The 115,343-nt window shown below is 58.0% G+C and carries 107 protein-coding genes and 4 pseudogenes (2 of these 111 cut by a window edge); 76 read left to right on the forward strand and 35 right to left on the reverse strand.

The window, feature by feature from the left end:
* The 8 genes from ACSQ2Z_RS26825 to ACSQ2Z_RS26860 form a co-directional block, all read right to left on the reverse strand.
* On the reverse strand, positions 1-642 hold the 5' portion of the coding sequence (locus ACSQ2Z_RS26825; protein ID WP_436084268.1) for an ABC transporter substrate-binding protein. 561 nt of this gene lie to the left of the window's left edge; 642 of the gene's 1,203 nt are visible here — the first part of the coding sequence; its start codon is at positions 640-642; the stop codon falls past the left edge of the window.
* A 444-nt stretch (positions 643-1,086) separates the two neighbouring features.
* Positions 1,087-2,133: a branched-chain amino acid ABC transporter permease gene (locus ACSQ2Z_RS26830; protein ID WP_436084269.1), complete on the reverse strand. Its 1,047-nt coding sequence runs from the start codon at positions 2,131-2,133 to the stop codon at positions 1,087-1,089.
* 32 nt (positions 2,134-2,165) lie between these two features.
* Entirely contained in the window at positions 2,166-3,080 is a 915-nt protein-coding gene (locus ACSQ2Z_RS26835; protein ID WP_436084270.1) for a branched-chain amino acid ABC transporter permease, read from the reverse strand.
* Between the two features lie 3 nt (positions 3,081-3,083).
* The gene (locus tag ACSQ2Z_RS26840; protein ID WP_436084271.1) at positions 3,084-3,695 is read right to left on the reverse strand and encodes an ABC transporter ATP-binding protein; all 612 of its coding nucleotides are present in this window, start codon (positions 3,693-3,695) and stop codon (positions 3,084-3,086) included.
* A 197-nt stretch (positions 3,696-3,892) separates the two neighbouring features.
* Entirely contained in the window at positions 3,893-4,468 is a 576-nt protein-coding gene (locus ACSQ2Z_RS26845; protein WP_436084272.1) for a hypothetical protein, read from the reverse strand.
* 141 nt (positions 4,469-4,609) lie between these two features.
* Positions 4,610-5,053: a SyrB-like regulator gene (locus tag ACSQ2Z_RS26850; protein WP_436084273.1), complete on the reverse strand. Its 444-nt coding sequence runs from the start codon at positions 5,051-5,053 to the stop codon at positions 4,610-4,612.
* Between the two features lie 217 nt (positions 5,054-5,270).
* Complete coding sequence (locus tag ACSQ2Z_RS26855) at positions 5,271-5,492, reverse strand: hypothetical protein (RefSeq protein WP_436084274.1); 222 nt, start codon at positions 5,490-5,492, stop codon at positions 5,271-5,273.
* Positions 5,493-5,575: 83 nt separating this feature from the next.
* Entirely contained in the window at positions 5,576-6,490 is a 915-nt protein-coding gene (locus ACSQ2Z_RS26860; RefSeq protein ID WP_436084275.1) for a LysR family transcriptional regulator, read from the reverse strand.
* A 237-nt stretch (positions 6,491-6,727) separates the two neighbouring features.
* Here ACSQ2Z_RS26860 and ACSQ2Z_RS26865 point away from each other — a divergent pair, with 237 nt between their 5' ends.
* From ACSQ2Z_RS26865 to ACSQ2Z_RS26930, 14 genes and pseudogenes are all read left to right on the forward strand, one after another.
* The gene (locus tag ACSQ2Z_RS26865; protein WP_436084276.1) at positions 6,728-6,913 is read left to right on the forward strand and encodes a helix-turn-helix domain-containing protein; all 186 of its coding nucleotides are present in this window, start codon (positions 6,728-6,730) and stop codon (positions 6,911-6,913) included.
* A 297-nt stretch (positions 6,914-7,210) separates the two neighbouring features.
* Positions 7,211-7,429 (forward strand): hypothetical protein, encoded by a 219-nt coding sequence (locus tag ACSQ2Z_RS26870; protein WP_436084277.1) that lies wholly within the window; start codon positions 7,211-7,213, stop codon positions 7,427-7,429.
* 265 nt (positions 7,430-7,694) lie between these two features.
* Positions 7,695-8,033 (forward strand): hypothetical protein, encoded by a 339-nt coding sequence (locus ACSQ2Z_RS26875; protein WP_436084278.1) that lies wholly within the window; start codon positions 7,695-7,697, stop codon positions 8,031-8,033.
* Positions 8,034-8,043: 10 nt separating this feature from the next.
* Positions 8,044-8,764, forward strand: a pseudogene (locus ACSQ2Z_RS26880) (SOS response-associated peptidase).
* Positions 8,765-9,099: 335 nt separating this feature from the next.
* The gene (locus ACSQ2Z_RS26885; RefSeq protein WP_436084279.1) at positions 9,100-9,294 is read left to right on the forward strand and encodes a hypothetical protein; all 195 of its coding nucleotides are present in this window, start codon (positions 9,100-9,102) and stop codon (positions 9,292-9,294) included.
* A 357-nt stretch (positions 9,295-9,651) separates the two neighbouring features.
* On the forward strand, positions 9,652-9,903 hold the full coding sequence (locus ACSQ2Z_RS26890; RefSeq protein WP_436084280.1) for a hypothetical protein: 252 nt from the start codon (positions 9,652-9,654) through the stop codon (positions 9,901-9,903).
* A 725-nt stretch (positions 9,904-10,628) separates the two neighbouring features.
* Entirely contained in the window at positions 10,629-11,105 is a 477-nt protein-coding gene (locus ACSQ2Z_RS26895) for a hypothetical protein (RefSeq protein ID WP_436084281.1), read from the forward strand.
* A 47-nt stretch (positions 11,106-11,152) separates the two neighbouring features.
* Positions 11,153-11,581: a hypothetical protein gene (locus ACSQ2Z_RS26900; RefSeq protein WP_436084282.1), complete on the forward strand. Its 429-nt coding sequence runs from the start codon at positions 11,153-11,155 to the stop codon at positions 11,579-11,581.
* A gap of 757 nt (positions 11,582-12,338) precedes the next feature.
* The gene (locus tag ACSQ2Z_RS26905; RefSeq protein ID WP_436084283.1) at positions 12,339-13,652 is read left to right on the forward strand and encodes a CHASE2 domain-containing protein; all 1,314 of its coding nucleotides are present in this window, start codon (positions 12,339-12,341) and stop codon (positions 13,650-13,652) included.
* Positions 13,653-13,668: 16 nt separating this feature from the next.
* Complete coding sequence (locus ACSQ2Z_RS26910) at positions 13,669-14,529, forward strand: hypothetical protein (RefSeq protein ID WP_436084284.1); 861 nt, start codon at positions 13,669-13,671, stop codon at positions 14,527-14,529.
* Positions 14,526-18,425, forward strand: coding sequence for a CHAT domain-containing protein (locus tag ACSQ2Z_RS26915; RefSeq protein ID WP_436084285.1), 3,900 nt, complete (start codon positions 14,526-14,528; stop codon positions 18,423-18,425). Before ACSQ2Z_RS26910 ends, ACSQ2Z_RS26915 begins: the two co-directional genes overlap by 4 nt.
* A gap of 13 nt (positions 18,426-18,438) precedes the next feature.
* Positions 18,439-19,242: a hypothetical protein gene (locus ACSQ2Z_RS26920; protein WP_436084286.1), complete on the forward strand. Its 804-nt coding sequence runs from the start codon at positions 18,439-18,441 to the stop codon at positions 19,240-19,242.
* A gap of 459 nt (positions 19,243-19,701) precedes the next feature.
* Positions 19,702-20,004: pseudogene (locus ACSQ2Z_RS26925) on the forward strand (SDR family oxidoreductase); the annotation flags it as partial.
* Positions 20,005-20,060: 56 nt separating this feature from the next.
* Complete coding sequence (locus ACSQ2Z_RS26930) at positions 20,061-21,659, forward strand: hypothetical protein (RefSeq protein WP_436084287.1); 1,599 nt, start codon at positions 20,061-20,063, stop codon at positions 21,657-21,659.
* Positions 21,660-21,679: 20 nt separating this feature from the next.
* On the opposite strand, the gene ACSQ2Z_RS26935 is transcribed toward ACSQ2Z_RS26930, so the two are convergent.
* Positions 21,680-24,751 carry a TrlF family AAA-like ATPase gene (locus ACSQ2Z_RS26935; protein ID WP_436084288.1) on the reverse strand — a complete coding sequence of 1,024 codons (3,072 nt, stop codon included), beginning with the start codon at positions 24,749-24,751 and terminating at the stop codon, positions 21,680-21,682.
* A gap of 645 nt (positions 24,752-25,396) precedes the next feature.
* Between ACSQ2Z_RS26935 and ACSQ2Z_RS26940 the strand changes: the two genes are divergently transcribed.
* Together ACSQ2Z_RS26940 and ACSQ2Z_RS26945 are read left to right on the forward strand one after the other, a co-directional pair.
* On the forward strand, positions 25,397-26,305 hold the full coding sequence (locus ACSQ2Z_RS26940; protein ID WP_436084289.1) for a hypothetical protein: 909 nt from the start codon (positions 25,397-25,399) through the stop codon (positions 26,303-26,305).
* Positions 26,292-26,822, forward strand: coding sequence for a restriction endonuclease (locus ACSQ2Z_RS26945; protein WP_436084290.1), 531 nt, complete (start codon positions 26,292-26,294; stop codon positions 26,820-26,822). The genes ACSQ2Z_RS26940 and ACSQ2Z_RS26945 overlap by 14 nt, the downstream gene beginning before the upstream one ends.
* Positions 26,823-27,124: 302 nt before the next feature.
* On the opposite strand, the gene ACSQ2Z_RS26950 is transcribed toward ACSQ2Z_RS26945, so the two are convergent.
* Positions 27,125-27,388, reverse strand: coding sequence for a hypothetical protein (locus ACSQ2Z_RS26950; RefSeq protein ID WP_436084291.1), 264 nt, complete (start codon positions 27,386-27,388; stop codon positions 27,125-27,127).
* Between the two features lie 87 nt (positions 27,389-27,475).
* On the opposite strand from ACSQ2Z_RS26950, the gene ACSQ2Z_RS26955 reads away from it, so the two are divergent.
* From ACSQ2Z_RS26955 to ACSQ2Z_RS26980, 6 genes and pseudogenes are all read left to right on the forward strand, one after another.
* Complete coding sequence (locus tag ACSQ2Z_RS26955; RefSeq protein ID WP_436084395.1) at positions 27,476-30,418, forward strand: DEAD/DEAH box helicase; 2,943 nt, start codon at positions 27,476-27,478, stop codon at positions 30,416-30,418.
* Between the two features lie 512 nt (positions 30,419-30,930).
* Entirely contained in the window at positions 30,931-33,414 is a 2,484-nt protein-coding gene (locus ACSQ2Z_RS26960; RefSeq protein ID WP_436084292.1) for a DEAD/DEAH box helicase family protein, read from the forward strand.
* 9 nt (positions 33,415-33,423) lie between these two features.
* Positions 33,424-33,785, forward strand: a pseudogene (locus ACSQ2Z_RS26965) (hypothetical protein); the annotation flags it as partial.
* A gap of 566 nt (positions 33,786-34,351) precedes the next feature.
* Positions 34,352-34,870 (forward strand): annotated as a pseudogene (locus ACSQ2Z_RS26970) (recombinase family protein); the annotation flags it as partial.
* A 267-nt stretch (positions 34,871-35,137) separates the two neighbouring features.
* Positions 35,138-35,440 carry a type II toxin-antitoxin system RelE/ParE family toxin gene (locus ACSQ2Z_RS26975; protein WP_436084293.1) on the forward strand — a complete coding sequence of 101 codons (303 nt, stop codon included), beginning with the start codon at positions 35,138-35,140 and terminating at the stop codon, positions 35,438-35,440.
* Positions 35,433-35,726 carry an addiction module antidote protein gene (locus tag ACSQ2Z_RS26980; protein WP_436084294.1) on the forward strand — a complete coding sequence of 98 codons (294 nt, stop codon included), beginning with the start codon at positions 35,433-35,435 and terminating at the stop codon, positions 35,724-35,726. Before ACSQ2Z_RS26975 ends, ACSQ2Z_RS26980 begins: the two co-directional genes overlap by 8 nt.
* On the opposite strand, the gene ACSQ2Z_RS26985 is transcribed toward ACSQ2Z_RS26980, so the two are convergent.
* The 6 genes from ACSQ2Z_RS26985 to repA form a co-directional block, all read right to left on the reverse strand.
* Positions 35,708-35,956: an RES domain-containing protein gene (locus tag ACSQ2Z_RS26985; protein ID WP_436084295.1), complete on the reverse strand. Its 249-nt coding sequence runs from the start codon at positions 35,954-35,956 to the stop codon at positions 35,708-35,710. The genes ACSQ2Z_RS26980 and ACSQ2Z_RS26985 overlap by 19 nt on opposite strands.
* A 611-nt stretch (positions 35,957-36,567) precedes the next feature.
* On the reverse strand, positions 36,568-36,774 hold the full coding sequence (locus tag ACSQ2Z_RS26990) for a cold-shock protein (protein WP_436084296.1): 207 nt from the start codon (positions 36,772-36,774) through the stop codon (positions 36,568-36,570).
* Between the two features lie 162 nt (positions 36,775-36,936).
* Positions 36,937-37,671 carry an NYN domain-containing protein gene (locus ACSQ2Z_RS26995; protein WP_436084297.1) on the reverse strand — a complete coding sequence of 245 codons (735 nt, stop codon included), beginning with the start codon at positions 37,669-37,671 and terminating at the stop codon, positions 36,937-36,939.
* Positions 37,672-37,757: 86 nt separating this feature from the next.
* Positions 37,758-38,972 carry a plasmid replication protein RepC gene (gene repC / locus ACSQ2Z_RS27000; protein ID WP_436084298.1) on the reverse strand — a complete coding sequence of 405 codons (1,215 nt, stop codon included), beginning with the start codon at positions 38,970-38,972 and terminating at the stop codon, positions 37,758-37,760.
* 154 nt (positions 38,973-39,126) lie between these two features.
* Positions 39,127-40,125, reverse strand: a complete 999-nt coding sequence (gene repB / locus ACSQ2Z_RS27005; RefSeq protein WP_436084299.1) for a plasmid partitioning protein RepB — start codon at positions 40,123-40,125, stop codon at positions 39,127-39,129.
* Between the two features lie 78 nt (positions 40,126-40,203).
* Positions 40,204-41,397, reverse strand: coding sequence for a plasmid partitioning protein RepA (gene repA / locus ACSQ2Z_RS27010; RefSeq protein ID WP_436084300.1), 1,194 nt, complete (start codon positions 41,395-41,397; stop codon positions 40,204-40,206).
* Positions 41,398-41,810: 413 nt separating this feature from the next.
* Here repA and traI point away from each other — a divergent pair, with 413 nt between their 5' ends.
* The 11 genes from traI to trbI all read left to right on the forward strand — a co-directional run bounded on the left by traI (position 41,811) and on the right by trbI (position 51,964).
* Positions 41,811-42,437 (forward strand): acyl-homoserine-lactone synthase TraI, encoded by a 627-nt coding sequence (gene traI, locus ACSQ2Z_RS27015; protein ID WP_436084301.1) that lies wholly within the window; start codon positions 41,811-41,813, stop codon positions 42,435-42,437.
* A 9-nt stretch (positions 42,438-42,446) separates the two neighbouring features.
* The gene (gene trbB, locus ACSQ2Z_RS27020) at positions 42,447-43,415 is read left to right on the forward strand and encodes a P-type conjugative transfer ATPase TrbB (protein WP_436084302.1); all 969 of its coding nucleotides are present in this window, start codon (positions 42,447-42,449) and stop codon (positions 43,413-43,415) included.
* Positions 43,405-43,785 carry a TrbC/VirB2 family protein gene (locus ACSQ2Z_RS27025; protein WP_436084303.1) on the forward strand — a complete coding sequence of 127 codons (381 nt, stop codon included), beginning with the start codon at positions 43,405-43,407 and terminating at the stop codon, positions 43,783-43,785. Before trbB ends, ACSQ2Z_RS27025 begins: the two co-directional genes overlap by 11 nt.
* Positions 43,778-44,077 (forward strand): conjugal transfer protein TrbD, encoded by a 300-nt coding sequence (locus ACSQ2Z_RS27030; protein ID WP_436084304.1) that lies wholly within the window; start codon positions 43,778-43,780, stop codon positions 44,075-44,077. The genes ACSQ2Z_RS27025 and ACSQ2Z_RS27030 overlap by 8 nt, the downstream gene beginning before the upstream one ends.
* A 9-nt stretch (positions 44,078-44,086) precedes the next feature.
* Positions 44,087-46,540, forward strand: coding sequence for a conjugal transfer protein TrbE (locus tag ACSQ2Z_RS27035; RefSeq protein ID WP_436084305.1), 2,454 nt, complete (start codon positions 44,087-44,089; stop codon positions 46,538-46,540).
* Positions 46,512-47,312 (forward strand): P-type conjugative transfer protein TrbJ, encoded by an 801-nt coding sequence (gene trbJ / locus ACSQ2Z_RS27040; protein ID WP_436084306.1) that lies wholly within the window; start codon positions 46,512-46,514, stop codon positions 47,310-47,312. Before ACSQ2Z_RS27035 ends, trbJ begins: the two co-directional genes overlap by 29 nt.
* A gap of 178 nt (positions 47,313-47,490) precedes the next feature.
* Positions 47,491-48,678 (forward strand): P-type conjugative transfer protein TrbL, encoded by a 1,188-nt coding sequence (gene trbL, locus ACSQ2Z_RS27045; protein ID WP_436084396.1) that lies wholly within the window; start codon positions 47,491-47,493, stop codon positions 48,676-48,678.
* Positions 48,679-48,690: 12 nt separating this feature from the next.
* Complete coding sequence (locus ACSQ2Z_RS27050; protein ID WP_436084307.1) at positions 48,691-49,353, forward strand: conjugal transfer protein TrbF; 663 nt, start codon at positions 48,691-48,693, stop codon at positions 49,351-49,353.
* A 53-nt stretch (positions 49,354-49,406) separates the two neighbouring features.
* Complete coding sequence (gene trbG / locus ACSQ2Z_RS27055) at positions 49,407-50,207, forward strand: P-type conjugative transfer protein TrbG (RefSeq protein ID WP_436084308.1); 801 nt, start codon at positions 49,407-49,409, stop codon at positions 50,205-50,207.
* Between the two features lie 2 nt (positions 50,208-50,209).
* Positions 50,210-50,644 (forward strand): conjugal transfer protein TrbH, encoded by a 435-nt coding sequence (gene trbH / locus ACSQ2Z_RS27060; protein ID WP_436084309.1) that lies wholly within the window; start codon positions 50,210-50,212, stop codon positions 50,642-50,644.
* Positions 50,645-50,656: 12 nt separating this feature from the next.
* Positions 50,657-51,964 carry an IncP-type conjugal transfer protein TrbI gene (gene trbI / locus ACSQ2Z_RS27065; protein WP_436084310.1) on the forward strand — a complete coding sequence of 436 codons (1,308 nt, stop codon included), beginning with the start codon at positions 50,657-50,659 and terminating at the stop codon, positions 51,962-51,964.
* 42 nt (positions 51,965-52,006) lie between these two features.
* Here trbI and ACSQ2Z_RS27070 read toward each other — a convergent pair whose 3' ends face one another.
* Together ACSQ2Z_RS27070 and ACSQ2Z_RS27075 are read right to left on the reverse strand one after the other, a co-directional pair.
* Entirely contained in the window at positions 52,007-52,711 is a 705-nt protein-coding gene (locus tag ACSQ2Z_RS27070) for an autoinducer binding domain-containing protein (protein ID WP_436084311.1), read from the reverse strand.
* 1,006 nt (positions 52,712-53,717) lie between these two features.
* Positions 53,718-54,458 (reverse strand): response regulator transcription factor, encoded by a 741-nt coding sequence (locus ACSQ2Z_RS27075; RefSeq protein WP_436084312.1) that lies wholly within the window; start codon positions 54,456-54,458, stop codon positions 53,718-53,720.
* Positions 54,459-54,782: 324 nt separating this feature from the next.
* On the opposite strand from ACSQ2Z_RS27075, the gene ACSQ2Z_RS27080 reads away from it, so the two are divergent.
* From ACSQ2Z_RS27080 to ACSQ2Z_RS27090, 3 genes are all read left to right on the forward strand, one after another.
* Positions 54,783-55,571 carry a winged helix-turn-helix transcriptional regulator gene (locus ACSQ2Z_RS27080; RefSeq protein ID WP_436084313.1) on the forward strand — a complete coding sequence of 263 codons (789 nt, stop codon included), beginning with the start codon at positions 54,783-54,785 and terminating at the stop codon, positions 55,569-55,571.
* Complete coding sequence (locus ACSQ2Z_RS27085) at positions 55,516-56,889, forward strand: amidohydrolase family protein (RefSeq protein WP_436084314.1); 1,374 nt, start codon at positions 55,516-55,518, stop codon at positions 56,887-56,889. The genes ACSQ2Z_RS27080 and ACSQ2Z_RS27085 overlap by 56 nt, the downstream gene beginning before the upstream one ends.
* A gap of 540 nt (positions 56,890-57,429) precedes the next feature.
* A complete protein-coding gene (locus ACSQ2Z_RS27090; RefSeq protein WP_436084315.1) occupies positions 57,430-58,539 on the forward strand; it encodes an extracellular solute-binding protein in 1,110 nt (369 codons plus the stop codon).
* Between the two features lie 280 nt (positions 58,540-58,819).
* On the opposite strand, the gene ACSQ2Z_RS27095 is transcribed toward ACSQ2Z_RS27090, so the two are convergent.
* The 4 genes from ACSQ2Z_RS27095 to ACSQ2Z_RS27110 all read right to left on the reverse strand — a co-directional run bounded on the left by ACSQ2Z_RS27095 (position 58,820) and on the right by ACSQ2Z_RS27110 (position 62,293).
* Positions 58,820-60,172 (reverse strand): MmgE/PrpD family protein, encoded by a 1,353-nt coding sequence (locus ACSQ2Z_RS27095; protein ID WP_436084316.1) that lies wholly within the window; start codon positions 60,170-60,172, stop codon positions 58,820-58,822.
* A gap of 54 nt (positions 60,173-60,226) precedes the next feature.
* Positions 60,227-61,303: an ornithine cyclodeaminase gene (locus tag ACSQ2Z_RS27100; RefSeq protein ID WP_436084317.1), complete on the reverse strand. Its 1,077-nt coding sequence runs from the start codon at positions 61,301-61,303 to the stop codon at positions 60,227-60,229.
* Between the two features lie 251 nt (positions 61,304-61,554).
* A complete protein-coding gene (locus ACSQ2Z_RS27105) occupies positions 61,555-61,806 on the reverse strand; it encodes a type II toxin-antitoxin system ParD family antitoxin (RefSeq protein ID WP_436084318.1) in 252 nt (83 codons plus the stop codon).
* Positions 61,807-61,888: 82 nt separating this feature from the next.
* A complete protein-coding gene (locus ACSQ2Z_RS27110; RefSeq protein WP_436084319.1) occupies positions 61,889-62,293 on the reverse strand; it encodes a helix-turn-helix domain-containing protein in 405 nt (134 codons plus the stop codon).
* 158 nt (positions 62,294-62,451) lie between these two features.
* Here ACSQ2Z_RS27110 and ACSQ2Z_RS27115 point away from each other — a divergent pair, with 158 nt between their 5' ends.
* Positions 62,452-62,673, forward strand: a complete 222-nt coding sequence (locus ACSQ2Z_RS27115; RefSeq protein ID WP_436084320.1) for a helix-turn-helix domain-containing protein — start codon at positions 62,452-62,454, stop codon at positions 62,671-62,673.
* Positions 62,674-62,730: 57 nt separating this feature from the next.
* Here the strand turns inward: ACSQ2Z_RS27115 and ACSQ2Z_RS27120 are convergent, their stop codons facing one another.
* The 8 genes from ACSQ2Z_RS27120 to ACSQ2Z_RS27155 form a co-directional block, all read right to left on the reverse strand.
* Positions 62,731-63,579 carry a carbon-nitrogen hydrolase family protein gene (locus tag ACSQ2Z_RS27120; RefSeq protein WP_436084321.1) on the reverse strand — a complete coding sequence of 283 codons (849 nt, stop codon included), beginning with the start codon at positions 63,577-63,579 and terminating at the stop codon, positions 62,731-62,733.
* Positions 63,576-64,229, reverse strand: coding sequence for an RraA family protein (locus ACSQ2Z_RS27125; protein WP_436084322.1), 654 nt, complete (start codon positions 64,227-64,229; stop codon positions 63,576-63,578). Before ACSQ2Z_RS27125 ends, ACSQ2Z_RS27120 begins: the two co-directional genes overlap by 4 nt.
* A 35-nt stretch (positions 64,230-64,264) precedes the next feature.
* Positions 64,265-65,131: a TauD/TfdA dioxygenase family protein gene (locus tag ACSQ2Z_RS27130; RefSeq protein WP_436084323.1), complete on the reverse strand. Its 867-nt coding sequence runs from the start codon at positions 65,129-65,131 to the stop codon at positions 64,265-64,267.
* Positions 65,132-65,246: 115 nt separating this feature from the next.
* Complete coding sequence (locus tag ACSQ2Z_RS27135; protein WP_436084324.1) at positions 65,247-66,332, reverse strand: ABC transporter ATP-binding protein; 1,086 nt, start codon at positions 66,330-66,332, stop codon at positions 65,247-65,249.
* Positions 66,329-67,132, reverse strand: coding sequence for an ABC transporter permease (locus tag ACSQ2Z_RS27140; RefSeq protein WP_436084325.1), 804 nt, complete (start codon positions 67,130-67,132; stop codon positions 66,329-66,331). Before ACSQ2Z_RS27140 ends, ACSQ2Z_RS27135 begins: the two co-directional genes overlap by 4 nt.
* Entirely contained in the window at positions 67,129-68,028 is a 900-nt protein-coding gene (locus tag ACSQ2Z_RS27145) for an ABC transporter permease (protein WP_436084326.1), read from the reverse strand. Before ACSQ2Z_RS27145 ends, ACSQ2Z_RS27140 begins: the two co-directional genes overlap by 4 nt.
* 12 nt (positions 68,029-68,040) lie before the next feature.
* A complete protein-coding gene (locus tag ACSQ2Z_RS27150; RefSeq protein ID WP_436084327.1) occupies positions 68,041-69,087 on the reverse strand; it encodes an ABC transporter substrate-binding protein in 1,047 nt (348 codons plus the stop codon).
* A gap of 116 nt (positions 69,088-69,203) precedes the next feature.
* Complete coding sequence (locus ACSQ2Z_RS27155; RefSeq protein ID WP_436084397.1) at positions 69,204-69,416, reverse strand: helix-turn-helix domain-containing protein; 213 nt, start codon at positions 69,414-69,416, stop codon at positions 69,204-69,206.
* A 132-nt stretch (positions 69,417-69,548) separates the two neighbouring features.
* Between ACSQ2Z_RS27155 and ACSQ2Z_RS27160 the strand changes: the two genes are divergently transcribed.
* On the forward strand, positions 69,549-70,436 hold the full coding sequence (locus ACSQ2Z_RS27160) for a LysR family transcriptional regulator (RefSeq protein ID WP_436084328.1): 888 nt from the start codon (positions 69,549-69,551) through the stop codon (positions 70,434-70,436).
* A gap of 90 nt (positions 70,437-70,526) precedes the next feature.
* Here the strand turns inward: ACSQ2Z_RS27160 and ACSQ2Z_RS27165 are convergent, their stop codons facing one another.
* Positions 70,527-71,513, reverse strand: coding sequence for a LacI family DNA-binding transcriptional regulator (locus tag ACSQ2Z_RS27165; protein WP_436084329.1), 987 nt, complete (start codon positions 71,511-71,513; stop codon positions 70,527-70,529).
* Between the two features lie 512 nt (positions 71,514-72,025).
* On the opposite strand from ACSQ2Z_RS27165, the gene iolG reads away from it, so the two are divergent.
* The 6 genes from iolG to ACSQ2Z_RS27195 all read left to right on the forward strand — a co-directional run bounded on the left by iolG (position 72,026) and on the right by ACSQ2Z_RS27195 (position 78,023).
* Positions 72,026-73,018: an inositol 2-dehydrogenase gene (gene iolG / locus ACSQ2Z_RS27170; RefSeq protein ID WP_436084330.1), complete on the forward strand. Its 993-nt coding sequence runs from the start codon at positions 72,026-72,028 to the stop codon at positions 73,016-73,018.
* 31 nt (positions 73,019-73,049) lie between these two features.
* Positions 73,050-74,012, forward strand: a complete 963-nt coding sequence (locus ACSQ2Z_RS27175) for a Gfo/Idh/MocA family protein (RefSeq protein ID WP_436084331.1) — start codon at positions 73,050-73,052, stop codon at positions 74,010-74,012.
* Between the two features lie 398 nt (positions 74,013-74,410).
* Complete coding sequence (locus ACSQ2Z_RS27180) at positions 74,411-75,355, forward strand: LysR family transcriptional regulator (RefSeq protein WP_436084332.1); 945 nt, start codon at positions 74,411-74,413, stop codon at positions 75,353-75,355.
* Positions 75,356-75,459: 104 nt separating this feature from the next.
* Positions 75,460-76,464, forward strand: a complete 1,005-nt coding sequence (locus ACSQ2Z_RS27185) for a threonine ammonia-lyase (RefSeq protein WP_436084333.1) — start codon at positions 75,460-75,462, stop codon at positions 76,462-76,464.
* Positions 76,465-76,479: 15 nt separating this feature from the next.
* Positions 76,480-77,547, forward strand: coding sequence for a DUF4392 domain-containing protein (locus tag ACSQ2Z_RS27190; RefSeq protein ID WP_436084334.1), 1,068 nt, complete (start codon positions 76,480-76,482; stop codon positions 77,545-77,547).
* 29 nt (positions 77,548-77,576) lie between these two features.
* Positions 77,577-78,023, forward strand: a complete 447-nt coding sequence (locus ACSQ2Z_RS27195) for a RidA family protein (protein WP_436084335.1) — start codon at positions 77,577-77,579, stop codon at positions 78,021-78,023.
* 87 nt (positions 78,024-78,110) lie between these two features.
* Here the strand turns inward: ACSQ2Z_RS27195 and ACSQ2Z_RS27200 are convergent, their stop codons facing one another.
* On the reverse strand, positions 78,111-78,362 hold the full coding sequence (locus tag ACSQ2Z_RS27200) for a hypothetical protein (RefSeq protein WP_436084336.1): 252 nt from the start codon (positions 78,360-78,362) through the stop codon (positions 78,111-78,113).
* Between the two features lie 191 nt (positions 78,363-78,553).
* Between ACSQ2Z_RS27200 and ACSQ2Z_RS27205 the strand changes: the two genes are divergently transcribed.
* From ACSQ2Z_RS27205 to ACSQ2Z_RS27260, 12 genes are all read left to right on the forward strand, one after another.
* Entirely contained in the window at positions 78,554-79,717 is a 1,164-nt protein-coding gene (locus tag ACSQ2Z_RS27205) for a Gfo/Idh/MocA family protein (protein WP_436084337.1), read from the forward strand.
* Positions 79,718-79,730: 13 nt separating this feature from the next.
* Positions 79,731-80,588 carry a sugar phosphate isomerase/epimerase family protein gene (locus ACSQ2Z_RS27210; RefSeq protein ID WP_436084338.1) on the forward strand — a complete coding sequence of 286 codons (858 nt, stop codon included), beginning with the start codon at positions 79,731-79,733 and terminating at the stop codon, positions 80,586-80,588.
* Positions 80,589-80,687: 99 nt separating this feature from the next.
* The gene (locus ACSQ2Z_RS27215) at positions 80,688-81,626 is read left to right on the forward strand and encodes a substrate-binding domain-containing protein (protein ID WP_436084339.1); all 939 of its coding nucleotides are present in this window, start codon (positions 80,688-80,690) and stop codon (positions 81,624-81,626) included.
* Between the two features lie 82 nt (positions 81,627-81,708).
* Positions 81,709-82,755, forward strand: coding sequence for an ABC transporter permease (locus ACSQ2Z_RS27220; RefSeq protein WP_436084340.1), 1,047 nt, complete (start codon positions 81,709-81,711; stop codon positions 82,753-82,755).
* A 69-nt stretch (positions 82,756-82,824) separates the two neighbouring features.
* A complete protein-coding gene (locus ACSQ2Z_RS27225; RefSeq protein WP_436084341.1) occupies positions 82,825-83,802 on the forward strand; it encodes a thiamine pyrophosphate-dependent dehydrogenase E1 component subunit alpha in 978 nt (325 codons plus the stop codon).
* Between the two features lie 11 nt (positions 83,803-83,813).
* Complete coding sequence (locus ACSQ2Z_RS27230; RefSeq protein WP_436084342.1) at positions 83,814-84,821, forward strand: alpha-ketoacid dehydrogenase subunit beta; 1,008 nt, start codon at positions 83,814-83,816, stop codon at positions 84,819-84,821.
* A gap of 5 nt (positions 84,822-84,826) precedes the next feature.
* On the forward strand, positions 84,827-85,945 hold the full coding sequence (locus tag ACSQ2Z_RS27235; protein ID WP_436084343.1) for an acetoin dehydrogenase dihydrolipoyllysine-residue acetyltransferase subunit: 1,119 nt from the start codon (positions 84,827-84,829) through the stop codon (positions 85,943-85,945).
* Between the two features lie 56 nt (positions 85,946-86,001).
* Complete coding sequence (locus ACSQ2Z_RS27240) at positions 86,002-86,757, forward strand: SDR family NAD(P)-dependent oxidoreductase (protein WP_436084344.1); 756 nt, start codon at positions 86,002-86,004, stop codon at positions 86,755-86,757.
* A 34-nt stretch (positions 86,758-86,791) separates the two neighbouring features.
* Positions 86,792-87,214, forward strand: coding sequence for a GlcG/HbpS family heme-binding protein (locus ACSQ2Z_RS27245; protein ID WP_436084345.1), 423 nt, complete (start codon positions 86,792-86,794; stop codon positions 87,212-87,214).
* Between the two features lie 107 nt (positions 87,215-87,321).
* The gene (locus tag ACSQ2Z_RS27250; protein ID WP_436084346.1) at positions 87,322-87,771 is read left to right on the forward strand and encodes an OsmC family protein; all 450 of its coding nucleotides are present in this window, start codon (positions 87,322-87,324) and stop codon (positions 87,769-87,771) included.
* Positions 87,772-87,830: 59 nt separating this feature from the next.
* A complete protein-coding gene (locus ACSQ2Z_RS27255; protein WP_436084347.1) occupies positions 87,831-88,124 on the forward strand; it encodes a putative quinol monooxygenase in 294 nt (97 codons plus the stop codon).
* A 72-nt stretch (positions 88,125-88,196) separates the two neighbouring features.
* The gene (locus tag ACSQ2Z_RS27260) at positions 88,197-88,946 is read left to right on the forward strand and encodes an SDR family NAD(P)-dependent oxidoreductase (RefSeq protein WP_436084348.1); all 750 of its coding nucleotides are present in this window, start codon (positions 88,197-88,199) and stop codon (positions 88,944-88,946) included.
* Here the strand turns inward: ACSQ2Z_RS27260 and ACSQ2Z_RS27265 are convergent, their stop codons facing one another.
* Together ACSQ2Z_RS27265 and ACSQ2Z_RS27270 are read right to left on the reverse strand one after the other, a co-directional pair.
* Positions 88,947-89,885: a LysR family transcriptional regulator gene (locus tag ACSQ2Z_RS27265; protein WP_436084349.1), complete on the reverse strand. Its 939-nt coding sequence runs from the start codon at positions 89,883-89,885 to the stop codon at positions 88,947-88,949.
* A 250-nt stretch (positions 89,886-90,135) separates the two neighbouring features.
* Positions 90,136-90,963 (reverse strand): putative hydro-lyase, encoded by an 828-nt coding sequence (locus tag ACSQ2Z_RS27270; RefSeq protein ID WP_436084350.1) that lies wholly within the window; start codon positions 90,961-90,963, stop codon positions 90,136-90,138.
* A gap of 598 nt (positions 90,964-91,561) precedes the next feature.
* Between ACSQ2Z_RS27270 and ACSQ2Z_RS27275 the strand changes: the two genes are divergently transcribed.
* The 9 genes from ACSQ2Z_RS27275 (at position 91,562) to ACSQ2Z_RS27315 (ending at position 101,544) form a co-directional block, all read left to right on the forward strand.
* Positions 91,562-92,671 carry an extracellular solute-binding protein gene (locus ACSQ2Z_RS27275; protein WP_436084351.1) on the forward strand — a complete coding sequence of 370 codons (1,110 nt, stop codon included), beginning with the start codon at positions 91,562-91,564 and terminating at the stop codon, positions 92,669-92,671.
* Between the two features lie 30 nt (positions 92,672-92,701).
* Positions 92,702-93,784 (forward strand): ABC transporter ATP-binding protein, encoded by a 1,083-nt coding sequence (locus tag ACSQ2Z_RS27280; RefSeq protein WP_436084352.1) that lies wholly within the window; start codon positions 92,702-92,704, stop codon positions 93,782-93,784.
* Positions 93,777-95,504 carry an ABC transporter permease subunit gene (locus ACSQ2Z_RS27285; RefSeq protein WP_436084353.1) on the forward strand — a complete coding sequence of 576 codons (1,728 nt, stop codon included), beginning with the start codon at positions 93,777-93,779 and terminating at the stop codon, positions 95,502-95,504. The genes ACSQ2Z_RS27280 and ACSQ2Z_RS27285 overlap by 8 nt, the downstream gene beginning before the upstream one ends.
* 111 nt (positions 95,505-95,615) lie before the next feature.
* Entirely contained in the window at positions 95,616-96,503 is an 888-nt protein-coding gene (locus ACSQ2Z_RS27290) for an alpha/beta fold hydrolase (protein WP_436084354.1), read from the forward strand.
* 156 nt (positions 96,504-96,659) lie between these two features.
* On the forward strand, positions 96,660-97,637 hold the full coding sequence (locus ACSQ2Z_RS27295) for a thiamine pyrophosphate-dependent dehydrogenase E1 component subunit alpha (protein WP_436084355.1): 978 nt from the start codon (positions 96,660-96,662) through the stop codon (positions 97,635-97,637).
* An 11-nt stretch (positions 97,638-97,648) separates the two neighbouring features.
* A complete protein-coding gene (locus ACSQ2Z_RS27300) occupies positions 97,649-98,656 on the forward strand; it encodes an alpha-ketoacid dehydrogenase subunit beta (RefSeq protein WP_436084342.1) in 1,008 nt (335 codons plus the stop codon).
* Between the two features lie 5 nt (positions 98,657-98,661).
* A complete protein-coding gene (locus ACSQ2Z_RS27305; RefSeq protein ID WP_436084356.1) occupies positions 98,662-99,780 on the forward strand; it encodes an acetoin dehydrogenase dihydrolipoyllysine-residue acetyltransferase subunit in 1,119 nt (372 codons plus the stop codon).
* 114 nt (positions 99,781-99,894) lie between these two features.
* Positions 99,895-100,665, forward strand: a complete 771-nt coding sequence (locus tag ACSQ2Z_RS27310) for an SDR family NAD(P)-dependent oxidoreductase (protein ID WP_436084357.1) — start codon at positions 99,895-99,897, stop codon at positions 100,663-100,665.
* A gap of 195 nt (positions 100,666-100,860) precedes the next feature.
* Positions 100,861-101,544 (forward strand): TetR/AcrR family transcriptional regulator, encoded by a 684-nt coding sequence (locus ACSQ2Z_RS27315; RefSeq protein WP_436084358.1) that lies wholly within the window; start codon positions 100,861-100,863, stop codon positions 101,542-101,544.
* Between the two features lie 233 nt (positions 101,545-101,777).
* On the opposite strand, the gene ACSQ2Z_RS27320 is transcribed toward ACSQ2Z_RS27315, so the two are convergent.
* The gene (locus tag ACSQ2Z_RS27320) at positions 101,778-102,011 is read right to left on the reverse strand and encodes a hypothetical protein (protein WP_436084359.1); all 234 of its coding nucleotides are present in this window, start codon (positions 102,009-102,011) and stop codon (positions 101,778-101,780) included.
* 195 nt (positions 102,012-102,206) lie between these two features.
* On the opposite strand from ACSQ2Z_RS27320, the gene ACSQ2Z_RS27325 reads away from it, so the two are divergent.
* The 11 genes from ACSQ2Z_RS27325 to ACSQ2Z_RS27375 form a co-directional block, all read left to right on the forward strand.
* Positions 102,207-103,370: a Gfo/Idh/MocA family protein gene (locus tag ACSQ2Z_RS27325; protein WP_436084337.1), complete on the forward strand. Its 1,164-nt coding sequence runs from the start codon at positions 102,207-102,209 to the stop codon at positions 103,368-103,370.
* 13 nt (positions 103,371-103,383) lie between these two features.
* On the forward strand, positions 103,384-104,241 hold the full coding sequence (locus tag ACSQ2Z_RS27330; RefSeq protein WP_436084338.1) for a sugar phosphate isomerase/epimerase family protein: 858 nt from the start codon (positions 103,384-103,386) through the stop codon (positions 104,239-104,241).
* Positions 104,242-104,312: 71 nt separating this feature from the next.
* Positions 104,313-105,299, forward strand: a complete 987-nt coding sequence (locus ACSQ2Z_RS27335; protein WP_436084360.1) for a LacI family DNA-binding transcriptional regulator — start codon at positions 104,313-104,315, stop codon at positions 105,297-105,299.
* Between the two features lie 89 nt (positions 105,300-105,388).
* Complete coding sequence (locus ACSQ2Z_RS27340; protein ID WP_436084361.1) at positions 105,389-106,327, forward strand: substrate-binding domain-containing protein; 939 nt, start codon at positions 105,389-105,391, stop codon at positions 106,325-106,327.
* A gap of 82 nt (positions 106,328-106,409) precedes the next feature.
* Complete coding sequence (locus ACSQ2Z_RS27345) at positions 106,410-107,954, forward strand: sugar ABC transporter ATP-binding protein (RefSeq protein WP_436084362.1); 1,545 nt, start codon at positions 106,410-106,412, stop codon at positions 107,952-107,954.
* On the forward strand, positions 107,951-108,997 hold the full coding sequence (locus tag ACSQ2Z_RS27350; RefSeq protein WP_436084340.1) for an ABC transporter permease: 1,047 nt from the start codon (positions 107,951-107,953) through the stop codon (positions 108,995-108,997). Before ACSQ2Z_RS27345 ends, ACSQ2Z_RS27350 begins: the two co-directional genes overlap by 4 nt.
* 119 nt (positions 108,998-109,116) lie before the next feature.
* Entirely contained in the window at positions 109,117-109,890 is a 774-nt protein-coding gene (locus tag ACSQ2Z_RS27355) for a LamB/YcsF family protein (protein WP_436084363.1), read from the forward strand.
* On the forward strand, positions 109,883-111,475 hold the full coding sequence (locus tag ACSQ2Z_RS27360; RefSeq protein WP_436084364.1) for a 5-oxoprolinase/urea amidolyase family protein: 1,593 nt from the start codon (positions 109,883-109,885) through the stop codon (positions 111,473-111,475). Before ACSQ2Z_RS27355 ends, ACSQ2Z_RS27360 begins: the two co-directional genes overlap by 8 nt.
* Positions 111,472-113,181, forward strand: coding sequence for an acetyl/propionyl/methylcrotonyl-CoA carboxylase subunit alpha (locus tag ACSQ2Z_RS27365; RefSeq protein ID WP_436084365.1), 1,710 nt, complete (start codon positions 111,472-111,474; stop codon positions 113,179-113,181). Before ACSQ2Z_RS27360 ends, ACSQ2Z_RS27365 begins: the two co-directional genes overlap by 4 nt.
* 17 nt (positions 113,182-113,198) lie before the next feature.
* On the forward strand, positions 113,199-114,200 hold the full coding sequence (gene lipA / locus ACSQ2Z_RS27370; protein WP_436084366.1) for a lipoyl synthase: 1,002 nt from the start codon (positions 113,199-113,201) through the stop codon (positions 114,198-114,200).
* Positions 114,201-114,231: 31 nt separating this feature from the next.
* Positions 114,232-115,343: the 5' portion of an FAD-linked oxidase C-terminal domain-containing protein gene (locus ACSQ2Z_RS27375; RefSeq protein WP_436084367.1), read on the forward strand. Its footprint extends 343 nt past the window's final position; 1,112 of the gene's 1,455 nt are visible here — the first part of the coding sequence; it begins with the start codon at positions 114,232-114,234; its stop codon lies off the right edge, out of view.

Consider the following 115,343-nt stretch of genomic DNA (forward strand, 5'->3'; position numbering starts at 1 on the left):
GGATGCAAGTGACGGGTCGTCATTTCTGAATGTATCCGAGCCAGCCAGCGTGCCGCCCAAATGATCCCAACCTGCTCGGTACCCGGCGCATCCCGACTTGCTATATTCGATGGAGACATCTTCGAGCGCATAAGCGTTCTTGAGGCCCATAACGTTGTATGCATACTCGGCCATGACGATACCTTGCGTCTGCGCGGCCGTATGTGCGGTAAATACAAGAGGGCCTACTCCTTGGACGCCCATTTTTGCGTCACCTGCGCCTGGGGAGATGGCAACAATGCCAGCGTTCTGAGCCGCCAGAGCCGCCGGAGCGCCATAATCGTAGTCTGTCGGTACGATCAGCATTTCAGCGCCCCAGTCGAGCAGGTTCGCGCCTGCCGTCCCCGCAAGCGTTTGATCTGTTTTCGTGTCGATGACGCGATACTCGATTTGGCGGCCGAGTAGGCCGCCAGCCGCGTTGATTTCTTCAATTTTTAGAACTGCGGCCTTGAAAGGCCCGACGTCATAATTTGCCATCCACCCGGACTGCGCGATCGCGAAACCAACCTTAATTGGCTCCTCGGATTGTGCAGTCGCATCTGCGGTGGCGAACGCGGCGCTCAGCAACAGCCCCACTCCCAGAAATTTCGATTTGGAACTCATGGACTTCCCCTTTTTTCTCAAAAAACGGAACTACGTCCCGTTCTTCAGCATGACACCACAGCTTTTATGACTTGTCAAATGTTCTGATGCGCCGATCGGAGTGATGAGTCTGCGGGGGTTGCCTAGTGCAACAACGCTGTCGCGAACTGAGAATCCGAAATACAAGCGGGCGCACAAAATGGATGTTAACGATTACAGCGGTGTATGGGCGTTTGGCCGGGGAAAGCCGAATGCAGACGACCGAAGCCGCACCTCCACAGCCTTGCTACACAAGGCCTCAAACGATGGTCGATATCGGTCTTTCTGATCGACGTAGCGCTTGGCGCGCTGTCTCGCTTCCCCTTGGCCGCACCACTCTTCGGGACGCTTTGCTGGGCGCCATTGGGCGCTTGCGAACTGTCCTTAGCTTGTAGGACTCCCGTGGGGATACTACGAAAAGCTCGACTAGCGGTTAGGTTCGCCTTCGGCTTTCAACAGCGTGATCTCACGGCCCCTCATTATCCCCGTTGGACGGAACAGCAGAATGAGGATCATGGTGATGCCCAAGCCGACTTCCTGAAAGCCGCGAGGCAATGCGACTGTGACATCACCAATAGAGAGACCTGTTTCAAAACGCCTGAGAAGCTCTGTGATCGCCGTCAGGGCGATCACACCCACCACCGCGCCCGAAAGACTGCCGGTTCCCCCAACTATCAGCATTGCCAGGGTCAGAAAGGTTATGCCGAGGTAAAATGAATCGACAGTCACAATCCCAAGAAATCCGGCCTGCATCGCGCCCCCCACACCCACGATCAAACCGGAGAGCGTAAATGCAATGGTGCGAACTGCCCAGACGTTTACCCCGGAAGCTTTCGACGCAGTCTGCTCGTCCCGGGCGGCCCGCAGCATCAGTCCAAAACGGCTTTGCTGGTGCATCCAAGCGATAATGATTGCCGCAATGGCCATGATCATACCCACAACCGGTCCCATAAAAACCGGAACATTCGAGATAGAGGCTGTCCCGCCGGTGACGTCAGTCCAGTTCTTGAACAACGCGTATTGTCCGGCCAGCAGCGCGAAAGTGGCTATCGAAGCTGCGGTACCCGAAAGCCGCATCAGAATGCTGCCGGCGGTCAAAGCAACACTTCCCGCTATCGCCGCCGCGGCCAATATTCCGACGGGGGACGGAAACGCGGTCTCTTGAAGGAATATCGGCAACCCAGGAAAGGAGAAAGGTTTGAGGGCAGGAAGAGTACAACAGCTAATCCAAGCGAACCCATAGGCTCCTATGGACATGAAACTTGTCTGTCCGAACGACAGTATCCCCGAATTTCCAATGAATATGTAAAGTCCGACCACAACAACGATTTTGATCGTCATTTCGGTTATGGTCTGAGCCAAACTCGCGAATGGAGAACTAACCGCCAGTAAGACAAGGAGCAGAATGGCCAGGAGGATCGGCGTTTGAATCCTGCAAATGAAGGGCGGCTCTTCAAGGACATCTGTCGACATAACTGTTTCGGCGCGCAGGCTAGGTCTCATCATTAGACCCTTTCTTCGAACTGTTTCAGGCGGATCATGCCGGACGGCCTTACGAGCAAAAGCCCGATGACGAATAGGAAGACGAACACATCCCGAAACATACGAATGTCGTCAGGGAGATAGGCTTGCAACAAGGACGACGCGATCCCCACAAGCAAGCCGCCCAGCACGGCGCCCACCAGACTTCCCATCCCACCGATTACCGTCGCGATGAACGCAAATATGACCATGTCGGTCGCCATCGCCGGGGCCAAAACACCGGTCTGAACGACGAACAAAAGAGATACAACAGCTGCCAGCAAACCGCTGATTGCAAACGACAGCCCGATCACGAATTTTGCCCGGATTCCCAAAAAGCGAGCCATCCGAAAGTCTTCGGCCGCCGCACGCATCTGAACGCCGAACGGCGTTTTCCGCATGAAGAGAAGTATGAGAACAAGCAACACTACAGTCACGGCGATAATAATGAGTTGCAAAAGCGGAATACGCAGGCCACCAAACTCTACTACTCTCGTTAAAGAAGAACCTAATCCGAGTGCCTTCGGACGCGCTCCGTAGACCATCATTATTAGATTTTGAATGACATATCCTAGCGCAAACGAAACCACCATTAGGTTTTGTGGGCTAGCCGTCCGTACTCTACTGAAAATGAGGAAATTTGACAGCAAGGCGATTGCAACGCCGATGGCCAGAATCGTTATGATCAAAAAAGGCCAGCTAAGGTTTCCAATCAGGAGCGTCGTTACCACATCAGTCGAGGGCAAAATCAACGCATATGCGGAGAGTGTTATAAAATCGCTGTGTGCGAAGTTGATAAGACGCATAATTCCAAACAGCAGCCCAATTCCGAGAGCGGCCAGCGCGTAAATGCTACCCAAGCTTAAGGCGTCAATCAAAGCTTGCAAGAAGTAGATCAATTTTCACTCTGCCTTTCCACTCTCAAAAGTCCCTACACCGAAGTAAGCGTCGTGCAACGCGCTCGCTGTTAAAGTGGAAGGCGTTCCGCGGATTTGGACGATGCCATCACGCAAAACCATGATTTCATCGGCATATCTCATGACACGACGCGAACTTTGCTCGTTCACGAGAATGCTGAGGCCCTCTTCAGCTCGAAGCCGAAGGAAGGTTTCGTAGACTTCCTCCACAACTTTCGGCGCAAGACCAAGACTGGGCTCATCAATGAGCATGAGACGGGGCCTGCACATCAGAGCACGGCCAATCACAAGCATCTGCTGCTCTCCCCCCGACATTTTGCCTCCTGGTTGGCGAAGTCGTTCTCTAAGACGGGGAAAATACTGGAGGACGCGCTCCAAATCGCCCTCGACGGCTCCTCGGTCCTTTCTTCTAAAGGTCCCGGAGCGAAGGTTCTCTTCTACGGTAAGACTTGCAAAAACATGTCTTCCTTCGGGGACAAAAGCTATGCCTTTCGCGGAAATCACTTCTGGGCTTGCGCCCGAAATGTTCTCGCCCTCAAACGTGATTGATCCAGACGCTAGGCTATTTTGAGTCCGGCCGCAGTTCGCCGTCTTCACCCGAAACGCTCGAGGTCATGTTAGTCTCGAAAAGATGCGGCGGGTCTGCTTCCGCCTCACGCACAAGAGCCTGGAGATCGGTATCGCCCCAAATAGACGCTTGCTGTGTCGTTGGCCAGGCCGTCGGCGCGGCGATTTGAAGGACCGTTGCTGTGATTTGATAAGTGTCCAATCTTCGAGATGATCGTTGCGTAGGATCACGATCCGTCGAATCGTTCAAGCATTTTTATGAGCTGAGCATTCTGCAAATACAGTTTCTGCGCCAGTTGGCTCCTCAGTTGCATGATCTCCTCGTCCAGGCTTACCACCTCATTGAAGAAGTTATCTCGAGACGACGGGGATTGCGCACTTTGGTCGTCAATTGCGACTGCCGTGCTCTCCGAAACCATAACTATTTTGGTTCTCTTCGCGCGCTGCGTCCGCGGTGATCGTGGAGACGTTTTGCCTTTTTGGTATTCCGGCTCCAAGCCATGTACCCCAGCACCCGATCCGCTGACCCCGGGTGCCGGCGTCTGGACGTCGTCACCATCGACTTGGGGGCGATCGAGATCGCCGTCGATTTCATCTGACGTGGCCGTTGTCACGATATCGACGGTCGGATTCTCGGTGTGGTCAGGACCGCTGGCTGCTCCCGTTGAGCTCGACGAAAGCGCCGACGTTGGTCGCGCGTCGCTACCGCTTGCCTCGGTATCATCCCCAACCGGGCTTTCTCGTCTTTCTGCCGGCCGCCGTCGCGACGTGAGATGAGCAAGCAGTTTCCATGGTGATTTCATAGTGCTTCAACCTCGAGCAATCCGCACCACGACGTTGCCGCGGCATTAGATCCGGGCTCGCGACGTGAGCCCGGGAATGTCTCTGCTACCGAGAAGGTAGTGATTGAGGTCCATCTTGCAACCGCCACCGCTATTGCTCGTCTATCCGTCAAGCCCGAGCCGCTTGCGCAGGTCGGCATTTTCCGCGCGAAGCTTATCTGCCAGGGTTTTGCGGAGCCTTCTATTCTCTTCGTCAAGCTGAATAAGATCCGCCATCTCATCCATTGCCGAAACTGGCGCCTTAGCCGTTAGGTCGGCCTGCTTTGGCGTCCTCTTACTGGCGGTGCCCTTAATGGCGTTCTTCCTCGTGCTCTTTCCAGTGACCTGCGTTTCGCCCGAGGTCAGCGTCGCTTCCCCGGCTTGTTCGCCACGCTTCCTTCGGCCCCTCGGTAACTTTTCAGTCGTCCCAACGGATGCAGCGACCGTTTCTTCGGCAGCTGCCTTTTGGCGCCGTGGTGCGCGCTGCTTTTTAGGCGCCGGCACTTTTGCCGTTGCATCCGTCGCTGCAACCTCGGTAATAGACCCCGCAATATTCTCGCCAGCCATCAGTTATCTCCCTCTATAGCCAAGAGTTGTTTTCGACCGAGTGAAAGAGGGAGTCAACATGAGCGCATCTAGATAGCTCGCCTTTTGAATCGCCACGCCATGTCCGCGACATTTCGGTAATGATCGGCATGAGGGCCGACCGGCTGTTTGCCGGCGGCGACGACGCTGCACTTGCAGAAAAAATGATGAAGTCCCTGCCGGAGACGGCTCGGTGATTCTAGATGCGGAGCCTGCGAAACAGTCGCGCAAACCGGCGAAACTCGACCTCCTCACCGTCGAACCAGGCGTCCAGCCCGCAGTAGGCGACCGCGGTCGCTGCATCGCTGCCATAAAGCGCGTGCGCCTGGTCGATTATGGCGTCATCGGCCAGATTGCCTTGGGCGGCGGGTTGCGGGCTTGTGGCCTGCGGTCTCCTGGACCGAACTGGATTGCGCGACATCATCGTCTCCCCGTGTCTGAAGTGATTTTGAATGGTCGCCGGCGTAGCCGGCACTTATTCCACTGCGCCGCACCTCGAAACGCTCACAGCAAAAGTTCGGTTGCAAGTTGTCTCGGCGGCCTGACCAGCGAGCGGGCAATATCGATGATATCGTCACGCGCGGCGGTCGGGTCCTCGGTATTCCAGGCAACGCCCATGCCGATCCGAAAGTCGACGCCGCTCACCTTGCGAAGCTCGAAATTGCGGTTGGGGAAATCCCGCGTCCATTGCGGCGCAAAGCCAATGCCAAGGCCAGCCGACACCAGCGATATCAGCGCAAACGTGTCATCGCAGGTATAGGCGATGTTGCGCACCAGATCATGTTCGGCAAACATCTCGGCAAAATAGCGTTCGGTGTAAGAGAGGTTCTGGCGCGAGAACGAGATGATCTTCTGATCGCGCAGGTCGTCGATGCCGATTTCGTCCAGAGCCGCAAGCCGGCTGTCCTTGGCGATCGCCAGCATATACTCGTCGTTCGCCATCGAGAAGAAACGCAGGGAGCCGATGTTCTCGACCGGCCGGATGAAGCCGAGGTTGATCTGGCCGGTTTCGAGATTGCGGATGATGTCGCCGGTCGAGCCGCTCTGGATCTGCAACTCGATATCCGGATATTTCCGGGCGATTTTCGACAGGAACGCGGGAAGCACACCGATGGTGGCTGGATAGATGGTGCCGATCCGGATCTTCCGTGCTGTCTTGCCGGCGACCGAGCGGGTGACCTCGGCACTGACATCGATGTCGCTCAAAATGCGCACACATCGGTCATAGAAGGTCTCGCCTGCCACCGTCAGTTCGACGCGCCGCGTCGTCCGAACAAACAGCTGAACGCCGAGCTCGCGCTCGAGCGCCTGGATCTGGGTCGACAGCGCCGGCTGGGCGATATGCACCCGCATCGCTGCCCTGCCGAAGTGCAGCTCCTCGGCGACGGCCACAAAGTACGTGAGTTGGCGCAGTTCCAAAATACTACTTCCTGATTGGGAATGAACGATCGCCAAGAGAATTTGGTCGCAGCACGAGAAATGCCGGACGCAAGACGCCCTGCACCAGCCTGTAAGATTGCTCGCAGCATGAATACGTTGTATCTATAACAGTACAGGTTACTTGTCAATACCCTGTATCGAAATAAATACGAGGTCACTGTGAATTCGATTCAGGCGAGAGCCGCTCGGGCGATGTTGAAGCTAGGAGTGCAAGAAGTGGCGCAGCTAGCGAAAGTGACCGCGAACACGGTCAGCAGGGTCGAGCAGGACGATGTTGGGCCGCGTGGTCCTCAGCCTGTGACGGTTGAAGCCATAAAGCGGGTCTATGAGGAACGCGGTATTGTTTTCTTCAGTGAAGGTCCGTCGCCAAAAGGCGGGATCGGCGTGCGCCTCGCGGAGTAAATTCCTCAAGAGGTCGCTTAGCTTGAGCAGTCCCGCGTGTTTGCAGACAGTCGAACCGCGGAGGTACAGCCACTCCCTTGGATAAAAATATCTTCGACGTGATCCTCTACCTGATCCTTGGCGTCGCTGCGATCGCCATTCCCGTTGCGCTCGTGACGCAGATAGCCAGCCTGTTCGGGTCGTCTTGACTACCCCCCGCATGAGAACATAATAAGAACAACGCCGGCGGCACAGTCGCCAATCTGAAATTTGATGCCATATCGTCCGCTGGGCCATGCACAGCGAAAAGGAGAAGCTATGCGCCCGCTCAAAGCAGCGTTACCCGATGAACCCGCTACACCCTCGCCGGAGGCGGAGTTCGACGACGTTCTCCGCTATCACGACGGCGACGCCGGCGCGGCCGTGCGCACCTTGTTGGCGGATTGCCGTTATCTGCGTCAGCAGCTGGCATTGACACGGATGGGCATGAGCATCGGCTTTACCCGCGGCTGGACACCGAGCTTTGACCGGGACTGACCGTCATGCGGCACGACAGAAGCATAGAGCTGGCGCCGAGCCCCAGACCACAATTCGACTACGCGACATTGAGCGCCCTTCCGGAATGGTTCGTAATGGTCGCCCGGTGCGGCGCATGCGGCCACGAGGACGAGCTGGATCGGGGCGCGATCGCGCGTCGATTCGGCAAGCACGTCGAACTGGATACGCTGCCGAGGCGCCTTTTCTGCCGCCCCCCTTGTGGCAATCGCATCGGCAACCGACTGTTTCTCAGGAAGCTGGCGCGATGAGAAAAGGACCCCAGACCGGTCGAATGCATCCGAGCATCGCCAGGCACCTTCCCAAGATGTCGGCGGCGGTGGAGCTCGGTCAATTCATCAAGATCACCTGCCAGCACTGCAGAGTGACCCATCGCTATGACCCCGACGATTTGATCAAAGTTCTCGGAGACGTCCCCTTCCTGAATATTCAGGCCAATTTCCATTGCTCGAAATGCGGCAAACGGGATTACATGAGCGCCGATCTCGAGACGCCTTCGGCGCGTGAACGTGTCGGCATGACGGTACGCAAACTGGTCGAGATCAGGACGGTACGAAGGCCCATTTGGGAAGACATCACGCTTTAGGGAGCACGGAATGTGTAATCTGTATCGGGTCTATACCAGCCAGGAGGAGATCCGCGGCGCCACGCGCGCGATGGTCGACAGCATCGGCAACATGGAACCGGAGATCGAGGTCTGGCCCGATCGCATGGCGCCGATCGTGCGCAATACGCTAGCCGGGCGCGAGCTAGCGATGGTGCGCTGGGGTATGCCGAGCTCTAGCCAGGCGCTGTTCGAAGCGGCGACCAACCGTGCCAACAAGATGCGTGCCAAGGGCAATGATGTCGACTTCCAGCAGCTGTTGAAGATGGAACCGGACGGCGGAACCACAAATGTCCGCAATACCGCGAGCAAGCATTGGAAACGTTGGTTGGGCGTCGAAAACCGCTGTGTCGTGCCGATCACCAGTTTTGCCGAACCGGACCCCCCCCAACAAGGTCGAAGGCGAAAGAACCCCGAATGCCTGGTTCGCCAGGAGCCCCGAGCGGCCGCTGATGTTCTTCGCCGGCATCTGGGTGCCGCAATGGGAAAGCGTCCGCAAGATCAAGGAAGGCTTCATCACCGCCGATCTCTTCGCATTCCTGACGACAGCACCGAACGCGATCGTCGCGCCGATCCACCCGAAGGCCATGCCGGTCTTGCTGACCGAAGGCGACGAGATCGAGACCTGGCTTACCGCGCCGTGGGACGTGGCAAAGGTTCTGCAGCGGGCCTTGCCCGAAGATCGGATGGTGCTGCTGCCGTCAGGAGGATGACATGTCTGACGAGCAGACCAACCCACCGCCGGCGCCGCCGGTGCGCTTCTATCATTACTGCGATTATCCTGGCTGCGTGAAGTGGGGGCCTTCGGCAAAGAGCGTGGCCACGGCATCACCGAATGGCGCTACGCCGAGCACCTGGCTCCTGACTATTGGGATGGGCGATCCAACTCGCGAAACTGAGCGATCTGGGCCCAAAGGAACAAATTAGGCCATCTTCACGTTTCAAAGCGAAAGGAGGGCACCGTGACGGCGCCAGAATCGGGCGCCCCAAACCGCATCTCCTCAAACATATTTGAAATAGAACAATCCGGCTTATGTTAGGACGACGCATGCCTAACCTCAGGTACAGCGCAAGGAAAAACGACAGAGACGAATATTGGTCTGTGATCGACATCTTCACCGGACAGCCGACCTTTTATAAGGACATCCAGCTCGACTGTCTGGACTTCGATGAGGTCGACGACATGGTCGCTTGCCTCAACTACCTGAGCGTCCAACGCATGGGCACCCTTAAGCAGCCTTAAGGCAGAGAGGTTTGGTGTTTGAAAAACAATCAAAACTTGCAACAGGAAATCACCTTTGCGCACCTTGCCATAACAGCGTGAAGCAGCGGCAGGAGCGTAGTCTATGAGGTTCATCGCTGAAGCCGGTTCCTTCGCTCCATGAGAAGCTCGTGTTCGACAAGTCGCTTTCCCGCGTCAGTAAGACCTGTTTGGTCAGTCAAGCCAAGCTCCCGGCATTTCCGGTCGACATCGTTGGGGAGGGTTGCGCTCTCGTGGTCGTAGAGGCGCACGAGACTGTCCCATTCTTTGTAAGTGAAGTCCCACCTAGTCGTCATAAATGTGCCTCCCACTGTCGAACCGATCAACGATAGCACGCTTTTGCTTTTTGAAGAGGTTGAACAGCCTATCATCGAATGGGCGCTCGACTACGGTATCACACCGGCCATCATCATCGGTCGCCTTATGAAGATCGCAGATGAACTGGGCACTTCGCCGAATTGGCTGCTTGGCGTGTCTCTTGCCAGTGCGACGGACCCTGAATTCGCGGCGCTTACGGACCGTTTCGCCAATGCAGCGAACGGCATGTCAAAGCAAGAAATTGAGATGGCATTATTCAGGCAGAGGCAGTAGCCGCTACTAAAAACCGCTAAATTCAAAGTGGTCAGCGCCACGCAACCTGCGGTTCCCTAGGAGATATTATGCGATCCTGGGAGCACAGATCGGGAACGTCTCGCGTGACATAGATCCGATTTGCCCCCTTGGGCTCATAAGCCCCGACCACGCTTGCAAAGGGATTTGACCGCCCCCGCAAATTCTTTTCGCCATCAGCTGCGGGCGGGTCCGCACAACGCCCCGGCAAGCATCCCACCGGATGCGACGAGACAGTCTCATGGGACTAGATAAGATTCCAGTCTGACCCGCGTCGCAGATGAGATTGTTGACCCGCAATTCGTCTGCTGACCGCCCTTATAGCGTTTCTTGGGCGAGATATTCCCGTATCCCATATTGAACCGCCGGGAGAAATCGGCGCACTCCCAATGTAATGGATGTGGTCGCCGATGGTCATGGCGTAGACGCCGCTGACATTCATGCGTGTAGACCGCCACCACATCACCATTCAGCCGGACAATGCCAGCATGCTTGTGGCAATCTGCCTCTTACTCCCACACCCGAGTCGCGGTTTTCACGCGCCCGCCACGGGACACGTTCAGGAATAGGTTGTTGACGGATGGGGGGAACGGCAGGCTGGCAGAAAAGGACTTCACCCCGTGATTAGCGGCCCACCGGAATCTGCTGTCAACATATTTCGCGCCACCGTGACTTGTGCTTATCTCCGCAGATACTCGGGGGATTCCATGAATATAAAACGCGGTCTTTTTCGGCTTTGGCTGGTTCTATCGGCGGTTTTCGTCATCGTCGTTCTCACATTCAGTTTCAACAACGTCAAACAGGAATTCGATAAGGGACAGCTACTGTCGGAAATTCCGGAGAATGCTGAGGCTATGGTTCCGGTCTACTGCTATCAGACGCGGGGAGCCATCAAAGCTGACTATACCCTCGATTCCGGACAGAGCGAGGAGCGGCCATGGGACAAGTGCTGGTATGGCATGAAGAAGTTCCGCGCCTTATTCCCTGAATACAAAGACCTGGACGAAGAGCAGCTAACCACACAGATGTACACAGCGGTAAAAATTCCGCTCTACCCTGCGCGCCCATGGGAGACCCTTGGCGGAATTACTGCTTTTGCGTTCGGGGTTCCCCTTGGCTTGCTGGCCATCGGTGCTGCGCTAGCTTGGGCGCTGTCAGGGTTCACCCGTCCGAAGGAAACGTAATTCCAAGCATCGCCCGCCTCCTAACCGAATTCACCTTGGAGACTTCCTTGACACAAGCACTGTTGGACCAGTGGAATGAATTCACGGAATGGAAGGCCATTCTCAAGGTTTTGCCGCCGATGGCAGTGGCCACTATCGCCAACGAGGCGATAGACCTTGAGCGGGAACGGGTCGCGTCGGCTCAACTGCATTTCTGGAACGCCGTTATCGATTATTTGATGTTTGCGGCACACCTTGTGCCAGACATGGAGGATGACCGCCGTGCATGGTATCTCGGATATGTCGAACACCTTCAGGCCTTTGTGAGGAGCAGATGGGGTGACGACCCCGACATTCTAAAAGCCGTCGAAGAGGCTTGGGCCTACTCGCTTGCAAGCAGCAAGAAGCTTGAACCTACCCGAGATGCTCTCCTTGAAAGGGGCATTATCAATCGATCCGGCCAGTTCATTGCCAATTCGTCCGAGGTCGATTCCTAGGACGGCCTATTCCACTTGAACCAATTAGGCCCTCGCCCCCTGTGTTTGGGGTCGAACCATTCCCCGCCGAATTGCTTCATGAACGCCTCAGCATCCTCGCGGATGGAAAAGCAGTGCACGAGGTATCCGACATCTTCAAACCGCACAGAATGACCGCGCACGCAGCGGGACAGTCCCTTGCAAAACCGGTCATGGGCTGCGGCTTGCTTGCCAGTGCACAGGTGCGCCGCGAGAGCGACCTGATGCGGCCAGCCTCGGTCTATTCCTGCCGGAGTGAGTTCGCTCTTGCGGTTTGACATGGACGGTATGTTCTATTTATGTTCTCATTCGTCAAGGCTAGAAATCGTCTCCCCCAGCCAAAATTTCCGCCGCGAGCTTGTCCATGCGATCTTTATCCATCCACCAAATCAGCGAGGGCGTGCTCCAGTAGTTCGTGGCATTTGATAAGCGTGTCAAATTGCGCTTTGCCCTGGTGGGCGGCAAAAAGTCGCCAACCTTCTTCAGGGCTTTGATAGTGGCTCCCTCGCCTTGAAGGGATGTGAACCGTCGACCTGTGCAACGAATGTTTAGCGAACAGAGGCTTAAAGGCGTGATATCTGCACGAGACAAAGACTCTCTTTGTAGGACATCTGCTAAAACCGCCTCGTTGGGCAGGTATCGACGATTGAATCGAACCGAAAGTTAATCGATTAGGACCTATGAAACGCCCACAGAAATGTTGGGGAGTACAGGTCTCGTGTTTCGTCGCATGCTGAAAATGGCAGGAGTTTTCAGAGCCGGTTTTATTTCAGCAGCCGTTTTCTGTGCGTTAGCGCTCACAACTTCGATAGCTGACTTTCTGGTCGCAGCGACAAATCTTCCAAGCCCGGAAACCCTTCACATCCTCTCGCGCGCGCTGCATCTCGATCCGGGACCGGACAAGCCGGTCACGATGGTGATGATCGATGAAGCCGACTATGGAGGTCTCGGCGAGCCTTTCCCGATGCGGAAGAGCCATCTCGCGGCCTTGATCGACAAGCTGCGTCCGATGAAGCCCAAGGCGATCCTCGTTGATTTCGATATTTCGTTGCCGACCGCATCGGATGACATGGCCTCTCTCGAGACGGTGCTTTCCGGATGGTTGAATAGCGATCCCCTCCTCATGTTTCCCAGAGAGCTTACCCGCCAGGCTAAAGGATCCGAGGAACCGTCCGCTGTGCCCACGGCCTTCGACCAGCATTTCAGCGGTGCGCGTCCCATCTTCTGGATCAGTTCGGTATTCCAGAATTCGGAAGGCGGCGCCCTCGACGAATGGAACTTGTGGACCACAACACAGAATAGCTGCGAGGCTCTGCTGTCACCGCAACTTCTGCTCTACCTGTCGCCCCGGCAGGGGAGCCCGATGGAAACACGCAAGGCTGCAGCCTGTCTGGCCAGCGCGGAGACCGGAGGCATCTGCGCCGTGGCGCCCCGGTGTGACAGCAGCTCGAATATCGACCGCGAGCAATTCCTGACCCGGCGAAAGGCTCCCGTGCATTTCGTGCTGGGCGATGACCTGCAGAAAGGGCCTTCGCAGGACTTTGTGACGACGGATGGCAGGTCGAAGCCTGCCTTCTATCTCTGGTCGTCCGGCGACGTCCTGAGCCGTGGTATCGCCGCGGCCAGCGTTCAGGATCGCATCGTCATTATCGGCGGCGCTTATGCCAAGGCAGGTGACCGCCATGATACGCCGATCGGCCGCATGGACGGTGCAAGGGTTCTGGCCAACGCGATCTCCACCGGCGACAGAATGCTGGAAGCTCGCCACGTTTCGGATTTCACCACCAATACCCTGACAGTGCTGCTTGCGACCATCGCACTTGTCGGCTTTCTCAACCTGAAGCCCATCTTTTTCGGCCTGGCATATTTTGCAGGCATGCTCGCCGTCTATGCGGGGGCGTTGCACCTCGCCGACGCCAACACGGCCATCACGATCGTTCGCGGGACGATCGGCCTGACGGCGATCCTGATCGGCGTGGAGTCGGTATTCGCCTTCTTCAAAGACCTTTTGTGCCACCGCCTCGGCTGGCGCGCCTTTCTCAACAATTCCTGACCGGAGCATCGCAACAATGAAGCAGCACATTTTCGTCGCCCCCATCCTGCTCGGCCTTGCCGCGTTTTCCGCCAAGGCGGAGGATGCACCGGCAGCAATCGTGGCCGATTTCAATGCTGCGGATCTGATCGCGTTTCGATCCCCAACCACCCTGCAGCTCGGGACCGGCCTAGCGGCAGGCGAAACCGTCTCCATCAGCAAGGGCGGTTACCTCAAGCTGCTCGTCGGCGGCGAATGCGTGGTCATTGGCGATGCGCCAGGTGACGCAGAGGGCTGCACGGTTCCCGCGCCAGACAAATATGCCTTTACCGTACCTGAAAACGGGTTCGTTTCCGGGATGACCGGCCGCTTCCAGCGCTTCCAGAAAGTGCTTTCCTGGTGGGATCCGAAGACCGAGAGCCGCGCGATGCGAAGCCGCGAGGGGCTGACGGCCCAGATGCCTGCGCTGGCGGAAGCCGATGAAAGTTTCCTCGCAGCCGGCCACCGGGAGCTGCATATCCAGTGGGTGGATGGAACCGCGCCGTTCAGGATCGCGATCCTCGACGCCGGTGGACGGGAGCTTGCTTCACAGAGCCAGGAGCGTGACCGCAATGCCACCCTTCGCGTTAAGATCGAGAACGACGCCATCTACCGGCTGCAGCTGGAGAGCGCGGGCAACATCGCTGCCACCTATGTGATACGAGGGAAATCGGAAACTCCTTTCGGCCCGGAAGGCGAAGAAGCCTCGATCATGCAGGCCATGAAGATCGTCGAAAGCGTCAGTGCCTCTGATGGAGCTTGGGCGCTCGAGGCGGCTCAGACCTTTAGAACCCTGCCGCTCGATGACCGTCTACGTCAGGCCTTGCTTGATGCCGTCAATTTTGCGGACTGGCCATGATGGTGCGTCGGCTGTTCATCCGCCTGGCCTGCGCGGCAACTCTCTTGGCATCGTCCGGAGCTGCGGCCTTCGAGGGTGCCGCCATCAATGATCGCCACGCCGGCCTGAAAGACAGCCTGCAATCCGGCAACCCCGATCAGGCCGCGTTGAGGAACGCCATTCTTCCCGGGTTGAAGCAGCTTCTTGCGGCGGCGGAGCAACGCAACGGAAAATACGGCTCCGAAGCAGCCATCCTGCTGATCGATGTCGGCGAAGCCATGCTGCGCGAAGCCGCGTTTTACCAGGACAAGCAACGACGTGAGCTGGCCTTTCGTGGCATCCAGTCATTGCGGATGGGATTGTCGCAACTGCTGAACTGGGCCCAGAACGATCCGAAGCTGATCGCACAGATCGGCCACGGTTACCTCGTGTTGGGGCAGGAGCAATTGTCACGCTCCGACACCTGGCAGGCGCTGCAGGATCTGGAGGAGGGGTTCCGTTTTCTGGAGGAAGTCGATGCCCCTGCCCGGCTGCGGCTGGCCTTCTATCCTCTATTGCACAAGGCAGCTCCTACGGCAGCCGCACGCAAGGCAATTGGCCAGAGTGAGATCAACCTTGCGTCAACGGTGACTGGCCCGGATGCCGCCAGGCTGCTTCAGGAAGCCCGTAACCGTTCAGAACAACAGGTCGAAACTCCGCTGACCGTGGCCGGATTGAACGAAGCCCGCACAGCGATCGAGGCGCTTGCGCAAAAAGGCGTCATGGACGCGGCCTATGCCGGCCTGGAAAAGCTCCATGCCCGCGTAAAGACCGTGCAGGAAAAGACGCTCTTCATCGCTCGCATGAAGCCTGCCATGTTCCTGATGTTCCCCGATCCGAACGCGGCGCCGATGGTTAGTTGGAACGACTACCAGGACCGGCCGCTGACCGCGTATGACCGTGTCGCGGCCCGATTCTTCGTCGAACGCGACCTGCGGCCATATCTCGCCGGTTTCAACGATCTCAGCCTGCTCGACTATCAAGATCAGCTGAATATTCAGCTGATCTTCGGCCGGATCATCGCGACAAACTACAGGCGGATTCCGGATGACGAACTGAGGACCCTTTGCCGCTTATTCCCCGGCAAGCCCGATAGCTACGAAGTCGATCTGCCAGGCAAATCGATCCCTTCGGCTTGCATCGGACCTCTTCGTTGGGGAGCGCAACTGGCATCGATGAGGATCAATGGCGATGCGATCGCCCTTTTCGACATTGGTCTGGCGCTCCTACCGAAGGACCGTCCGCTTTCGTCAGCGGAACAGACATTCCGGGCGGACGTATTTCAGGAGCGCCTCCAACTGGAAGCGGCTTTCGGGTCTCCCGACACATTCCTCTCGCTCTTCGAGCAATTTTCCGCAACCGGCACCAGACTTTCGCTCAGCATGCAGCTCTACAAGGCAATCGTCGAGGATGATCGTCAGGCTTTCCGTGCGATCACGACATCACTCCCGACACTTCCGGAGAACGAGGAGCGGCGCCTTCTGCGTCTATTGCTTCCTCAGAAGCTTCCCGTCGCCGGTATCAACGTAGCAAGCGAGATCTGCGCGTCACGGCCCGAGACTATCAAGATCGCCGATCAGGCCGCTTTCTGCCTCTCGATTGGGGAAGCCGGAACTATAAACTTTGACGCCGTCAGGAGCGAACTCGCCAACCTGAAAATCGACGATACTCCCACGGGTGTCGGCGGGCTGCTCGCACCGGACTGGCGTCTGTGGGCCCTGCTGCGGCGGACCGAATTCGATACTGTCAGGCCGCATTTCTCGCGCGCATTCGCGGTCCGGGGATTCACCCAACGCCCTTTGAGCACCCGAGAACGGACGTTTCTCGACAATCCCATCTCGGCGGACGAATTCGAAAAGAAGCATGACCGCTTCAGCTTTCTTTTCTCGGAGGATTTCGACGCGGCCCTGATCGCCGACGAACTTGCCCGCCGCGGTCAAATCGAACTGGCTCTCGGCTGGGCTTATCTCAGCGGGATCCGTTATCGTACGGGTGACAGCCCCGGAACCTTGCTTCTTTCGCATCTCTCCGTCGATTTTCACGAGGAGAGCTACAGAGACGGTTGGCGTTGGCTGATAACCGGACATCCGGTGCTGGCGCTTGGCGGTTTCCGCTGGATGGTTCCGGAGAATGGAACGCAATACACGAAAGAGGCCGCCTCCGGGCAGGACGGCCAGGGGCGGGACCAACTTGACTGGGAGCGGATCATCGGGGCGGCGCACGGCGCGATGATCGCCAGCCGCGAACTGAAAGACGAGGCCCGCGCACGCGCTTTCGCGGTCAAGCTTACCCGGTATGTGCGATCCGTGCTCTCGATGCAGAGCTTCTCGCGCAACGAAACGCAGGAAATCATTCTCAGGACGGCACGGCCGGCGCTCGAATATGCCGCAAACGTTCTTCCCGATAACGCCTCGATGAGCGGAGATGAAGCTGACGCCGTATTCCAGATCGCCCAGCTTTTGAACACCGGCGGCGCCGGTGGCACGGTCAATCGCCTTGGAGCGCGTCTCGCCGCAGTGTCGCCGGCCCTCGCCGACATCGCACGGCAGCGGGAGGAAATGCGTCGCCAATGGGTTGCGCTCAATCCTTCGGCTACCGAGCAGCGGCAAAAGATCGGGGCGCAGATCGACGAGCTCGATCAGCGGCTGAAGACCCAGTTTCCGAAATATGTCGAACTGGCAAGCGTGTCCTCCCTATCGATGGAGCGTATTGCCAAAACGCTCGCGGCGGACGAGGCACTCGTTTCCTACCTGAGGACGGAAGACGGTTATATCGCCACCATCATCACGACGTCAGACGCGAAATCCGTGAAATTGAAAAGCCCCGCCGAGGTCATCGACAGGCTCGTGCAGTCTACGCGCCGCGGCATACAGATCCGTGGCGGACGTCTGCCGAACTTCCGCTACGACGATGCTCACGCGCTCTACGAAGCGATCCTGAAGCCCGTAGAAACGGCGATCGGCAAGCTTCCGGGGAAACTGCTCATCGTTCCGGACGGCGCGCTGGAAATCATACCCTTCTCGATTCTCGTCGCGTCGCCGGATGGCGGCGGGAACGGTAACGGCCGCGTGGAATGGCTGGCGGATCGCCACGTCATCACCCGCCTGCCATCCGCGACCTCCCTGCCGATCCTCCGGGAAGCGGCCTCCGCAAGCCCCGGCAAGGAACCCTTCCTGGGCATCGGCGATCCCGTGCTCGACGGGAATCCGGCGGATCTGCGCGGCTATGAGCTTGGCGAGGTCCTGAGCCTCAGAGGCGGCGCGGAGATTGAAAGGCTGCGCGCGTTGCCACGGCTACCGGATACGGCAGACGAGCTGCAGCAGCTCAGCGTCACGCTGGGCGCATCGGCGGGAAGCCTCGTCCTCGGCCAGCAGGCCACGGAAAGTCGCGTCCGCTCCATGAACCTCGACCGGTATGCGATCCTGGCTTTCGCCACGCATGGACTGGTGGCTGGCGAGATCGGCAGCCTTCGAGAACCCGGCCTCGTGCTTACGCCATCCGAAGCAGACGAAAAGTCGGGCTATGACGGCTATCTTGCCGCCAGCGAAATTGCCGAAATGCGGCTTAACGCTGAAATGGTGCTGTTGTCGGCCTGCAATACGGCTGCGCCCGGCGCCAAAAGCGCCGACGGGCTGTCCGGCCTCGCCAAGTCCTTCTTCTTCGCCGGAACGCGCAATCTGCTCGTATCCCACTGGGCGGTAGACTCGATTGCGGCCTCCAGACTGACGACATCGATGCTTCGTGCCTATCGGCAGGATTCCGAACTTTCGTATTCCGCAGCGCTCGGTGTGGCGATGAAGGAGATGCGGCAGTCGGAGTCACATGAATTGTCCCACCCCGCACTATGGGCGCCTTTCGAAATCGTTGGCGCCGATTGATGGAAACGAACAGATGAAGAAATTTCTATACCTGTATTTGCAGGCCTTTGTCTTCGCCCTGACGCCCTTTCAACCGGCGGCGGCAGAAGATTATTTCGTCAAGCCAATCGTCCACCAAGCGGAATTTTCCGAGCCCGATGTCGCAAACTATTGGCCGGAGTATCCCGAGGTTCTGCAATCTGGCGCAACCCAAATCACGGTGCAGACCACAGCCGAAGGACAGGCGCTCACCATCTCAATGAAGATCGACAGCAAGGAATGCACCTTGCGTGATTGTCCCATTCGGATTTTCCGCGATGGCGTTCGGATCGGCCAGCGCATGGCGTGCCGCGACGTCCAGACCTTCCTGGTCAGCCGCGACGGCGATTACATCAAGATGTGCGGCCTGACCTACGCGGTCGCCGATCTCACCAACATCCATCCCCGTAACGCGAACAAGACCAGGCCCTACTGGGAGCAGATGGCTGAAGAACTCGTCCTCAACCATAACGGCTCGGCCATGCGTGTTCTGCCGCACGAGGGCAAGATCCTCTATCTCGAACCGCGCAAGGGTTTGTCACCGGCAATCAAATCGGGTCAGGTGCTCTTCGAAGGCAGGCCATGGACATCGGGTGGCGCCTTTTCCGGCATGGCCTACACGTTCCGCAAAGGCTGCCCGCCCGCACCTTATCGCGTCGAAGCATTTTATGAGGGATCAGTCGAGACGCTTACCTTGAGGGGCGCCGCACCTGTACGGGAAAATAAGGGCTGCAAGGTTGTCGGTTACACACTTGAAAGCGACAACGCTACACTGCAGTTCCACACGACGTTTGACTGAAGTTGGTGGTACACGATTGCTATGCAGATGGATCTTGAGCTCTTGATGAGATTCGAACCACCGACTACACCATGCCAAGTACTTGAAATGGAACGATCTGGCCCACGTGTCGTTTTGCAGTTAACCGTAAGACTCTCACCTCAATATTTTCAATAAGATAGAGGGGCATTTAATTTGAGACGAGGCAGTTGATGTGAGATTGTTGTACGGATTTTGGCACTTAATATGAGAATCAGCCGTCGTCGAAATCGACGGCGTTCTTCAATGACTTCCCGATGACGCACGGGCGAGAATCGAGATTGCTTTGGCAGCATTTTCAACGACATCGCGGCCCGCACGAGCCAATCGCGTACGTCTCGGTATTTGCACTTAATTTGAGATTCTCTTCGTCGCGATTCTCAAATTAAGTGCAAAACTAAATCCAAACAGCCGCATTCTTGCGATTAAGTGCCAAATGACAACTCGCCTTCGTGGGATGACAACGCGGTCCTCGAGTTCTTCGAAACGTCGGGCCGGAATCTGCTCGCCGCGGAAGCAAAGGCCGGCATAAAGCACCATATTGCCCTGTCGATCGTGGGAACGGAGCGACTGCCGGAAAACGGATACTTCAGAGCTAAGCTTGCCCAGGAGAGACTCATCAAAGCGTCGCCTATCCCGTACACAATCGTCCATTCCACCCAGTTCTTCGAATTCCTGAAGGGCATCGCCGATGAAGCTACCGTTGCCGCTGCTATTCTTCACGGGATAACGATGGCGCAACCCTCGAATTTTGGCAACTACTTCTGGTAGGCTTGCGGTATCGCAATCTTGGATACGCCATGCCTAGAACCGCTCCGAAGCCCGCATTGCCTTATCTGAAAAGCATGCTGAGCCATACCGATGATCTGCGTTTGCTGCGGATGTTCTGGGCTATCCATGCCTTACAGGGTAGGAAGCACCAACGGGCGGACAAGTTCTTGGATTATCCACCACAAGCGGAGAGCCCTGGAATTGGATCGAAGTTTGCCGTCTATCCGTGGGACTTGGAAACTCTTATCGGGCTGACGCTCACTACACCAAAAGCATTCGTGCCCCCATGGCGCCAGCATCCGGTTGATACGAAGCAGTTCAACACAGTCGTCGAGCTGGTCAATACCCTCCGCGCCGTTGAGGAGGATGAGAGCGAAGTTCGCATTCAGACGAGCAACATCCTGCTTGAAATGCACCGTATCGGTCACCGTCAGTTTGCTTGGCAGCGCGGCTGGGTGCGCAGCATGGACGTGTACCGCTATTTGTATATTTACGGTCAGGGACTATGTGCGGAGCATTTCCAGAAGACCCACGGCCTGTCGATCTTGGACTTCTTCGGCGTATGCTTCGCGTTGTATGCCGTCCACGTCGAGAAGCCATGGATATCGCGCATCAATGGTGTTGAGGAAATGCTCCATATCAGTTCGGAAGCCGTGGAAAAGGCAATCTCTCTTGTGTCCGGTGAGCGTTGGCAAGTTCGACGCGGTGCGACAGACTTGCTTGATTTGTTTGAGGAGCGGCTCAAAGTCAATCTGCCTGTCATCTATCGCCCCAGCTACTTGCGGATCAAACCCTTGATAAGGACTGCACGAGCCTACGACGACCTGTATTGCGCGCCACTGCCTGAATTGCTGATGATGAGGGGCACGCTGGGCCTTTACTACGACATTGCATCAGGTGGAACGCCCGTAACGAATGACGCGAATGCTCGGTTCGAAGAGTACGCCCGCCGCGCCATAAGGGCTCAGTGCCCTGAGTTTAATCCGGCGCCAGCAGAAAAGTACGTCTATAAAAAGAACAATATCGACACGCCGGACATTCTCCTAAAGAAGGACGGCGTGATTGTCTCGGTGTTCGAGTGCAAAGCGACAAAGCTCACGTTCGAGGCGCAGTACGGCGAGGATCCAGTCGAGAACGCCAAGGCAGGATATAGCCAAATGGCCAAGGCGGTGTTCCAGCTGTGGAAATTCTTCTCCCACGTGCGGCGCGGTATCGTGAAGCTTGATGTAGCCGACAATGCGACCGGCATTGTTCTCACCATGGAAGCGTGGACACAGATGGCGGGCGATCTGCGGGCACACGTAGTCGAGGAGGCCAACGCACTGGTTGCCGAAAAGGAGACGGAGATTGAAGAGCAGGACAAGCGCCGGCCGGTCTTCTGCCAGATACAGGAGCTTGATGAGTTGCTGACTACGTGTACGCCCGACGAGCTTCTTGAAACGTTCCGCGTGGCCACAGATGACAGATACGCGGCCTGGGGTGTTCGCGAGCTACGGCGCGATTTCGTGCCGCGGACAACAGAGCGGAAACCCTTCCCTTTCGACCTTGGGGAAATATTACCTTGGTGGAAGAAGGTCGGTGCCCTGAAAGCCGCCAAGTTGGCAGCACAAGCTGGCGATAACGATTAGAGCAACCTAGGGGGGTTGCCTCAATGATACTTCTGGCCGCGATTATCAAACGCCGTCTTAGTCCCTTCCAGCACGTCGACAACGGCGCGATTTATGATCCCGTCCTCAATAGAGCCACACTGGTATACGATCCGCGCACCGTTCTTCCGATCAAACGTGGCACGAATAATCTGTTCGGCATCGCACACGACCGCTAGGTTGGGATTGTGCGTTACCATAATAATCTGTCGGGAGCGCTTCGCCTCGTTCATCACCGGGACGAGCAAGCTCACCACCGTTTCGTTGTCCAGGTTTTCTTCTGGTTGGTCGAGCACGATCGGATTTCGCCCCTTGTCGACCAAAAGATAGAAGATTAGAAGCAGAGCGCCCCGCTGCCCCGGCGAGAGCTGCTCGATCGGCGTGTCTTGGAAGAGCAGGGTATATTTCGGTTCAAGGTAGTTGAGGCCGAAGATGTAATCGTAGACGTCCGCCGGATCCTTCTCCTTGCGCATGACTGCTCTGATCCCCGGCACCCCTGCAGCAGCTTTTTGCGCGCTGTCGGCGAGCAGCTGCGCAATTTCGTCCGTGAAGGAAGCGGCGTCCTCCTTGTTCTCGAAAAGGAACTTTTCAAAGCGAGACCGGATCGCACCGTAGCTCTCGTCTTCCCCGCGCAGCTCTCCGATATTCTGCTTGATCAAGTCGAACAGATCGCTGGCAATCACCTCACTGGACCCCTGCAGGCGTGCCTGGAACTGAAGCCGGTACTCGTCCCTGATGAGTGAATTGTTTTGAATAAGGTCCTGAAGCGGGGCAAAGAGGGCAGCCCGTGCCTTGCGTTGCTCTTCCAGAACCAAAAAGATTTGCTCGCTGAGCTGGTTGCGTGCAGCGCTCCGGGTTTCAAGGGTCGCCGGCAGTTGCTCGACCTGGGCTAGGCGTTCTTCCAGCCCACGCAGGCTCTCGGGCTCTGTTCCATTGCCGACGATCTCGCCCAGGGCATCCTCCCAGGCTTTCAAAGCGATGGTATATGCCTGATAGACCTGCTGCGGCTCATTCAGCTTCTGCGTTAGCTGGCTTTGCTCGATTGTCAGCACCGCCATCTCAACCTTCCGTTCGGCGCCGGCCTTCTCATGCGCTACGTCCAATTCACCGATGGCCACCTGCTGCCGAACGAGCAAGTCTCGATCGATCGCAACGGTGACCAGCGCGGCCACGTCAATCTCGGCCGCGGCGACGTCATCTGTGATGTCGCTGATCAATTCCAAATATTGTTGCTCGAAGATCGCGAGCCGGTCACCGACATTTTTTACGGAGCGCAGTTTTCTGCCGAGCGCCTGACGTTGTTCGGCAATCGTCCTTCCCCCAGCTTCCAGTTTGGTAAGCTCGTCGCTGATTTCTTTAAGACGAAGGCTTGCCTGGTTTTGCTCTTCTGTGAGCTCTCCGCCGGGTTGGGGTGCTGGTTGCGATTTGATCGCCTGATGCTCTTCGACCTGTTGCCGCTTGAGACGGATGAGCTCCTCGAGATTGCGGCGCGAAGCCGGATTGAGCCGATCTTCGATATCGACGATCTGTCTGTTCAACGCACCAAGGGATTTCCTGAGCTCGATTTTCTTCGTGCGAAAGACATTCTCCTGCTGCTCAATGAGCTGATCAAAGCTCAAAGCGTCAAGGCGCACGTCTTTCTGGACGTGGGAAAACACAACATCGCGCAGTTCGTTCTCGAAGGCATCGGAGCGGCCCGAAACGTGATCATTACAAAGCGCTTCGAACCGTCCCTGCGGGATGTATCGAACGAGCTCGACTTTGTCAGGAGATGGATTGTCGGAAAGGGTCATCTTGCAGGGATCGCCCGCAAGCCAGCTCATTTCGCCGACAAACTGTCGCGCCGGCTCTCCCGATTTCCCCCGAAACCGATTTGGGCGCAGGAACGAGAAATGCGCGCTTTGCTGCGAATTACCCAACAACGCAACGATGTCCGCCAAGGCGCTCTTTCCGCTGCCTTTATTTCCAATGATGGCAACGAGGTCAGGGTTTAGTGGAATCTCAGTCCCATCCAGCCAGCTATCTGCGAGATTGCTGTCAGACGCCTTCCTGACTTTGATCGCATCGATGTAGAATGTCTTGTGGGCGTGCACCCGATCGAGCTTCGGCGGTAATGCTCCAATGTACGAGCGTTTGGCCGGCTCCTTCAATACCTGCAGAAGCCCTTTCCATGTCGGGTCGGCTTTTATCCATGTTTTCTTTCCTGACGGAAAGTCGCCATAGCCTCGATTATTGTTGTCCCCAGGCTTGCCGACAAAACGGTGGGAGTCGCTCCCTGAAACCGCTAATCTTGGAACTTTTCTGAGCGCTTCAAAAAAATTCTCTGCCCATTTCTTGTTCCCGTGGGTTTCAAGTCCGCAAAATGCCGCCCACAGGTCCGGGTTCCTCGTCTCGAAAATCGGCGAACTTTGGAACAGGCTCAGTGCGTAGGCGTAGTGATCGTTCCAATCAACGGACTGTAAACCATCGTTTGTCGAGAACGGCATGAACCCGACCGCTTGGCCGTTTGGTACCCTTTCGATGGCTTCCTTGTAAGAGGCGACTTTCAGCTCGGCTATAGAACATCCTGCGCGATAGGCCTCCAAGTCATCCGCATCGACTTGGTTCTTGGCGAAGCCGTGCTTCGCAAGCTTGTCCGCTCCTGCGTTTCGCGCGTACTCAATGAGTGCATGGCGCGACAACGGTTGGTCGGTGAGCTCAAGCCGTAACGTCGATAGGAAGTTTTTAAGGTGCTGGTCATTTGTTTCGTTGGAGAAAATGACGTGGGCATTCAGTCGCCCCGTCATTGGCGCCGAAAGGCGCAGCTCAATTCCGGGGAACACGGTTTTGTTGAGTTGTGGAGCGTCAGGCTGGGACAATCGCGCCTTGAGAGCGAACCAGCCATCAAAAGTCCAATAGTCCATGAGGGAATAGGCGGCCGGGTTGGCGCTGTTCATCGCTCCGATCATCTCGTCGACAAGTTGGTCGTTCCGGCTTACATCCGCACCGAATTTTTCTCCCTCCCAGTGGAAAGATGCTGGCGTATGAACGTGAAGATCCCACTCCCGCCACTCCGAGCCCCTTGAAAATACCATATGCCCCCCTGCATCACTTCCGCTAGTGGTGATACAGCAACACCTCGATTTGCACGAGGGGGTAGAGTAGACATAAACCGTGCATTAGCCGTCAATAGTCGACACCGACGGGTTCCACCGTCGCCCCGGCGCACAAAGGTTGAACAGATCCGCGAGCGCGATCTGATGATGCCGCAGCCGGCTGAGCGATATTCACGTCGGATACCGATAGAATGGACTGTTGGCGCGAGAATGCCAGCTCCGCACCGTGTGGCCGACCGAAGATGAGGAGACTCGTTCGCTTATCTCGCCGCCTCAATCACAAAAGGAAAGGTGGGACGTTCGTTGCGCTCACGATTCAACGTCGCTTATCGGCTTACGTGATCGGGCGTTGGTTGCCTTGATGGTCTATTCCTTCTCGCGTGTAGGTGCCGCTACGTCGATGAAGGTCGAGGATGTGTTTATGCGCCAACGGCGCCTTTGGGTTCGCCTGCATTGCAAACATTCTGACACACGCACCACGCAGCTGTACGACCGACGTAGTGAAGACGTTACCCTAGACGAGGTTGGGCGAATACTGATTTAGGAAGGTTGTAGGATCATGTTGGCAAAGCATGAATACCAGTTTACGGTGTAGATAATGAACGCTCGGCCGTCGGGGGGCGCGTGAACAACAGAGTTGCGACTTGCTACATCTCTGCACCTGCAGGTGCAAATCTCGATGTTATCCGATCTGTCCTGATCGATAACAATATAGATATTCTTGTCCCCGACGAATTGCGTGAAGGGACTGATTGGGCGAGTGACGCTGCCTCCATGATAAGGCAGGCAGATCTTGTCATTGGCGTGCTGACGCAGGAGCGTCGCTCCCAGTGGGTTCTTCTCGAACTTGGAATGGCGCTTGGCGTACAAAAGCGTATTCTTTTAATCGCGCCGCCGAAAAGCTTTGTCCCGCCGCAGATTCAAGGGCTCATCACCCTGCGGATAGCGCTGAGCAACAGGGAAGCGCTCAGTTTCACGCTTGAACAGCTCCTTGCAGCCCCCGCTCCGACGCAGAAGTCTTTACCGACACCCGTTCACAACAAATCGGGTCTAGGTCAGCGGGCCAGCACCTATCTCTCCCAAATAAACCAGCGCATCGCTGATAGCGAATTCGCATCCGTCGAACGTATCGTCGCAGATGCTCTTCGCGAGAGCGGTCTGGAAGCTGTCTCGGAGTCCAAACATAACGATCGTAGGTTTGATATCGCGGTGTGGTCTGACGAACTCCAGCCGTTTGTAGGCAACCCGTTATTGATCGAGGTTCGAGGCCAGTGGCGGGACGCTGATCGTGAAAAATCCATGCTGCGATCTTTCCAGATGCAGACATTGAAGGCTGGCGCCCGCTGGGGACTCTTAATCCATGGTGGAGATAAAGAAATCCCGCAAAGGGTTCTCGCCTCTGTCGCGCCGACGATTTTGACGATCTCCATCGAAGCGCTATTTTCTAATCTCTCAACTCGCTCGTTCGCACGCATCGTTAGCGATTTAAGAAATGACAGGGTCCATGGGGGAGGCCGGAATGCCTCCAGTTGACGCTGCCGTCGTCCAGGCACATCTCGCAACCGGTGCTAACGGTGCGTCTACGACCGACAAGGGCCGAGCCCTTGAAGACCTTATCTGCTACCTCTTCGGTCTCGTACCGGGTATAGCTGTCACGCGGCGAAACCAGATGAACGCCTTCCATACAGAGGAAATTGACGTCGCTCTTTGGAATGATACCGATCCCCACGGTCTTCCGTTTTTGCCAAACATCATCCTCGTCGAATGCAAGAATTGGAGCGCACGTGTCAGCAGTAACGAGGTAAGCTGGTTTTTAACTAAGATGCGAAATCGTGGGCAGGATTTTGGAATCCTCCTCGCGCCGAATGGTATTACGGGCGTAGCTGAGGACCTCACGGCCGCACACAGCTTAATAGCTGGTGCTCAGGCAGAACGACGTCGTCTTATCGTCCTGAACGGGGATGACCTGCTGGCGCTGACCAGCACCGACGAGCTCATTCTCATGATTAAAGAAAAGCTGTGCGATCTCGCCGTAAAGGGCACCATCTAAGGGGCACAATCGCCGTTGCGCCGCACGTCGAAGCGCTGTGCCCCTATCGGGAGCGGTCGATGTCGTTTGGCAGTTAAGTGCCAAACGACAAACGGTCCGGCCCCCGGCCCAGTTGCAAATGAAGTCCCCATCTCGCCTTGCAGCTTCCAATAGGCTTGAGCGCCGGCTGAAGTGTGGGCAGACGACAAACTTGTTCATTTCTACGTTGCGATGAATTGAGTAGCTTCTTTTACTTCAATCATAAGTTATGACTAGCTTGGTCAAAATTTAGATTCGGGGTATCAATGCCGAGGGATCTCTTTTCACTCCTTGAGGAAAGCAAACCGCTCGACCTTCCACCCCTCGCACTTGGGCCGATCAAGACCCGTGTGGGCTACATTAGCTGCCTTATTCGTACAGCCGAAACTGTCCAGTCCAAGCCCTTGGGTGCCGTAAAGATTTCTCCCCGCGTCGAAGAACCTCTCTTCGTTCTGTCTAACGGAGAGAAAATCGTCATCAGCAGCCGAAAGAGTGTCACCAGACCTCCGGACGTCGATGGCGTCCTTCTCCGCACCGAAACTGGTCACCGATGGCTGTCGCATGTGCTCACGGACGAACTGACCACCGCGGCAGAGCGAGACGGATGGCCGAGCGTCGTCGCATCTCGAGCCCTGATGTGGGACGGCCAGTTCTCATTCCGAAAGGAACTTGCTGACGAGCACGACTTCGTTGCCGACGACAGGAAAGGGCTGCGGCCTCCTCAGCTCGGCGCCCTTCATGCAATCGGTGCGCATTGGAGTTTGTACAAGCAGCCTGCCACGATCGTCATGCCGACTGGGACAGGCAAGACCGAGACGATGCTTTCGGCGCTTGCGGCTTACGCGCGTGAGCCGCTGCTCGTAATCGTCCCTTCAGACGCGCTTCGCTCGCAAACAGCGCACAAGTTCTTAGGTTTCGGCCTGCTCCGGTCGCTCGGCGTTCTACAGCCAAATGTTCCCAACCCGATCGTTGGGGTTCTCACGAAAGTTCCGAAGACGACATCAGACCTGGAGATGTTCGACCGCTGCAATGTGATCGTCACGACGATGACGTCGATCGCGGACAGCGGCGCCGAACCGGTATGGCCAGGCATCGTCGACAAGGTTGGCGCAGTTATTATCGACGAAGCGCACCACGTTGGCGCTCGGCGCTGGGCGAGATTGAAGGAGTGTTTCTCGAGCAGGCCCATCTTGCAGTTCACCGCGACCCCGTTCCGTCGGGATGGGGCACTGGTCGAAGGCCAAGTCATTTACAGCTATCCGCTACGAATGGCCCAAGCTGACGGCTATTTCCGACCCATAACCTTCGAGCCGGTCTACGAGCCGAATCCGTCTGCTGCCGACCGTTCCATTGCGGAAGCCGCCGTCGCCCGGCTGCGCGCCGACTTGGGAGAAGGCTACAACCACCTGATGATGGCACGGTGCGAGACCATCAGGCGTGCTGAAGCTGTATGCGCTGTCTACGAAGCAATCGCTCCGGACCTCAAACCAATTCTCATTCATTCAGAGCAGGCCGATCGCCAAGCACGGATCAACAGCTTGATCGATGGTGAATGCAAGATCGCGGTGTGCGTCAACATGCTCGGTGAGGGATTTGACCTGCCTCAATTGAAGGTGGCCGCAATCCACGACCTCCACAAAAGCCTTGCGATCCTTCTGCAGTTCACCGGACGCTTCACGCGCTCCTCCGGCAAAAAGATCGGAAACGCAAGCGTTATCGCCAATATTGCAGAGCCCAATGTCTCCGCCGCCTTAGAAAGACTCTACAGCGAGGACGCGGACTGGAACCAGCTCCTCAGCGAGATGAGCTCTCAGGCTGCTCAGGACCATGCCCGACTGATCCAGTTCCTCTCCGAAGCTCACCGCCTCGACAGTCGCGACGACGAGGACGACGCCATGGTGTCGGACAAGCTTCTAAGGCCGATGTTCAGCACATTGTTCTTCGAGGCGACAGAGTTTACGCCGAAGCGCTTCTACGAGGGCCTGCCCGGAAACCTCGAGCCTTACCGCGTATGGCTACACGAGCCGTCCTCGACGCTGTTCTTCGTGACACGGGAGGAACCGACCGTGAAGTGGGCACGATCAAAGTCCGTTCGAGACAGGCTCTGGTCATTGTTTGTGTTGCATTTTGACCAGACCCGCAACCTTCTCTACCTGTCGTCAACGGACCACAGCTCCTCGTGGGAATCCCTCGCGAAGGCAGTGGGTGCCAAGCGCATGCTCAGCGGCGATACGGTATTTCGCGGGATGGGCCGCATCAATCGGTTGATTTTTCAGAACGTCGGAGTGCGCAAGCACGGACGCCGCAATCTGTCCTACGCGTCATATACCGGCGCAGAGGTGGTGAGTGCGCTCGGCATGGCGGAGAAGGCTGGCTCGATCAAAGCGATGTTGAGCGGGCAAGGGTGGGAGGACGGCCGCCAGATCACTATCGGATGCTCCGCGAAAGGGCGTGTCTGGTCGAGAGAACAAGGGACAATACCGCGGTTCAATGACTGGGCGCAAGGAATCGGCGACAAATTGATGGACCCATCCCTCGACATGTCGAAGCTGATTGACAACGTTCTCCTTCCGACGGTCGTGACGTCCGTACCGGCGGCCGAACTGCTCAGTATCGAATGGCCCCTCGAGATGCTCCGCATGGCGGAGGAGCGCATCGCGTTCAAGACGAAGACACGATCGGAACTCACGCAGATTACCTTCGAGCTGAAGATCAGCGGCCGCGACCAAGCCCGCAATGCGATCCAGTTCGACCTGATTGAAGCATCGGACGGCGTCTGGGGCAGTTTCGAGTTCGCACTCGGTGGTCCCAACGACTTCTCCGTGACGCAGATAACAGGGGAAGAGATCGTCGCGATCGTCGGTAAGATCGAAGGCCCTCTCGCGGACTACTTCTCTAACTATCCGCCGCTATTCCGTTTCATCGATCTATCGGAACTCGACGCCAATCTGCACATCACGCCACAGAACCCCTATGAAATGATCATTGACGACGGCCGGTTCGAACCGTGGGACTGGAAGGGTGTCGACCTAACAAAGGAATCCATATGGAAGAACGGTGAAATTCGGAAGGACTCGATCCAATCGAAGGTCGCGCAGTATTACGTTGATGAGGGGTTCGACATCGTATTTGACGATGACGACAGTGGAGAAGCTGCCGATCTGGTCTGCATCAAGCTCGAACCGGACGCCATCCGCCTAGCACTCGTGCATTGCAAGTTTTCGGGAGGGAAGACGGCCGGTGAACGCGTGAAGGACGTGGTCGAGGTATCATCGCAAGCCGTGCGGTCAGCGCGCTGGATCGGCAAGTTCGAGGCCCTTCTCCAACATTTGCGACGGCGCAACGACCAGAACAAGCGAGGCGGTCGTGCTACGCGCTTCATCCAGGGAACGTCCGCGGGCCTTTCCCAAATGACGAAACTGAGCCGGGTCCTGCCTGTCCGGACAGAGATCCTGATAGCACAGCCTGGCCTCTCAAAGGCGGCGCGCACGGCCGGTCAGTCGATTGTGGTGGCGGCGACGCTAACTTATCTGAAGGAAACCGTGGGATTGGACGTGCGGCTGATCTGCAGTCCGTAATCGAGGAGAAAAAATGTCGAAGCTACCTAAATTTTGTCGTACGACGACCAGAAGAAGGACTGGGCTCTGAAGGACGACGGCGCCGCCCGTGCAAAACGCCGGTTTGACTTGAAAGAGGATGCAACCAAAGGTGGGGCGCTCGCGGACAATGGTTTCTCGGTGAAAAGATAATCGCAGTAGGCCAAACCCGCGCTTGCGTGTGCGATGTCGTGTCCTTAACCACCATACTCAGCTTTGTGATAATCCGGCCGCCGGGCAGTCTCGGGCGCCATTTTAAAACTGCCGGCAAGCGTCTTGAGCGTGAAGTTGAAGATGGCTGGGTTTGGCGCAGTCTTGAAGGCTAACCCGCGGAAGTTCAATCGTGCTGAAAGTCCGTCTTACACAGGCGGTGCACGATGTGTCTGTCAAACTTTCTCAGACATGCTGTTACTGCGTAGCGGGCATTGGTAAATCAAGGGTTGATGCATATATGCCATGCAGCCATCTGGTCGTGTGCTGCAGGGAGACGGAATTTGGTAAACTTTGAAGATCTACTTGGTGACGACGAAGCCGCCGTCATTGATCCTCGTGACATCTTTCTGACGCTTAATCGCGACAAACGGTTTGCCTTTCCGCGCGACATTCAGACCGAAGTGATGAAAGCGTGGTTCAAGCTGCGTGATCAGCGCGACACTGTCATTAAGCTGAATGTGGGCAGCGGCAAGACGCTCGTCGGGTTGCTTTTGTTGCAGAGTTCGCTCAACGAAGACGCCGGCCCGGCACTCTACATCTGCCCTGATCACCAACTCGTCTCGCAGGTGACGGAAGAAGCGATCGCACTGGGACTTGAGGTCGTAGATGATCCGAGGGATGCGGCCTTCGCCGCAGGCCAGAAGATTTGCGTCACGACTGTCCATAAGCTCTTCAACGGTCGGTCAGTCTTCGGCGTCGAGAACGTCAAGCTTTCGATCGGCACTGTCATCGTCGACGACGCCCACGCCTCGATCGCGACTATCGCCGACCAGTTCCGGATCACGCTGCCGAACACGCACGAAGCGTACGGCAAGATCCTAAAGACCGTAGCGGGTGACCTTAAGAAGCAGAGCCATTCCCGGTTTCTTTCGCTGGAAGCCAGCGACCCTCGCGCTATCATGGAAGTCCCATTCTGGGCATGGAAAGACAAGCAGGAGAATATTCTCAAATCCCTGCATGAAGCTAAGGACAACAACGAGCTCAAGTTCAGCTATCCCCTGCTCCACGAGATCCTTCCGTACTGCCGCTGCTTTATCGGCGGTCAGTCCCTAGAAATCGAGCCTATCTGCCCGCCGACGGATCTCATACGGTCCTTCTTCAAGGCGAAGCGCCGGATCTACATGACCGCCACGCTTTCTGACGACAGCGTTCTGATTACCCATTTCGGCGCGAACCCCAAAAAGCTGCCGGATCCGATAGTTCCAGTGTCCTCCCAGTTCATGGGCGAACGGATGATCCTGATGCCGCAGGAGCTCAATCCCGACATCGAGCTTCCAGATATCCGCAAGATGCTGGCGGATATCTCCAAGAAAGAAAATGTCGTGGTGATCGTTCCCTCGAAGGCGACGTCGGACAACTGGGAGAAAGTCGCCGACCAAATTCTCATCGGCGATAAGGTCACCCCCGGCATCGATAAGCTTCGCGCAGGCCATGTCGGCTTGACGGTCCTCGTCAACCGGTATGACGGGATCGATTTGCCGGGAGACGCGTGCCGTGTACTTGCGCTCGTCGATCTGCCTGAAGTGTCCTCCTTTCGCGAGGCAGCCGACATGAACATTCTGGCCGACTCGAAGGCAGGCTTACGCCGGCAGATGCAGCGGATCGAGCAAGGCATGGGACGCGGCGTTCGCTCCAATGATGACTATTGCGTGGTCCTTCTCTGCGGGGCGAAGCTGACGAGCCGCATCAAGTCGCCGGAAGGGCGGCAGATGTTGACCGGCGCGACGCAGGCACAGCTTGAGCTTTCAACGAACCTCGCAAAGCAGCTCGATGGCACGGATATTGCCGGTTTGAAAAAGGTCATCAAGCAATGCCTCGAACGAGATGCCGGCTGGGTCAAGGTCAGCAAAAAAGCGCTGCTGAAGGCCAAGGTAGGCACTGGACTGTCTCTTGATCCAATCGCTGTCGGCGTGCGGACATCCTTCGACCTGGCTCGGATCGGTGATCATCCCGGGGCGGTCGAGACCCTGAAGACGCTTGCTAATAGTCTAAACGACGATGACGCCAAGGCGCTTATTCTGGTACGGGAAGCCGAGGTCGCGCACCATATCGACCCGGCGAACGCTCAAAAGATCCTGCTTGCTGCGCACAAGCTCAACCAGTCCGTACTCAAGCCGATCGAAGGCATCGCCTATCAGAAGCTTACGCCGGTCGCCGGAAAGCAGGCAGCTGCCGTCCAAGAGATCCACCGAAGCCGTTTTCTGGAGGCGGCGGATCGGATCCTTCATTTCAAAAGCCTTGTCGATGACCTCAAATTCGAGCCGGACACCAACAACGAATTCGAGGGCGCCATCATCGAGATGGGGCGGTTGATCGGTATCGGCTCCCAGCGGCCGGAAATCGCCTTCGGCAAGGGACCAGATAATCTACTGGCTTTCTCCAACGGCGATTTCATCGTGATCGAGTGCAAGAATGGTGCGACATCCGAGCAAGGCATTTCAAAGCACGATCTCGGTCAGTTGGGCCAGGCGATTGATTGGTTCGAGGAAAAGTATACAAAGACCGTCACGAAGACGGCTTTGATCATCCATCCACTGAAGCACATTGGCCCTGGCGCCGCCATGATCGAAGGCGCACGGGTCATGACGGAAAAGCAGCTCGTCAAACTCCGCACCGCTCTGCTTGATTTCGCGAAGGCCCTTGGGGACGGTAACGTTCTCAACGACGTCACGCGGATCGGTCAGCTTCTCACGACCCATAGCCTCACCCCGACATCGTTCCTGCAGCAGTACTCCGTCCCTCTCAAGCATAATAAGGAGGTTTGAGGCGGTCGCGTGCTGCTCGCGAACGCCAACGACCCGGGCACGCTGTTCGTCAAGACAGTCAAGACGACCAGCAAGGATGCCGCCTATGACCAAACGACGTTCTATGAGGCATGGCGGCTGGTGATCCAGCGCTACGGAATTTACAATCCCAATACCGGGCGCGGCGCAATCAAGTGCCTGCCGCCGCACGGACCGAGCAATGTTCGCGACGTTCTCGCCACCCATATTCTCAAGCAGACCGGATCCTACGAGCAGGCGAGCGACGCTATCCAGGACGGAGATGGTGGCAAAACACTACGGCCGGTTCCTGCCGCAGGACAAGCCGGTCTTTGGCGGCGAGGATTCTGAACCAGGTCTGGCAGGCGGCGTAGCCGGCGAAATTCGCACCATGCCAGTTGGACGCCGGCATCCGATCGGCCGGTGTCCCCTGTCCCAGGACCACGGACAATCTGAACCAACGCGCTTTGGGGTACATTGGCGCGTGCGGTTTAGGCATCTTTTGGCCGCTAACCGCACCGCCCGTCGCCATCTTATTATGTCCGATAATGCCGGCTTACCAGTCGTCCTGCCCATGGCTGGCAGAATGACCGACAGGATCGCCCAGAACCCTGAAAACATCGCTAACGACGGCGGTCCCGTGCTCTCTGTCTGTTGGTCATGATCGGTAGAATTGCCCGGAATCGGGCTTCGAACGACGGCACAGCCCTTCTTTCTCGTGGCTGCCCTCCTCAAACCCCGCAAATGGCGCATTTCGGCCTTGCAAGGCCGTAGGCGCGTTTTGTCGGCTCGCCGGCGTCGGCACACCAAACAACCTCTCCATCGCGCTGTACGAGGCTGCAAAACGATCGATAAAACACGCCTGCAAAGGAACCTTTGCTCACACATTGCATAACTGTAAAAAGTCGGCGAGAACCCGCCCACGTCAGCGCCTACCCAGCCGCGCCGTCTCGTCGGCTATGCCCGCGTTTCGACCGAAGATCAGGCCAACGACGCCCAGGTCGACGAACTGAAGGCCGCCGGCTGCCGTATCGTCCATGAGGAGCACGGATCCGGCGCTTCGCGATCCCGCCCGGTGCTGGCAAAGCTGTTGCGCGAGATCGCCACCGGCGATGTTCTCGTCGTCGTGCGCCTCGACCGCCTCGCCCGATCTGTCAGCCATCCGCTCGAGGTCATCGAGCAGTTGGAGAAGCGCAGCGTGCATTTCCGCTCGCTGCGCGACCCGATCGATATGTCGACCCCGCAGGGGATATTTTCGCCGCAGGTTCTCGGCGCCGTCGCCCAGCTGGAGCGCGCGCTGATCGCCGAGCGCACCAAGGCGGGGATGAAGGCTGCCAAGGCGCGGGGCCGGTTAGCCGGCAACCCCGGCCTGCGCGAACGTCGGCCGGAAGCCGTCCGGGCGATCGCAGCCGCGCGCGAGCGCGCCTATATCGACGATTTGATTACCTCCGCCCAGACAAGCACCCTTCTTTTGCCCAGTGCTGCGCCGTAGTTCGAATCGACCGCTGTTTGCGAAGCCGGTAGCCGCATCGAACGATTGGCCCCGGAGCGCGTTCCGCTGTCTGCAATGTCGCCGATACAGCAATTCTTGAAGGGAGTTGGCCGAAAGCTAGAACTCGTACAGGCCAAAAATTATCACGAGCTCTAACCTGTCTCAAGTTCACCGACCGCGCCGGAGCAGAGAGAACTTGACAAAGATGTAAGTTTTAAGATACATCTCGCGGTAATGAGAATGATTCAATCTGATACTTTTCGAAGGTGGCATTCCAAGCTTCGAGACGGAAGGGCCAAGGCGCAAATTGCTGTCCGGCTCCATCGTTTGGCATCCGGCCACGCCGGTGACGCGTCGCCAGTCGGCAATGGTATCAGCGAATTGCGCATTCACTACGGCCCTGGCTACCGGATTTACTATGAGCAGCGCGGGGACGTCGTCATCCTGCTTCTATGCGGTGGCGACAAAGATACCCAGGAACGAGATATAAAGATTGCGAAAGAAATCGCTGCTCAATGGAGTGAGGACAATGGCTGAAAAATTTCATGAATTCGATCCGGCCGACATGCTGGATAGCGAAGAAGGGATAGAGGTCTTTCTTTCTGAAGCGATGAAGACCGGCGATGCTAAATTCATCGCGTCGGCACTCGGTGTCGTTGCCCGTGCAAAGGGCATGAGTAAACTCTCCCGCGAAACAGGGCTGGCACGTGAGCACCTGTATAAAGCTCTTAGTGAGAATGGTAACCCGACCTTGGAGACCACGCTCACGGTGCTGAAAGCTTTTGGATTTCACTTAGCACCAGTTCACGACGTAGCGGCGTGACAACCAGTTGACACCTGCCCTTGCGTCCGACGCGGTTCAGAGGCGCCTCGGCGATATTCTTCCAGCGCCGATTGCGGCGCCCTGGAACGGTAAAGTGCTTCAATGCCGGGACGATTGAAGCGACCGCCATCGCATGCGGCCCCTGCTCCGCTGGTGGGAAGATGAGCCCATTTTGGCGTGAGGAAGCGACGAAAAATCTCACCCGCCGGGCCTAAACGTGTAAACTTCACCCGCGCGCGCCGTTACCAAGGTCCCGGATATAGGCCAGAACCGCCTCGACCTGCCCTTCCGCAACGAGTTCGGCCGGCGTTTTGTGATCATAGTCCGAGATCGGTTCGTTTCGGTAGTCAGTTCGGCTGCCGCCGAGATCACCTTAATCATTTCCCGCATCCGTCCTTGCAGCCCTCGACGCGCCTGTCGAGGGCCAGATCCACCCTGCCCCACGCTTCTGCACGACCCATCATCAAAAGCATCTCTCGCTTAAGGCTATGCGATCGTAGAATGACGTCGGCATGGCCAGGATTACGGCGAGGGTCGTAGAAGCTACTGATGTTTGCGCCAACGGCCTGTCTCGCTGCTTCAAGCTCCGTGTTCAAGCAGCCAACTCGGCCTTGGCAGCAAAATAGCGTCATCATCACGACGATGAGCTCGCGGTGGTCTCCATGGTTCCTCCCTCACATATCGTGTGGGGGCAATGACCGACAAGAATGGCAAAATCTGGATGCAGCATGTGGACGAAAGCCGTGCTCGCTCGGGGCCGAGGCGAAACTATCGCAAGCGCCCGTACATTGCCAGAAGGCCGGGTTGAACCCGGCCTTCTCAACATTGTTGAGCAGTCAGCTCAGCCCTGTAGATTGTCCGCCGACATCTTGCCGGTCTTGCGATCCTTTACCAACTCATAGGTAATCTTTTGGCCATCGTTGAGGCCGCGCATTCCGGCCCGCTCTACCGCTGAAATATGGACGAAGACGTCCGTGCTGCCATCGTCAGGCTGGATGAAACCAAAGCCCTTCGTTCCATTGAACCATTTTACGGTACCGGTCGCCATAGCGTCTTCCTTCGATCATTTGCCTTACCGCCCCATCGGCGGACTGCCTCGTGCGAAGGACAGATAGACGTTTCCGCGCTTCGCATAAAGCCGAGAATTCTATCCATCCCTCCAGGCAAGTCCCCCACGGCTCTCAAGCAGTGATCCTGGCCGCGACTGGCGCTACTTTTTACCTCTCTGTTTCACCCGGATGCTGACGGGACCGCCCTCCGCCTGCTGAACTTCGAACTGGTTCGTTTTGCGGATTAGATCGCTTAGCTTTCGGAACCCGAAGGTGCGCGGGTCAAAGTCTGGCGCCAGGTTCAGCAACTGTTTGCCGACGGTGCCAAGATTGACCCAGCCATCCTCGGTGTCCTCGCGCGCCAGCACGTTCTTGATCAGCGGCACGGAGGCGCTCACCGGCTGCAAAGGCTTGTCCGTCGACGCGGTGCCCTGCTCGTCCTTAACCGCCCCGGGAAGCAAGTTTTCAGTGTAGACGAACCGCCGGCACGCCTGGCGAAAACTCTCCGGCGTCTTTTGCTCGCCGAACCCGAACACATCCACCCCTTGCTCCCTGATACGGGCGGCAAGCCGCGTAAAATCGCTGTCCGACGACACCAGGCAGAAACCGTCGAAGCGGCCACTGTGCAGCAAGTCCATCGCATCGATCACGAGGGTTATGTCGGAGGCATTCTTTCCCGTCGTATAGGCGAATTGCTGCTGCGGGATGATCGCGTGTTTGGAGAGCACATCGGCCCATCCCTTCGAGCGCGTGCCGGAGAAATCGCCATAGATGCGACGGACGCTGGCCTCGCCGATCTTGGCAACTTCCTCAAACAGGCCGTCAACGATCTTGGCCGAGGTATTGTCGGCGTCGATCAGGACAGCAAGACGCGGCGATCGGGTTTCAGACGGCATTTTGATTCTTCCTCACATTCGCACAGGCTCGAACCTAGCAGCAGGACACCGTTCGGACTAGCCAGACAACTTCGTCGCACCCTCCCCTAGCCTGCCTTTCGCTCGCCAGGCGCATTGGCGCGCATCAGCGCCATCAGCATCGGTCCGAGCGAAAACTCACCTTTTTCGGCCCGTCGCGTCAGATCCCGCAAATAGCCGCCGGCGGAATTGATGTGCCCCCCTCGCTCCAGGATGCAAGCCATCGCTGCGGCAGCCATTTCGGGCCCCATGACGTCACAGGCATCCTGATACGCGGACGGGCTGACCCCGAGCATCGATCGAACGGCAATAGCCACCGACATCAATTCGCGCCAACTGGTGATCGTCCCGTCCGGCGCATACGACGCCACATCCGGACAAGCCCTCAACACCAGCCCCAGCGGGAATGCTTTGATCGGCTCGCTCATCGGCTGGATGGCTAGGTTCGATTTTGCCCCCTGCTCTTTTTCAGAGCTAGGTTCAGATTCATGGATGGATTCGGTATTTGAATTCTGTATGTGCTGACGGCATTCGTCACCATTGGCGTCGGAATTTTTCGAAAATAACTGATTTTCCAGCGTGTTGAGCAATTCTTCGCGAAGCATGACTAGTTCGTCCAGCACGTCGCCCAGTACTGCGGGGGTCCGTGCCTTCGCGATTTGGAAAACCAGCCCTACATAATGAGCTTCGATCTTTCCCCAGTCACCCGATGCACCTTCCTCCATGGCAGCTGTGAGTATCTTGCGGATATCGCGCCGGCAGAGGGTGATCTTCTCTTTCACGATCTTCAACTGCATACGTTCGGCTGCCACCTGTTGAGCGAGTAGCGCCAGTTCCTCTGAGCGAGCCAGCAGCGGCGCCAGACTAAATCCGTACGCTTCCTCAACTGTGCCCGCTCGATCCTTGCGGGCATACCTCTTGCCGTTCGGGCTGTCCTTGCGGTGAATTATGCCGGCAGTGACGAGAATTGCCAGATTTTCGCGAAGCGTCGTTCCGGCAATGCCATTTGCCCGCGTCGCAAGTTGCGCGTTCGAGGGAAAAACCACCAACGTCGTCCCTTCGACCAGGCAGGTCTCCGGGTAGAAGGATAATAGCGCATTGAGGACTGACAGGGCACGATCCCGCAGGCCCAGCAATGACCGGGCGTCACAAACGTCTCGATAGATCTTCCACTTGTCGACCGATTTGCCCGGCTTGATCTTAGCCGATTCCATCTGACCTTTGATCAAGGCAAGACTGATCGTCCGCCGCCCAAAGGGCGTCGTTACACTTCCCGTCTGCATTTTTCTTCACCTTCTAGAAGGCAAAAGAAATCTGCTCGCTCAAACGGCGCCTAAGACTCTTGACTGTGATTCCGGGAAATGCGATTCTCATGTTGCGACACGATGAGGAAGGCTTCCAGGACGGCAACGTTTGGGGGCCTTTTTCTTTTGCGGTTCAGTCTCCTGTTCGCTGCGTTTCAGTTCGTTGGAACTCTTGATAGAGATCTTCCAACTGGCCGGATAAGAAAGCGCCAAACCGTGAGGCGTCCTTCGATTTCAGTGAGAGCGTGAAGGCTTTGCCTGCGTCTTTTGTCGACACCGAAACTGCCTTTTCTGCAAATGCCCATGATCTCTCGAGAGGCTTGTTCGCGCGCGGCTTTTGTTTGCGAGCCTTTTTCAGTTGCGCCAGCAGCGCATTGAAGCGCGCCTCAACCGCCAGCGCCTGAAACGGATCGCTGGCCACAAACTCGATCGCCCATTCGGCCCGCGCCGGATCGAGGACAAGCTTTTTAACTTCTTCCCAGCGGTCGCGGCCGACGCCCTTGGCAGATCCGATCGCATCCAAGATTGCTTCCGGGACATTTTCCGCGACGGAAAGCATCCGGGACAAAAGGGTGTCATCGACCGTCAAAGCCGTCTTGATGGTATCCTTGGTCATCCCGCTGCTGCTCAGTTTCTTGGCAAACAGCGCCTTCTCGATAAACGTCAGATCGGCGCGGGCAGTGTTTTCCTGCCCCTGGGCTATTACATGGGCTATGTCCTCGAGCGGCTTTATGACAGCACGGACCTTGATGCCCAGTTCCTTGGCTGCGCGGGCCCGCCGATGCCCGTACACGATCATGTACCGGTCAGGCTCATCCGGATGCGGACGCGCTAAAATTGGTGATGACTGACCCGCCTGACGTATTGCGTCGACGAGGGCGCTGAACTCCTCCTCGTCATCACTTATCCTGTCGACGAAGGCTGACGCGTCGAGCAGATCAGGATCGAGCGTGACGATCGTCTCTCCCTCGAGAACGCGCATCGAGTTTTCAGCCATCTCATCAAGAGATTGCATCATAGAGCGTGAAGCCCCACGCCGCGCATAATCGGCGCGCGCCTCAGCAGAGTTGCCAGCGCCTGGTTTTTGCGTCGGTAAAGCGCTAACGCTCGTGAGCAGATGCTTCCTAGCCATAGTCGACCCTCGAACTTTGCTCCATCCTATTGAAATTGATCACGAAAAACACGTTTTGCACGGCTGTCAATAATTCGATCATTTTCGCCCCCATGCCTTGTGCACGAGTGAGGCGATTTCCTTGTTGACGCCGTTCAGGCATTCCATCGCGCGGTCATATGTACTCCGCGTGAACTGGCTGCGTTCGACTTCGTAAAGCGTCTGCTTGGTAATGCCCGCATCGGAAATGGCCGTGGACTTCACCATCTGATGCTGCAGCATACGTTTATTGAACATGGCCTGCATAAACCCGACCATCTGTGCCTGTGGCCCATCGGTCGGCTCATAGCGCGTCACAAGATAGCGAAACCATTTCAGCCGAACCGTCGCTCCCGCACTTTTGATCGACTGGAGAATTCCTCCGAGCATCAGCAGGAACTGGCTCATGGACATGATGTCGAGCATCTGGGGATGAACGGTGATCAGTACCGAGGTGGAGGCGGTCAATGCCGTCAATGTGAGATAGCCCAGTTGTGGCGGGCAATCGATCACCACGACGTCGTAGCGATCATCAACTTCCTTGAGCGCCTTCGAAATACGGGTGAAGAACAGCCGCCCTTCCGGAGAACTCTTGTTTGAGGCGGCGAGGGGGGTCTCGTACTCATACTCCTGGAGTTCGAGATTAGCCGGGATGATATCGAGGCCCGGAAAATTCGTGGAGCGGATGACCTCCGTTATCGACTTGCGCTGATCGTCGTAGCGCAGCGCCTCGAAGAGGGAAGGGTTCTTGTCGAGTTCCGGCTGTATGCCGTGCAGGGCGGTGAGCGACGCTTGAGGATCAAGATCAATGGCAAGCACGCGGTGGCCCGTCAAAGCCAGGTACTGCGCCAGATGCGCCGTGGTCGTCGTCTTTCCGCTTCCGCCCTTGAAGTTCACCACGGAAATGACCTGCAGAGCTTCCCCCTGCCGACGATGAGGAACATAGCGCTTGAAATCGGACCTGCCGTGCTTGTCCAGGAATTGGCGCAACTCCAGCATCTGGGACGCCGTGTATGATCGGCGACCCGAGCCCGTCACCTCAGGCACGGGACCCTTACCTTCGAGGTGCAGCTTCTTTATGTGATTTTGTGATACACCGATGTAATCGGCAACCTCCGCGGACGAGAAGAGGCGCAAGCCCTTCTCCGCATTTGGCGGATACTGCTCGAGCCGGAGCATGTTGAGCTTATCGGAAATAAGCTCGCCTTGCTCGAGGATCTCCTCGTCGAAGTCCATGTCTTCGATGATGTTCACGTTTGCAACCACGTTCACTTTCGCCGCCACCTTAAGAATAACGCTTTTCCGGAAACCTTCGCCTCTAAAGCGTGATTACTATGGGCGATTCTCGCAATGCGGCAAGAGGTTTTTGGTTAACGGATGGTTAACGTCGGACGCCGCCGAGAGCAGGAATCTCGGTCACGTCCCGCGATTCACTGAATAGAGTCAGTTATTTAAGAGATTTCTGGCCGGCGGCACTTAGTCCGTCTTACTGGTATTTTTACCAGTGGAGTACGCTTCCACCGCGTTGACGCCTCACCCTTTCGACCAGCCACAGGTCGCTCTCCAAGCGCTTCCCGGTAGAATCAGTACTGGTACTTTTGCCAGTAGAACCCGCTTCGAAGGTCCCGCACACCTGTCTCCGCTGAAACCAAAAGCGGAGTGAAAGGATGAGGATCGTTGCAGTACAGGGTGCGCCTTCAAATGCGGAGCGAGGATTTCTTGATGCCATGCATCGACTGCGTTCCCGAGTCTTTGGTGGGCGTCTGCAATGGCAAGTGACCAATACCGATGGGTTGGAATATGACCAATTCGACCACCTGTCTCCCACCTATATTCTTGCGCTGACGATCCGTGATGAGGTCATCGGTTGCGCGAGGCTTTTGCCCGCTACTGGACCGACCATGCTGCAGCGGGTTTTCCATCCGCTTCTTGCGGAAGGACACCTCGACGCCCACGATGCCATGATCGAAAGCTCCCGCTTTTGCGTTGACACCACAATCGACGAGGGCAGGGGCGTAGGGCCGCTCCATGAAGCCACGCTGACGATGTTTGCGGGCATTATCGAATGGTGTGTGATCCACGGTTTCACGGAGATCGTGACCGCCACCGACGTGCGCTTTGAACGTGTTCTTCGACGCGCGAGCTGGCCCATGCGTCGGCTTGGCGAACCACAAATGATCAACCAGACGAAAAGCGTCGCCGGCCTTTTGCCGGCAGACCGAGCGAGCTTCGAGCGCGTTCGGCCTGAAGGCTATCGTTCCAACTTCAACCTTTCCCGCGATTACGCCGCTTAGGAGCATGCCATGAACCAACTACGCTCGCTTCCACGCCTCATCCGAAAACTCCAGGACGCGCTCGGAGACCGGCTCTGCGTTGCGCTCGATGATCCGAAAGTTGTCGAGATCATGCTCAATCCGGATGGCCGGCTTTACATCGAGCGGCTTGGCCACGGGATCGTTCCCACGGGCGAGATGAACAGAAGTGCTGCCGAAATCGTGATCGGAAGCGTGGCGCACGTTCTCAATTCCGAAGTGGATGCCAATCGACCCATCGTCTCCGGTGAAATTCCGATTGGAGGACACCGGTTCGAAGGCCTTCTTCCTCCCATCGTTTCCGCCCCCTCCTTCACCATCCGGCGCCGGGCGTCGCGGCTCATACCGCTCGATGACTACGTCACCGCGAAAGTGATGACCTCTCATCAGGCGTCGGTCATCCAAAACGCCATCAGGTCACGGCTAAACATCGTCATATCGGGTGGAACCGGCTCGGGCAAAACCACGCTTGCCAACGCCGTTATTGCGGAGATCGTAGAAACCGCTCCTGAGGATCGGCTCGTCGTCCTCGAAGACACGGCGGAAATCCAATGTGCAGCGGACAACGCCGTGGCGTTGCGCACGAGCGACACTATCGACATGGCGAGGCTGCTCAAGAGCACGATGCGGTTGAGACCTGACCGCATCATTGTCGGTGAGGTGCGCGACGGCGCCGCCTTGACGCTTTTGAAAGCGTGGAACACCGGCCATCCAGGCGGGGTGACGACGATCCATTCCAACACGGCAGGTTCAGCCTTGCAGCGGCTCGAGCAACTGACGGCGGAGGTCAGCCAGCAGCCTATGCAAACCGTCATCGGAGATGCGGTGGATCTGATCGTCTCAATTGCACGGACGGCGAAGGGCCGGCTCGTGACGGACATCCTGCACGTCGGGGGATTTGCTGCAGGCCAATACCAGATCCAATCCTACGCAACCGGGGGAGAACGAGATGCTGCATAAGTGCGTGAGAAAAATCCTCTTCGTCTCCGTTCTATCGGTCTGCGTATTCACCGCACCTGCGTTCGCCAGCTCAGGCGGTGGGCTTCCCTGGGAGGGACCGCTCCAGCAAATCCAGGAATCGATCACGGGACCGGTGGCGGGGTACATCGCGTTGGCGGCCGTGGCGATTGCCGGGGGAATGCTGATCTTCGGCGGGGAGCTCAACGATTTCGCGCGACGTCTCATGTACGTGGTCCTGGTCGCCGGCATCCTGCTCGGCGCCACCCAGATCGTCGGATTGTTTGGGGCAACCGGGGCGACCATCGGATCCGTAATCGAACGCCCGCCAGCTTTTTTCTCGAAGAGGGGAGGGGAGGCGACCATTGGCTGATCCTATCTCCAGTCTGCAACGCAATCGCATTCACCGGGCGCTGTCGCGGCCCAACCTGTTGATGGGCGCCGATCGTGAACTGGTGCTGGTAACCGGACTTGCGGCCATCATCTTGATCTTCGTCGTACTCACCGTCTATTCGGCGCTCTTCGGGATCGCTGTGTGGATCGTTGTCGTCGCCGCTTTGCGGATTATGGCCAAGGCCGATCCGATGATGCGGCGCATCTATATCCGCCACATCTCCTACAAGTCCACCTACCGGGCAACCTCCACCCCGTGGCGCAGATATTAGGAGGTTGCGATGGTTGCACTTCACACCTTCCGGCAGACCGGCCCGTCATTTGCAGATCTGGTCCCCTATGCGGGCCTCGTCGACAACGGCATCATGCTGCTCAAGGATGGATCGTTGATGGCCGGCTGGTATTTCGCCGGTCCGGACTCCGAAAGCTCCACGGATTTCGAGAGAAACGAGGTCTCGCGCCAGATCAACGCGATCCTCTCGCGGCTCGGATCGGGCTGGATGATCCAGGTCGAGGCGGTGCGCGTTTCGACCGTCGACTATACGTCCGCAGGACAATCCCATTTTCCCGACCCAGTAACGCGCGCCATTGACCTTGAGCGCAGGACCCATTTCGAGCGGGAGCAAGGGCATTTCGAAAGCCGGCATGCGATCATTCTCACCTACCGCCCTGTCGAACAACGCCGTTCCCGTCTCAGCAAATATATCTATTCCGATGAGAACAGCCGCGCGCAGTCCTACGCTGATACCGTGCTCTTTATCTTCCGCAACGCGACCCGTGAAATCGAGCAGTATCTCGGCAACACGATTTCCATCCAGCGGATGGCAACACGCGAAGCGCACGAGCGCGGCGGCACGCGCGTCGCCCGCTATGACGAACTCATGCAGTTCATCCGCTTCTGCATCACCGGCGACAATCATCCGGTCCGATTGCCGGATATTCCAATGTATCTGGACTGGGTTGCGACGGCAGAGCTCCAGCATGGCGTAACGCCAATGGTCGAGAGCAAATTTCTAGCCGTCGTCGCCATCGATGGACTACCGGCGGAAAGCTGGCCCGGCATTCTTGACAGCCTGGACCTGATGCCGATGACCTATCGCTGGTCATCCCGTTTTATCTTCCTCGATGCCGAGGAAGCACGGGCACGTCTCGAACGCACGCGAAAAAAGTGGCAGCAGAAGGTGCGGCCATTCTTCGATCAGCTATTCCAAACACAGAGGGGATCCGTTGATCAGGACGCAATGGGCATGGTTGACGAAACGGAGGATGCGATCGCGCAAGCATCGTCCCAACTCGTCGCCTATGGCTACTACACTCCGGTGGTGGTGCTGTTCGATCAGGACAGCGAAAGACTAAAGGATAAGGCCGAGGCGATCCGCCGTCTGATCCAGGCCGAGGGATTTGGAGCCCGGATCGAAACGCTCAATGCCTCCGACGCCTATCTCGGAAGCCTTCCTGGCAACTGGTACTGCAATATCCGTGAACCGCTAATCAACACCCGCAACCTCTCCGATCTTGTACCGCTGAACTCAGTCTGGTCGGGCAACCCGAACGCGCCGTGCCCGTATTATCTGCCGGCATCGCCGCCGCTAATGCAGGTCGCGTCGGGCTCGACACCCTTCCGATTGAACCTGCATGTCGACGACGTCGGCCACACGCTGGTGTTCGGCCCGACGGGCTCTGGCAAGTCGACGTTGCTGGCACTGATCGCCGCACAGTTCAGGCGCTACGAATATTCCCAAGTCTTTGCCTTCGACAAGGGCCAGTCGATGCTGCCGCTGACGCTTGCGGCCGGGGGCGATCACTACGATGTGGCCGGCGACGAAGGGGAGGGGGCTCGGCTTTCTTTCTGCCCATTGGCTGATCTTGCGACAGACGGAGACCGCGCCTGGGCGTCGGAATGGATCGAAACCCTTGTCGCGCTGCAGGGCATCATCATCACACCGGACCATCGCAACGCGATTTCCCGCCAGATCGATCTGATGGCAAGGGCTCCCGGCCGCTCGATGTCAGATTTTGTCAGCGGCGTCCAGCTTCGCGAAATCAAGGACGCACTTCACCACTACACCGTCGATGGGCCGATGGGCCAGTTGCTCGATGCCGAGACCGATGGACTGGCGCTCGGGTCGTTTCAGACATTCGAGATCGAGCAACTGATGAATATGGGCGAGCGCAATCTCGTGCCGGTGCTCACCTATCTCTTCCGACGGATCGAAAAGCGGCTCACCGGCGCCCCAAGCCTCATCATCCTCGACGAGGCCTGGCTCATGCTTGGTCACCCGACATTTCGGGACAAGATCCGCGAATGGCTGAAAGTGCTGCGCAAGGCCAACTGCGCGGTGCTGCTCGCGACGCAGTCCATCTCCGACGCCGAGCGTTCAGGCATCATCGACGTGCTTAAGGAAAGCTGCCCGACAAAGATCTGCCTTCCAAATGGTGCCGCCCGGGAACCAGGAACGCGGGAATTCTACGAGCGGATCGGCTTCAACGAACGCCAGATCGAGATCGTGGCAACCGCGATCCCGAAGCGGGAATACTACGTCGCCTCGCCCGAAGGCCGTCGTCTGTTCGACATGGCGCTCGGTCCGCTGACGCTCTCCTTCGTCGGCGCAACCGGCAAGGACGATCTGAAGCGCATCCGTTCCCTTCAATCAAAACACGGTCGTGAATGGCCGATCCACTGGCTCCAGACGAGAGGAATTCACGATGCAGAAGCGCTTATCAGGCAAAACTAAGGTGCTTACAGCGACCTTGATCGCGACTGCCGCCATGCTGCCCGATATCGCCATCGCCGGAGGCGTCACTGGCGAAGCAACGGAGTTCACGCAGCTCGCCAACAACGCCGAGCTTATCAAGCTGTTGGAAAGCTCCGGCGTGCAGGTGGAGAACCAGGTCAAGCAGATCAGTCAGTTGGCCGAACAGATCCAGAACCAGTTGAACATCTACGAAAACATGCTGCAGAACACCGCGCAGCTGCCGAACCACATCTGGGGTCAGGTCGAGGGAGACCTGAAGAAGCTACAGAGGGTGGTGTCGCAAGGGGAAGGGATCGCCTTCTCCATGGGAAATGTCGATGACGTTTTGAAGCAGCGCTTCCAGAGCTACGCAGACATCAAGTCGAACCTGCCGACCGGCGAGACTTTTTCCTCCAGCTATCAGACCTGGTCGGATACCAATCGCGATACAATTGCCGGCACGCTAAAGGCCGCCAACCTGACAGCCGATCAGTTTTCCAGCGAGGAATCGACCATGACCTCGTTGCGGTCGATGTCGGAAAACGCCGACGGTCAAATGAAGGCGCTGCAGGTCGGCCATCAGATTGCCGCGCAGCAAGTCGCACAGATGCAGAAGCTTCGCGGCCTCGTCTCGCAGCAGATGACCATGATGGGGACCTGGTACCAGTCCGAACAGACCGACAAGGACCTGGCGCAGGCTCGCCGGGAGGAGTTCTTCAAGGCCACCGCGCCGTCAATGAATGGTCCAGCAACGATGGAGCCTCAGTGGTGAGATCGGACCTCAAAGTCGCGATCCTACTGATCATCCTCGGTGCGGGAGCGAGCGGAGCATGGCTCGTTCACATGCAAAGGAAAGCCGATGACGTGGAAAGACACCAGGATTTCTTTGGCTCTCGGAGACGATATGACACGAGGCACGGTCAGGATATGAGGCCACAATGGTAGACTGGATGGTACCGCATCCGAGGCGCGACGCGCCGAGGAGTCTCATTCTGATAGGTGTTGTGCTACTTGCCCCCCCGGCATTCGGCCAGGAGGGTAGCGTGCTCACGGCCCTCCAGACGCAAGTGGGGATAGCGGCCCGCGGTTGGGAAGCGACTGTCATGGACGCAGCACGGTCGCTGTTCTGGATTCTCGCCGGAATCGAGATCGGAATTGCGGCTGTTTGGCTCGCGATTCAGGCTGCCTCACTCGACAGCTGGTTTGCCGAATTGGTTCGCCGGATCATGTTCATCGGTCTTTTTGCATTCATCCTCGATCAGGGCCCCGTCTTTGCAAAGGCAGTGGTGGACAGTCTTTACCAGATAGGTGCGGACGGTGGATCCGCGTCGCCGGCAAACGTCTTCAACGCCGGCCTCACGGTCGCATCGAAAATGTCCGAAAAGATCAGCTTTGGTCTGTTCGAGGACAACGCGCTTGCGATCTCAGCAGCCTTTTCAATGATCGTAGTCGTCATCGCCTTCTCTTTGGTCGCCGCGATCTTCGTGTCGGTCATGGTTGAGATGTACGTGGGTCTGCTGGCCGGCATGATCATGCTAGGCCTTGGAGGATCTTCCTACACGAAGGATTTTGCGGTTCGATATCTCGTCTATGCGTTCAGCGTCGGCATGAAACTCATGGCGCTTGTCATGATCTCCCGCATTGGATCTGACGTACTGATTGGCCTGGCAAACGACACGAGCGTCGGTGACGAATTCCAGACTGCATTAGCCATCGCGGGCATCGCCGTCGTGGTGTTCGTCATTGCCATGTATGTCCCAAACATCATGCAGGGCGTCGTCCAGGGTGCATCCGTGAGCGGCGGTATGGAATCAATCCGCCATGGCGGGCAGGCAGCGTCCTTTGCGGCCGGGGCAGGTTTCCTGGCTGCCGGCGGCGCAGCAGCCGGGGCGGCAGCCGCCAGTGGCGCACGGGCCGCCGGCTCTTCAGCCGCAGCGGCTGCGTTGAAAGGCATGGCGTCTGGCATTGGCGCGACGGGCACGGCAGTTGGATCGGCTGCCAAGGACAAGGCGATCGGCTCTCCCGGCGCCTATGCTGGGTCAATCATGGGGCTGGCGAATGCAAAACTCGACCAAGCCTCCGGTGCTGGCAACGCAAAAGCACCCCCACCACTTCGCGACGATAAGAAATTAGATTGAGGGAATCGAGCAATGGCAGCGCGACAACCGCCTGATAATCCCTACCTTGCCGCACGGCAGGAGTGGAACGAGCGATACGGCTCCTATGTGAAAGCGGCGGCTGCCTGGCGGATCGTTGGCATTGCCAGCCTCGGAATGGCACTCGTCGCCTTCTCCTATGCGCTCTATCAGAGCTCCCAGGTCAAGCTCGTCCCGTACATCGTCGAGGTTGACAAGCTCGGCACCTCGGTCAGTAGCGGTTTTCCCGAGCAGATCGAGTACGCCGATCCGCGGGTCGTGCGTGCCACGCTCGGCAGTTTCGTCACGAGCTTCAGGTCTGTCAGCCCGGATGCCGTCGTCCAGAAGCAATATATCGATCGCACCTATGCGCTTTTGCGTACGTCGGATCCCTCCACCGAAAAAGTGAACGCCTGGTTCCGGGCAAACTCACCCTTTGCAAAAGCAGAAAACGCGACGGTGGCGATTGAGGTCAACAACATCGTCGCCCTTTCTAATCAGTCCTACCAGATCGACTGGACCGAGTTCGAGCGGGACCGAAAAGGCAAGGAAACAGGCGTGCGCCGCTTCCGTGGAATTGCGACCGTCACGTTGACCGCACCGCAGGACGAGGGCGTCATCCGTCTCAATCCGATCGGTCTATACCTCCGCGACTTCGATTGGACGGCACAGCTTTGAGGGGCTTGGGATACATGAAACCATTGAGATCGTGTCGGCCGGGTTCCTTCGGAATGTGCGCCACACTTATCGTTGCCGCTGTTCTTGCGAGTGGACCGGCTTTGGCGCAGAGCATGACCTCGAACGAAGCCAAGGGAACCGGCATTTCCGGTAGATGGCGCGGCAGCACCGGTCTCGTGACCAAAGGCGCTGACGGAAAGGTGGTCTTTCTCTTTGGGGAGATCCAGCCATCCGTCGTCTGCTCGCCCTTACAGGTCTGTGACATTGAGCTGCAAGCCGGCGAGGTCGTGCGTGATGTTCTCGTTGGCGACACGGTTCGATGGAAAGTGGAGCCGGCGACCTCGGGTGCAGCGGGTGGGCAGGCGATCCACCTGATCGTCAAACCATCCGAGCCCGGCCTCGTCACCTCGATGGTCGTGACAACCTCGCGGCGGACCTATCATATCCAGCTGAAATCACATCCGAACCAATACATGGCGCGCGTCGGGTTCGAATATCCGGAAGATGTTTCGACAAAACTGGCCGATATCAATGCCCGGCTGGAGGCAAGCTCGATACCGGGCGCCGGCGTCCCGGCAGAAGGATTGAACTTCTCCTATTTGGTCAGCGGTCGAGCGTCCTGGCGTCCGACCCGGGTGTATTCCGACGGACAGAAAACCTACATCCAGTTCCCGCGCACGATTTCAGGCCAGGACGCGCCGGTTCTTTTTGTCGTCTCGGGCGGCCAGAACCGTATCGTCAACTACCGCATGAAGAACAACATGATGGTGGTCGACTACAATGTTGATCGCGCCGTTCTACTTTCCGGTGTCGGCTGGCGAAGAGAGAAGATTACGATTCGCAGGGGAGGGTGACAATGCGAAACCTGCTCATGATGGCTCTACTTGCCGCCTCGATGTCCGGTTGCCAGAGTGGCACCAACGCCTTGACCACGAGTGCTTCTCCACCCGAGCTTTCCGAGGCTGCATCCAGCGCGATTGCCGGCGACATGGCAAGCCGGTTTGCCGAACAGATGGGGCAGGGTCCTGGTACGCTCGTTTTGAAACAGGATACGTCGCCATTCGGACAGGCGCTTGTCGCGGCCCTGAAGAGCTCGGGCTATGCCGTCACCACCGATCAGGCGACCAATGACAAAAAACCGTTCGTTCAGCTGGCCTACATGGTCGACGATTTCGAGGGACAGACGCTCGCACGGCTTTCGACCGGGTCGGTAGAGCTTACCCGGGCTTACAGCACGACGACGGGCGGCGCCTCGCCCTCCAGTCCGCTGTCCGTGATGCAGCGCCAGTAGGGGGGCAAGAGCATGGTGCAATCCTTGCAGCTCGGCGGCACGTCCCCCCAGCACGAGCAACACCGGGGCATCCGACGGGTAAACCGCTTGCCGATCGTGATCGTCATCATACTCGCGCTCCTGTTTTTCGCGGTGATCATTTACGGGCTTTCGTCGCGTGGTCTCAATTTCCGCGGCGAGCCCGGCATTGATGCCGCCTCGAACAATCCCCCTTCGACCTTCGCTGACCAGCTGAAACGGGGTGTCTCCGATGGCATCATCGGCGAGCCGAGCCAAAGCCAAGTGTTTCAGCCCACGCCGGTCGTTCAGGACCCATTGGAACGGCTTGAGAACCGCCCAGCGCTCCGTCAACCGGAAAACGCTGACACCGACAGCAGACTTGATCCCGAGAAAGAATGGCGCGCACGGTTGGAACGTGAACAGAAAGAGCAATACCTGCGCGAGCAGCAGCGCCAACGGATGGCACGATTGCAGGCGAGAAGCGCTGCACTCGATTCGCCATTGACGGTGAATGTTCGCGATACCGATGCGAACGACACAGTTGCTGATACGTCCGCAAACAGCGGTGGTCAGGAGACTTTTCCACGAAACGCTTCCGATCTCTATGCCTCAGCTCTGCGATCGGGCCTGGCCGGGCAGAATGTCGATCCGAACGGCCAGACCAGCAAAGCCGATTTCTTCAACCAGGATATCAAGGACCTGGGCTATCTTCCGAACAGCGTCGTCCCCCCGCTGTCAGCATATGAGCTGAAACGTGGATCGGTTATCCCCGCCACACTCATCACAGGCATCAACTCCGATCTTCCTGGCCGGATTACCGCGCAGGTCAGCCAGCATGTATTTGACAGCGCCACCGGCCACAGGCTTCTGATCCCACAGGGAACGAAGCTGTTTGGCCGCTACGACGCCGACGTCTCGTTCGGGCAATCCCGTGTCCTCGTCGTTTGGACCGACATCATTTTCCCGAATGGCTCCACGCTGCAGATCGGCGGCATGGCGGGGACTGATGCGCAAGGCTATGGGGGGTTCAAGGACAAGGTCGACCGGCATTATCTAAGAACGTTCGGCGCTGCGGCCCTGCTCGCGATGATAGGTACCGGCATCGATATGTCGGTGCCCGAAAGCTCGACACTTGAGACACAGGACACCGCCTCTGACGCCGCGCGGCGCAATTTTGCCGAGACGTTCGGGCGGGTGGTGGAGCGAACGATCGACAGGAACCTGGATGTTCAGCCCACCCTCAAGATCCGGCCGGGCTATAAATTCAACGTCCTCGTCGACCAGGACATCGTTTTCCCATCGGCATATCGTGAAGGATAGTTGGCCTCAGATTTTGCTTCCAAGATGTCCGTCGCCGCGCGACTAGATCAGGCTCAGTTTGGTAGCACGCGCCGTCGCATGAGGGAGTGTATAGACGTCGAGCTTTGCCTTGGCTTTATTGATATGGAACACAACGGTTTTGTATGCGAGACCTTCCACATTGGCGATATCAGCCATTCTCATGCCCTCGGCTATCATTTTTAGAAATGAAGCTTCCCTTGTGTTCAGGTTGGCAAGCGTCGGTGGCGCCACGGGTTCCTGGGCGAATTTTGCGTGAAGCAGTGCTACCGCTGAAACCGCCGAGACGATATCCAACTCCGCAGTTTTCGCCGTCTCCGGATCGCGCGATGCAAGTGTAAAAAGTGCGTACTGTCCCTTTCCAGTTCGCACCGGAATCGAAATGCCGGAGCGGATCCCGAAGCCTGCCGCGTCATCGTAGAAGCGTTTGACATCATTGCCGGCGAAGCGTCGTTCCCGATCGATTGACCACTCGAACGGCCGGTTGAGGCGCTTTGCGGTGGTTATGACCGGGTCGATGATAGTATAGGATCGCTCCAGGTAAATGGCTTGCCACTCCTTTGGGTAGTCCGACACGGCATGCACCTTCTGAGCGTGCAGATTGAGGAACGCGAAGTAGTCATAGCCATAGTTGGCCCTTAGGCGGCTCAATGCGAGCTTCAGGGACTTTTGACCGGATGCCCGCGCGACGGCTTCGGTGAGCTCACTGAAAAACCGATTACGTTTCATGGGATCAAACTCCATCTGAACGATGGCCATGCCGCAATACGGTGAGAGCTACTGCAGACATCACCGGCATGGCGCGTTGACTGAACTGCCGCTCGGGCAAGCAGTTGCTTTTAAAAGAATCCGGGCCGGTTTGATACAGGCCTCACCGGAGCCCGCAACTCGTTTTAGCTGCCGATGACTTCTTCCACAACCTCAAGGCTTCCTCGCAACAAAACTTAACAATTCGCGCTTAGCCGACATCGGCAGCAATCCCATCAGTTCGGTTGCGCTGGTGATCGCATCCTCGCCGGGACCTTCAACCGAGACAACGTCAACTCGATTATTGCAACACGATAGGAACGATTCAGAGGCAAACCCGTCCGGGACTTGGACGTGCCCCGTCGGGTGAATCGCCGGCGGTCGAATTTCGCCACTGCGCTCCGTCGCTCAAAAATGCCTTCGAACTAAACCTTGCGGGCTGAAACGCTGAAACTCAACCAGTCGCTAGTCCATCACAATAGCTGCGGCGAAGAAAGTGGAACCGAGGAAGATCACCGCGCCGATGACGATGCTCTGGATCATGTTCATGCGCCTGGTACGCCTGCCGTCCCAGTCGTAAGTCATCGCAGCACCTCATTGAAAGATTCAATCGCCGCCCGAGCAGTGGAACAATCGGGGCGAGGCGGAATAGACAACAAAAAGTTGAGGCCATCAAGACGAGTGTCGTTCAAATGGCGACTGTGTGGCGATCGGTGGCGCAGAGGGACCAAAAAGAAAAGGCCGGGTGACCGCCCGACCCCAGAGGCTCGCCTCAACAGCAAGTGCCAGTACATCCGTGGTCAAATGCTGGAGACGAGTTCCATGGAACGAAAATATAACAGCCGCATGGAGTTTTCAAGGCGCGCCGCCACTTCGCTGTTTCTTACGTGGTTGTCCATTCAGTCATTTTTCCAGGCGTGAATGCTGATCCGTGCGCGGATTTCTTTCTGGTAAGGGGAAAGTGCGTCGAGCTACATGCGCAATGGGATTATGTCAGGTGGTCGCGGTCGACCACAGCGGTGAACATATAGCCGCCAAGCCTGATAGTTTTGACGAGCTCCGGATGACGCGGGTTCCTCTCGATCTTAGATCGCAAGCGGCGGATGTGAACGTCGACGCTCCGCTCTCCTGGTTTGCCCACGCCCACATGCGCGAAACCCAGAAGCTCCGCCCTTGTCATCACCCGGCCAGGATTAAGACACAATGCAAGCAGCATGTCGAACTCGGCGGCCGTGAGCGGTATCGACCGGCCGGCCGGATCGTAGACGAGGCGACGGCGCGGATTGATCCGCCAGTTCTCAAACCGCAACCCGGGCATGTCGAGGCCACTTGCGCCGCAGGTCTTTGATCTGCGCAGAAGCGTACGAATGCGCGCGACAAGTTCGCTGATATCGAAGGGTTGCGACAGACAGTCGTCCGCTCCAGCATCGAGTGCGGCAATTCTATTCTGTCTCGTTGCACCGTTGATAAGAAGAATCAAGGGAATCGTGCTTTGCCAGCGAATGGCGTGGCAGAGAGGAAGGCTGTCTGCTGCATGCGCATAGGCGATCACCAGATCGAACGGTTGGCGCGTGAGCAACGCGCTACCATCAGGCCATTGTTCGGTCCATGCCGTCGCAAACCCGGCCGCCGAAATGGTGCTCGCAATACCGCCACACGCCTCACCATCCCCGAGCAAAAGAATTCCGGGGGCTGATTTTTCTGAACTTGTCTTTTCAGACACCGGCATGTTGCGCCCTCGCTTCTGACATGGGCAAAGGCCCAGCCTGCACGGCGATCACTAGAAACAGCGCATGCTTCCCTCGCGTTGAGAAGGCGGCAACTGGTAAAAGTACGAGTGCCCTTTTTTCGTACCGAGACGACCGGGTCACAGACATCCGAGTGATCCATGCAAGACAGGAGCCGCCGCGGCGCAATAAATCTTAACCTACAACATTACGGTGTGGTTTGAATTTTATGCAACGAAATGACAGGCTAATGGCAACAATTCTGGTCAGAGGCGCGGCAGCCTCACGCCGCAGCCGGCGCGCCCTGCCGTATAAATGTGAGAAGCGTGATCATCATCACATCGAGCGACCCTCAATGTTCGTTATTCCTGCGGCACATTCTTGTGCGGGATGGTTTCGATACGGTTCTGGCGGCGGATTGCGACGAGGCCCTGTCGCTAACGAAAGAAGGTATCGCCGATGCTTTGCTGGTGGACTGGGATCCGGCTTATTCGCTTGCACTTTTTGGAATGCTCAAGGCCACACCCCAGACACGGGACGTGACGCTGATTGCGCTGATCGATCCCGCAGCGGCCAGCGAGTATCCGCGCTTCGTCAACGCCGGCGTCGATATCGCCTTCGTCAGGCCGGTGGATCCGGTGCGATTTCTGGATGTCCTCAGAGCACAACTGCCGTTGCCGGCGAGCGGGATTGCAGATCTCGCGCATCATGAAAGCCTCGGTCAAGCGGGTATTATTCTTGAGCCTCTTGCATGCCGGGTCTTCCGCAGCGGCAGGGAAATTCATTTGCCATTGATCGAATTCAACCTTCTGCGATGCCTCATGGAACGGCCGGGGCAGGTGATGAGCCGCGACGAGCTGATAGCCGGTGCGTGGCCGAGGGGCGTCTTTGTCGATCTCCGCACGGTCAATGTTCATATCGGGCACCTGCGAAGGTCGCTGAATTTCGTCCCGGGCAAGGACCCGATCCGAACCGTACGCGGCGTTGGCTACGCGCTGAACACGAGTGGAATGGATGCCAAGGACGGGGAAGCGTCAGGATCAGCCAAGGAGAAGCGGGATGAGCATCGGTTTTCAGGATACCGTCGTCATCAATGGGAGCGTGATCACGGGTGATGGCAGGACGTTCTTCGAAAGGGGTGTCGTGCGGTTGCGCGACGACAGGATCCTCGAGGTGCGAGAGGGCACCGAGTCTACAACCAAGGACGCGTTCGTGATCGATGCCACCGGATGCACGATTCTGCCAGGGATTATCAACGCGCATGCGCACGGCTGTATTCACGGGCCTGCGATGCCAAGCGGCTCAGCGCCCTTTGCCGAGCACGACGTCGCGTATTTCCGCAACAGGCATCTTTTGTCCGGAACGACGACGCTGCTCAATGTCTGTGGCCTCGCAGCGGCTGACGAAATTCACCCTCCTGGTGCGGAGCGACATTCACTCGACATCCATGTGTCGACCGCGCACACACCGAGCAACATCGCCGCAGCCATGGAGATTGACGGAAAGGGCTTGTCGAACCGACACCACGCCTTGACAATCGAGGCAATGATTGCCGATGGCGCCAAGGCGCTGGGCGAGGCAGGTGGGGGCCAGACGTTGGGCGGTGGAGCGCAGGACTACCGCTTCATTCCCGCCGCCATTCTGGCTGCGACCGGAGTCTCCGTTCACCCGAAAATTGCCCGTTCCTTGAAAGAAGCAGTGCTCGGCCGGTCGCTCAATGGCGATGGAGCCGCCGATCAGCCTTATCTTGAGAACCTGATGGAGAGCTGCGGCCTGAAAGCGCATCTCGACGCGGCAGCGATGCGCGAGCTCATCGCAAAGACCGTGCTTCCGCCGGTTGCTCTCTCGCTTCATGGCTTTTGGGAGATCGCGACCCAATCCGCGCGTTTCGGTCTGCCAGCTATTTTCCACACGGCGTTGCCGACGATCGAAACCTTGTTGAAGATTGCGGCAACACATCCGGTCTGCAAGATGGTCGCTGGACACGCCAACCATCCTTCGTTTTCGGCAGAGGAAGCAGTGCACTTCGCATCGGGGCTTCGCAAGCGGGGTGCTGCAATTGACGTATCGACGCTTGACTGTGTCCATACGCGCTGGCGTAACGAACCGGATAATCTGGACGCACTGATCGAGGCGAGTTTGGTCGATACGATATCGACGGATTTTGCCGGGGGCGATTGGGACAGCATTCTGTCGGCAGTGCAACGCATGGTGACAAAAAGTCAGTTGTCAGCACCAGCAGCGGTCGCTCTTTCCACGGGCAATGTTGCCCGGACTTTTCCGCAGCTTGCCGGCGACCGTGGGCTCCTCGAAAAGGGCAGACGTGCGGACTTGACAATCTCCGAAGATCACAATCTCAGCCGTGTCCGTCATGTCATGATCAGGGGCGAGATTGCGGTATGGAACGGGGCACTCATCGATGCAACCGGGTGATCGTGGCCGTTTGCGCGTGGTCCACATTAAGTTCAGGCAATTTTCCTAGCGCGAAATAAATCTCGTTTGGATCACATGATACAGTTGACAACAGTTTGGATCATGTGTTCACTGTCACTAATTAAGCACGGATTAGGGACGAGACGAAGTCGGGACGAGGGCACAACAGCGGTGTAGCCGGGTCATTTACGAGCGGGCGCTCAAAGGCTGTATTTATGCGGAAGTGGAGAGTTGTTTTGTGCGGATGGATGCGCGCAGCATCCACCCTATGCCGGCCGCAGTAACTTGGGTTCTTTGATATCGATAGGGCGACTGCCTGTATCCACTTTTTGTCCTTCATTCGCGGGGATGCCTTTGGCCGTACTCGGTGCTGTGCGCTTTGAGTTAAACGACGAGGCATTGGAATTCCGGTGTGCAGGAGAGCGCCGGCTCGGCCGAATTGAATACAATAAGAACAATACCGAACGAAATTTTTTCCAAAGGGAGCTCGTTAGGTCAGCGGAGTTGTGTAATCGAACCATAACCAAGGGGAATAAGCGCATGAAAAACTTAGTTTTACAGCCCATCAACCGTCGCACCCTTCTTAAGGCTGGCGGTGCATTCGCCGCCGGTACGCTATTTGCTCCGGCCATCATAGGCAGGGCAGCGGCGGCGGAGACGATCACGCTGCTTACTTGGGAAACCTATCAGGAACCTGACTGGGTCAAGGAGTGGGAAGCAGCTAACGAAGGTGTCAAGCTTAACCCGGTGGTCATTTCTTCCCTTGACGAAGTATTCGCGCAACTCCAATCCGGGGCGATAAAGCCAGACGTTATCTATTCAGAGGCGTCCACAGCTGGGCGCCTCAAGAAGGCCGGCCAGATCGACGCTTTCGATATCGCAAAAGTTCCCAACATTGCGAACATCCTCCCAGCGCTGAACTGGAAGAATCCGCTGAGCGTGGATGGTGTTCTGATGGGTATTCCCTTGCACTGGGGTACGCAGCCGCTCATGTACAACGCCGATGTTATCAAGGAGCCCCCGATGACCTGGGCGGCGCTTTGGGACAAGGCCCACCAAGGGAAGGTGAGCACCTTTGACGACGCGACGGTCAACATCCCGATGGTCGCACTGTATGTCGGCGCGAAAGATCCCTTTAATTTGACGGAGGATGAGTTTACCCTCGTCGCCGATGCACTGCGAGGGCTTCGCTCGCAGGTGCGGGTTATCACGCGTGGATTTGATGACGCCACTAACCTCTACGCGTCGGGCGAGGCGGTCATCGGTTATTGCCACCTTGTCTCGGTCGTCAACTCGCTCAAGAAGAAGAAGCTCAATTTCGCGTATACCTTGCCCAAGGAAGGCACGCCATCCTGGATTGAAGGGACGTATATCACCAAACAGGGTCAGCGGGACATCGTCTACAAGTTTATCAACGACACGATGTCGTTGGAATGGCAATCGAGATTCATGAATTTCTCGGGGAGCAACGGCATTCTGACGTCAGCGGGAGCCCGCAAGGCTGGACTTTCTGAGGACTTTCTACGGACCACCAACATCCTCGACGCGGACAGCCCGGCGCTCAAGGAGAACCTCCTTTTCTTCAAAGAACCGGAGGATGTGGAGCGTCGCATCCAGCTTTGGAACGACTTCCTGGCAGGAACCCTTTAAGATCGGTCTCTAACGGTTCTGAGGACAGGACGTGGGACCACACGAAACTTGCAGGCCTATCGAAAGCCTATGACCGGGCGAAAAAACCGGTGCTCGACGAGGTACCTTTCTCGGTGAAGCCAGGGGGTTCTTTCGATGCATGGGCAAGTGCACGTTTCCCGGAGCTACGCGTTTTTCCCGCACCTCACGGTGCGGGAATCATCTAGGATCGTGTGAACGCGAGGCCGCGGCGTGTCTGGCCGTAATGTGCGTGGCCTTACGCCACTTAGAAGGTCAGAGTTCATGCCTCAGACGAGCGAGTGGAGCCAAGTTCGTGGAGGAGCAGCGCACCGTCATCGGCCCGGAGCCGCAGCACGGCGTTAACCAGCGTCTTTTGCTGTCCAGGGCTGATGATCCCGCGCGTCACCCTGAGGAATTTTTCTTCGAGCGCACCGAAGGACAACGGGTGCGCCGGGTCCCCGACGGGTCCCGCAACCGGCGATCTGAAACGGCCTCTGGTTGTTTCGACCGTGATCCGTGCCAAAGTCTGATGGGGAAAGAGCCGGTCGAGCTCTGGATCGGCGCTCATCCGCACCTTTTCGGCAAAACGCGAAAGATCGGAGCGGTTGAGCAGTCCCACGCCAACGGGAGCGAGCGCCGCCGGTCCGTCGATGGCCGTTACGGCAAGGCAATATGGCAGGCTATATTGGATATCGACAAGGTTTTCGGGATTGGTCTTGTTGCCAAGCCTGAGCGCCCATCCGAACGTATCGACAGTTACACCCGTGATCTCCTCGGCAAGGAGAGCCTGCTCGATCATGATCGTCAACAGAGCGTCGAGAGGTGCATGAATATATCGGCAGCAGGCATAAAGTTTGAAATACGTACCGCCGATTTCCCAACGGTCGCCCAACCGGTCGACGATCCTTTCACGATCATAATAATAGGGATGATCGAGCAGATCAGCAGGTCCTGTATGGCCACTCATCGCTAGGTAAAGAGCGGTCAACCCAGTCGCGGCGCTCCAGGCTATGCCCTCCTTCACATCGTTTCCAGTGTCGCTGGAATAGCCGGAGCTGCCATTTGCCTGCTGATTGGGGGCAAGCACACCGGCAATTGCCAGAGCCTGTGCGATGTGAGCGGGCCCGGTCCCCATCATTGAGGCCGCTGCGGCGACCGCAGCAAAGGCTGCCCAACGGCCGGATTGGCGGGTCGGGATGCCTTGCGGATTTTGCGCTGCGGCGATCCTTACGCCAATATCATAACCAGCGATGATTGCTGACACGAGTGTGCGGCCGGTCACTTTCGTCTGCGTGGCGAGGGTGAGGACGGTGGGAATCACGCAGGCGCCGGGGTGGCCGCGGGCTGCACGGTGCCCGTCGTCAAGATCAAGTGCGCAAGCTGCCGCCGCATTGCAGATGAGGGCGGCAACGGGAGCTGCTGTCTTTGCCGACATCCAGATTGGAGCGGTGCCCTGCCCGAAAATTAGTGGCGCCGACTGTCGCGTCGCAGTCGGGCCTTTTGCCTCCACGCCGGCAATGGCAGCACCAATCAGGTCAAGGACGCAACGCACAGCGGTTTCCTCGATTGAGGGCGGGCGCTCCACTTGCGAGACGCTGCATATGTGATCCGCCAAAATACCTGTCAGGTGCATGGTGATGTCCAGTCTGTGCCCCAGGCAGCCCATAAGCGATCGCTCTCGCGCCGCTTAATTCGAGGAGGAAAACCCGTCGCGCGCGCGTGCGTATTTCTCGAAGGTTGCCTGAGCGACGTAGAGGTCGAGCATTGGCAGTCCGACGCAGGTAATACATACGGGTCCAGCCTGCTTTAGATACCAATCCTGCGATGCCGAAAGTTCACGAATCCCCAACAGCGGTCCGACGGTCTCGAGGGACAGCCCATTCCGCCAAAAATGCAGGGCCAAGCTTTGCGACCTTCTGTGCGACACCATTGCGAGGCTGTCGCAGACGACGGTCCCGGTGCGAAGTGCGCGAACAAGATAGGGTTGCGGAACTTCATCGCCGCCCAGGTGGAGCGTCACTGCGTCAGCAAGGAGCTCCCTGTCCTCAAATATGGGTTGCCGGGCATTGGATGCAGTGACGACGAATGCGCAGTCGCAAAGCCGGCTATTATCCGCAACCGGGATCAGCGGGATCGTCGTTTGCGCACGCAGAACTCCTATCATTGGTTCTGCACCTTCAAACGTCCGGCTTCGCACGAAGATTTCTCGGATCCTATCCGAACCGATGTGGTCCAGGCACGAAATTGCGGCTCTGGCGACCGGCCCCGCGCCAAAGACAAAGACCGAAATCTTCTCTTGTTCGGGAAAGCACCGCTGAAACACCTTCGAAGCGTATGTTCCGGTTCGCGTCGCCGATATTGCGGTACCGTCGAGAATGGCTACGGGACGCATTGTCATTTTCTCCAACAGGACGATCGTGGACGTCGACCGAGGCAAACCGAGCCGCCGGTTAAACGCATTGGCGCCGATGATCTTAACCGCGCCGAATTCCGCATTGACGCTGTAGAGCGACGAAAGCTTCCATCCGAGGCGCTGCTCGGTAAAGTCAGCCTTGAAGGGTTGGAATTCCGGCCTGCTCCAGAACTCCTCCTCGGGCAATGAAAGAACCGCTTTACCGCCGAATGACTTGGCCGCCCGGATGTCGCGCCAGGCCGAATTGACGGTTTTGAGCAGTTCGGCAGTCGTTAGCTCGGCCCGCATCGATTGCAACGCGTCGAGGCCAATAAAGGTGACGGGCTCGGTGAAGCCTGCGTGACGATACATGATTGTTCCTCCGAAGATCGACAGTGCTGCGTGACGAGCGAGCGTCAAACCTTAACTTCTTCCGGCAACACGCGGGGTGAAGGTTTCGCAAAGCTTCGGCCTTGCCGGTAAAGCGACGGAGCAGCGCAGGATAAATCCAGGTAAATAGATGTGCGGTGGATCGGTTCGCCTAAATCCGACTAGGCCTACGAGTTCCCCGCAGGTCCTTGACGGCTAACGGCGCTATGATCAAACTTTTCGGGTTAATGGCCTTAGCCTTCGCTCATAATGTCGTTGAGCAGATCGCTGGCGCTGGCATATTCTTTGCCAAGACCTGCTTCGCTCTCCGCGTCGGCCGCGCTGATTTCCTGACCTAAAGACCGGACGCGCATCTCGTAATCGGCCAACATCCGAATTCCGGCTCTTACCGCCTCGGTTTCGGTTCCAAAACGGCCATTCCGGACCAAGTCAGACAAGATACCATCGTAGGTATCGCCCAATGAAAATGTCTTTGCTCGTGCCATGTATGCAATACTTTCGCTAACACGTTACATGCCATGCAGGCCGGCCGGACCGGCTCGGAGGTAGCAAGTGAAGCTAGGCATGTCAGTGGTTTTTGGAAACAGCGACTATCAGCGCAACGACCCTGCGGCGGATCCTCGGGTCCGCGATCTGTTTGAATGCACGGTTTAGCTCAATGCATTCGGGAGTGCCCAACCAGGCCAGGATCGCTGTGTCGATCGAGGCTGTCGAAGAGGTGACGCAGCGGGTCGAACTTGCGACTGGCTCAAACAGCGACGAGATCGGGACATGAAGCTTCCTCGCGATCTGTTGTAGACGGCTAGACCCGACACGCGAGAGCCCCACCTCATATTTCTGCACCTGCTGCGCGGTGACTCCGAGGGAGCGCGCAAGTTCGGGCTGGCTCATTCCCAGCCTTCGCCGGTGTTCCCGAATTCTGCCGCCGATGGCAAGATCAATGACATTTGGTTTTCGTACAGCCAGTTTCATGCCTTCCATTGCTGGACGTCAATTGTGAGATGCTCGACCGTTTGCCTCCCGACGCCGGCGTTACGCGCCATTTGACCTCAATCGTGTGACAGCCAGTCCGCGGCGATTACATACTATAGTTGATAAACTTAAATTCTGCAGGCTGGCATCAGTGGCGCATGGACATGCGCAAATTGGTCGGACGGAACTTTGCGCGCCTGCGTCGGGAAAAGGGTTTGACGCAGGAGGAAGTCTCGGCGCGCGCTGGCTTCAGCCAGCAATATTTGAGTGGCCTCGAGCAGGGCAAACGCAACCCGAGCATCGTGACGCTTTATGAACTTGCGCAGGCGCTCGGAGTCGACCACATGGACCTTGTGCGGCCGGATGTCCCGACACCATGAACCCACTTGACATGCGGTGTCGTGAATTTCGCGTTGCCAGGGCCCCCAGCGCCCAGGTTATTCGGCAATGCGGACGTCAACGCCGGACAATTCCAGGCGGTGGTCGCTCATCGGGATCCACTGGCGAACCTGCTGCAAACGCGCAGCATCCAGCATCGCGGTGATGACCGTGACGTCGCCGGCAGCACGCACGATAACGTCACCCCATGGATCGCAGATCATGGAATGTCCGAAGGTTCGCCGCTCTTCCCCTCCAGGCGCCAGATACGAGCCGCATTGGCCGCAGGCGGCGAGATAGGCCTGAAATTCGATCGCCCTGGCGCGGCACAACACTTCCCAGTGATCCTTTCCCGTCTGCTCGGTGAATGCCGCCGGAAGGATGAAGAGATCGACGCCTTCAGCTGAAAGCCGATTGAAAAGCCCTGAAAATCTGAGGTCGTAGCAGATGGCGCAGGCAACGCGGAATCCATTGATCTCATAGATCAGCGGCTGATCGCCGGGCGCGACTGTTGCTGACTCCGCGTAGACCTTGCCATCAGGTGCGGTGATGTCGAACAGGTGGATCTTGCGGTAGACGCCCACCTGCCGGCCGGCGGAATCGAAAACCACTGTCGTGTTGTAGATCCGCTCAATACCCGGACTTTTTTCCAGCAGGCTGCCAGCATGCACCCAGACCCGGTGTTTTGCGGCAAAGGCCTGGACCAGGGCATAGGCCTCGCCACCCGGAACATGGTCGGCAGCCAGGCGTTTGTCCTCAGCCGTTCCGCCAGTCCAGTCGAAATGCTCCGGCAGCACAATGAGGTCAGGATGCTCGCGAGCAACCGCCTGTTCCATCAAATCCTGGGCGGCTTTGAGATTGCGAGGCCGATCAGGCTGCGAATTCATTTGGATGAGCGCTATCTTCACGGGGAGGGGTCCTTCTGAAAGTCGAAGATTGAGCGGCCTGCGGACAGATGTGAGCGCAGAGCCGTGGACCGGCGCTGGCGTTCGATCGCCAGCATGGCAAGGTCCGCCATCCGCGTGGCGTCGGCGACAAAGACACCCTCGTTGTCGGCCAGGACGATGTAACCAGGCAGAACGGCGGTCGCGCCACAGGCGATCGGGACATTTACGGAGCCGCCGATCGCAAAGCTGCGGTTGGTGGTTTTCGACGAGCGTCCGCGGCACCAGACCGGCAGGCCGATTGCAACCAGTTCATCGATGTCGGTGCAGGGTCCGTCGATGACGACAGCAGCCGCACCCTTCGCCTTTGCGGCCGTGGCCACACCGCCGCCGACGCAGGCAATGTCGTCCCGGTCGACGCGTGAAATCACCAACACATCGCCAGGCAGCAGCAGGTCGATCGCCTTATAGATCACGATGCCGTCGCGACCCGGTGCCGCGACGGTGAGAGCAGTTCCAACGGCCCGCGCGGGAAAGACAGGCCGGATGTCATCGCTGACGAACCCGAGATGCTCTATGTGCCCGATGGTCGCCGTTTCTACATCGCGAAGCATATTCTGCAGAGCGATTGACGAGGACGGCGGGCGGTCATCAATGCGATAGATCGGCGTCATGGTGCCTGTCCTTCCGAAATCATAGGTAACGGGGTTCAGACGGGCCGTTCGCCCGCGGTCGTCGTGCGATGCATGATGCGGATCAGGGTCGGGTCGAAGCCATCGCGCCGGTGCATGGTGCAGCGATTGTCCCACATCATGATGTCGCCCTCATCCCACCGCTGGATAAAGACTTCCTGTCCCTTCGTTGTGTGCTGCCACAGCTCCAGGAGCAGATCCTCGCTCTCATCCAGAGGCAGGCCGACAATCCATGCGCCCTCGGTGGTGCCACCGAGATAAAGGGCCTTGCGGCCTGTCTCCCCGTGGGTTCGCACCAGCGGATGAACAATGCCGCTCCACTCCCGAAAATCCTTGGCTTCGGGCACGCTCTTGCCAAGTCGCAGCTTACCGGTTTTGTCATAGACGTTCTGGAAGAAGATCTGCCGCCCGTCGGTCATCTTTTTCAACGAATCCGGCAAGGTTTCGAAGGCGCTGTAGGTCGACAGGAAATAGGTATCGCCACCAGACGGCGGCACGGTCACCGCGCGCAGGATTGCACCTGCGGGCGGCCGTTCGTAAAACCATGTGTCCGTATGCCACGTCGCCTCGCTGTTGCCCATTGCTCCGCTCGGCTTGCCGTCCTTCATGGCGTTGCTGATCACGAGGATTTCCGGATGGTCCGGATGGCCGCCTTCCTGCTTCTGTTTGGGGTGAATGACGAACTCGCCGAAATGGCGCGAGAATTCCACCTGTTGTGCATCGGTGATGCCGGCTTGTCTGAAGCGCAGCACGCCATATTGCAGCCAGAAACGGCGAAGCTCCTCGATGTCATGGGCGTCGTAAGAATTAAAATCGAAGCCTTCGATATCGGCGCAGACATTGCTTTGGTTCTGAACCGCCCGTAGTCTTTCCTTCATCAGCATTTCCTGTCTCCTTTGGTAGCCTTCCTCTAAGGCCACCATCATCCTAGAAGTGACCGCCGCGGGGTTTCCAATACCGATCGGCGCGCATTGATAGGGCCGAACTATGGATTGCGGATCAGTCGGAGAGGACCTGCACGTCGTGCGGATCGATCCCGAGCGCAACAGTGCTTCCAGGCTCCGGCGGGCTGGAAGACCGGCCCGAGCGGACAAGGACGGTGAGGGCCAGCCCGTGTGCGATCTCGACCAACAGTTCTTGATGGGCGCCCAGGTTGACGATCCGCCGAACGACACCGTCAAGGCGGTTTTGCCCAGGCATCAATTCTTGTGTCCCATCCAGAAGCGCGATGCTCTCGGGGCGAATGCAACAGGATCGAACGGCCTGCGGACCTGTGAGGCACGCCGAGCGAAGAACAATCGGACTTCCTTCGACGTTGAGGGTGAGAAACGCGGCTTCCCGAACGTTCTTGCTGACGGACAGGATATTGGATCGTCCGATGAAATCGGCGACGAAGCGCGACGCGGGATTCCTGTAGATCGAATTTGGCTTCCCCTGCTGGGCGATGGCTCCCTGCCACATGACCACGATCCGATCAGACATGGCCATCGCTTCTTCTTGATCATGGGTGACGTAAACGAAAGTCATACCCAGCTGTTCGTGGATCTCCTTGAGTTCGATCCTCATGGCTTCGCGCAGCTTCAGGTCAAGATTGGAGAGCGGTTCATCGAGCAACAAGACCGTTGGGCGGGGCGCGATGGCGCGCGCCAGGGCAACCCGCTGCTGCTGGCCACCGGAAAGGGCCTTTGGGTAACGCCCACCCAGGCCATCGAGGCGAACGCTACGCAAAGCGGCCTCGACGGCCGGCCCGATTTCGGCCTTGGGCGTGCCGCGCATGCGAAGCCCAAAACCGACATTTTCAGCCACGGTCATATGGGGAAATAACGCGTAGTTCTGAAACACGAGACCCAAATTGCGTCTTTCCGGCGGGACGCGCGTCTGACTTTTTCCCCGAACGCGAATGTCGCCACTACTTGGGGTATTGAAGCCCGCGATCATGTTGAGTGTTGTGGTCTTGCCGCAGCCGGAGGGTCCGAGAATGCTGACGAATTCGCCGCGCGGAATCTGGAGGTTCAGATCCTTGACGACCGGGAGGCCGGCAAAGGACTTGCTGACCGAGACGAGTTCAATGTCGAAATTGTTCATTTGCTTCCACCATGCAGTTGGGCCGAGAAACCACCGATCTTCTCGAACAGGAAAATCACCGCCAGGATGAAGATCATCGACGCGACGTTGACGGCCGCCATCACCGGATCGAGGCTGTATTCGAGGTAGTTGATCACCGCGATCGGCAGCGTGGTGTCGCCGGGGCGGACGAGAAAGACGGACAAGGGGATGTTGTTGAACGAGATGATGAAGGCGAAGGTGACCCCCGACAGCACCCCCGGCTTGATCATCGGCAACACGATATGCTGCAGCCTCTGGCGCTTGGTTGCACCCAGGCTTTGGGCCGCGCGATCAAGATTTCCGTCGAAATTGGCAAGGGACGTCGCCGCCATGCGGGTCACGAAGGGCAGGGCGAGCACGACATGGGCGGCAATCAGAGCGGGTGTACCGAGAATACCCTGCAGGCCGATGATCGACAGGAACAGCACGATCGCCACGCCCTTGACGATCTGCGGCACCGACAGTGGCGACAAGAGGCCCGCCATGATCGCCGTGGCACCCGGGATCCGCTCGTAGACGATCGCGTAGGCAGCCAGAATTCCAAGCACGCCGCTGATCGCCGCGACGAGGGTTGCGATCCTGACGCTCAGCAAAAACGGCTGCAGCCATCGATCGGTCAGCAGGTCGCCATACCAGTCAAGCGTCCATTCCCACGGAAGGAAGGTGACAGCGGAGGACGGGCTCAACGAGGCGGCGACCACGACCGCAAGCGGCAGGGTGATGAACACCAGGACCAGACCGACCGCGAGCCAGAAAAGAACTGCCAGAACTCTGTTCACGACTTTTCTCCTTCCCGGTTGCTTCTTTGGGCGCTCCGGCGTGTTTCGTATCGGATGCCGAGGAACGAGACTGTGAGCATCATGACGAGAAGCCCGACTGCCATGACGGCGGCGAAGCGCCAGTCGATGTAGAAGAGCACTTGCTCGTAGATCATCGTCGCAAGCACCTTAAAACGGGCGCCGCCAAGGAGCGCCGGCGTGGCATAGGCGCTTGCTGCCATCGTGAAAGAGATCAGCAGTGAGCTGACGATCCCCGGCACCGACAGCGGCAGGATGACGTGGCGAACGACGGAGAGCCGTGATGCGCCAAGCATCTGCGCTGCCCTCTCCAGATTGGGATCGATGCCCTGGATGCTCGTCGTCAGGGACAGGATGCCGAAGGGCAGGACGACATGGGTCAGGCCGACAACGACTGCAAAGAGGTTCTTCGACAGGGGAAGCGGCGAAGCGATGAGACCTAGATTCATCAGCGCATCATTGATGAACCCTCGATCCTCAAGAATGATGAGCCAGCCGTAGGTGCGCAAAACGACGCCGGCAAGCTCCGGCGCCAGCGCCAGCGCAAAGACTACCGCCCGCCAGCGCGAGCGCGACCGTGCCAGAAAGTAGGCAATTGGATAGCCAAGAACCGTCACGCTCAGTGCGACGAGTATCGACATCATGGCTGTGCGATACAGACCGGCAAGCGACAGACCGTCGGAGAAGAAGCGCTGATAATGGGCAAACGTCGGCGCAAGGGTCTGACCATCCGTGAGACTCATCCCGATCATGACGCCCATGGGCAGCGCAAAGAAGACGGTCAGCACGAGACAGGAGGGAGCGAGAACCAGGTAGCCCGACCTTTTAGGCGGCGCAGCCGGCATCGCTACCGGCGCGGCAAGCGCAATCGTAGACATGGAACCGCCCTCTCACTTGGCCTGCGAAACGACGTCGCGTTCCCAGCGCTCGCCCCATTCGCCTAGCTTGTCGGCAACTCGCGCGAGATCCGGCAGATTCAGACTCTCAAGATCCGCTTCCGTCGTGATCTGACGCTCGCGAATGTCGGAGGGGATATCGATGTCGATCCGGGCACTTCCGACTTTGTAGCCGGTCACCCATGCTTCCTGGCTGGACTTTTCGAGGAAGAATTCGATGAAGGCCATGGCGGCTTGCTTGTTCTCAGCACCAACAGGGACGTTCAGCGTCGCGATCAGCGGGATCGTACCCTCTTTTGGGCGGACATAGTCGACCGGAACGCCCTGATCGACGAGAAGCTGGGCACGCCCGTTCCAGAACGGCATCGCCCACACAGTCCCGTCCTTGATGTAGCTTTCGAGGATTGCCGAGGATTGTTCGAAGCCGATCGACTGGCGTGCAAGCTCAGCCATGGCGGTAAAACCGGGACCGACGTTTTCGATCATATTGCCACCGCGGGCGACCGACATGATTTCAAGGAGAAAGACCGCCATGATGTTCTGGAACGTCGGCAGGATGATCTTGCCCTTGAGCTCGGGCGCCAGAAGCGACGACCAGGAGGTTGGAGGAGAGGTCAGCTTGTCGGTGCGGTAAAGCAGCGACATATACTGGACCTCATGGACGGCGCCGCAGGGACCGGCCACTTCCGAAAGCCTTGGCGCAAGTTTCCCAAGATTTGGGATCGCCGCGGCGTCCAGCTTCTCCAGGAGCCCTTCCTTACAGCCCTGGAGCGACTGCGAGGCGGTCATGACGCTGACGTCAAACCCGGGCTGGCCCTTGGTGGCCTTGATTTTCGCGTAGTCCTGGGCAGCTGATCCGACAGCGTCATAGACGACATCGATACCGGACTTCTCCTCGAACGGCTTGATAATCCGCTCCTCGATGATGGCCTCGTACGGCCCGCCATAGCTGTTGACGATGAGAGTTTCGGCAAAGGCCGGCCCCGGTGCTCCGCCCAACGCAAGCACAAGACATAGAGGAAGGCATCGATCCACATTCACGGCAGGGTCTCCCGGTTTCATTGTTCCCGGGAGGATGGTGATGGCTGGGGGAAGTCGGGTCTAATATGGATTGTCAGCCATTGTTAAACGTGGGCTATCAATGGCCTACTGAGAAGTCAGTACGATTTCTTAAGCAGGTCGGCAGCCTCCACACCAAGAGCCGTCGAAAGCCGATCAACTACGTCTATGCTCGGGCTGTATATCGAGCGCTCAAGGGAGCTTATGTAGGTTCGGTCAAGGTCGGCGCGGTGAGCAAGTTCTTCTTGCGACAGCCCTTTCGACTGGCGAAGGCGTCGCAGATTTTTTGCAAATGTTTCGCGTATCTCCATACACGCCAGAGAAAGCGGTTGTAGAGTATTCAACCACGGAGTATTCTCTACATTCACTCCGTCGAGACGTCTGGGTTTGATGTCGACCTCTCTCGGATTCCCATAAAAGTGAGATGGACGGATCACTGGCATATGGAACTTCGCCAACTCCACTATTTTGTCGCGGTTGCCGAAGAGCTTCATTTTGCACGGGCAGCATCGAGAGTACACATCGCCCAGCCAGCATTGAGCACGCAAATCCAGTCTTTGGAACGCGAGCTCGGTGTCCAGTTGCTGGTTCGCACGACACGAAGGGTCGAGCTGACCAGGGCAGGGGCCACCTTCTATGATCGGTGTGTGCGCATCTTGAGCGACATCGACTTGAGCGCGGAGATCACCAGATCGGTCGCGGGCAAGACAGTCACGAGAATCAGGATCGGAACAATATACCCCGCCACCGTGGGTCTGCTACCGGCATTCCTTGCCCGTATCGCCAGGAAGTATCCGGAGATTCAGCTACATGTTTCGAGCGGCACCACCGACGACATCATCCGTAACCTCGAAAGCGGGCAAATCAATCTCGGCTTTATCCGGCCGGTGGAGAACATTGGGGCTCTGCGGTTCGTTTCCATTGCTCATGAGAACTATCTGCTGGCGGTAGAAAAAAGCAGTGTGCTCGCATCCCGACAGGAGATCTGCGTTGAAGACCTGCGTGACCAGAAAATCATCTCGTTCTCACGGCAAAACCTCTCCTACACGGAGAGATATTTCGCCGAGAAGTTCGCTGAACATGATTTGACACGGAACATCGCCTACACGTGCGATGATACTTTTTCGCTGGTTTCGTTGGTCTCGGCCGGGCTTGGGATCGGTTTTGCGCCGGAATGGACGGGGGAGCTTCCGAACCGCAATGTCGCGCTTCGGAAAGTACGGGGTGTCGACTTCCGGATCGGGCTTGGTATTGCTTGGAACTCAGAGGATCCGACGACGTCACGCAATGACATCGTCGATATTGCGCGGTCGTTGGCTCGGCAGCGCTAAAGAACCAACGACAATCCGCCTAAGGATAATCTCAAAACCTGGACAAAGGCTGACTCAGGACGATCCTGACGCGAGCCGTGACCGGCCAGACTAGGCAGATTCTCTGATCTTGATCTTGAAGGGCAAGATAATGCTGCGTTCCGTGGTCTTTTCCCTCAGCGCGTTTTCAATCAACTGCGCAATGGCCGGCCCGTAATCAAACGCTGGAACCGTGACAGTTGACAGCCACGGAGCCAGCCAATCATTCAGGCGGTTGTCGTCAAACCCCATCAAGATGACGTCCTTGGGAACCGCGAGACCGAGTTCCATTGCTGCGCGATGGACGCCGTAGGCGATCATATCGTTACCGCAAAAGATAGAGAGCCGTTTCTTGTGCTTTAAAAGCAATTTAAGACCGTGCTCGTAACCGGCTTCCATGGTGTACGCGCCTTCCACCTTTTCGAGGAGCGCTCTGTCGCCGAGACCGGCTATGAACCCATCAAGCCGCTCGCTGCTTCCTGAATAGGTTTTCGGCCCGTGAATCGCCACGCAGTTCTGGTACCCACGCTCAGCGAAGTATTTCCCTACCGCGACGCCGGCCGCGAAATTGTCGACGCCGACATAGGGAGCGTCAATTCCCTCAGCGGGGCGCCGGTTCACGAAAATTATGTTGTTTTGCCTGGCACACAATTCACGCAATCTCGGCGTATCTATCGCGCCTTGAAGGACGATGGCGCGCGCGCGGAGACCTTGCGCATCCGAAAGCAGCCGGTCCTGTTGCTCTGCATTTTCCGCCGCGTTTGCCAGAACCATGGAAAGACCGGACGACTTCAACGCGGTTTCCACCGATGCGGCGACGTCGGCGGTGAAATGATTCGATGCGTCGGGAACGAGCATTACCACCACCCTGCTGCGGGCAAGGCGAAGCGATCGGCCGATTTCCGAAGGTGTATAGCCGAGGGTCTCGGCTGCTTTTTTGACACTTTCAAGTGTTCGAGGCGCGATCGCATCGGCTTTCCCGCTGAAATACCGCGACACGGTCGCCGTGGATACGCCCGACAGGCGCGCGACATCGTGAACAGTGGGCGGCTTGGTCATTGCGGAAAACTCGTCTCACAATTCAATTCTTGGACCTGTCCCTTTTGTAAAGCGGAAGTCTCGGAAAGCGACGACTGGTCACCATGAAGACACCCTTCATGGTCAATAAGACGTCGTCAAGTACCAATTTTGTTCGCTCAACGACATAAACGTCTGAAGTCATTGAAGGAGCCGCCAACTCGGGTCTCGTCCGCGTCGACTGCAGGCACCTAAAACTATAGGTCGGTGAAGCTCGGCTTGCCGCAATCCCAAGAGAAATTCTGAAATACTGGCGTGTCAGCGCAACGGATATTCTAATAGCTTCCGGGTAAGAAAATCAGCGCCTCCCCACCAGCCACCGTTTTGCTCTCGAGGAATTCATTAGTCTGGAATTCGCTCGAAACGCACATGTAATCGTTGACATCGGCAAAATAACTTCGTTGTATACGTTAACATCAGGCCTGTGAGGCGACGCAGAGCCCCGGATCGGATAGTTTATTGGGATTACGCTCGGTCATGAAAGGAACGTCGATATGATGCGCATCGGAATTTTGGGCTGCGGGAGAATCGGACAAGTCCATGCTCATTCGATCCAGCGAATTCCTGCAGCAAAGCTTGTTGCCGTCGCCGACGTTTCCGCAACCGCTGCTGAAGCGGCTGGGCGCCGGTTTGGCGTCGAGGTGCGCAATGCCTCAGACCTTATTGCCGCCAGGGACATCGATGCGGTCGTGATCGCGACGTCAACTGCAACTCATTTTGATATGATTCACGCAGCAGCGGCAGCAAGCAAAGCAATCTTTTGCGAAAAGCCGATCGACCTTTCGTCCGAGCGAGTCAGAACCTGCATCGAGGCGATCGAGAAGGCCGGAGTGCCGTTTATGACCGCCTTTAACCAGCGGTTCGATCCGCATTTCGCAGCCCTACAAAAGCGAGTCGAGGACGGCGAGATAGGAGAAGTTGAAACGATCTCCATAACGTCCCGAGATCCTGCGCCTCCGCCAGTCAGCTATATCCAAGGTTCAGGGGGACTTTTCCGCGATATGATGATCCACGACCTCGATATGGCGCGTTTTGTTCTGGGAGAGGAACCCGCGCAAGTCTTTGCAGTCGGGTCCAACCTAGTTGACCTGGCTATCAGAGATGCTGGCGATGTGGACACAGCAGCAGTAATCCTTACGACGTCCACTGGTCGGATTTGTCAGATTACAAACTCTCGCAGAACGACCTACGGATATGACAAACGTCTTGAAGTACATGGATCAAAAGGCATGTTGCGTGTCTCGAATGTCCCGGAAAATCTCGTCGAGAGCGCGAGCAGCGCGGGCTTCGAAAAAGCACGTGCGCAGCCATTTTTTCTTGAACGGTTTGGGGCCGCCTATCTCGCCGAGATGGAGTATTTTGTGGAAGCGGTTTCGGCGGGTATTAAGCCCATTCCCGATGCGCAAGATGGCCTTCGCGCGCAATTGATCGCTGATGCCGCGACCCAATCCTGGCAAGAAGGTCGGCCCGTGTCGGTCGCCCGCTAGCCCACCTCTATAACTCAAAGCAGGAACTCCAATGAAGGTTGCATTTATCGGGTTGGGTCGCGTGGCCGAACTTCACGTCGAAGCACTTCGCCAACTTGGCGCACACACATTTGTTGGAGGATGGAGCCGATCATCAAGCAAGGCGGATAGGTTTTGCCAGCAATTCGGCGGGACCGCCTATCCCACGGTTGAAGATCTGCTTGGCGATCAACATATCGACGCTGTACTTGTCGCGACAAGTACAGCCTCACACTTCGAGTACGCGAAGCGTTCGCTGATGGCGGGAAAGCATGTGCTTTTAGAAAAGCCGCTCTGCGAGGCAGCCTTGCAGATCAGGGAACTCGCAGAAATTGCCACCGCGCAGAATCGAACCTGCATGCCCTCGCATAATTACGTCTATGCGGAGAGTATGAGGCGGTTGAACGCGCACATCAAAGCCGAGCGTCTTGGGAAGATTGTGAACTTTTGGGCGATCTATAACAAGCGGCACGACGCATCGATTGGAGAACCGGATCTAACGATGCGGGAGCTTATGGTGCACCATGCTTATTGCATGCTTTACTTCTTAGGCCGGCCTTCACATGTATATGCGACTGGCACCAATGTTCATTTCACGGACAAGAACGCCCACGACCAACTGATGATTACAGCAGAATATTCTGATGGAAAGATTGCCAATCTGTGGGGCAGCTTTTCCGCGGATGATCGAAGCCGCGAGCCTTGGTCATGTTACTTCAAGGTCATCGGCATGGAGGGTAGCGGTGTTGTGCCGTGGGACGTCACCAAATTTGGCGACGCGACCACCCCGTTCTGGGACGATGCGACCTACTGGGACAGCTTCCTGCAGGTACAGAGCTATTTTCTCGACGAATGTTTGACTAAGTCTCAGGCGCCGCTGTCGACACTTGAAGATGCATATGATGCTGCTGTGTTCCTAGACGCTGCACGTCGGTCTCTGGTGGAAAGACGCCGAATTGAAATCGACTATTCCTAGGGAGGCATGAAAGGGCTACGTCCGCAGTGGCAGACCTCTGGTGTCAGCGAAGCCACAGGGAAAGCTCCTTTCGGAAAAGCGGAGCGACAGCGAGAATCCGAATCGCTGCAGTCCGCGTTTGCGCCTGTTGCAATTCATAACTGGTTCTGGACCTGAAATTCGCGTCTAGCCAGGAAGTGGGCGATGCTAAGTCGAAAACTTTCAAGAGGAACAGTCAGGTAGGTATCCGCGAGTGGGGAAGCAGGTGTCGCGCTCGCCTGAGGCGCCCCTCAGCTTCAACAACTTGGCCATGATTGAATTGTAGAAGCGAGAGCCGGCAAACTGTTGGACTCGTGGGTAAGTGGCCTCTGATAAATGCCGAGACAGATTTTCAGCAAAGGAGCCAAGGCTTTCCGTTAGTGCTGCAAGGCGACTTTCTGTCGTGTGGCACTTTGAGCTCCCCCGAGATTGCAGAGGAAGTGATGGTCAGTTTTAGAAGTATTGAGGTCTTCTATTGGACGGCGCATCTGCGAAGTTTCTCGCGCGCCGCCGACCGGCTCAACACGACGCAGCCGACGATCTCGCAGCGTCTCCGCGCTATGGAAGAACTGATCGGTGAGCCGTTGTTAAACCGCGCGGCAAAACCAATCGCACTGACCTCTGCGGGACGTACGCTATTTCGCCATGCAGAGCTACTTTTGCGGCAGGTTGCAGCAATGGAACGTGACCTCGATCTGAGCCGTCATATGGAAGGTACCATTCGTTTGGGTGTTTCCGAGACGATCGTACAAACCTGGCTCGCAACGTTTCTGGAACAGGTGGCCCGACACTTCCCCAAACTCGACATCGATATGACCGTGGATGTCACGCCTTCGATGATGAATGCCCTACGCGACGGCGATATCGATATCGCGCTGATGCTCGGCCCTACGATCCTCGATGGTTTTACGTGTATCGAGCTGAAAGACTATCCGCTGAAATTCTATGCCGTTCCCGGTCTCGTCCCGGGCAACGCCATTTCGCTACGGTCGATGCCGAGCATCCCGATCATAACCTATCCGCGCAACACCTACCCTTATATCTATCTACGGGAGACGTTGTTCCGGCAAACGGGCCGCAACCCCAGGATATTCACAAACTCCTCGATCTCAACGATAGAGAGAATGGCGCTGGACGGCCTCGGTGTGGCGCTCGTCGCCGAAGGAACCCTGAGCGGCGAGAGCATGAAGAAACTGAAGACGGTCGATAGTGACATCGACCTGAAACCGTTGAGCTTCTACGCTTACTTCCAGGCAGGCGTGCAGCACGACACATTCGAACAGCTTGCCGAAATAGCCGCACAGGTTGCCGCCGGCGCGCCCTGAGGCTTCGTCACATTCAATTTTCTTATAGGAACTGATCGAATAATATAATTTCACTTGTACGGGCTGTCGCGTTTCAATCTCCCTAACGAATAGGGGGACGCGAATTGGTCGACAACGCCACAGAAAGCCATTTCGAGCCGACGAAAGCCTTGATTGATGAGGCAAGGCGGCGGATTGCACCTTTTGCGATCCGCACGCCGATCATCGAAAGCGACGCGCTTAACCGGCTAATAAGTGCCCGGGTCTTCCTAAAGCCGGAAAACCTGCAGCGCTCCGGCTCTTTCAAGCTGCGCGGCGCCTTGAACCGGGCCCTGCAACTGGATGCGACAGCGCGTGAGGGCGGGATTGTCGCCTGGTCGTCCGGGAATCACGGTATCGCCATTTCCTATGTTGCGAAAGAACTGGGCATAAAGGCCACGGTATTGATGCCGCAGGAGGCTCCACGCACGAAAATTGACAGCGTGCGAAGGAACGGGGCGATCGTGCAACTTTACGACAAAACCCGGGAAGTGCGCGAAGAGATCGGCGCAAGGATCGCTCAGGAAACCGGCGCCGTGATCGTTCCGCCTTATGACGATCCCTATGTCATGACTGGTCAGGCAACGCTTGGAGCCGAAATCTCCGATCAGGTTGCGGAAATAGGGTGCTGGCTGGATGCCGCCCTCTTTCCATGCTCAGGGGGCGGGCTGGTCGCTGGCGCCGCCTGCGGCGTCCGCAGCGCGATGCCAGGCACCGCGATCTACAGTGTGGAACCACAGCACTTTGACGGTATGGCCCTCTCACTTGCCGCCGGCGAACGCCGGACCGCCTTGTGTGACGGAACGTCGATTTGTGACGCGCTGCTCGTGCCGACCCCGGGAGAACTCACCTACCCCGTCTGCAGGGATCACCTCGCGGGTGGGGTGACTGTGTCGGACCCGGATGTCGTACGGGCCGTTCACTTTGCCTACCGCGAGCTGAAACTGGTCGTTGAACCTGGTGGTGCGGTCGCTCTTGCGGCGGTCCTCGCCGGTAAGGTCGACGTCAAAGGAAAGACCGTCGCCATCGTGTTGAGCGGCGGCAATGTCGACGCCGAAAAATTCGCCTCCTATCTGACCACTCAAGCTTGAACCCGGGAGCTGACAATGCTTGATCTGCAAAGCGTCAAGGGCCAGAATATTGCCCAGACAATCGAGAACTTCATGACGCTTGATCTCACGGGCGTAGGCCTCATAGGCAAGATCTACAACGCGCTGCAATCGCGTCAACCTGGCCCCGCCTGTATGAATGCCGCCAATCTTATCGTCGATATTATTCGCGAGTGCGGCGGTCCGATCGTCATCGCGACGGGGTTTCCCGAGGGAGGCGGCGTTCCCGAGACGGATGGACCCGTTGGCGCGGCGCTCCTGGCCCGCGCTCTATTCCTGGGGCTTGGTGTTGAGACCGTTATCGTTACCGATGAGGACTGGCTCGGCATGATGGAGGGGACATGTCGAGGGGCCGGACTTGCGCCGCTACCTTTCCCCAAAGATGGTAGGATCACGCCGGTCGATTTTGTCCGTCCGGTTTATATACGTACCGTTCCGAAGGACGAAGCAGGATGCAGGATTATCACGGACCAGCTTCTCGAGGTGACAAAGCCTTCGTTGGTAATTTCGATCGAGCGGCCCGGCCAAAACGACAAGGGCCTCTACCACGGACTCGGCGGGCGGCCGCTGGACAATCTTGTCGCAGATCTTGACCAGTTCTTCTTGAGCGCAAAAAAGCGCGAGATTCCGTTCATTGCCATTGGCGATGGGGGCAACGAGCTCGGCATGGGGCTGATCGGTGAAGATCTTAAAGCTTTTTCTCCCAAGGCCAAGGACAGCGGACACCCTGGTCGCGGCGGCGTTGCAGCTGCAACCTCGGCGGACCACCTCATCGTAGCGAACGTCTCGAACTGGGGAGCCACCGGGTTGATTGCAGCGCTTTCAGCGCTTTTGGAGAAGCCATCGATCTTTCACGGCGGCGCATTGGAGCGCAGATGCATAGAACAATGCGTCTCGTTCGGGGGTGTTGATGGCATGTTCATGGGACCGGAGCCGGCCGTCGACGGAATTTCTGCTCGGGAGTGGGAAGGGCTCGTCGAGGCGCTACGCAACACGCTTGATCGACTGGCCGGGAGGGTCATCGGATGGAAAGGTGATAGCGGGGATTGGCGTCAGTTGAAGTGAGCAAAACGATGACAACGATCGATAGTCGCTTGACCAAGCTCGGCTTGAAAATCCCTCAGGTGAATGCTCCGCAGGGCAACTATCTGCCATATGTGCGCACCGGCACGTTGATATTCGTTGCCGGGCAGGGGCCGCGAAAGGACGGGAAACTCGTTTACAAAGGCGTCGTCGGGGAAGACCTGACCCTGGAAGACGGGCAGGATGCAGCCCGCCTTTGCGCGTTGAATATCTTGGGGCAGCTCCAACACGCTTGTGACGGAGATCTCGATCGTGTGGTGCGTATGGTTCGCCTCGCCGGTCTCGTTCGCTGCGCAGATGCCTTTGAGAATCAGGCATGGGTGCTCAATGCGGCATCCGACCTTATCTGCCACGTGTTTGGCGAAAAGGGAAAACATGCCCGAATTGCATCAGGCACCAACGCTCTGCCGTCTGGAATGGCAGTTGAAATCGAAGCAGTCGCGGAACTCGCATCCTAGTCATGGAAACTCCTCGCCTGTACAGCTGCTACTGCAATACAAAGGTCGGCGCTGTGCAACACCGAACCCGCCTGAGCCCTGTGGATTTCAGTCGGGCAGGCCTTGGGGACGCTGGTTGCCGTGATCTATACTCGTTGCAGCCGAATTGACGACCGACACAATCCTTTTGAACGCCAAGAGTTTTGCCTCAGCCTGCAGCGTTTGAGCCTCGCTCAGCAAGACTATTTCCTCGACCATCCCCGCTCGAAAATGCGGGTTCGTGAGTGCAATTGCGAAGGCGATCGCGGCCGCGGCAAATGCAGTCAGCTGAATACGCTGCCTCTGATGAGGTGTGAGCATTGTTCCCTCCATTTTATAAAATCTTACGCTCGTTAAAACCGGCGTCAATCAAAATGTAATCGTTGACATCGTGTATTTCGTGGTGTTGTATACGTTAACATCGCAAAATGGCGACGAGCTCTAGCGGGCTCGCGGAGATCTGAAATAGGGGCACCGGGGGCTTTGGCCCGCCCTTCATTGGAGGCTTATCAGTGAAAAAATTGAATGTTGCGCTCATTGGCACCGGCTTTATGGGCAAGGCCCATTCCATCGCCACCGCGGTCGTGCCGATCCTGTTTGGTTCACCGGTCGAGATTGAGCGCAAGGTGATCGTCGATATCGACGAGGAGTTGGCGCAAAACGCTGCCAAGCAGTATGGCTTTGCGGAACACGCAACCGATTGGCGCCAAGTTGTATCGCGCCCCGACATCGATATCGTCGATATCTGCACGCCCAACGACACGCATGCGGCGATTGCGATTGCTGCGGCCAAGGCAGGCAAGCACATCATGTGCGAAAAGCCGATGTCGATGACGGTGGCCGAAGCTGAGGAGATGCTTGCCGCCGCCAACAAGACCGGCGTGGTAACGATGGTGTCCTACAACTACCGTCACACACCCGCCCTGCAGATGGCCAAGCGCCTGATCGATGAGGGCCGTATCGGCGACATCCTGACCTTCCGCGGTTATTACCTTCAGGATTGGGGCGCTGATCCAGAAAAGCCGCTCTCCTGGCGCTTCAACAAGGCGCTGGCGGGTTCCGGTACGCTTGGCGATATCGGCACGCATGTGATCGATGCCGCACGCCTGCTCGTCGGCGAATTCGAGCAGGTGAATGCGATCGTCAAGACCTTCATCCCGGAACGCCCGCTGCCGGCAGGTCGGTTCTTTGGACCGAGCGGTGCCGCGTCCTCGGAAAAGGGCAAGGTCGATGTCGACGATACCGCGCTGACAATGATCAAGTTCACAGGCGGAGCGCACGGCACGATCGAAGTAACGCGCAATGCCTGGGGCCATCATAACCAACTCGGCTTCGAGATCCACGGAACCCGCGGCTCGATCGCCTTCGATTACCAGCGTCTCAACGAACTGCGCGTCGCCTTTGCCGACGATCCGGCTGACGCCTTCGGCTTCCGCACGATCTATTCCGGTCCGAACCAGCCGTTCGGCGACAAGCTGTGGCCGGTTGCCGGCATGGGGCAGGGCTACATCGATATCAAGTCGATCGAGTGGTACAACTTCCTGCAGGCCATCGCCGAGAACAAGCCGGCTTCGCCGAACTTCAAGGACGGCGTGCAGATCGAGCGCATCGCCGAAGCCATTCTCGTCTCCGGACAGACCGGCGCCTGGGAAACCATCAAGCAATCTGCAGCCTGAGGGAGCGTGTGCGATGACGATCAAGCTTGCAATGCACACCTGGCCTTATGCAAGCAACCCGACGTGGTTGCCGGCCTATACGCTTGAAGAAACCATCAAGCGCGTCAAGAAGAGCGGCTATGACGCCATCGAGATCGGAGCGGCCAGCCCGCATGTCTTTCCACCGACGCTGAGCCCGCAACGGCGCAAGGATCTCGGCCAGATGCTGAAAGACTATGGGCTTGAACTGGCAGCCATGCTGCCGGCCCATGGCGGCGGTCCCGGCAACAACGTCGCTTCGCCGATCCCGGAAGAGCGCCGCTGGGCGATCGACCATTACAAGGACATGGTGCAGCTAACCGCCGACTGGGGCGGCAAGCGGCTGATCTGCCTGCCGGGCTGGTATATCTTCGGCACGACCTATCGCCAGGCATGGGACTGGGCTGCGCAGGCGATCGGCGAAATCGCCCGCTTCGCAAAGGACTTCGACGTCGAGATCGTGATCGAGCCGACGCCGGAAGACAGCAACATCGTCAATACCTGCGACAACACCATCGACATGATGAAGGATGTCGGCGAGCCGAACGTGCGCCTGATGTTCGATAGCCATCACGTCATCACAGAGAAGGAAGTAATGACCGACTACGTCCATGCCATGGGCAAGGACCTGGTCCACATCCACGCCTCCGACAACAACCGACTGCCACCGGGCATGGGCAGGGGTGACTTCCCGGCTCTTATCGACGCGCTGCAGGAAACCGGCTTCGACGGCTATCTGTCGATGGAATGCGGCTTCCACCAGCGCGGCATCGAACCCGACTGGGTCGCCCGCGTCTCGCTCGAATACCTCAAGCCGCTCGTCGACGCCGCAAATGCCAAAACGGCAGCTTGAAAATGTAATCGTTACCATTAGCCGTCCGTAATGGAGAAGGACGGTCCGGAAAATCCTGGGTGCGTCCGGACACTCAACCAAGAAAAAGGGGAATACGACATGAAGAGAATGATCATTGGAACTGCGATTTTGGCTCTTGCGGCGTCAGCTGCGCAAGCCGGAGACATCGGAGTGTCCATTTCGCACAGCGACTCGTTCCTGGCCGTCATGGTCCAGGGGATGAAAGAGGAGGCGGCAAAGACGAGCCAGCCTCTCCAGATCGAGTTCGCCGAGGCCGATGTGAACAAGCAGCTTTCCCAGGTACAGAACTTCATCGCTGCCAAGGTCGACGCGATCGTCGTGAACGTGGTCGAAAGCTCCGCCTCTCCGACGATCACCAAGATGGCTGCGGATGCCGGGATACCTCTGGTCTACGTGAACAACACGCCGAGCGATCTTGCAAGCCTCGGGCCGAAGACTGCCTTCATCGGCTCCAATGAAATTGATGCCGGTACGCTCGAAACGAAGGAAGTATGCCGCGTCCTGAAGGAAGAGGGCAAGACCGAGGATGCTGGCATTGTCATCATCCAGGGCATTCTTGCTCAACACGCCGCCGAACAGCGCAGCAAGGCTATTCACGACGTCATCGCGACGCCGGAATGCAACTTCATGAAGATCATCGACGAGCAGTCGGCGAACTGGGATCCGGTCAAGGCGCAGGACCTGATGACGAACTGGATCACCGCAGGCCACAAACCGGTGGCCGTGATTGCCAACAATGATGAAATGGCTTTGGGCGCCATCAACTCTTTGAAAGCGTCCGGCTGGGACATGAAAGACGTTGTCGTTGCCGGCATCGATGCGACCAAGGAAGCGATGCATTACCTGCAAAACGGTGATCTCGACGTCACCGTCTTCCAGGACGCAATCGGGCAGGGCGCCGGCTCGGTGGACGCCGCCGTCAAGCTCGCCAAGGGTGAGACCGTCGAATCGCCGGTGTGGATCCCCTTTGAGCTTGTGAACCCGGCAAACGTCGAAAAGTACCTCGCCAAGAACTGATCGCCGACATGCTGCAGGTGTGCCGCTCAAGGCACATCTGCAGCCAAAGCGTCGATGCACCGAAAGCAAAAGGGCCAGCCCAATGACGATAACACCTGGAGCCACGGTTGTGGCGGAAAAGCGGGTCGCGAAACGCAAGTTTCACAGTGAGATGTCGATGGCCCTGGTGCTGGTCGGCATTGCCGTTGTGTTCGAGATCCTCGGCTGGATGTTCGTCGGCAGTTCGTTCCTGGCCAACCAGCAACGCCTGTCGATCATCATCCTTCAGGTCTCGGTGATCGGCATCCTTGCCGTCGGTGTGACCCATGTCATCATCACCGGCGGCATCGACCTTGCCTCCGGTTCGGTGGTGGGGCTTGCCGCCATGGTCGCCGCCTCGCTGGCGCAAGGCTCGACGGACGTGCGTGCCCTTTATCCTGCGCTCACCGACCTCCTGCCGATCTGGCCTATCCTCGCCGGCCTTGTCGTCGGTCTGCTGGCCGGCTGGGTCAGCGGCCTGTTGATCGCCAAGACCGGCATTCCTCCCTTCATCGCCACGCTTGGCATGATGGTCTGCGCCAGAGGTGTTGCCAAGTGGTATACGCTCGGTCAGCCGATCGGTCTTCTGACCCCGGAATTCACCTGGCTCGGCAAGAGCTTCATCCTTCTCGGTTTCCCTGTGCCCCTGCCGGTGATCATCTTCCTTGGCGTCGCGGCGCTGTCGCATATCGCGCTCGGCTATACACGCTACGGCAAATACACCTATGCAATCGGCTCCAACCCCCAGGCGGCGCGGGTGTCCGGCATCAACATCGGCTCACATCTCATCAAGGTCTATGCCGTCGCGGGACTGCTGTCGGGCCTGGCCGGGGTGGTGACGGCAGCGCGTGCGGCATCGGCGCAGCCGACAATGGGCAACGCCTACGAACTCGACGCCATCGCCGCAGCCGTGATCGGCGGAACATCGCTGGCCGGCGGCTCTGGCCGCATCACCGGAACGCTGATCGGAACCATCATCCTCGGCATCATCACCTCCGGCTTCACCTTCCTGAAGATCGGCTCCTATTACCAGGAGATCATCAAGGGCGCGATCATCGTCTTTGCCGTCGTCATCGATCAGTACAGACGATCAAAGCACGCAAGAGCCTAAAGTGCCTGTCGGGCTTCGGAAGAAATTGACCGCGAACAATAGCATTCAACGAATTTGAAGAGAGAAGCAATGTCGGGCTTGCAACTACCACAGGACAAACTCATCGAGGTTTATCGCAACATGCGGATGATCCGCCGCTTTGAAGAGCGGGTGATGGACGAGATGGCGACCGGCGACATTCCCGGCAACACCCATCTTTATGCCGGTCAGGAGGCCAGTGCCGTCGGGGTCTGCCTGCACCTGAACGAGGACGACTATATCTCGTCCACCCATCGCGGCCATGGTCATTCGATCGCAAAGGGCGTCGACGTCGACAGCATGATGGCGGAACTGTTCGGGCGCGCCAGCGGCACCTGCGGCGGCAAGGGCGGCTCTCAGCACATTGCCGATCTGCGCAAGGGCATGCTGGGCGCCAACGGGATCGTTGCGGCGGGTGCGCCGATCACCTGCGGCGCCGCGTTAAGCGCCAAGCTCCTGGGCAAAAAGCACGTGGCGGTCGCTTTTGCCGGCGACGGCGCGATGAACGAAGGCGTCATGTCCGAAAGCTTCAACCTTGCCAAGATCTGGATGCTGCCGATCGTCTTCGTCATCGAGGACAATGGTTTTGGCGAAGCCACAGCCAATGAGTATGTGTCGGCCGGCAGCTTCACGCGCCGGGCGGAAAGCTATGACATTCCGGCCATAGAGGTCGACGGCACAGATGTGTTCAGCGTCTATGAAGCGGCCGGCGAAGCGGTTGCCCGCGCCCGCAACGGCGGTGGACCGACGATGCTGCACGTCCATGTGCCGCGCTACTACGGCCACTATAGCGGCGACCCGGATAACTATCGCACGCCCGAGGAAAAAGCGGCGATGCGTCGGGAGCGTGACTGCCTGATCAATTTCCGCAAGCGCGTCAACGAGGTGTCGCTGCTCGACGCTGCCGAACTCGATGCCGTCGATCAGGCGGTGGAAGCCGAGATCGACCGCGCTGTCGCTGCCGCGCGTGCCGCACCGTTCCCGCCCTTGTCGGCCCTCACCACCGACGTCTACGTCAAGTATCTGTAAGGACGACGATCATGCCAAAGAAATCCTTCCGCCAAGCCCTCAACGAGGCTCTTCATTCGGAAATGGCCCGTGATCCGAGCGTGATCATGATGGGTGAGGACCTGACAGGCGGCGCCGGAGCCAATGGCGTGAAAGACGCCTGGGGCGGGCCTTTCGGCGTGACGCGGGGATTGCTCGATGCGTTTGGCGCGGAGCGCATCCGCGACACGCCGATCAGCGAAGCGGCCTTCATCGGTGCAGCGGCCGGCGCCGCCTTGACCGGTTTGCGCCCGATCGCCGAAATCATGTTTGTCGACTTTGCCGGCGTCTGTCTCGACCAGATCATGAACCAGGCTGCAAAGTTCCGCTACATGTTCGGCGGTCGCGCCAAGACGCCACTCGTCATCCGCGCCACCTATGGCGCCGGCAGCCGTTCCGGTTCCCAGCACACCCAGGCGCTTTATCCGATCTTCACCCATATCCCGGGTCTGAAGGTCGTCATTCCGTCCAATCCCTACGACGCCAAGGGTCTTTTGCTGCAGGCGATCCGCGACGATGACCCGGTCATCTTCCTGGAGCACAAGATGCTCTACGACACCGTCGGCGAGGTGCCCGACGCGTCCTACACGATCCCATTCGGCGAAGCCCGCGTCGTGCGCGACGGCAAGGATGTGCTGATCGTTGCGATTGGACGAATGGTCGGTGTTGCCGAAGAAGCGGCCCGACAGCTTGCTTCGGAAGGCATCTCCGCCTGCGTCGTCGACCCCCGCACCACGTCGCCCCTGGACGAGGACACGTTGCTTGAAGTCGCCGAGCAGATCGGCCGCGTCGTCATCGTCGACGAGGCCAATCCGCGGTGCAGCGTTGCGACCGACATCTCCGCTCTCTTTGCCGACAAATGCTTCGACGCGCTGAAGGCGCCGATCAAGCTGGTGACGGCGCCGCACACACCGGTTCCCTACGCTCCCAATCTTGAAGACGCCTATATCCCGACGCCCGAAGCCGTGGCGAAGGCCGCCAGATCCATTGTAAAGAGGTAACTCCCATGTCGCTTATCGAAGCTGTCACCGTTCCCAAATGGGGAATGACGATGACCGAAGGCACGATCACCCAATGGATGGTCAATGAGGGCGATACCATCGCCCGCGGTCAAGAAATCCTCGAAATCGAGACGACGAAGGTCACCAACGTCCTCGAAGCAGCGGCAAGCGGTACCTTGCGGCGCATCGTGCTGCAGCAAGGCACGACGGCGCCGGTCGGGGCGCTGGCCGGCGTCATCACCGACGAGGCCGCCACCGCAGAAGAGATCGACGCCTTTATCGAAAGCTATGCCGATCGACTGGGCTCGGGCGCAGAGGGCGACGCCGGCATAGCCGCGCCGCGCACCGTCGATGTCGAGGGCGGCACGATCAACCTGCTCGAAGCCGGCGAAGCGAGCGATGACGTCGTGTTGTTCCTGCACGGTTTTGGCGGCGACCTGTCGACCTGGCTGTTCAACCAGCCGCCGCTGGCGGAGAAGATCCGCACGATCGCGGTCGATCTGCCAGGTCACGGCGCTTCGTCGCCCGTCGACGGCGGCGACATCCTTGCCAAGATCGCATCAGCCGTCAGCGCCGCAGTTCAGGATCTCGTCCCCGGCAAGCTCCATCTCGTCGGCCATTCCTTCGGCGGCGCCGTCGCGGCAAGGATCGCAGCCGACCAGCCGTCGCGGGTTGCTTCGCTGACATTGATCGCGCCGATCGGCTTGAGCAAGCAGATGAGCCGCGACTTTCTCGTCGACTTCGTCGCCGCCGAGCGGCGGCGCCCACTTCTGAACGTGCTTGAGCGGCTGTTTGCCGATCCCTCCAAGATCACCAACGACATGGTCGAGGGCACCTTGCGCTTCAAGCGTCTCGAAGGTGTGCCCGAAGCGCTGTCGGCGATCGCCGACACAATCGCCAATGAAGACGGCCAGTTGCAGTCAATCCGTGCGCTGCTGGCCGGTCTCGACTGCCCCGTCACCCTCCTCTGGGGCGAGCAGGACCAGATCGTGCCGGTCCCGGACGCGGCAGACCTCCCGGCAAAGGTCACTTTGCGCAGCCTGCCGGCGGTCGGGCACATGCCGCAAATGGAGGCATCCGCAACCGTCAACGAAGCCATCCTGGAAAATATCCAGAAGGCTTGAACATAACGGGCAATGCCCAAAGTGAAGTGATCTAACCCTCGAATTGGGAGCAATCCATGTCTCAACGTTTGTCAGGAAAGCGCGTACTCCTAACCGGAGGCGTTGCAAACATCGGTCTCGCTATTCTGGAGGCATTTGTTGCCGAAGGCGCAACGGTTTCTGTGGTGGATATCGACGCTGTCAAGGGCAGCGAGGTCGAAAAGCGGTTCGGGGAGCGGGTACGGTTCATTAAGGCCGATATTTCGCAGGAAGACGAGATCAAGGCGGCAATCGACCAGTCCGTTGCCTGGATGAAGGGAATGGACACTCTCTGCCTGAATGCGGGCATCCAACTCTCCGGCAAGGTTGAAGACTTTTCGACGCGCGATTGGGACAAGGTGTTCACGATCAATGTCCGCGCCAATTTCATCTTCGCAAGGGAATCGGTGAAACACCTTCGGGACGCTGGCAAATCCTCGATCGTCATGATGTCTTCGCTGGCCGGCAAGCGCGGCGCGCCAGGCCTCGTCGGTTACTCGTCGTCCAAAGCCGCGATCATCGGTCTCACGACGACGCTCGCGATTGAGCTGGCGCGCGACGGTATTCGTGTCAACGCCGTGTGCCCCGGCTGGATCGACACGCCCTTCAATCAACCGGCCATCGACTTCATCGGTGGTCGAGAAAAGCAGGAATCGCTGATCCCGATCCTCATTCCGCTTGGACGACAAGCCACGCCCCAGGAGGTCGCACCGCTCTTCGTCTATCTCGCCTCCGACGAGGCTTCCTACGTGACGGCGCAGTCGATCAACGTCGATGGCGGCATCTACAACTGATCGCGCAAGCGACCGAAAGCAAAAGGGGAATAACATGATCAAGCTGATTACACATGAGGCGGCGCTCAAAGCCCTTGAGGTCGGTGCAGCCAAAGCAAGGGAGTTGGGAGAGCCTTCTTCCCTGGCGATCGTTGATGCCGGTGGCAATCTGCTTGCCTTCCTGCGCGTCGACGATGCTGCGCTCTCAACCGTCGAAATTGCTCAAGGCAAGGCGTACACTGCTCTTGCCTTACGCTCGCCGTCCGGTAACTGGCTAGAGCTGGTCCAGCCTGGCGGAGCGCTTTACGGACTGGATGCGCTTGGCGGGCGCCGGCCATTCGTTGTTTTCGGTGGCGGACTGCCTGTGCGCGATGGAAAGACCGTCATCGGCGCGGTGGGCGCATCCGGAGGTCCGGTGGACGCCGACGTGACCATTGCACAGGCAATGGTGGAGGTTCTTCAAACCGCTTGCGCCTGAATGTCGCGTCAGCACGGCACCTTGCCGCCCGTTCAAGGCGGCAAGATCATTAATTTCTATCTCATGGCAAGGACATTGTCCCGTGGCCATAGAACTGGGATGACAAAATGTCTGAGCACGCAATCCGCCTCGAATGGAAATCAGAGCCCCATGCGCAACAGCCGGCAACATACAGTCGGGATCACACGGCCACCTACAGCTCGCAGGTCTCCGTAGATGTTTCAGCTGCGCCCGCCTATCTCGGAAATAGCAATCTTGCGGATCCGGAACAGCTCCTCGTGAACGCTCTGGCGAGCTGCCACATGCTCTACTTTCTCGCGATCTGCGAGGGTAGCGGCTATGCCGTGACAAGTTACGTGGACGACGCTGTCGGAAAGGTGGCGAAAAATCCTGACGGAACGTTTTGGGTGTCGGAAATCACCCTCCATCCAAAAGCGTCCTTTGGTCCGCAGAAGCAGCCTGATCGCGAAACATTGTCTCGATTGCATCACAAGGCCCATAAAGGATGCTTCATCGCCAATTCCATCAAAACTCACGTTTCGATTGAATTGGACTAACACACCACAGCACCCATCGCGGTGCGTCTAAAAGTTTTCAATGTGAAGGAAGGTGCAGAATGACCGACAAGCTAGTTGTTATTGCCACTGTGACGGCCCACGAAGGAATGCACGAGCAGCTTCGAGAAGCGCTCCTGACCCTGGTTCCGATCGCGCAAAAGGAGCCTGGATTCGTTCAGTACGATCTCCATGAGTCCCTGGAGCGCCCAGGTGAGTTCGTCTTCTATGAGATCTGGCAGGATGAGCAATCGCTGGAGGTACACAACAACACGGAGTCAATGAAGGCGTTCGGCGCGCGAGCCGGTCAGTGGATTAAGTCCGTTAAACTGGACAAGTACAAGCGTCTGTTCTGATCCCAAGCTGGAAGAAACCCGAAATCGAGGGCTTGCCGTGGGCCAAGCCCGACGAATGGAGGTGTATAGACAATGAACAGGTCTTTGGAAGGCAAAAGCGCGTTTGTCACCGGTGCAACCTCGGGCATAGGTCTCGCCTGTGCCCGACGGTTCGCGGATCTGGGGGCGAGGGTAGCACTCTGCGGGCGACGAGCCGATGAGCTCCAAAGGATCGTCAAAGAGCTTGGGCAAGGCTCGCTCGCCATTCCTCTCGACATCCGTGAAGAGGCAAAGGTCAGCACTGCGGTTGCCGAAGCCTGGGACGCTCTCGAGGGCATTGACTACCTCGTTCATGCTGCAGGCATCGTCACGCCTGCACCCCTGGAAGCGTTGTCCGCAGAGGTGTGGCGCCAGCACATCGATGTCAACTTGAATGGCGCTTTCTACGTAATGCGGGAATGCGCACTGAGAATGCGAGGCCGAGGGCGCGGCAGCATCGTAGCCATCGCCTCGGACCTGTCGTTCAAAGGCATGCCGAACTTTGCCCACTACTGTGCATCAAAAGCAGGGCTTTCCGGACTGTCCAAATCGCTTGCGCTCGAACTCGCCCCCCACGTCAGGGTAAACTGCATTTGCCCGGGTCCCGTCGATACGCCCATGTTAAAGGCCGAGCTCGAACTGCTTGGCGGCACCGTTGCTCGCGACGCCGCGCTTTCGCAAGTCCCCCTGAAGCGATTTTCCAGTGCGGACGAGATTGCCAGTTTCGTCCTCTATGTCGCGACGGAGGCTACCTTTGCGACAGGCAGCATGTTTAGCTTAGACGGCGGAACGACGGCAGGTTGATCAATCCGCGCTGATTGTTTGATCTTGGTGTGAGGGAAGATCTGAAAAAAGGGCGTACTCGCCCGCCACTTTCTGGGCAAGCGCAGCGACAACGCCATTCAAATGGGTATCGGGACCCTTGATGAAGCTTGCAGTGAATGCCATCGTTGGCATTATTTGATCGATTGTCCTGAGTACCCGCAGCTTGCCGGTTGCGAGATGGTCTGAAACGACTTCGACAGGGATGGCAGCGACGCCGATACCATCAAGCGTCATACGGACAATCGAGGACAGCGAGGAATTGGCAAACAGGCGCACGCGCTGCTGATGTGCCTTGTCGAAAAGCTCAGTGAGTTCACGATAGGGCTGTGTTTGCCTTGCAAAAGTGATGATCGGAAATGCAGCAAGCTCCTTGAGCGTCACCGCCTCTGGCCCCAAGGGAAACTCCTCCCGGACCACCCAACTGATAGGATATTCGCACAGCGGCAGATTCGCGACGCTTCCCGAGATCACCGGCCCCAGGAGGAACGCGACATCGATGCTGTTCTCGAGTAGGGCCGCTGCAAGACCGGTGGAGCCGTCGACGTTGATCTCCAATGTAATTGCCGGATATTCATGGTTCAGTCGTTTGAGCAGTTCTGGCAGCCATGTGTGGACGATCGTGTCTGAAACACCAAGCTGGACGGTCCCCTCCAAGGCATTTGCGCCTGCAACGGAAAGCACCATCTCGGTCCTGAGCGCCAACATGCGCTCAGCATATTTGAGGATTTCACGTCCCTTCACGGTCAGCCGGCTACCACGCTTATCACGTTCGAACAGCCGCACTTTGAGTTCCAGTTCAAGCTGGGCAATGCGTGCAGAAACAGCCGGCTGCGTAGTATGAAGCTTCTCGGCGGCGCGATGGAAGCCGCCCGTCTGAGCAACAACCCAGAAAGTCTCCAAGGTGCGCAGGTCAATCATCGCGCCCGCCTGTCCTCAATAAATTCAACGCCTGGATAACCATTGACGAGTATACGACCGGATGCAAGCGTTACGGTGATATGACAGGCAGCAAACCTGTTTTTGCCACGGGCAAGAACTGGCCTGGGCAGCACGGATGTCAAATAAGGTCAGCGAAAATTATCTCAAAGAGTCTCATCCAATGCCTTCGTTTCGCAACAGGCGACGTGATGTGGTAGGGGTTGCAAGGAATAGGGGACAGAGAGCAGCTCTATAGAACGGGCGCCTCGAAGCGGAAATTCCCGTTCAGAAGATCCTCATCGCGTACGTCCGTGATCAGCATGCAACCAGGGCTGTGCGTAACTGCTATCGGCGGTTTGGCTTGTGCCAAAGCAACTTGCGGCGTGACGCCACACGCCCAGAAGACTGGCACTTCGCCTTCTTTCAGCGGAACGCTGTCGCCAAAGTCGGGCGAGGATAGATCCTTGATCCCGATCGCCGAAGGATCGCCGAAATGCACCGGCGCCCCATGGACCTGCGGCATCCTGGCAGTGATTTCGATCGCCCGGATGGCGTCCGCTGGCTTCATCGGTCGCATGGACACCACGAACTGTCCCGAGAACGGACCAGCTGAGACGCAATCGATATTCGTCCTGTACATCGGTACGTTCGAACCGAGTTCGATATGCCGGACACCAATGCCCGCCTTCAACAGAGCCCACTCGAACGAGAACGAACAGCCAATCAAAAAGGAAACGAAATCGTCGCGCCAGATGTGGTGAATATCGGAAATCTCCTCTCCAATCTGTCCGTCACGAAAAACACGGTAGCTCGGCAAATCGGAACGGATGTCGATATTCCTGCCAGCTTTGCCGAGCGACGGATCGCCGGGATTTCCGACAGCGAGCAACGGGCACGGTTTGGGATTTTCCAGGCAGAATCTCAGAAAATCGGTGGCCCACGACTTTGGAAGGATCACCAGGTTTCCTTGCGCAAATCCCGGGGCCATTCCAGAAGTCTGTCCGCCAATCGTACCAGCCCGAACATCGAGGCGAATTTGCTCTGGTGTACGATCGAGTACCGTTTTAAACCCATCCATCACTAAGCATCCCTGTTGTCGTGCACGCACATACAAGGACTCGTCATTCCGAGCCGTCTCGTCAAATCTCCATATTCAATTACCTCAGATAGATTCTATTGATCACAACATAGGCAAGAACGGCCTCTGCCGGCCTCGGGAATGGTCTGTGATGCGCCGCTGATAAAACTGGATTATCAGTTCAAATCGCCAACGACGATTTGACCTTCCGGCCGTCTGGCAGGAACATCGGCTTTCGTGAACACCATGATTGGGAGGTCATCCGTGTCGTCACTATTGGACGAAGCACTTGCTGTCGTCAGCTAATACACACTTGTCATCTTCGAACTCGTTCGTGGGCGCCTAAACGCTCGAGAACGCGATTCCGATCCAGTACAATGCCTAGGTCAGCCTGATCTGCGCGTTGCTATTCGTCGTGGCATTTATACATAATTACACTTCAAATTCAATTGTTTATTCTGTTGACACACGGGGTTTCTTGAATAATACTCACTGACCAATCTAACTGCCGTTAGTTAGATCACGATACAAAAGGGGAGCAGGGTGGTGCGCAGCGCCCCTTCTGCAGTCTGTCAACCATTGCCAGAAGGAGTCAGTAATGACCGGAAAAACATCACCATCCATCACTCGCCGTCATGCTTTGAAGCTTGGAGGCGCGGTGCTATCCACGTCGCTTTTTGCGCCTGCAGTCATCAGGAGCGCCTGGGCCGCCGAAGAGCCGATCACGTTGTTGACGTGGGAAACCTACGCCGAGCCTGAATGGATAGCGGAGTGGCAGGCGGCCAACGGGACCGAAATCAAACCAGTGATTGTCTCGTCGCTTGATGAGGTGTTCGCCCAGCTTCAGTCTGGCGCCGTGAAGCCTGATGTCATTTACTCAGAGGCGTCGACGGCGGGCCGCCTCAAGAAGGCGGGCCAGATCGTCCCGTTCGACGTCTCCAAGACCCCCAACATCTCCAACATCCTCCCAGGACTGACCTGGCGCGAGCCGCTGACAGTCGACGGTGCCCTCATGGGCATTCCCCTCCACTGGGGAACGCAGCCTCTGCAGTACAATGCTGATGTGATCAAGTCTCCGCCCACGAGCTGGGCCGCTCTGTGGGACAAGGCCTACCAGGGGAAAGTCACGATATTCGACGACGCCACCGTCACGATCCCGATGGTCGCGCTTTACGTCGGCGCAAAAGATCCCTTCAACTTGACCGAGGACGAGTTTACGCTCGTCACCGATGCTCTCCGCGAACTGCGAGGACAGGTTCGCGTCGTCACGAGAGGATTCGACGATGCCGCAAACGTCTATGCGTCTGGCGAAGCGGTTCTCGGCTACTGTCACAATGTCACGGTTGTCAACATCCTGAAGAAGAAGGGGCTAAACGCCAAGTATTCCCTGCCGAAGGAAGGAACGCCGGCCTGGATCGAAGGGACCTTTGTCTCGCCGAAAGGACGGCGCGACATCGTCTACAAATTCCTCAATGACACGATGTCGGCGAAGTGGCAGGCAAGATTCATGAAGTTCTCGGGAAGCAACGGCATTTTGACGCCGGAGGCGGCGCGCGAAGCCGGCATGACCGAAGACGAGCTGAAAAACACCAATATCCTCGACTCCGATGACCCGAGTTTCAAGGACAATCTCGTCTTCTTCAAGGAACCCGAGAATGTCGAACGTCGTATCCAGCTCTGGAATGACTTCCTGGCCGGCACGCTCTGACGCCGTCCGCAATCCAACTGGAGAATGACAATGGGAACACGCGAAACCAGCTCTGTACTTTCGCTCGTCGGCGTTTCGAAAACTTATGACGGGGCAAAAAAACCGGCGCTCGACCAGGTGTCGTTCTCGGTAAACCCGGGGGAATTCTTTTCGATCCTTGGGCCGAGCGGCTCCGGAAAGACGACAATTCTGCGCACGGTGGCCGGGTTCGAGAAGCCGGATACGGGCCAAATCGTCATGGCAGGTGAGGTGGTCAACTCGGTTGCCCCGAACAAGCGCGACGTCCGCACCGTGTTCCAGAGTTATGCCCTTTTCCCGCACCTTACGGTGCGGGAAAATGTCGAATATCCACTCCGGATGAAGGGCGAGCCGAAGCCGAACCGTCGGACAAAAGCCGAGGAAGCGCTGGCGCTTACCGAAATGTTGACTTTTGCCGACCGGCTACCGCACCAGCTTTCCGGCGGGCAGCGTCAGCGTGCTGCGCTGGCGCGGTCCATCGTATCGCGACCGAGGCTTCTTCTTCTCGACGAGCCACTTGCCGCTCTTGATCTTCGCTTGCGCCAACAAATGCAACACACATTGGTGGCGCTGCAAAAAGAGCTCGGCATAGCATTCATGTATGTCACGCATGATCAGGGCGAAGCCCTCTCGATGTCTGACCGCGTCGTCGTCTTGCAGGACGGAAAGATAGCTCAACTCGCCACGCCTCGAGAAATATATTTTGCCCCGCAAAACGAGTTTGTTTCACGTTTCGTCGGTCGCTCCAACCTCGTCGTGGTCAATTTCGAACCGTCGGATACCGGCTTCGTGGGAACGGTAGAGGGAACCAGGATTCCGGGACTGACTGCCAAAAAGGGCGGAACGGCGAGGATGGCGATCAGGTACGAAGGAATTCAGGTGAAACCTCTCGATGACGCAGACCGTGCACCTGACACAATTCCCGGCGTAGTGGAAGACGTCCTTTTCCTAGGCACCAACTGCGAAGTCAATGTCCGCTGCGGCACCGTCAATCTCATCGGCACGGTACCCGCGGTGCGAGACTCGACGTTCTCGGTGGGCCAGCCCGTCAAGGTCGCTTTCGATGCCGCAAACACGCAGGTTTTCCATGACTGAGATCGTTGCTCCAGCACTACCCGAGCACGCCTCTGCGCGGCGAGAACGTTTTCCATTGGGCTTTCGCCTTTCAAGCGTCCCCGTATTGGCGTGGCTGTTTCTGATCGTCATTCTGCCCAACCTGCTTCTGATCGGAATCAGCTTTCTGAAGACTTCGGCGGGCGTCATCATCTTCGAGCCATCGCTAACGAACTATTCGAGGATGTGGAATTCGGCGGGCTTCTGGGTCCTGCTAATGCGCACGCTGTCGTTCAGCTTTCTTGCTTGCATACTCGCGACCGTCATCGCGTATCCGCTTGCCTTCTATGTTGGGCGCGTTGCCAGACGTAACAAAGCGCTGCTGACGATCCTGATCGTTTTGCCTCTCTGGATCAGCCTCCTCATGCGGATTTTCGCATGGCGCGTAATCCTTGGCCAATCCGGTGTTCTCAACGGCTTCCTAGTCTCAAGCGGGATCCTGGATGCCCCGTCCGAAGCGTTTCTCTACAGCCCAAGTTCAGTCGTTATCGTCTTCGCCTACATTTCTGTGCCCTTTATCTTCATTTCCACCATGGGCGCTTTCGAGAAGATCCCACGCGATCTGATAGAAGCGTCGGAAGATTCAGGCGCGACGTCGCTGCAGACATTCCTTCATCTGATATGGCCACTGACACGCAGAAATCTGGCAATCGGGTTTTCGCTCGCATTCCTCGTCACGGTTGGCGATTTTGTCACTCCAGCAATGATCGGCGGGATCGACGGGACCACGCTGGGCGTCGTTATCTCGACACAGTTCGGCTTCGCAAACAATTGGCCCTATGGTGCCTCTGTCGCCGTAGCTCTGATGCTGAGCGTCGTGGCTCTTCTCGGTGTCATCATCGCTCTCACACCAGTGAAGGGCGTCATGGTTGGCGGAGAAGGCGATCAGCCACCATCGGACGGGACTGGCTCGACCGGCTTCGCTCGGAGACTGGGAGCGATTGGTTACGTCGCGGCAATTGCCTACCTTTATGCGCCGCTCGCCATCATCATCCTTTTCTCGTTCAATTCAGCAAACCTTCAAACTCTTCCGTTGGAAGGGCTGACTCTGCACTGGTATTACGAGCTCTTGAACGACGCCTCCCTGATCGAGGCGGCTCAGCGCTCGGTGATTGTCGCAGCATGCGTGGTTTCCATATCCGTGGTGGTCGGAACGATATTTGCGCTGATCGTCCATTATTCGAAGTTGAAAGGTGCCCGTTTCTACGAAATGGCCTTTGCGCTTCCAATCGCCACCCCGGGAGTTGTTCTCGGCATCGAGATGGTTTTGGGAACCGAGATCTTCGGAATCCCCTCTGGCATCACCCGGATCGTCGTCGGGCAGATGAGCTTTGTCATGCCGGTGACCTTTCTGCTGCTGCTTGTTCGACTTCGCCGGCTCGATCCAAGTCTCATGGAGGCGTCGTTGGATCTTGGCGCGAGCCGTTGGCAAAGCTTCATCCATGTGTTGTTTCCGATGATCAAGGGAACGATCCTGGCCGGCGCTTTTCTCGGTCTGACCCTTTCTGCCGACGACGTCATGGTAACCCTGTTCCTGTCGGGCGGGGCGCCGACCTTGCCGATCTGGGTGTTTAACCAGATGCGCTTTGGCTTCACGCCTTCTGTCAACGCGGTGTTCTCGCTTCTGCTGATCGTGTGTCTTGTCGCCGTGACGATCGGCACCTGGAAAACCGCCTCAACGCGGGCTCGCGAAGCCCACTGACCAGCGACTCGATGGGTTTCCGTCGACGTGGAACGGACAGCAAGGAAATCGAGATGACTGCCGTTTGTGCGGTCGTCCGCCCTGGACAAGTTTATAGAAAAGGAGGCTGCGATGGCAGACACACTGAATTGGCCGTCGAGCGGCATCGAGGGATTTGAGCGAGGCTTTTCTACGGTTAATGGCGTCAGGCTGCACTATGTCAGCGGAGGGCGTCCCGATGGCGAGGTCGTCGTGCTGTTCGCCGGATTCCCCCAGAGCTGGTACGCGTGGCGCAAGATTTTGCCGGAACTCGGTGCCAAATATCGTGTCATTGCACTGGATCTTCCCGGGCAGGGTGATTCTGATCGCCCGGTGGCTGGATGCGATACGACAGGCATCGCCAAAATCGTTCGCGGTCTTCTCGAAAAATTGGGCGCCGATCGGCACTACCTCGTTGCGCACGATATCGGCGCATGGGTTGCATATCCCTACGCAGCGCTTTTCGCAGACAATGTGCTTGGCCTTGCCATTCTTGATACGGGAATCCCCGGCATCAGCCTTCCCGACGCACTGCCATGGTCGTCCGAAGTCGCTTGGCGCACGTGGCACGTTGCCTTTCACAACGTTGCCGATCTGCCAGAGGCGCTCATAGAAGGTCGGGAGGACATCTATCTCAACTGGTTCCTTCAGCGTAAAGCTGCCAATCCGCAAGTGTTCTCCGAAAGCGATTTCAACGAGTACCTGCGCGTATTCCTCTACGGTGGCCTGAAGGGTGGACTTGCCTATTACAGGGCAGTGTCATTATCCGCAGAACAGAACCGAGAGCTTGCCGCCAGGGGAAAACTTGAAATGCCGGTCCTCGCGGTGCGGGCGGATCAAGGCTCCATGCCGGACCTTGTCGCACAATTGCAGAAGATCGCGACCAATGTCCGAGGAACTGCAATCGAAAACTGCGGTCACTATCTGGCGGAAGAACAACCCACAGCGCTCGTGCGTGAACTCCTGGACTTTTTCAAGTGAGCCCGTTTCGGCAGTCCACCCTACCCAAGAGGGGTGGGTTGCTCCGGCTGCGGTTGGTCGCTGCGATCAACCGCAGCCAGTCAATCCGCTGCCGAACAATGTAGTGGATACGGACACGTCAAGACAGACCACATAGGCAACAAAAGGAGGGAAGCAATGTCGGGCCTGCAACTACCACAGGACAAACTCATCGAGGTCTATCGCAACATGCGGATGATCCGCCGCTTTGAAGAGCGGGTGATGGACGAGATGGCATCCGGCGACATTCCCGGCAACACCCATCTTTATGCCGGTCAGGAGGCGAGTGCCGTCGGGGTCTGCCTGCACCTGAACGAGGACGACTATATCTCGTCCACCCATCGCGGCCATGGTCATTCGATCGCAAAGGGTGTCGACGTCGACAGCATGATGGCGGAGCTGTTCGGGCGCGCCAGCGGCACCTGCGGCGGCAAGGGCGGGTCGATGCACATTGCCGATCTGCGCAAGGGCATGCTGGGCGCCAACGGGATCGTTGCGGCGGGTGCGCCGATCACCTGCGGCGCCGCGTTAAGCGCCAAGCTCCTGGGCAAAAAGCACGTGGCGGTCGCTTTTGCCGGCGACGGCGCGATGAACGAAGGCGTCATGTCCGAAAGCTTCAACCTTGCCAAGATCTGGATGCTGCCGATCGTCTTCGTCATCGAGGACAATGGTTTTGGCGAAGCCACAGCCAATGAGTATGTGTCGGCCGGCAGCTTCACGCGCCGGGCGGAAAGCTATGACATTCCGGCCATAGAGGTCGACGGCACAGATGTGTTCAGCGTCTATGAAGCGGCCGGCGAAGCGGTTGCCCGCGCCCGCAACGGCGGTGGACCGACGATGCTGCACGTCCATGTGCCGCGCTACTACGGCCACTATAGCGGCGACCCGGATAACTATCGCACGCCCGAGGAAAAAGCGGCGATGCGTCGGGAGCGTGACTGCCTGATCAATTTCCGCAAGCGCGTCAACGAGGTGTCGCTGCTCGACGCTGCCGAACTCGATGCCGTCGATCAGGCGGTGGAAGCCGAGATCGACCGCGCTGTCGCTGCCGCGCGTGCCGCACCGTTCCCGCCCTTGTCGGCCCTCACCACCGACGTCTACGTCAAGTATCTGTAAGGACGACGATCATGCCAAAGAAATCCTTCCGCCAAGCCCTCAACGAGGCTCTTCATTCGGAAATGGCCCGTGATCCGAGCGTGATCATGATGGGTGAGGACCTGACAGGCGGCGCCGGAGCCAATGGCGTGAAAGACGCCTGGGGCGGGCCTTTCGGCGTGACGCGGGGATTGCTCGATGCGTTTGGCGCGGAGCGCATCCGCGACACGCCGATCAGCGAAGCGGCCTTCATCGGTGCAGCGGCCGGCGCCGCCTTGACCGGTTTGCGCCCGATCGCCGAAATCATGTTTGTCGACTTTGCCGGCGTCTGTCTCGACCAGATCATGAACCAGGCTGCAAAGTTCCGCTACATGTTCGGCGGTCGCGCCAAGACGCCACTCGTCATCCGCGCCACCTATGGCGCCGGCAGCCGTTCCGGTTCCCAGCACACCCAGGCGCTTTATCCGATCTTCACCCATATCCCGGGTCTGAAGGTCGTCATTCCGTCCAATCCCTACGACGCCAAGGGTCTTTTGCTGCAGGCGATCCGCGACGATGACCCGGTCATCTTCCTGGAGCACAAGATGCTCTACGACACCGTCGGCGAGGTGCCCGACGCGTCCTACACGATCCCATTCGGCGAAGCCCGCGTCGTGCGCGACGGCAAGGATGTGCTGATCGTTGCGATTGGACGAATGGTCGGTGTTGCCGAAGAAGCGGCCCGACAGCTTGCTTCGGAAGGCATCTCCGCCTGCGTCGTCGACCCCCGCACCACGTCGCCCCTGGACGAGGACACGTTGCTTGAAGTCGCCGAGCAGATCGGCCGCGTCGTCATCGTCGACGAGGCCAATCCGCGGTGCAGCGTTGCGACCGACATCTCCGCTCTCTTTGCCGACAAATGCTTCGACGCGCTGAAGGCGCCGATCAAGCTGGTGACGGCGCCGCACACACCGGTTCCCTACGCTCCCAATCTTGAAGACGCCTATATCCCGACGCCCGAAGCCGTGGCGAAGGCCGCCAGATCCATTGTAAAGAGGTAACTCCCATGTCGCTTATCGAAGCTGTCACCGTTCCCAAATGGGGAATGACGATGACCGAAGGCACGATCACCCAATGGATGGTCAATGAGGGCGATACCATCGCCCGCGGTCAAGAAATCCTCGAAATCGAGACGACGAAGGTCACCAACGTCCTCGAAGCAGCGGCAAGCGGTACCTTGCGGCGCATCGTGCTGCAGCAAGGCACGACGGCGCCGGTCGGGGCGCTGGCCGGCGTCATCACCGACGAGGCCGCCACCGCAGAAGAGATCGACGCCTTTATCGAAAGCTATGCCGATCGACTGGGCTCGGGCGCAGAGGGCGACGCCGGCATAGCCGCGCCGCGCACCGTCGATGTCGAGGGCGGCACGATCAACCTGCTCGAAGCCGGCGAAGCGAGCGATGACGTCGTGTTGTTCCTGCACGGTTTTGGCGGCGACCTGTCGACCTGGCTGTTCAACCAGCCGCCGCTGGCGGAGAAGATCCGCACGATCGCGGTCGATCTGCCAGGTCACGGCGCTTCGTCGCCCGTCGACGGCGGCGACATCCTTGCCAAGATCGCATCAGCCGTCAGCGCCGCAGTTCAGGATCTCGTCCCCGGCAAGCTCCATCTCGTCGGCCATTCCTTCGGCGGCGCCGTCGCGGCAAGGATCGCAGCCGACCAGCCGTCGCGGGTTGCTTCGCTGACATTGATCGCGCCGATCGGCTTGAGCAAGCAGATGAGCCGCGACTTTCTCGTCGACTTCGTCGCTGCCGAGCGGCGGCGCCCACTTCTGAACGTGCTTGAGCGGCTGTTTGCCGATCCCTCCAAGATCACCAACGACATGGTCGAGGGCACCCTGCGCTTCAAGCGTCTCGAAGGTGTGCCCGAAGCGCTGTCGGCGATCGCCGACACAATCGCCAATGAAGACGGCCAGTTGCAGTCAATCCGTGCGCTGCTGGCCGGTCTCGACTGCCCCGTCACCCTCCTCTGGGGCGAGCAGGACCAGATCGTGCCGGTCCCGGATGCGGCAGACCTGCCGGCAAAGGTCACTTTGCGCAGCATCCCGGCGGTCGGGCACATGCCGCAAATGGAGGCATCCGCAACCGTCAACGAAGCCATCCTGGAAAATATCCAGAAGGCTTGAGAACCATCGGGTTTGCTCGATCAGTTATTCAGGCAGTCTATCAAAAAACGCGGTGCGTCACGTGCCGACTGGTAACTGTCCCTCGGTAAAACATAGAAAAAGGAAGGCATTGTCGTGAGCAATTATAGCGGTAAGGTGGTGGTCATCACTGGCGCGGGATCCGGAATGGGACGTGCCATGGTCAGCGAATTTGTATCAAGGGGAGCCTACGTTGCCGCTCTGGACATCAATCTGGCTCGAGCTGTCGAAACGGTCGAAAAACTTAATACACCAGACAGGGCGTATCCACTACAGGCAGACGTGAGCGACGCCGGAAGCGTTGACAGTGCTGTCAAAGCAGTCATCGAACGCTGGGAAAGAATTGATCTTCTTTGCAACAACGCGGGGATTCTGGATGGACATGCTCCTGCACACGAGGTGAGCCTCGAGGAGTGGAACAGGGTCCTGGCTGTCAATCTTACCGGCCCCTTCCTGATGGCGCGGGCCGTCATTCCGCATATGCTTTCGCAGGGCAAGGGTGCAATCATCAACACGTCGTCAACCTCGGGGTTCAGTGCAGCGGGCGGGGGGTCGGCTTATACCGCTTCCAAACATGGTGTGATTGGCTTAACGCGCCAGCTGACCTTCGAATACGGTGCACGCGGGATCCGCGTGAACGCGATTTGCCCCGGAGCCACCGCAACGCCCCTGGCTTTACCGGAGCACAATGCGGCGTCACCTGACATGGATCTTGCAATCAGCAAGGTTCCTGCGCGTCGCTGGTGCCAGCCGGAGGAAATCGCAAAACTGGCGGCCTTTCTCGGCAGCGACGACGCCGATTACGTTCATGGAAGCGCCTATGTGATGGATGGTGGATGGCTTACGGCTGCGCGAGACCCGTTTTGAAATACTCTTTGCGCCCGCTGGGCCTGACGCGCTGCGTTCGGCCCGGCCCGCCTCTGACGCTGTGCCCTGGGACCGAACGCCGCTTTCCGATGTTGGCATCAATCTGGAGCAAACTGAAAGTGCTTGCGCCGCTGGAACCTGTTGACTTGAAAGATGTCGCGAGATTCACTGCATGGCCACTGTAAGGATTATGTAATGAGCCTTCCGCCTCGTGTGATGACTGCGCGCAATCTGTTCAGGCAGCATCTGGATCAACGCGATTGGTCTGACTTGACCCCGGGCCGCCGGCGCATTCTGGAGGTATTCTTAAAGCTCGCAACCGTCAAAGGTTATTCCGCCGTGACGATGCGGCTGCTCGCTAAGGAAACCAGTGTCAAGGCTTCCAGCATCTACTTCCATTTTCCCGGCGGGCGCGGTGAGATCGTCGCGGAGTCGCTGCGCTGGCACTACAGCAACTGGGGATACGCTGTTCTTGAGGCGATCGACAGAACGAGCAACGTCAATGAGTTCTGGGATGCCTTGGTTGTCACAGCCGCAAAGCGGCAGATTTCGCATCCCGCGAGCGATCTATGGGATCTCCTTGTTAGAATGGATCGCATTGGAGGGTTCTTGGAACTCGAATTCCGTCACGAGATCGACCACTGGCTGGATCTTTGTGCGGGCCTGTTTGAGTCGGCAGCAGAGGAGATGGGATATCTTCCCAGTAAACGCGCCGTTCGCGCCATAATGGCACTGCTTGATGCAGCAAGTACCTGGTGCGAATGGTCGGGCGATCAAGACGAGCTTGAGGCATGTGCCGATCAGGCCGTACTGCTGTCACGAACGATCTTAACGTCGCAGAAAAAGATTACCCGAGCCGTCCGTAGCCGCGCTGGGTGACGAACCAGGTTTGCTTTCATTGATCGATGTCAACGGCCTGATCCCTGCGCTCAATGTCTCGTCGGATTGCAACGCCTGTGCGATGAGTGGGGAACAAAGTAGAGAACGGATGTCCCGGATCGGATCGGGGGTTTGTGACGGTACAGCCGCCTTAAAGTGCCGTGGAATGCCTTCGAAAACGCCGTCCAGAGTGGACACACAGCTTGCCCTGCACAAGCTCGCCGCGCCCGACCTCAGCTCCCCCAGCGGTGTAAGACAACCTTATCCTGATCATCGCTGCCAAGAACATAGTGTTTGAAAGCTGCCAGTTTCGCCTGCGCCTGCAGGCTTTGCATTTCGCTTAAATTGTTGCCCTCGCGCGCGACGAATTTCGCGACCGTGCGCAGGTTCAATACCGTCGCGAAACTAAGCGCTAGCGCGATGAGGAAGATGACCTGATCACGAGAAATAATGCCGTAATAGCGCATCGTTGTTCCCCTATGTTTTCGACCATCTTACGCTCGTTAAAACCGGCGTCAATCAAAATGTAATCGTTGACATCGTGTATTTCGTGGTGTTGTATACGTTAACATCGCAAAATGGCGACGAGCTCTAGCGGGCTCGCGGAGATCTGAAATAGGGGCACCGGGGGCTTTGGCCCGCCCTTCATTGGAGGCTTATCAGTGAAAAAATTGAATGTTGCGCTCATTGGCACCGGCTTTATGGGCAAGGCCCATTCCATCGCCACCGCGGTCGTGCCGATCCTGTTTGGTTCACCGGTCGAGATTGAGCGCAAGGTGATCGTCGATATCGACGAGGAGTTGGCGCAAAACGCTGCCAAGCAGTATGGCTTTGCGGAACACGCAACCGATTGGCGCCAAGTTGTATCGCGCCCCGACATCGATATCGTCGATATCTGCACGCCCAACGACACGCATGCGGCGATTGCGATTGCTGCGGCCAAGGCAGGCAAGCACATCATGTGCGAAAAGCCGATGTCGATGACGGTGGCCGAAGCTGAGGAGATGCTTGCCGCCGCCAACAAGACCGGCGTGGTAACGATGGTGTCCTACAACTACCGTCACACACCCGCCCTGCAGATGGCCAAGCGCCTGATCGATGAGGGCCGTATCGGCGACATCCTGACCTTCCGCGGTTATTACCTTCAGGATTGGGGCGCTGATCCAGAAAAGCCGCTCTCCTGGCGCTTCAACAAGGCGCTGGCGGGTTCCGGTACGCTTGGCGATATCGGCACGCATGTGATCGATGCCGCACGCCTGCTCGTCGGCGAATTCGAGCAGGTGAATGCGATCGTCAAGACCTTCATCCCGGAACGCCCGCTGCCGGCAGGTCGGTTCTTTGGACCGAGCGGTGCCGCGTCCTCGGAAAAGGGCAAGGTCGATGTCGACGATACCGCGCTGACAATGATCAAGTTCACAGGCGGAGCGCACGGCACGATCGAAGTAACGCGCAATGCCTGGGGCCATCATAACCAACTCGGCTTCGAGATCCACGGAACCCGCGGCTCGATCGCCTTCGATTACCAGCGTCTCAACGAACTGCGCGTCGCCTTTGCCGACGATCCGGCTGACGCCTTCGGCTTCCGCACGATCTATTCCGGTCCGAACCAGCCGTTCGGCGACAAGCTGTGGCCGGTTGCCGGCATGGGGCAGGGCTACATCGATATCAAGTCGATCGAGTGGTACAACTTCCTGCAGGCCATCGCCGAGAACAAGCCGGCTTCGCCGAACTTCAAGGACGGCGTGCAGATCGAGCGCATCGCCGAAGCCATTCTCGTCTCCGGACAGACCGGCGCCTGGGAAACCATCAAGCAATCTGCAGCCTGAGGGAGCGTGTGCGATGACGATCAAGCTTGCAATGCACACCTGGCCTTATGCAAGCAACCCGACGTGGTTGCCGGCCTATACGCTTGAAGAAACCATCAAGCGCGTCAAGAAGAGCGGCTATGACGCCATCGAGATCGGAGCGGCCAGCCCGCATGTCTTTCCACCGACGCTGAGCCCGCAACGGCGCAAGGATCTCGGCCAGATGCTGAAAGACTATGGGCTTGAACTGGCAGCCATGCTGCCGGCCCATGGCGGCGGTCCCGGCAACAACGTCGCTTCGCCGATCCCGGAAGAGCGCCGCTGGGCGATCGACCATTACAAGGACATGGTGCAGCTAACCGCCGACTGGGGCGGCAAGCGGCTGATCTGCCTGCCGGGCTGGTATATCTTCGGCACGACCTATCGCCAGGCATGGGACTGGGCTGCGCAGGCGATCGGCGAAATCGCCCGCTTCGCAAAGGACTTCGACGTCGAGATCGTGATCGAGCCGACGCCGGAAGACAGCAACATCGTCAATACCTGCGACAACACCATCGACATGATGAAGGATGTCGGCGAGCCGAACGTGCGCCTGATGTTCGATAGCCATCACGTCATCACAGAGAAGGAAGTAATGACCGACTACGTCCATGCCATGGGCAAGGACCTGGTCCACATCCACGCCTCCGACAACAACCGACTGCCACCGGGCATGGGCAGGGGTGACTTCCCGGCTCTTATCGACGCGCTGCAGGAAACCGGCTTCGACGGCTATCTGTCGATGGAATGCGGCTTCCACCAGCGCGGCATCGAACCCGACTGGGTCGCCCGCGTCTCGCTCGAATACCTCAAGCCGCTCGTCGACGCCGCAAATGCCAAAACGGCAGCTTGAAAATGTAATCGTTACCACCTGGAGAGGGGTGCCAGCTTGGTGCGCGTCTCCAATCATATAGGTTAGCATTGATGTCAAAGCCTCCCACTGTCCGGGATGTCGCACGCCTATCCGGTGTCTCGACGGCTACCGTGTCGCGATATTTCTCTGGGAAGGCAGACTCCGTCTCTCCTCACAAGATCGAAAGCGTTCGACGCGCGGCCAAGACATTGGGCTATACCCCTTCTGAAATCGGCCGCTCGCTTCGCCTGTCTCAAAGTCGCGTCGTTATGATGCTGGTCCCCGACGCGACCAACCACTTCACGGCCGATATCGCTGTATCGGTGGAAAGTGCTCTCAAAGAGATTGGGTTGTCGATGGTTCTCGCCAATACTGGCGAGAACCCCACACAGCAGGACAGGCTTCTTGCCGATGCACTAGGGCTCAGGGTTCGTGCAATCGTTCTGCAGGGGGCGATCGATACGCCGAAATTACGCGAACTGGCCGCCAGGCAAGACAATCTGATATTCGTGAACCGACGCCCGGCACAGGGAATTCTCGCACCATATGTCGGGATCGACAATTTCCAGGCTGGTCTAGCCGTTGGTCGCCACTTCGTCGACCGGCGTTATACGAACTGCGTGGCCATTCATGGCCCACGACACTATTCCGGCAGCACCGCACGGCTCGACGGCTTCCTGGCCGGGCTCGGAGATGATGTAAAGGTTCTTCAGTTCGAGAGCGCCTTTACGATGCAAGCTGGCTATGACTGTGCATCGCGCCTGCTCGAAGCGGACCCCAAGAAATATTCAATATTTTGCGCCAACGACATGATCGCCTATGGCGTCTACCGGGCGGCTTTCGAAAGGCACATGCGCGTGCCCGAAGATTTGGTGGTTTGCGGTTTTGACGACAATCGCCTGAATGAATGGCTGGCGCCTTGGCTTACGACAGTGAAGGTTCCCGCCTTGGACTTTGGTCCGGCAGTAGCGGAATTGATCGGCACCCGGCTTCCTGATGATGCGCAGCCCAGAAACATCATTCTGCCTTTTACGCTGCAGCTTAGACAATCAGCGTGATCGTCCGCAAGCCGTCCTTAGTGGAGAAGGACGGTCCGGATAATCCTGGGTGCTTCCGGACACTCAACCAAGAAAAGGGGGACTAGGACATGAAGCGAATGATCATTGGACCTGCGATTTTGGCGCTTGCGGCCTCAGCTGCGCACGCCGGAGACATCGGCGTTACGATTTCCCACAGCGACTCGAACCTGGCGGTTCTGGTGCAGGGCATGAAGGACGAGGCTGCGAAGCTAAACCAGCCCCTGCAGATTGAATTTGCCGAAGGCGACGTCAACAAACAGCTATCGCAGGTGCAGAACTTCATCGCCGCCGGTGTCGATGCGATCGTCGTCAACACGGTGGAAACCTCGGCGACGCCGACGATGACAAAGATGGCTGCGGAAGCTGGTATTCCGCTCGTCTACGTCAACAACACGCCGAGCGACGTGAAGGAGCTCGGACCGAAGGCGGCGTTTGTCGGATCGGACGAGTATGTCGCTGGCACTTTGCAAGCGCAGGAAGTCTGCCGTGTTCTGAAGGAACAGGGAAAGACGCAAGACGCAGGCATCCTCGTCATCCAGGGCATCCTGGCGAACGAGACGGCTGTGTTGCGCAGCAAGGCGGTTCATGACGTCGCAGCCAAGCCGGAATGCAACTTCATGAAGATCATCGATGAGCAGTCGGCCAACTGGGATCCGGTCAAGGCACAGGACTTGATGACGAACTGGATCACTGCGGGCTACAAGCCGGCGGCTGTGCTTGCAAACAACGACGAAATGGCCATCGGCGCGGTTAACTCGCTGAAGGCTGCCGGTTGGAACATGAAGGATGTCGTCGTCGCTGGCGTCGATGCGACGAAGGAAGCGATGCATTACATGCAAAATGGTGAGCTCCACGTCACCGTGTTCCAGGACGCGCTGGGGCAGGGCGCCGGCTCAGTCGACGCGGCCATCAAGCTTGCCAAGGGCGAGAACGTCGTATCGCCGATGTGGATACCCTACGAACTCGTGAATCCGGCAAACGTCGAGAAGTACCTCGCCAAGAACTGATCGCCGCTTCGGCTGCAGATATGCCTCCAAGGCATATCTGCAGCCGAAGCGTCTACGCTCATGAAGCAGAAGGTCTGCCAAGATGCAGAAAATCTCACCATCAACTATCAAGGCGGTTCGGGAAAGCGGCGCCGTTCCAAACGCTGACTATCTCTTGGAAGTCAAAGACGTCCGTAAGGAGTTTGCGGGAAACGTTGCGCTGGATGATGTCTCTTTCCGTTTGAGGCGCGGCACCGTTCACGCCCTCATGGGCGAAAACGGCGCCGGGAAGTCGACGTTAATGAAAATCATTGCGGGCATTTACACGCCGGATGGGGGAGAGTTTTTTCTCAACGGTCTTCCCATTCGCCTCAGCAGCCCGCTGGATGCACTCGATAACGGTATCGCCATGATTCACCAGGAGCTCAATCTGATGAATCATATGACCGTTGCCGAAAATATCTGGATCAGGCGTGAGCCGAAGAACCGCTTTGGCCTCGTTGACCACAAGGAATTGCATAGCCGTACCTCCGAGCTTTTCGAGGAGTTGGGAATCGATCTGGATCCTGACGAGAAGGTCGGCATGCTCTCGGTTGCAAATCGCCAGATGGTAGAAATTGCCAAAGCGGTTTCTTACGAGTCCGACGTCTTGATCATGGACGAGCCCACCTCGGCGCTCACCGAGCGTGAGGTCGAGCATCTTTTCCGTATTATCAAAACCCTCAGGGAACGTGGAAAAGGCATCATCTACATCACGCACAAGATGAACGAGCTCTTCGAGATCGCAGACGAAGTATCGATCTTCCGGGACGGCAAACACATCGCGACCAAGTCCGCGGACCAACTGACCCGGGAAGAGGTCATTCGCATGATGGTTGGGCGTGAGATCTCGCAAATGTTTCCCAAGGTTCCGGCAAAGATCGGGGACGTGGTACTGAGTGTTCAAAACCTTTGTCTCAAAGGTGTTTTCGAGGACGTTTCATTTGAGCTCCGCTCAGGAGAAATTCTTGGGATTGCTGGGCTCGTCGGTGCCGGTCGCTCCAACATCGCCGAAACGATCTTCGGTGTTACGCCCGCGACTGCCGGCACGATCGAGATCAGAGGAAAGGCTGTCAATGTAAATTCTCCCGGCGTTGCAATGGAAAACGGAATGGCTTTTCTCACTGAAGACAGAAAGGAATCCGGCTGCTTCCTCCTGTTGGACATTCAACAGAATATGCAGATGGCAGCCCTGCACGGCGGATATGTACGTAACGGCTTTGTCGAGCAGAGGCGTCTGTCTGAAGATTGCGAGACGATGACGAACTCACTTAGGGTCAAGACGCCGGGAATGGGCGAGAAGATCATGAATCTGTCTGGTGGAAATCAGCAAAAAGTATTGATCGGTCGCTGGCTGCTCACAAAGCCGAGCTTGCTCATTCTCGACGAACCTACCCGCGGTATCGACGTCGGTGCCAAAGCCGAGATCCACCGCATGATTTCGACACTCGCTGCCGAAGGTGTGGCCGTGATCATGATCTCGTCGGAACTTCCGGAAATTCTCGGAATGAGCGACCGTGTCATGACTGTCCGGCAAGGGCGTGTATCCGGTATTCTCGACCGGGCAGACGCCGACCAAGTCAAGATCATGGAGCTCGCAGCCCAATGACGATAACACCTGGAGCCACGGTTGTGGCGGAAAAGCGGGTCGCGAAACGCAAGTTTCACAGTGAGATGTCGATGGCCCTGGTGCTGGTCGGCATTGCCGTTGTGTTCGAGATCCTCGGCTGGATGTTCGTCGGCAGTTCGTTCCTGGCCAACCAGCAACGCCTGTCGATCATCATCCTTCAGGTCTCGGTGATCGGCATCCTTGCCGTCGGTGTGACCCATGTCATCATCACCGGCGGCATCGACCTTGCCTCCGGTTCGGTGGTGGGGCTTGCCGCCATGGTCGCCGCCTCGCTGGCGCAAGGCTCGACGGACGTGCGTGCCCTTTATCCTGCGCTCACCGACCTCCTGCCGATCTGGCCTATCCTCGCCGGCCTTGTCGTCGGTCTGCTGGCCGGCTGGGTCAGCGGCCTGTTGATCGCCAAGACCGGCATTCCTCCCTTCATCGCCACGCTTGGCATGATGGTCTGCGCCAGAGGTGTTGCCAAGTGGTATACGCTCGGTCAGCCGATCGGTCTTCTGACCCCGGAATTCACCTGGCTCGGCAAGAGCTTCATCCTTCTCGGTTTCCCTGTGCCCCTGCCGGTGATCATCTTCCTTGGCGTCGCGGCGCTGTCGCATATCGCGCTCGGCTATACACGCTACGGCAAATACACCTATGCAATCGGCTCCAACCCCCAGGCGGCGCGGGTGTCCGGCATCAACATCGGCTCACATCTCATCAAGGTCTATGCCGTCGCGGGACTGCTGTCGGGCCTGGCCGGGGTGGTGACGGCAGCGCGTGCGGCATCGGCGCAGCCGACAATGGGCAACGCCTACGAACTCGACGCCATCGCCGCAGCCGTGATCGGCGGAACATCGCTGGCCGGCGGCTCTGGCCGCATCACCGGAACGCTGATCGGAACCATCATCCTCGGCATCATCACCTCCGGCTTCACCTTCCTGAAGATCGGCTCCTATTACCAGGAGATCATCAAGGGCGCGATCATCGTCTTTGCCGTCGTCATCGATCAGTACAGACGATCAAAGCACGCAAGAGCCTAAAGTGCCTGTCGCAACATGAACGCCGACAGGCAGGACGGCCAAGCAAACCGTCCCGAAAATGGGGCGTCTCGAAACTTCACGGCGACCGCGACGGACGGTGAGCTTATTAGGCGGAGAATATGGCATACATCGATCTCAACAGCGATCTTGGCGAAAGCTTCGGCCCCTGGGCAATGGGTGACGATGTCTCGATGATTTCGATCGTTACCAGCGCCAATATTGCCTGCGGGTTCCATGCCGGCGATCCGGCGGGAATCCTCTCCGTGCTGAAAGTAGCGGCAAAACACGGTGTCTCGGTCGGGGCGCATATCGGCTATCATGATCTTGTCGGTTTCGGTCGGCGCAATATGGACCCGTCCAGCACAGAACTCGTCGGCGATACAATCTACCAGATCGGCGCCCTGCAAGGTCTGGCGAAAGCCGCAGGTACTCGTGTTCGCTACGTCAAACCGCATGGCGCTCTGTACAACACCATCGCTTGCGACGCACGCCAGGCGGCAGACGTGATCGAAGGCATCAAGGCGGTCGATCCCTCGCTCGTCTTAATGGCGCTTTCCGGGGCGCCCATTGTCGAGCAGGCCCGAGCGGCCGGGCTCAAAGTCGTCTGCGAGGCCTTTGCCGACCGAGCCTACAATGCCGACGGCAGCCTCGTCAGTCGTCGCCTGGTCGGCTCTGTCATCCACGATCCGCAAGCGATTGCCGAACGCATGCTGCGACTGGTCGTGGAGGGCCGCATAACCGCCATTGACGGCACGGAGATAAACCTAGAGGCGCAGTCGATTTGTGTGCACGGCGATACCTCGGCGGCAGTCGCCATCGCCCGGGCATTGCGCGAAGCGCTGGCTGCCCATAGGATCGGCCTGAAATCGTTCGTGGATGCCACCCATGACTGAGCGGCTGCGCTTTCTGCCCGCTGGCAGCGATGCCTTCCTCGTCGAACTCGACGATTTGGAAACGACGCTAACGTTGCTCGACCGCCTTCTCGCTGACCGTCCGGAGGGCATCGTCGAACTCGTGCCCGCCGCTCGAACAGTGATGGTCCGCTTCGACCCTCATGTGACTGACCGCGTGCGGCTGGCCGCGCTTATCTGCGCGATCGAGCTTGACCAGCGCACCTCCCGCGTGGGCGACTCAATCGAGATCCCGGTCGCATATGACGGCGAGGATCTCGCCGATGTCGCCGAAATCCTCGGCTGCTCGGTGGAGGAGGTGATCCGCCGCCATGCCGAGGCCACCTATACGGTCGCCTTTACCGGCTTTGCGCCCGGTTTTGCCTACATGACTTCAAACGATCCTGATTTCGACGTCCCGCGCCGCAAGAGCCCGCGTGTGCGCATCCCGGCCGGGTCCGTTGCACTCGGGGGGAAGTTTGGCGGCATCTATCCGTCGGACAGTCCAGGCGGCTGGCAGCTTATCGGCCGCACGCCGTTGAAGATGTGGGACACCAACCGACCGCGAGCCGCGCTTCTGGCGCCGGGTGATCGCGTCCGTTTTCGTAATATCGCCAACGATCCCGTTGTGCCGCGTGCCGCTCTGCCAGAACCGCAAGCTGTGCGACCATCCGCGGGGCTTGTCGTCACCCGTGCTGACCGACCAGCACTCTTTCAGGATCTCGGCCGGCCCGGGCGGGTCGACCAAGGCGTCTCTGAGTCCGGCGCACTCGACCGCTCGAGCCTGGTGGAGGCCAATCTCTGCGTCGGCAATCCGCGCAATGCTGCCGCCCTGGAAATCGCGTTTGGCGGTTTTGCCTTCAAGGCAGATCGGCCAGCAACGCTCGCTGTGACGGGAGCCTGTGCGCCGCTTGTCATCCGCACCGCCGATGGCCGCACTGTTGCTGCGCCATTTCACCGTCCCTTTGCGCTCGACGCCGGCGACGAACTGGTGCTCGGCCTTCCGCCGGAAGGTATGCGCAGCTACATAGCGCTGCGGGGCGGGTTCGCGGTCGAGGGCGTGCTTGGTTCGGCTGCGACTGACACCTTAGCAAAGATTGGGCCTGCGCCGATCGCTGCCGGCGACGTGCTGGTGCCGGCGAATGCTCCTGCTGCCGCTGTCGATCCCTTCCGGCGCACGCTCAAAGCGCTGCCGAGGGCCGGGGACACCGTGACGCTCAACGTTGTACTTGGCCCGCGCACCGATTGGTTCACGCACAAAGGCGTCGAGACCCTCACAGCGCAAGCTTGGCAGGTGACGGCTGAGTCGAACCGGGTCGGCATGCGGCTTGCTGGGGCCGAACCGCTGGAACGGCGTGACACGGCTGAGTTGCCCTCGGAAGGTACCGCGCTCGGCGCAATCCAGGTGCCGCATAGCGGCCAGCCGGTGGTTTTCCTCGCCGACCATCCGCTGACCGGCGGCTATCCGGTGATCGGCGTTGTCGCCCGCCACCATCTCGATCTCGCCGGCCAGATTCCAATCGGCGCCAACATCCGTTTCAACGTCGTCGCCGCATTCGACCCGCTCGTCAGGGAAACAAATCGATGAAAAAACTGCTCATTGCCAATCGCGGCGAAATCGCCATCCGCATCATCCGCGCTACCCGCGACTACGGCGTTGCCTCGGTAGCGATTTATTCGGATGCAGATGCCGGCTCACTGCATGCCGAGCTCGCCGACGAAGCCTATGGGCTGGGCGCAGGCCGTCCGGCGGACACTTATCTGAATATTGAGAAGATCCTGGAGATCGCAAGGCGCGCTGGAGCGGATGCCGTCCATCCCGGCTACGGTTTTCTGTCGGAGCGTGCAGAGTTTGCCCGCGCCGTCATCGATGCCGGTCTGATCTGGGTCGGCCCGAAGCCGGAAGTTATCATGGCACTTGGCGACAAGGTTGAGGCCCGACGCATCGCCGACAAGGTCGGCGCCCCTTTGGTCAAGGGGTCGGACGGCCCACTCGCCTCGGCGGAGGAAGCTGTCGCCTTTGCTCAGGAGGCGGGGCTGCCGCTCGCGATCAAGGCTGCCTTCGGGGGAGGCGGGCGAGGCATGAAGGTCGTCCATCGCATCGAGGACGTTGGCGAGTTCTTCGAATCCGCGGTTCGCGAAGCCAGGGAAGCGTTTGGGCGCGGCGAATGCTATGCCGAGCAATTCCTGGAAAAGCCGCGTCATATCGAGGCGCAGATCATTGCCGACAGCCATGGCAATACGGTCGTGCTTGGCACCCGCGATTGCTCGCTGCAGCGGCGCAACCAGAAGCTGGTCGAGGAGGCTCCTGCGCCCTTCATCTCTGCAGAACAGCGCGCACGCATCCACGACGCTGCCAAGGCGATCTGCGTCGCAGCCAGTTATACCGGCGCCGGCACGGTCGAGTTCCTGCTGTCGCAGAACGGCATCATCTCATTCCTCGAGGTCAATACCCGACTGCAGGTGGAGCATCCGGTGACGGAGGAAACGACCGGCGTGGATATTGTCATCGAGCAGTTGCGCATCGCCGATGGCCTGCCACTTTCGGTCACAGAAACGCCCGCGCCGCGCGGACATGCCTTCGAATTCCGCATCAATGCCGAGGACCCGGGCCGCGGCTTTTTGCCGACGCCGGGGCTGATCACGCGCTTCCGCGCGCCGTCCGGTCCTGGCGTTCGGATCGACAGCGGCGTGGAGACAGGTTACGAAATTCCCGGCATTTACGATTCCATGATGGCCAAGCTGATCGTCACCGGGGCGACCCGCGAGGAAGCTCTGATCCGCGCCCGGCGAGCGCTTGCCGAGTTCAGGATCGAGGGCGTCGCGTCTGTGCTTCCCTTCCATAGCGCCGTCCTCGAGGAACCGGCCTTCACCGGCGAGGATGGGTTCAAGGTCTTTACGAACTGGATCGAAACGGAATTTCGCGGCGTCGAGCCGGCTCCTCGGGTTGACCCGGTCGAAGGTGGGCTGGTGCGCAGCTTCATAGAGATCGACGGCAAGCGCCATGAACTCGGGCTCCCGGCGACGCTTTTCTCCGGCATTGCTGCGCCAACGACGTCGACGGCCTCAAGGGCGCCGGCCACCGAAGGTGCGCTGACGGCACCGATCCCCGGCACCCTGCAAAAATGGAACGTCGAGGATGGGGCCCGCGTTGCCGAAGGCGACGCGGTGGTAATGATCGAAGCCATGAAGATGGAAACCCGGGTCTTGGCGCCGAAGGCAGGCCGCATTTGCATCAAGATCCAAGCGGGCACGGTGGTCGCGCTTGGCGCGGAACTGGCAACAATAGAGTGACGGAAAAAGCAAAACGGATGGTTACGATCTTAGACACCGTTCGCCCCGGATCTGCGCGACATCGACATCCGGAAAAGGCCCACAAGCCAGATACCGAGATGCTGCGCAAGCCGGAATGGATCCGCGTCAAGGCGCCGATGTCGAAGGGCTATCAGGAAACCCGTTCGATCGTGAAGGAGCACAAGCTCGTCACGGTCTGCGAGGAGGCCGGCTGCCCGAACATCGGCGAGTGCTGGGACAAGAAGCACGCCACCTTCATGATCATGGGCGAGATCTGTACGCGCGCCTGCGCCTTCTGTAACGTCTCGACCGGCAAGCCGAATGCGCTCGACATGGACGAGCCGGAAAACGTCGCCAAGGCCGTGAAGCAGATGGGCCTGTCGCATGTGGTCATCACTTCGGTCGACCGCGATGATCTGGCCGACGGTGGCGCCGAGCATTTCGAAAAGGTGATCTGGGCGATCCGCGCCGCCTCGCCGGCAACGACCATCGAAATCCTGACGCCCGACTTCCTGAAGAAGCCCGGCGCGCTGGAACGCGTCGTTGCGGCCAAGCCCGACGTCTTCAATCACAACATGGAAACCGTGCCCGGCAACTATCTGACGGTGCGCCCCGGTGCTCGTTATTTCCACTCGATCCGGCTTCTGCAGCGGGTGAAGGAACTCGATCCGACGATGTTCACCAAGTCTGGCATCATGGTCGGTCTTGGCGAGGAGCGCAACGAAGTGCTGCAACTGATGGACGACCTCAGGACCGCCGATGTCGACTTCCTGACCATTGGCCAGTACCTGCAGCCGACCCGCAAGCATCATGCGGTGATGAGCTTCGTCACGCCGGACGAGTTCAAGTCCTATGAGACCGTCGCCTATAGCAAGGGCTTCCTGATGGTGGCCTCCAGCCCGCTGACGCGCTCGTCGCATCACGCCGGCGACGACTTTGCACGGCTCCGCGCGGCGCGGGAAAAAGCCAAGCAGCCGCAATGCGATTCAATTTCAACGAGCGGCCGTCGGTCAATTTGAGGACGGCGAAACAACGCGCGGAGGAAAACCGATGTCAACGATAGCAATGCCGGAGCCACGCGCTGATGTTCTGGCGCGATCGTCGCAGATCATCTCTGCGCTTAAAGCGGCCTTGCCTCAAGACACCGTTATTTCGGACCCGCAGGAAACCCGGGCCTACGAATGTGACGCACTGACGGCATATCGGTGCCCGCCGCTTGCGGTCGTCTTGCCGCGTAGCACCCAGGAGGTCGCGACGGCCATGCGTGTCTGCTATGAACATCGCGTCCCTGTCGTACCCCGCGGAGCGGGCACATCACTTGCAGGAGGTGCTTTGCCGACGGCAGACAGTGTCGTCATCAGTACGATCCGGTTGCGGGAGATCATAGAAGTCGACACGGCAAACCGGTTCATCCGGGTCCAGACCGGCGTCACCAATTTAGCCGTGAGCGCCGAGCTCGACGCAGACGGATTTTTCTACGCGCCCGATCCTTCGTCTCAACTTGCCTGCACGATTGCAGGCAATATTGCGATGAACTCAGGTGGTGCTCACTGCCTGAAATACGGCGTCACAACGAATAACCTCATGGGCATTCGCATGGTGTTGACGAGTGGGGAGGTCGTCGATCTTGGTGGGCCGTTCTTGGGGGCGACGGGGCTCGACATCCTCGGGCTCTTGTGCGGTTCCGAGGGCCAGCTCGCCATCATTACTGAGGCGACCCTCAAGATCGTTCCCAAACCCGAAGGCGCTCGACCGATGCTGATCGGCTTCGACAGCGCCGAAGTCGCCGGCGAATGTGTGGCACGTATCATCCGCTCTGGCCTGCTGCCGGTGGCTATCGAATACATGGACGATGTCTGTCTGCGTGCCGTTGAGGCATTCGCCAAAGCCGGATATCCCGCGTGCGCGGCCGTTTTGATCGTTGAGGTGGAGGGGTCCGAGGACGAAATCAACGACCAAACGGACCGCATTCAAGCAATTTCGGACGAGCTGGGAGCGGTGGAATTTCGCAGCAGCCAAAATGCCGAAGAATCCCTGGCCATCTGGAAGGGCCGCAAGTCTGCATTCGGCGCGATGGGTCGCCTCGGTGATTACCTCTGCCTCGATGGGACGGTCCCCGTTTCAAAACTTGCCTTTACGCTCAAGCGCATCGGTGAGCTCTC

The sequence above is a fragment of the Pararhizobium sp. LjRoot235 genome (assembly GCF_964254145.1).
Lineage (GTDB): Bacteria > Pseudomonadota > Alphaproteobacteria > Rhizobiales > Rhizobiaceae > Pararhizobium.

Excerpts from the sequence above, each read along its gene's own strand:
- ACSQ2Z_RS27355 (WP_436084363.1), top strand. The coding sequence starts at position 109,117 with ATGGCATACATCGATCTCAACAGCGATCTTGGCGAAAGCTTCGGCCCC.
- ACSQ2Z_RS27110 (WP_436084319.1), bottom strand. The coding sequence starts at position 62,293 with ATGAAACTGGCTGTACGAAAACCAAATGTCATTGATCTTGCCATCGGC.
- ACSQ2Z_RS27050 (WP_436084307.1), top strand. The coding sequence starts at position 48,691 with ATGGCAGCGCGACAACCGCCTGATAATCCCTACCTTGCCGCACGGCAG.
- ACSQ2Z_RS27305 (WP_436084356.1), top strand. The coding sequence starts at position 98,662 with ATGTCGCTTATCGAAGCTGTCACCGTTCCCAAATGGGGAATGACGATG.
- ACSQ2Z_RS26980 (WP_436084294.1), top strand. The coding sequence starts at position 35,433 with ATGGCTGAAAAATTTCATGAATTCGATCCGGCCGACATGCTGGATAGC.
- ACSQ2Z_RS26910 (WP_436084284.1), top strand. The coding sequence starts at position 13,669 with ATGAAGCAGCACATTTTCGTCGCCCCCATCCTGCTCGGCCTTGCCGCG.
- ACSQ2Z_RS27200 (WP_436084336.1), bottom strand. The coding sequence starts at position 78,362 with ATGCTCACACCTCATCAGAGGCAGCGTATTCAGCTGACTGCATTTGCC.
- ACSQ2Z_RS27255 (WP_436084347.1), top strand. The coding sequence starts at position 87,831 with ATGACCGACAAGCTAGTTGTTATTGCCACTGTGACGGCCCACGAAGGA.
- ACSQ2Z_RS27275 (WP_436084351.1), top strand. The coding sequence starts at position 91,562 with ATGACCGGAAAAACATCACCATCCATCACTCGCCGTCATGCTTTGAAG.
- ACSQ2Z_RS26945 (WP_436084290.1), top strand. The coding sequence starts at position 26,292 with ATGCCTCCAGTTGACGCTGCCGTCGTCCAGGCACATCTCGCAACCGGT.
- ACSQ2Z_RS27025 (WP_436084303.1), top strand. The coding sequence starts at position 43,405 with ATGCTGCATAAGTGCGTGAGAAAAATCCTCTTCGTCTCCGTTCTATCG.
- ACSQ2Z_RS27335 (WP_436084360.1), top strand. The coding sequence starts at position 104,313 with ATGTCAAAGCCTCCCACTGTCCGGGATGTCGCACGCCTATCCGGTGTC.
- ACSQ2Z_RS26845 (WP_436084272.1), bottom strand. The coding sequence starts at position 4,468 with ATGAAATCACCATGGAAACTGCTTGCTCATCTCACGTCGCGACGGCGG.
- ACSQ2Z_RS26905 (WP_436084283.1), top strand. The coding sequence starts at position 12,339 with ATGGCAGGAGTTTTCAGAGCCGGTTTTATTTCAGCAGCCGTTTTCTGT.
- ACSQ2Z_RS27105 (WP_436084318.1), bottom strand. The coding sequence starts at position 61,806 with ATGGCACGAGCAAAGACATTTTCATTGGGCGATACCTACGATGGTATC.
- ACSQ2Z_RS26955 (WP_436084395.1), top strand. The coding sequence starts at position 27,476 with ATGTGGGACGGCCAGTTCTCATTCCGAAAGGAACTTGCTGACGAGCAC.
- trbG (WP_436084308.1), top strand. The coding sequence starts at position 49,407 with ATGTGCGCCACACTTATCGTTGCCGCTGTTCTTGCGAGTGGACCGGCT.
- ACSQ2Z_RS27035 (WP_436084305.1), top strand. The coding sequence starts at position 44,087 with ATGGTTGCACTTCACACCTTCCGGCAGACCGGCCCGTCATTTGCAGAT.
- ACSQ2Z_RS26870 (WP_436084277.1), top strand. The coding sequence starts at position 7,211 with ATGCGCCCGCTCAAAGCAGCGTTACCCGATGAACCCGCTACACCCTCG.
- ACSQ2Z_RS27360 (WP_436084364.1), top strand. The coding sequence starts at position 109,883 with ATGACTGAGCGGCTGCGCTTTCTGCCCGCTGGCAGCGATGCCTTCCTC.
- ACSQ2Z_RS26990 (WP_436084296.1), bottom strand. The coding sequence starts at position 36,774 with ATGGCGACCGGTACCGTAAAATGGTTCAATGGAACGAAGGGCTTTGGT.
- ACSQ2Z_RS27210 (WP_436084338.1), top strand. The coding sequence starts at position 79,731 with ATGACGATCAAGCTTGCAATGCACACCTGGCCTTATGCAAGCAACCCG.
- iolG (WP_436084330.1), top strand. The coding sequence starts at position 72,026 with ATGATGCGCATCGGAATTTTGGGCTGCGGGAGAATCGGACAAGTCCAT.
- ACSQ2Z_RS27095 (WP_436084316.1), bottom strand. The coding sequence starts at position 60,172 with ATGCACCTGACAGGTATTTTGGCGGATCACATATGCAGCGTCTCGCAA.
- ACSQ2Z_RS27100 (WP_436084317.1), bottom strand. The coding sequence starts at position 61,303 with ATGTATCGTCACGCAGGCTTCACCGAGCCCGTCACCTTTATTGGCCTC.
- trbJ (WP_436084306.1), top strand. The coding sequence starts at position 46,512 with ATGCAGAAGCGCTTATCAGGCAAAACTAAGGTGCTTACAGCGACCTTG.
- ACSQ2Z_RS27315 (WP_436084358.1), top strand. The coding sequence starts at position 100,861 with ATGAGCCTTCCGCCTCGTGTGATGACTGCGCGCAATCTGTTCAGGCAG.
- ACSQ2Z_RS27230 (WP_436084342.1), top strand. The coding sequence starts at position 83,814 with ATGCCAAAGAAATCCTTCCGCCAAGCCCTCAACGAGGCTCTTCATTCG.
- ACSQ2Z_RS27265 (WP_436084349.1), bottom strand. The coding sequence starts at position 89,885 with ATGATTGACCTGCGCACCTTGGAGACTTTCTGGGTTGTTGCTCAGACG.
- repC (WP_436084298.1), bottom strand. The coding sequence starts at position 38,972 with ATGCAGACGGGAAGTGTAACGACGCCCTTTGGGCGGCGGACGATCAGT.
- ACSQ2Z_RS27240 (WP_436084344.1), top strand. The coding sequence starts at position 86,002 with ATGTCTCAACGTTTGTCAGGAAAGCGCGTACTCCTAACCGGAGGCGTT.
- ACSQ2Z_RS27070 (WP_436084311.1), bottom strand. The coding sequence starts at position 52,711 with ATGAAACGTAATCGGTTTTTCAGTGAGCTCACCGAAGCCGTCGCGCGG.
- ACSQ2Z_RS27220 (WP_436084340.1), top strand. The coding sequence starts at position 81,709 with ATGACGATAACACCTGGAGCCACGGTTGTGGCGGAAAAGCGGGTCGCG.
- ACSQ2Z_RS27085 (WP_436084314.1), top strand. The coding sequence starts at position 55,516 with ATGAGCATCGGTTTTCAGGATACCGTCGTCATCAATGGGAGCGTGATC.
- ACSQ2Z_RS26830 (WP_436084269.1), bottom strand. The coding sequence starts at position 2,133 with ATGTCGACAGATGTCCTTGAAGAGCCGCCCTTCATTTGCAGGATTCAA.
- ACSQ2Z_RS27090 (WP_436084315.1), top strand. The coding sequence starts at position 57,430 with ATGAAAAACTTAGTTTTACAGCCCATCAACCGTCGCACCCTTCTTAAG.
- repB (WP_436084299.1), bottom strand. The coding sequence starts at position 40,125 with ATGGCTAGGAAGCATCTGCTCACGAGCGTTAGCGCTTTACCGACGCAA.
- ACSQ2Z_RS27115 (WP_436084320.1), top strand. The coding sequence starts at position 62,452 with ATGGACATGCGCAAATTGGTCGGACGGAACTTTGCGCGCCTGCGTCGG.
- ACSQ2Z_RS27215 (WP_436084339.1), top strand. The coding sequence starts at position 80,688 with ATGAAGAGAATGATCATTGGAACTGCGATTTTGGCTCTTGCGGCGTCA.
- ACSQ2Z_RS26855 (WP_436084274.1), bottom strand. The coding sequence starts at position 5,492 with ATGTCGCGCAATCCAGTTCGGTCCAGGAGACCGCAGGCCACAAGCCCG.
- ACSQ2Z_RS27345 (WP_436084362.1), top strand. The coding sequence starts at position 106,410 with ATGCAGAAAATCTCACCATCAACTATCAAGGCGGTTCGGGAAAGCGGC.
- ACSQ2Z_RS27190 (WP_436084334.1), top strand. The coding sequence starts at position 76,480 with ATGCTTGATCTGCAAAGCGTCAAGGGCCAGAATATTGCCCAGACAATC.
- trbI (WP_436084310.1), top strand. The coding sequence starts at position 50,657 with ATGGTGCAATCCTTGCAGCTCGGCGGCACGTCCCCCCAGCACGAGCAA.
- ACSQ2Z_RS27285 (WP_436084353.1), top strand. The coding sequence starts at position 93,777 with ATGACTGAGATCGTTGCTCCAGCACTACCCGAGCACGCCTCTGCGCGG.
- ACSQ2Z_RS27295 (WP_436084355.1), top strand. The coding sequence starts at position 96,660 with ATGTCGGGCCTGCAACTACCACAGGACAAACTCATCGAGGTCTATCGC.
- ACSQ2Z_RS27350 (WP_436084340.1), top strand. The coding sequence starts at position 107,951 with ATGACGATAACACCTGGAGCCACGGTTGTGGCGGAAAAGCGGGTCGCG.
- ACSQ2Z_RS27175 (WP_436084331.1), top strand. The coding sequence starts at position 73,050 with ATGAAGGTTGCATTTATCGGGTTGGGTCGCGTGGCCGAACTTCACGTC.
- ACSQ2Z_RS27225 (WP_436084341.1), top strand. The coding sequence starts at position 82,825 with ATGTCGGGCTTGCAACTACCACAGGACAAACTCATCGAGGTTTATCGC.
- trbB (WP_436084302.1), top strand. The coding sequence starts at position 42,447 with ATGAACCAACTACGCTCGCTTCCACGCCTCATCCGAAAACTCCAGGAC.
- ACSQ2Z_RS26895 (WP_436084281.1), top strand. The coding sequence starts at position 10,629 with ATGAATATAAAACGCGGTCTTTTTCGGCTTTGGCTGGTTCTATCGGCG.
- ACSQ2Z_RS26885 (WP_436084279.1), top strand. The coding sequence starts at position 9,100 with ATGCCTAACCTCAGGTACAGCGCAAGGAAAAACGACAGAGACGAATAT.
- ACSQ2Z_RS27125 (WP_436084322.1), bottom strand. The coding sequence starts at position 64,229 with ATGACGCCGATCTATCGCATTGATGACCGCCCGCCGTCCTCGTCAATC.
- ACSQ2Z_RS27245 (WP_436084345.1), top strand. The coding sequence starts at position 86,792 with ATGATCAAGCTGATTACACATGAGGCGGCGCTCAAAGCCCTTGAGGTC.
- ACSQ2Z_RS27075 (WP_436084312.1), bottom strand. The coding sequence starts at position 54,458 with ATGCCGGTGTCTGAAAAGACAAGTTCAGAAAAATCAGCCCCCGGAATT.
- ACSQ2Z_RS27145 (WP_436084326.1), bottom strand. The coding sequence starts at position 68,028 with ATGTCTACGATTGCGCTTGCCGCGCCGGTAGCGATGCCGGCTGCGCCG.
- ACSQ2Z_RS27155 (WP_436084397.1), bottom strand. The coding sequence starts at position 69,416 with ATGGAGATACGCGAAACATTTGCAAAAAATCTGCGACGCCTTCGCCAG.
- ACSQ2Z_RS26930 (WP_436084287.1), top strand. The coding sequence starts at position 20,061 with ATGCCTAGAACCGCTCCGAAGCCCGCATTGCCTTATCTGAAAAGCATG.
- lipA (WP_436084366.1), top strand. The coding sequence starts at position 113,199 with ATGGTTACGATCTTAGACACCGTTCGCCCCGGATCTGCGCGACATCGA.
- ACSQ2Z_RS27330 (WP_436084338.1), top strand. The coding sequence starts at position 103,384 with ATGACGATCAAGCTTGCAATGCACACCTGGCCTTATGCAAGCAACCCG.
- ACSQ2Z_RS27365 (WP_436084365.1), top strand. The coding sequence starts at position 111,472 with ATGAAAAAACTGCTCATTGCCAATCGCGGCGAAATCGCCATCCGCATC.
- ACSQ2Z_RS27135 (WP_436084324.1), bottom strand. The coding sequence starts at position 66,332 with ATGAACAATTTCGACATTGAACTCGTCTCGGTCAGCAAGTCCTTTGCC.
- ACSQ2Z_RS26915 (WP_436084285.1), top strand. The coding sequence starts at position 14,526 with ATGATGGTGCGTCGGCTGTTCATCCGCCTGGCCTGCGCGGCAACTCTC.
- ACSQ2Z_RS26875 (WP_436084278.1), top strand. The coding sequence starts at position 7,695 with ATGAGAAAAGGACCCCAGACCGGTCGAATGCATCCGAGCATCGCCAGG.
- ACSQ2Z_RS27165 (WP_436084329.1), bottom strand. The coding sequence starts at position 71,513 with ATGACCAAGCCGCCCACTGTTCACGATGTCGCGCGCCTGTCGGGCGTA.
- traI (WP_436084301.1), top strand. The coding sequence starts at position 41,811 with ATGAGGATCGTTGCAGTACAGGGTGCGCCTTCAAATGCGGAGCGAGGA.
- ACSQ2Z_RS27280 (WP_436084352.1), top strand. The coding sequence starts at position 92,702 with ATGGGAACACGCGAAACCAGCTCTGTACTTTCGCTCGTCGGCGTTTCG.
- ACSQ2Z_RS26850 (WP_436084273.1), bottom strand. The coding sequence starts at position 5,053 with ATGGCTGGCGAGAATATTGCGGGGTCTATTACCGAGGTTGCAGCGACG.
- ACSQ2Z_RS27260 (WP_436084348.1), top strand. The coding sequence starts at position 88,197 with ATGAACAGGTCTTTGGAAGGCAAAAGCGCGTTTGTCACCGGTGCAACC.
- ACSQ2Z_RS27290 (WP_436084354.1), top strand. The coding sequence starts at position 95,616 with ATGGCAGACACACTGAATTGGCCGTCGAGCGGCATCGAGGGATTTGAG.
- ACSQ2Z_RS27235 (WP_436084343.1), top strand. The coding sequence starts at position 84,827 with ATGTCGCTTATCGAAGCTGTCACCGTTCCCAAATGGGGAATGACGATG.
- ACSQ2Z_RS27340 (WP_436084361.1), top strand. The coding sequence starts at position 105,389 with ATGAAGCGAATGATCATTGGACCTGCGATTTTGGCGCTTGCGGCCTCA.
- trbL (WP_436084396.1), top strand. The coding sequence starts at position 47,491 with ATGGTACCGCATCCGAGGCGCGACGCGCCGAGGAGTCTCATTCTGATA.
- ACSQ2Z_RS27130 (WP_436084323.1), bottom strand. The coding sequence starts at position 65,131 with ATGCTGATGAAGGAAAGACTACGGGCGGTTCAGAACCAAAGCAATGTC.
- trbH (WP_436084309.1), top strand. The coding sequence starts at position 50,210 with ATGCGAAACCTGCTCATGATGGCTCTACTTGCCGCCTCGATGTCCGGT.
- ACSQ2Z_RS27270 (WP_436084350.1), bottom strand. The coding sequence starts at position 90,963 with ATGGATGGGTTTAAAACGGTACTCGATCGTACACCAGAGCAAATTCGC.
- ACSQ2Z_RS26995 (WP_436084297.1), bottom strand. The coding sequence starts at position 37,671 with ATGCCGTCTGAAACCCGATCGCCGCGTCTTGCTGTCCTGATCGACGCC.
- ACSQ2Z_RS27320 (WP_436084359.1), bottom strand. The coding sequence starts at position 102,011 with ATGCGCTATTACGGCATTATTTCTCGTGATCAGGTCATCTTCCTCATC.
- ACSQ2Z_RS26920 (WP_436084286.1), top strand. The coding sequence starts at position 18,439 with ATGAAGAAATTTCTATACCTGTATTTGCAGGCCTTTGTCTTCGCCCTG.
- ACSQ2Z_RS26975 (WP_436084293.1), top strand. The coding sequence starts at position 35,138 with ATGAGAATGATTCAATCTGATACTTTTCGAAGGTGGCATTCCAAGCTT.
- ACSQ2Z_RS27250 (WP_436084346.1), top strand. The coding sequence starts at position 87,322 with ATGTCTGAGCACGCAATCCGCCTCGAATGGAAATCAGAGCCCCATGCG.
- ACSQ2Z_RS27300 (WP_436084342.1), top strand. The coding sequence starts at position 97,649 with ATGCCAAAGAAATCCTTCCGCCAAGCCCTCAACGAGGCTCTTCATTCG.
- ACSQ2Z_RS26935 (WP_436084288.1), bottom strand. The coding sequence starts at position 24,751 with ATGGTATTTTCAAGGGGCTCGGAGTGGCGGGAGTGGGATCTTCACGTT.
- ACSQ2Z_RS27160 (WP_436084328.1), top strand. The coding sequence starts at position 69,549 with ATGGAACTTCGCCAACTCCACTATTTTGTCGCGGTTGCCGAAGAGCTT.